The organism is Streptomyces sp. NPDC039480 (genome assembly GCF_055597165.1).
The window spans coordinates 254,755-368,025 of sequence record NZ_JBVITX010000004.1 but is presented as its reverse complement, the minus strand read 5'-3'; the positions used below and the strand labels follow the sequence as shown (position 1 = coordinate 368,025).

Annotated in this window: 97 protein-coding genes (1 of these 97 only partly in view); 43 read left to right on the top strand and 54 right to left on the bottom strand. The window is 71.9% G+C overall.

Going from position 1 to position 113,271, the window contains the following annotated elements:
• From ACZ56E_RS15580 to ACZ56E_RS15570, 3 genes are all read left to right on the top strand, one after another.
• Positions 1-544 carry the 3' portion of an alpha/beta fold hydrolase gene (locus tag ACZ56E_RS15580; RefSeq protein ID WP_471214456.1) on the top strand. It extends 149 nt beyond the left edge of the window, so the window shows 544 of its 693 coding nt (coding positions 150-693); its start codon lies off the left edge, out of view; the stop codon is at positions 542-544.
• A gap of 153 nt (positions 545-697) precedes the next feature.
• Positions 698-1,561, top strand: a complete 864-nt coding sequence (locus ACZ56E_RS15575; RefSeq protein WP_471214451.1) for a polysaccharide deacetylase family protein — start codon at positions 698-700, stop codon at positions 1,559-1,561.
• Between the two features lie 10 nt (positions 1,562-1,571).
• A complete protein-coding gene (locus tag ACZ56E_RS15570) occupies positions 1,572-1,775 on the top strand; it encodes a hypothetical protein (RefSeq protein WP_471214449.1) in 204 nt (67 codons plus the stop codon).
• Positions 1,776-1,799: 24 nt separating this feature from the next.
• Here the strand turns inward: ACZ56E_RS15570 and ACZ56E_RS15565 are convergent, their stop codons facing one another.
• Positions 1,800-2,498 (bottom strand): ABC transporter, encoded by a 699-nt coding sequence (locus ACZ56E_RS15565; protein WP_471214448.1) that lies wholly within the window; start codon positions 2,496-2,498, stop codon positions 1,800-1,802.
• Positions 2,499-2,557: 59 nt separating this feature from the next.
• Positions 2,558-3,451: an ABC transporter ATP-binding protein gene (locus ACZ56E_RS15560; protein ID WP_471214445.1), complete on the bottom strand. Its 894-nt coding sequence runs from the start codon at positions 3,449-3,451 to the stop codon at positions 2,558-2,560.
• Positions 3,452-3,509: 58 nt separating this feature from the next.
• On the opposite strand from ACZ56E_RS15560, the gene ACZ56E_RS15555 reads away from it, so the two are divergent.
• The 7 genes from ACZ56E_RS15555 (at position 3,510) to ACZ56E_RS15525 (ending at position 11,061) form a co-directional block, all read left to right on the top strand.
• Positions 3,510-4,217, top strand: a complete 708-nt coding sequence (locus tag ACZ56E_RS15555; RefSeq protein WP_471214822.1) for a peptidyl-tRNA hydrolase — start codon at positions 3,510-3,512, stop codon at positions 4,215-4,217.
• A 117-nt stretch (positions 4,218-4,334) separates the two neighbouring features.
• On the top strand, positions 4,335-5,102 hold the full coding sequence (locus ACZ56E_RS15550; RefSeq protein WP_471214444.1) for a DUF4142 domain-containing protein: 768 nt from the start codon (positions 4,335-4,337) through the stop codon (positions 5,100-5,102).
• A gap of 81 nt (positions 5,103-5,183) precedes the next feature.
• Positions 5,184-6,500: an MbnB/TglH/ChrH family RiPP precursor modification enzyme gene (locus ACZ56E_RS15545; protein WP_471214442.1), complete on the top strand. Its 1,317-nt coding sequence runs from the start codon at positions 5,184-5,186 to the stop codon at positions 6,498-6,500.
• A gap of 4 nt (positions 6,501-6,504) precedes the next feature.
• A complete protein-coding gene (locus tag ACZ56E_RS15540; protein WP_471214441.1) occupies positions 6,505-7,581 on the top strand; it encodes a TIGR04222 domain-containing membrane protein in 1,077 nt (358 codons plus the stop codon).
• A gap of 142 nt (positions 7,582-7,723) precedes the next feature.
• Positions 7,724-8,479: a DUF4142 domain-containing protein gene (locus ACZ56E_RS15535; RefSeq protein WP_471214439.1), complete on the top strand. Its 756-nt coding sequence runs from the start codon at positions 7,724-7,726 to the stop codon at positions 8,477-8,479.
• A gap of 94 nt (positions 8,480-8,573) precedes the next feature.
• Positions 8,574-9,350, top strand: coding sequence for a TIGR04222 domain-containing membrane protein (locus ACZ56E_RS15530; protein WP_471214437.1), 777 nt, complete (start codon positions 8,574-8,576; stop codon positions 9,348-9,350).
• A gap of 109 nt (positions 9,351-9,459) precedes the next feature.
• Positions 9,460-11,061 carry an alpha/beta hydrolase gene (locus ACZ56E_RS15525; RefSeq protein WP_471214436.1) on the top strand — a complete coding sequence of 534 codons (1,602 nt, stop codon included), beginning with the start codon at positions 9,460-9,462 and terminating at the stop codon, positions 11,059-11,061.
• A gap of 16 nt (positions 11,062-11,077) precedes the next feature.
• On the opposite strand, the gene hemQ is transcribed toward ACZ56E_RS15525, so the two are convergent.
• Both hemQ and hemG read right to left on the bottom strand, forming a co-directional pair.
• The gene (gene hemQ / locus ACZ56E_RS15520; protein WP_471214434.1) at positions 11,078-11,806 is read right to left on the bottom strand and encodes a hydrogen peroxide-dependent heme synthase; all 729 of its coding nucleotides are present in this window, start codon (positions 11,804-11,806) and stop codon (positions 11,078-11,080) included.
• Positions 11,807-11,810: 4 nt separating this feature from the next.
• On the bottom strand, positions 11,811-13,277 hold the full coding sequence (gene hemG / locus ACZ56E_RS15515; RefSeq protein WP_471214432.1) for a protoporphyrinogen oxidase: 1,467 nt from the start codon (positions 13,275-13,277) through the stop codon (positions 11,811-11,813).
• Positions 13,278-13,398: 121 nt separating this feature from the next.
• Here hemG and ACZ56E_RS15510 point away from each other — a divergent pair, with 121 nt between their 5' ends.
• From ACZ56E_RS15510 to ACZ56E_RS15495, 4 genes are all read left to right on the top strand, one after another.
• Positions 13,399-14,394, top strand: a complete 996-nt coding sequence (locus ACZ56E_RS15510; protein ID WP_471214431.1) for a DUF4349 domain-containing protein — start codon at positions 13,399-13,401, stop codon at positions 14,392-14,394.
• A 38-nt stretch (positions 14,395-14,432) separates the two neighbouring features.
• On the top strand, positions 14,433-15,818 hold the full coding sequence (locus ACZ56E_RS15505; protein WP_471214429.1) for an FAD-dependent oxidoreductase: 1,386 nt from the start codon (positions 14,433-14,435) through the stop codon (positions 15,816-15,818).
• A gap of 439 nt (positions 15,819-16,257) precedes the next feature.
• Positions 16,258-17,124, top strand: coding sequence for a hypothetical protein (locus ACZ56E_RS15500; RefSeq protein WP_471214427.1), 867 nt, complete (start codon positions 16,258-16,260; stop codon positions 17,122-17,124).
• A 7-nt stretch (positions 17,125-17,131) separates the two neighbouring features.
• Positions 17,132-18,058, top strand: coding sequence for an NAD-dependent epimerase/dehydratase family protein (locus tag ACZ56E_RS15495; protein ID WP_471214426.1), 927 nt, complete (start codon positions 17,132-17,134; stop codon positions 18,056-18,058).
• A 244-nt stretch (positions 18,059-18,302) separates the two neighbouring features.
• Here the strand turns inward: ACZ56E_RS15495 and hemE are convergent, their stop codons facing one another.
• Complete coding sequence (hemE, locus tag ACZ56E_RS15490) at positions 18,303-19,376, bottom strand: uroporphyrinogen decarboxylase (RefSeq protein ID WP_471214424.1); 1,074 nt, start codon at positions 19,374-19,376, stop codon at positions 18,303-18,305.
• Between the two features lie 85 nt (positions 19,377-19,461).
• Here hemE and ACZ56E_RS15485 point away from each other — a divergent pair, with 85 nt between their 5' ends.
• From ACZ56E_RS15485 to ACZ56E_RS15465, 5 genes are all read left to right on the top strand, one after another.
• Positions 19,462-20,121, top strand: coding sequence for a DUF3000 domain-containing protein (locus ACZ56E_RS15485; protein ID WP_471214423.1), 660 nt, complete (start codon positions 19,462-19,464; stop codon positions 20,119-20,121).
• Positions 20,122-20,451: 330 nt separating this feature from the next.
• On the top strand, positions 20,452-21,114 hold the full coding sequence (locus ACZ56E_RS15480; RefSeq protein ID WP_471214422.1) for a LuxR C-terminal-related transcriptional regulator: 663 nt from the start codon (positions 20,452-20,454) through the stop codon (positions 21,112-21,114).
• A 78-nt stretch (positions 21,115-21,192) separates the two neighbouring features.
• Positions 21,193-22,470 carry an HRDC domain-containing protein gene (locus ACZ56E_RS15475; RefSeq protein WP_471214420.1) on the top strand — a complete coding sequence of 426 codons (1,278 nt, stop codon included), beginning with the start codon at positions 21,193-21,195 and terminating at the stop codon, positions 22,468-22,470.
• A 617-nt stretch (positions 22,471-23,087) separates the two neighbouring features.
• Entirely contained in the window at positions 23,088-24,314 is a 1,227-nt protein-coding gene (locus ACZ56E_RS15470) for a thiolase family protein (protein ID WP_471214419.1), read from the top strand.
• Positions 24,311-26,443, top strand: coding sequence for a 3-hydroxyacyl-CoA dehydrogenase NAD-binding domain-containing protein (locus ACZ56E_RS15465; RefSeq protein WP_471214418.1), 2,133 nt, complete (start codon positions 24,311-24,313; stop codon positions 26,441-26,443). Before ACZ56E_RS15470 ends, ACZ56E_RS15465 begins: the two co-directional genes overlap by 4 nt.
• A 64-nt stretch (positions 26,444-26,507) precedes the next feature.
• Here the strand turns inward: ACZ56E_RS15465 and ACZ56E_RS15460 are convergent, their stop codons facing one another.
• Positions 26,508-27,578, bottom strand: coding sequence for a PLL family lectin (locus ACZ56E_RS15460; protein WP_471214417.1), 1,071 nt, complete (start codon positions 27,576-27,578; stop codon positions 26,508-26,510).
• 67 nt (positions 27,579-27,645) lie between these two features.
• On the opposite strand from ACZ56E_RS15460, the gene ACZ56E_RS15455 reads away from it, so the two are divergent.
• Positions 27,646-28,020: a PIN domain-containing protein gene (locus ACZ56E_RS15455; RefSeq protein WP_471214415.1), complete on the top strand. Its 375-nt coding sequence runs from the start codon at positions 27,646-27,648 to the stop codon at positions 28,018-28,020.
• A gap of 65 nt (positions 28,021-28,085) precedes the next feature.
• On the opposite strand, the gene ACZ56E_RS15450 is transcribed toward ACZ56E_RS15455, so the two are convergent.
• From ACZ56E_RS15450 to ACZ56E_RS15430, 5 genes are all read right to left on the bottom strand, one after another.
• A complete protein-coding gene (locus ACZ56E_RS15450; protein WP_471214414.1) occupies positions 28,086-29,159 on the bottom strand; it encodes a C40 family peptidase in 1,074 nt (357 codons plus the stop codon).
• Positions 29,160-29,174: 15 nt separating this feature from the next.
• Positions 29,175-29,657, bottom strand: a complete 483-nt coding sequence (locus tag ACZ56E_RS15445) for a poly-gamma-glutamate biosynthesis protein PgsC/CapC (protein WP_125515658.1) — start codon at positions 29,655-29,657, stop codon at positions 29,175-29,177.
• On the bottom strand, positions 29,654-31,297 hold the full coding sequence (gene pgsB, locus ACZ56E_RS15440) for a poly-gamma-glutamate synthase PgsB (RefSeq protein WP_471214412.1): 1,644 nt from the start codon (positions 31,295-31,297) through the stop codon (positions 29,654-29,656). Before pgsB ends, ACZ56E_RS15445 begins: the two co-directional genes overlap by 4 nt.
• A 6-nt stretch (positions 31,298-31,303) precedes the next feature.
• The gene (locus ACZ56E_RS15435; protein ID WP_471214820.1) at positions 31,304-33,541 is read right to left on the bottom strand and encodes a cache domain-containing protein; all 2,238 of its coding nucleotides are present in this window, start codon (positions 33,539-33,541) and stop codon (positions 31,304-31,306) included.
• Between the two features lie 215 nt (positions 33,542-33,756).
• Positions 33,757-34,959 carry a CapA family protein gene (locus ACZ56E_RS15430; protein WP_471214411.1) on the bottom strand — a complete coding sequence of 401 codons (1,203 nt, stop codon included), beginning with the start codon at positions 34,957-34,959 and terminating at the stop codon, positions 33,757-33,759.
• A 71-nt stretch (positions 34,960-35,030) separates the two neighbouring features.
• On the opposite strand from ACZ56E_RS15430, the gene ACZ56E_RS15425 reads away from it, so the two are divergent.
• Entirely contained in the window at positions 35,031-35,978 is a 948-nt protein-coding gene (locus tag ACZ56E_RS15425) for a hypothetical protein (protein WP_471214410.1), read from the top strand.
• Here ACZ56E_RS15425 and ACZ56E_RS15420 read toward each other — a convergent pair.
• The 15 genes from ACZ56E_RS15420 to ACZ56E_RS15350 form a co-directional block, all read right to left on the bottom strand.
• Positions 35,975-37,468, bottom strand: coding sequence for an ArnT family glycosyltransferase (locus ACZ56E_RS15420; RefSeq protein WP_471214409.1), 1,494 nt, complete (start codon positions 37,466-37,468; stop codon positions 35,975-35,977). The two genes, ACZ56E_RS15425 and ACZ56E_RS15420, sit on opposite strands and share 4 nt — an antisense overlap.
• A gap of 21 nt (positions 37,469-37,489) precedes the next feature.
• Positions 37,490-39,019, bottom strand: a complete 1,530-nt coding sequence (locus ACZ56E_RS15415; protein WP_468602530.1) for an amino acid permease — start codon at positions 39,017-39,019, stop codon at positions 37,490-37,492.
• A gap of 134 nt (positions 39,020-39,153) precedes the next feature.
• On the bottom strand, positions 39,154-41,082 hold the full coding sequence (dxs, locus tag ACZ56E_RS15410) for a 1-deoxy-D-xylulose-5-phosphate synthase (protein ID WP_468602532.1): 1,929 nt from the start codon (positions 41,080-41,082) through the stop codon (positions 39,154-39,156).
• Positions 41,083-41,208: 126 nt separating this feature from the next.
• Positions 41,209-42,528 carry a sugar ABC transporter permease gene (locus ACZ56E_RS15405; RefSeq protein ID WP_471214408.1) on the bottom strand — a complete coding sequence of 440 codons (1,320 nt, stop codon included), beginning with the start codon at positions 42,526-42,528 and terminating at the stop codon, positions 41,209-41,211.
• Positions 42,525-43,325, bottom strand: coding sequence for an ATP-binding cassette domain-containing protein (locus ACZ56E_RS15400; protein WP_468602536.1), 801 nt, complete (start codon positions 43,323-43,325; stop codon positions 42,525-42,527). The genes ACZ56E_RS15405 and ACZ56E_RS15400 overlap by 4 nt, the downstream gene beginning before the upstream one ends.
• A gap of 195 nt (positions 43,326-43,520) precedes the next feature.
• Positions 43,521-44,621 (bottom strand): substrate-binding domain-containing protein, encoded by a 1,101-nt coding sequence (locus tag ACZ56E_RS15395; protein WP_471214406.1) that lies wholly within the window; start codon positions 44,619-44,621, stop codon positions 43,521-43,523.
• Positions 44,622-44,743: 122 nt separating this feature from the next.
• Positions 44,744-45,943, bottom strand: coding sequence for an ROK family transcriptional regulator (locus tag ACZ56E_RS15390; RefSeq protein ID WP_468602540.1), 1,200 nt, complete (start codon positions 45,941-45,943; stop codon positions 44,744-44,746).
• Between the two features lie 140 nt (positions 45,944-46,083).
• A complete protein-coding gene (locus ACZ56E_RS15385; RefSeq protein WP_471214405.1) occupies positions 46,084-47,061 on the bottom strand; it encodes a DMT family transporter in 978 nt (325 codons plus the stop codon).
• A gap of 87 nt (positions 47,062-47,148) precedes the next feature.
• Entirely contained in the window at positions 47,149-48,021 is an 873-nt protein-coding gene (locus ACZ56E_RS15380; RefSeq protein WP_468602550.1) for a carbohydrate ABC transporter permease, read from the bottom strand.
• Positions 48,021-48,968 (bottom strand): carbohydrate ABC transporter permease, encoded by a 948-nt coding sequence (locus tag ACZ56E_RS15375; RefSeq protein ID WP_471214404.1) that lies wholly within the window; start codon positions 48,966-48,968, stop codon positions 48,021-48,023. The genes ACZ56E_RS15380 and ACZ56E_RS15375 overlap by 1 nt, the downstream gene beginning before the upstream one ends.
• 27 nt (positions 48,969-48,995) lie before the next feature.
• A complete protein-coding gene (locus ACZ56E_RS15370; protein ID WP_471214403.1) occupies positions 48,996-50,258 on the bottom strand; it encodes an extracellular solute-binding protein in 1,263 nt (420 codons plus the stop codon).
• A 150-nt stretch (positions 50,259-50,408) separates the two neighbouring features.
• Positions 50,409-51,302: a carbohydrate ABC transporter permease gene (locus ACZ56E_RS15365; RefSeq protein WP_468602556.1), complete on the bottom strand. Its 894-nt coding sequence runs from the start codon at positions 51,300-51,302 to the stop codon at positions 50,409-50,411.
• Between the two features lie 21 nt (positions 51,303-51,323).
• Positions 51,324-52,271, bottom strand: coding sequence for a carbohydrate ABC transporter permease (locus tag ACZ56E_RS15360; protein WP_471214818.1), 948 nt, complete (start codon positions 52,269-52,271; stop codon positions 51,324-51,326).
• A gap of 116 nt (positions 52,272-52,387) precedes the next feature.
• A complete protein-coding gene (gene ngcE / locus ACZ56E_RS15355) occupies positions 52,388-53,821 on the bottom strand; it encodes an N-acetylglucosamine/diacetylchitobiose ABC transporter substrate-binding protein (protein WP_471214401.1) in 1,434 nt (477 codons plus the stop codon).
• Between the two features lie 346 nt (positions 53,822-54,167).
• Positions 54,168-55,142: an epimerase gene (locus ACZ56E_RS15350; protein ID WP_471214400.1), complete on the bottom strand. Its 975-nt coding sequence runs from the start codon at positions 55,140-55,142 to the stop codon at positions 54,168-54,170.
• Between the two features lie 158 nt (positions 55,143-55,300).
• On the opposite strand from ACZ56E_RS15350, the gene ACZ56E_RS15345 reads away from it, so the two are divergent.
• Positions 55,301-59,200, top strand: a complete 3,900-nt coding sequence (locus ACZ56E_RS15345; RefSeq protein WP_471214399.1) for a GH92 family glycosyl hydrolase — start codon at positions 55,301-55,303, stop codon at positions 59,198-59,200.
• A gap of 88 nt (positions 59,201-59,288) precedes the next feature.
• Here ACZ56E_RS15345 and ACZ56E_RS15340 read toward each other — a convergent pair whose 3' ends face one another.
• The gene (locus ACZ56E_RS15340; protein WP_468602564.1) at positions 59,289-59,873 is read right to left on the bottom strand and encodes a hypothetical protein; all 585 of its coding nucleotides are present in this window, start codon (positions 59,871-59,873) and stop codon (positions 59,289-59,291) included.
• A gap of 168 nt (positions 59,874-60,041) precedes the next feature.
• Here ACZ56E_RS15340 and ACZ56E_RS15335 point away from each other — a divergent pair, with 168 nt between their 5' ends.
• Complete coding sequence (locus tag ACZ56E_RS15335; RefSeq protein WP_471214397.1) at positions 60,042-60,680, top strand: hypothetical protein; 639 nt, start codon at positions 60,042-60,044, stop codon at positions 60,678-60,680.
• A 534-nt stretch (positions 60,681-61,214) separates the two neighbouring features.
• Here ACZ56E_RS15335 and ACZ56E_RS15330 read toward each other — a convergent pair.
• Positions 61,215-61,751 (bottom strand): ATP-binding protein, encoded by a 537-nt coding sequence (locus tag ACZ56E_RS15330; protein WP_471214396.1) that lies wholly within the window; start codon positions 61,749-61,751, stop codon positions 61,215-61,217.
• A gap of 132 nt (positions 61,752-61,883) precedes the next feature.
• On the opposite strand from ACZ56E_RS15330, the gene ACZ56E_RS15325 reads away from it, so the two are divergent.
• The 4 genes from ACZ56E_RS15325 to ACZ56E_RS15310 all read left to right on the top strand — a co-directional run bounded on the left by ACZ56E_RS15325 (position 61,884) and on the right by ACZ56E_RS15310 (position 65,578).
• Positions 61,884-62,669, top strand: coding sequence for a helix-turn-helix domain-containing protein (locus ACZ56E_RS15325; protein ID WP_471214395.1), 786 nt, complete (start codon positions 61,884-61,886; stop codon positions 62,667-62,669).
• Positions 62,666-62,917, top strand: coding sequence for a DUF397 domain-containing protein (locus ACZ56E_RS15320; protein ID WP_471214393.1), 252 nt, complete (start codon positions 62,666-62,668; stop codon positions 62,915-62,917). The genes ACZ56E_RS15325 and ACZ56E_RS15320 overlap by 4 nt, the downstream gene beginning before the upstream one ends.
• 5 nt (positions 62,918-62,922) lie before the next feature.
• Positions 62,923-63,654 (top strand): hypothetical protein, encoded by a 732-nt coding sequence (locus ACZ56E_RS15315; RefSeq protein WP_471214392.1) that lies wholly within the window; start codon positions 62,923-62,925, stop codon positions 63,652-63,654.
• Between the two features lie 208 nt (positions 63,655-63,862).
• Positions 63,863-65,578 (top strand): FAD-binding oxidoreductase, encoded by a 1,716-nt coding sequence (locus tag ACZ56E_RS15310; RefSeq protein WP_471214390.1) that lies wholly within the window; start codon positions 63,863-63,865, stop codon positions 65,576-65,578.
• Between the two features lie 46 nt (positions 65,579-65,624).
• Here the strand turns inward: ACZ56E_RS15310 and ACZ56E_RS15305 are convergent, their stop codons facing one another.
• Both ACZ56E_RS15305 and ACZ56E_RS15300 read right to left on the bottom strand, forming a co-directional pair.
• Positions 65,625-66,788: a S1 family peptidase gene (locus ACZ56E_RS15305; protein WP_471214388.1), complete on the bottom strand. Its 1,164-nt coding sequence runs from the start codon at positions 66,786-66,788 to the stop codon at positions 65,625-65,627.
• 607 nt (positions 66,789-67,395) lie between these two features.
• Positions 67,396-67,827 carry a RipA family octameric membrane protein gene (locus ACZ56E_RS15300; protein ID WP_471214387.1) on the bottom strand — a complete coding sequence of 144 codons (432 nt, stop codon included), beginning with the start codon at positions 67,825-67,827 and terminating at the stop codon, positions 67,396-67,398.
• A gap of 288 nt (positions 67,828-68,115) precedes the next feature.
• Between ACZ56E_RS15300 and ACZ56E_RS15295 the strand changes: the two genes are divergently transcribed.
• Positions 68,116-69,447: an MFS transporter gene (locus ACZ56E_RS15295; RefSeq protein WP_471214385.1), complete on the top strand. Its 1,332-nt coding sequence runs from the start codon at positions 68,116-68,118 to the stop codon at positions 69,445-69,447.
• Positions 69,448-69,526: 79 nt separating this feature from the next.
• On the top strand, positions 69,527-69,919 hold the full coding sequence (locus ACZ56E_RS15290) for a VOC family protein (protein WP_471214384.1): 393 nt from the start codon (positions 69,527-69,529) through the stop codon (positions 69,917-69,919).
• 67 nt (positions 69,920-69,986) lie between these two features.
• Here ACZ56E_RS15290 and acnA read toward each other — a convergent pair whose 3' ends face one another.
• Together acnA and ACZ56E_RS15280 are read right to left on the bottom strand one after the other, a co-directional pair.
• Positions 69,987-72,701 (bottom strand): aconitate hydratase AcnA, encoded by a 2,715-nt coding sequence (acnA, locus tag ACZ56E_RS15285; RefSeq protein ID WP_471214382.1) that lies wholly within the window; start codon positions 72,699-72,701, stop codon positions 69,987-69,989.
• Positions 72,702-72,972: 271 nt separating this feature from the next.
• Positions 72,973-73,854 (bottom strand): LysR family transcriptional regulator, encoded by an 882-nt coding sequence (locus ACZ56E_RS15280; protein ID WP_471214380.1) that lies wholly within the window; start codon positions 73,852-73,854, stop codon positions 72,973-72,975.
• Positions 73,855-73,914: 60 nt separating this feature from the next.
• Here ACZ56E_RS15280 and ACZ56E_RS15275 point away from each other — a divergent pair, with 60 nt between their 5' ends.
• Positions 73,915-74,280, top strand: a complete 366-nt coding sequence (locus ACZ56E_RS15275) for a DoxX family protein (protein WP_471214378.1) — start codon at positions 73,915-73,917, stop codon at positions 74,278-74,280.
• A gap of 87 nt (positions 74,281-74,367) precedes the next feature.
• On the opposite strand, the gene ACZ56E_RS15270 is transcribed toward ACZ56E_RS15275, so the two are convergent.
• Positions 74,368-75,000, bottom strand: a complete 633-nt coding sequence (locus ACZ56E_RS15270) for a CGNR zinc finger domain-containing protein (RefSeq protein ID WP_471214375.1) — start codon at positions 74,998-75,000, stop codon at positions 74,368-74,370.
• Between the two features lie 92 nt (positions 75,001-75,092).
• Here ACZ56E_RS15270 and ACZ56E_RS15265 point away from each other — a divergent pair, with 92 nt between their 5' ends.
• Positions 75,093-75,887: an MBL fold metallo-hydrolase gene (locus ACZ56E_RS15265; RefSeq protein WP_471214372.1), complete on the top strand. Its 795-nt coding sequence runs from the start codon at positions 75,093-75,095 to the stop codon at positions 75,885-75,887.
• Between the two features lie 327 nt (positions 75,888-76,214).
• The gene (locus ACZ56E_RS15260) at positions 76,215-76,358 is read left to right on the top strand and encodes a hypothetical protein (protein WP_471214370.1); all 144 of its coding nucleotides are present in this window, start codon (positions 76,215-76,217) and stop codon (positions 76,356-76,358) included.
• Here the strand turns inward: ACZ56E_RS15260 and ACZ56E_RS15255 are convergent.
• A complete protein-coding gene (locus ACZ56E_RS15255) occupies positions 76,307-76,981 on the bottom strand; it encodes a formylglycine-generating enzyme family protein (RefSeq protein WP_471214369.1) in 675 nt (224 codons plus the stop codon). The two genes, ACZ56E_RS15260 and ACZ56E_RS15255, sit on opposite strands and share 52 nt — an antisense overlap.
• Positions 76,978-77,805 carry a class I SAM-dependent methyltransferase gene (locus tag ACZ56E_RS15250; RefSeq protein WP_471214367.1) on the bottom strand — a complete coding sequence of 276 codons (828 nt, stop codon included), beginning with the start codon at positions 77,803-77,805 and terminating at the stop codon, positions 76,978-76,980. The genes ACZ56E_RS15255 and ACZ56E_RS15250 overlap by 4 nt, the downstream gene beginning before the upstream one ends.
• Positions 77,806-77,851: 46 nt before the next feature.
• Between ACZ56E_RS15250 and ACZ56E_RS15245 the strand changes: the two genes are divergently transcribed.
• The gene (locus tag ACZ56E_RS15245; protein WP_471214366.1) at positions 77,852-78,439 is read left to right on the top strand and encodes a TetR/AcrR family transcriptional regulator; all 588 of its coding nucleotides are present in this window, start codon (positions 77,852-77,854) and stop codon (positions 78,437-78,439) included.
• Positions 78,440-78,489: 50 nt separating this feature from the next.
• Here the strand turns inward: ACZ56E_RS15245 and ACZ56E_RS15240 are convergent, their stop codons facing one another.
• Entirely contained in the window at positions 78,490-79,530 is a 1,041-nt protein-coding gene (locus ACZ56E_RS15240; RefSeq protein WP_471214365.1) for a LacI family DNA-binding transcriptional regulator, read from the bottom strand.
• Positions 79,531-79,640: 110 nt separating this feature from the next.
• Between ACZ56E_RS15240 and ACZ56E_RS15235 the strand changes: the two genes are divergently transcribed.
• Together ACZ56E_RS15235 and ACZ56E_RS15230 are read left to right on the top strand one after the other, a co-directional pair.
• Positions 79,641-81,536 carry an amidohydrolase gene (locus ACZ56E_RS15235; RefSeq protein WP_471214364.1) on the top strand — a complete coding sequence of 632 codons (1,896 nt, stop codon included), beginning with the start codon at positions 79,641-79,643 and terminating at the stop codon, positions 81,534-81,536.
• A gap of 104 nt (positions 81,537-81,640) precedes the next feature.
• Positions 81,641-83,170 (top strand): helix-turn-helix domain-containing protein, encoded by a 1,530-nt coding sequence (locus ACZ56E_RS15230; protein ID WP_468602597.1) that lies wholly within the window; start codon positions 81,641-81,643, stop codon positions 83,168-83,170.
• A gap of 79 nt (positions 83,171-83,249) precedes the next feature.
• On the opposite strand, the gene ACZ56E_RS15225 is transcribed toward ACZ56E_RS15230, so the two are convergent.
• From ACZ56E_RS15225 to ACZ56E_RS15215, 3 genes are all read right to left on the bottom strand, one after another.
• On the bottom strand, positions 83,250-83,996 hold the full coding sequence (locus ACZ56E_RS15225; protein WP_471214362.1) for a hypothetical protein: 747 nt from the start codon (positions 83,994-83,996) through the stop codon (positions 83,250-83,252).
• Positions 83,997-84,175: 179 nt separating this feature from the next.
• Entirely contained in the window at positions 84,176-84,577 is a 402-nt protein-coding gene (locus tag ACZ56E_RS15220) for a RidA family protein (protein WP_471214361.1), read from the bottom strand.
• Positions 84,574-85,851, bottom strand: a complete 1,278-nt coding sequence (locus ACZ56E_RS15215) for an acyl-CoA dehydrogenase family protein (RefSeq protein WP_471214360.1) — start codon at positions 85,849-85,851, stop codon at positions 84,574-84,576. The genes ACZ56E_RS15220 and ACZ56E_RS15215 overlap by 4 nt, the downstream gene beginning before the upstream one ends.
• Before the next feature lie 109 nt (positions 85,852-85,960).
• Between ACZ56E_RS15215 and ACZ56E_RS15210 the strand changes: the two genes are divergently transcribed.
• From ACZ56E_RS15210 to ACZ56E_RS15200, 3 genes are read left to right on the top strand one after another with little or no spacing between them, the layout of a single operon-like run.
• The gene (locus tag ACZ56E_RS15210; RefSeq protein ID WP_471214358.1) at positions 85,961-87,670 is read left to right on the top strand and encodes an AMP-binding protein; all 1,710 of its coding nucleotides are present in this window, start codon (positions 85,961-85,963) and stop codon (positions 87,668-87,670) included.
• Positions 87,671-87,679: 9 nt separating this feature from the next.
• Positions 87,680-88,495 (top strand): PaaX family transcriptional regulator, encoded by an 816-nt coding sequence (locus ACZ56E_RS15205; protein ID WP_471214357.1) that lies wholly within the window; start codon positions 87,680-87,682, stop codon positions 88,493-88,495.
• 45 nt (positions 88,496-88,540) lie between these two features.
• Positions 88,541-89,104: a HutD/Ves family protein gene (locus ACZ56E_RS15200; RefSeq protein ID WP_471214356.1), complete on the top strand. Its 564-nt coding sequence runs from the start codon at positions 88,541-88,543 to the stop codon at positions 89,102-89,104.
• A gap of 9 nt (positions 89,105-89,113) precedes the next feature.
• Here the strand turns inward: ACZ56E_RS15200 and ACZ56E_RS15195 are convergent, their stop codons facing one another.
• The gene (locus tag ACZ56E_RS15195) at positions 89,114-91,399 is read right to left on the bottom strand and encodes a bifunctional salicylyl-CoA 5-hydroxylase/oxidoreductase (protein WP_471214355.1); all 2,286 of its coding nucleotides are present in this window, start codon (positions 91,397-91,399) and stop codon (positions 89,114-89,116) included.
• 2 nt (positions 91,400-91,401) lie between these two features.
• A complete protein-coding gene (locus ACZ56E_RS15190; RefSeq protein WP_398305536.1) occupies positions 91,402-92,229 on the bottom strand; it encodes an enoyl-CoA hydratase family protein in 828 nt (275 codons plus the stop codon).
• A 245-nt stretch (positions 92,230-92,474) separates the two neighbouring features.
• On the opposite strand from ACZ56E_RS15190, the gene ACZ56E_RS15185 reads away from it, so the two are divergent.
• Positions 92,475-92,924 carry an ATP-binding protein gene (locus tag ACZ56E_RS15185; RefSeq protein WP_471214817.1) on the top strand — a complete coding sequence of 150 codons (450 nt, stop codon included), beginning with the start codon at positions 92,475-92,477 and terminating at the stop codon, positions 92,922-92,924.
• On the opposite strand, the gene ACZ56E_RS15180 is transcribed toward ACZ56E_RS15185, so the two are convergent.
• From ACZ56E_RS15180 to ACZ56E_RS15150, 7 genes are all read right to left on the bottom strand, one after another.
• Positions 92,887-94,344: an amino acid permease gene (locus ACZ56E_RS15180; protein ID WP_471214353.1), complete on the bottom strand. Its 1,458-nt coding sequence runs from the start codon at positions 94,342-94,344 to the stop codon at positions 92,887-92,889. The two genes, ACZ56E_RS15185 and ACZ56E_RS15180, sit on opposite strands and share 38 nt — an antisense overlap.
• A 74-nt stretch (positions 94,345-94,418) precedes the next feature.
• Positions 94,419-95,417: an ornithine carbamoyltransferase gene (gene argF, locus ACZ56E_RS15175; protein WP_471214352.1), complete on the bottom strand. Its 999-nt coding sequence runs from the start codon at positions 95,415-95,417 to the stop codon at positions 94,419-94,421.
• 149 nt (positions 95,418-95,566) lie between these two features.
• Positions 95,567-96,799, bottom strand: a complete 1,233-nt coding sequence (locus ACZ56E_RS15170) for an arginine deiminase (protein WP_471214351.1) — start codon at positions 96,797-96,799, stop codon at positions 95,567-95,569.
• A gap of 66 nt (positions 96,800-96,865) precedes the next feature.
• Positions 96,866-99,472, bottom strand: coding sequence for a polynucleotide kinase-phosphatase (locus tag ACZ56E_RS15165; protein WP_471214350.1), 2,607 nt, complete (start codon positions 99,470-99,472; stop codon positions 96,866-96,868).
• Positions 99,469-100,944 (bottom strand): 3' terminal RNA ribose 2'-O-methyltransferase Hen1, encoded by a 1,476-nt coding sequence (locus tag ACZ56E_RS15160; protein WP_471214349.1) that lies wholly within the window; start codon positions 100,942-100,944, stop codon positions 99,469-99,471. The genes ACZ56E_RS15165 and ACZ56E_RS15160 overlap by 4 nt, the downstream gene beginning before the upstream one ends.
• A gap of 55 nt (positions 100,945-100,999) precedes the next feature.
• On the bottom strand, positions 101,000-102,010 hold the full coding sequence (gene ligD, locus ACZ56E_RS15155) for a non-homologous end-joining DNA ligase (protein ID WP_471214348.1): 1,011 nt from the start codon (positions 102,008-102,010) through the stop codon (positions 101,000-101,002).
• A complete protein-coding gene (locus ACZ56E_RS15150; RefSeq protein ID WP_471214346.1) occupies positions 102,007-102,726 on the bottom strand; it encodes a DNA polymerase ligase N-terminal domain-containing protein in 720 nt (239 codons plus the stop codon). Before ACZ56E_RS15150 ends, ligD begins: the two co-directional genes overlap by 4 nt.
• 282 nt (positions 102,727-103,008) lie before the next feature.
• On the opposite strand from ACZ56E_RS15150, the gene ACZ56E_RS15145 reads away from it, so the two are divergent.
• The 3 genes from ACZ56E_RS15145 to ACZ56E_RS15135 all read left to right on the top strand — a co-directional run bounded on the left by ACZ56E_RS15145 (position 103,009) and on the right by ACZ56E_RS15135 (position 106,449).
• Positions 103,009-103,692 carry a response regulator transcription factor gene (locus tag ACZ56E_RS15145; RefSeq protein WP_471214344.1) on the top strand — a complete coding sequence of 228 codons (684 nt, stop codon included), beginning with the start codon at positions 103,009-103,011 and terminating at the stop codon, positions 103,690-103,692.
• 67 nt (positions 103,693-103,759) lie between these two features.
• A complete protein-coding gene (locus tag ACZ56E_RS15140) occupies positions 103,760-104,422 on the top strand; it encodes a Pvc16 family protein (RefSeq protein ID WP_471214343.1) in 663 nt (220 codons plus the stop codon).
• Positions 104,419-106,449, top strand: a complete 2,031-nt coding sequence (locus ACZ56E_RS15135) for an ATP-binding protein (RefSeq protein ID WP_471214341.1) — start codon at positions 104,419-104,421, stop codon at positions 106,447-106,449. Before ACZ56E_RS15140 ends, ACZ56E_RS15135 begins: the two co-directional genes overlap by 4 nt.
• A gap of 7 nt (positions 106,450-106,456) precedes the next feature.
• On the opposite strand, the gene ACZ56E_RS15130 is transcribed toward ACZ56E_RS15135, so the two are convergent.
• Positions 106,457-107,443 (bottom strand): GlxA family transcriptional regulator, encoded by a 987-nt coding sequence (locus tag ACZ56E_RS15130; protein ID WP_471214340.1) that lies wholly within the window; start codon positions 107,441-107,443, stop codon positions 106,457-106,459.
• Positions 107,444-107,529: 86 nt separating this feature from the next.
• Entirely contained in the window at positions 107,530-108,393 is an 864-nt protein-coding gene (locus ACZ56E_RS15125) for a S1 family peptidase (protein WP_471214339.1), read from the bottom strand.
• 141 nt (positions 108,394-108,534) lie between these two features.
• Here ACZ56E_RS15125 and ACZ56E_RS15120 point away from each other — a divergent pair, with 141 nt between their 5' ends.
• Positions 108,535-109,617, top strand: a complete 1,083-nt coding sequence (locus ACZ56E_RS15120) for a GlxA family transcriptional regulator (RefSeq protein ID WP_471214337.1) — start codon at positions 108,535-108,537, stop codon at positions 109,615-109,617.
• A 15-nt stretch (positions 109,618-109,632) separates the two neighbouring features.
• Here ACZ56E_RS15120 and ACZ56E_RS15115 read toward each other — a convergent pair whose 3' ends face one another.
• The 4 genes from ACZ56E_RS15115 to ACZ56E_RS15100 form a co-directional block, all read right to left on the bottom strand.
• Positions 109,633-111,012, bottom strand: a complete 1,380-nt coding sequence (locus tag ACZ56E_RS15115; protein WP_471214336.1) for an RICIN domain-containing protein — start codon at positions 111,010-111,012, stop codon at positions 109,633-109,635.
• Positions 111,013-111,017: 5 nt separating this feature from the next.
• On the bottom strand, positions 111,018-112,646 hold the full coding sequence (locus ACZ56E_RS15110) for a peptidoglycan-binding protein (protein WP_471214335.1): 1,629 nt from the start codon (positions 112,644-112,646) through the stop codon (positions 111,018-111,020).
• 118 nt (positions 112,647-112,764) lie between these two features.
• Positions 112,765-112,947, bottom strand: coding sequence for a hypothetical protein (locus tag ACZ56E_RS15105; protein ID WP_471214333.1), 183 nt, complete (start codon positions 112,945-112,947; stop codon positions 112,765-112,767).
• A 57-nt stretch (positions 112,948-113,004) separates the two neighbouring features.
• Positions 113,005-113,187, bottom strand: coding sequence for a hypothetical protein (locus ACZ56E_RS15100; RefSeq protein ID WP_471214332.1), 183 nt, complete (start codon positions 113,185-113,187; stop codon positions 113,005-113,007).
• Positions 113,188-113,271: the final 84 nt, after the last annotated feature.

The following is a 113,271-nucleotide window of genomic DNA, read 5'->3' as shown; positions in this document are numbered from 1 at the left end:
CGGGGCGAGCGGGCGCGGCGCGTACGGCGCGGAGATCTTCGCGGACGACCTGGTCGACACCCTGCCGGCCGGCGCGGAGCTCGCGCTCGGGCACTCGCTCGGCGGTCTGGCGCTCGCCCTCGCGGCCGAGCGGCTCGCGCCCGCGCGGGCCGTGTACGCCGACCCCGCGTGGGCGCTCGGCGGCGAGGACGCGGTCGACCCCGCGGTGTTCGTGGAGTTCCAGCGGGTCCCGCGCGAGGTCATAGCGAAGTTCAATCCGCGCTGGGAGGCGGTCGACGTGGACATCGAGGCCGCCACCCTCGCCGTGTGGGACCCGGAGACGGCGCTCTCGCTGTCCGGCGCGGGCGCGGTCGACCGCACGCCGACGGCGCCCGTCGTGCCGTCGCTCGTCCAGGTCGCCGACCCCAGCCCCGTCGTCGGGGGGCCGCTCAAGGAGGAGCTGGCGCGGCGCGGCTTCGAGGTGCGGACGGTCCGGGGCGCCGGGCACACCATGCACCGGGACGACTTCGACGCGTTCATGGCGTCGCTGGACGGCTGGATCTAGGGGCGAACACCGGGCGGCCGGATCCAGGGCGGGCGGCGTCGACCGGCTGGCTCAGGGACGGACGGACGCCGGACGGGTGGCGGCGCGGAGCATTCGGCGCACGTCACGCCCGATTAATCCTATTTACCGGCCTTGCTCCCATATCTTCATCGGGTGATCACTCTCGTACGGAGATGCGCCGCGCTCTGCGCCCTCGGCACCCTGACCACCGTCCTCGCCGGGTGCGCCGGCGACACCGTCGCCCCCGGCCGCCCGAGTCCCCCCGCCCGGTCCGCGGCGACCGCCCCGCCCACGCTCGCGCCGGGACCCGCCGGCCTCACCCCCGTGTTCACGAACGGGTCCCGGACGCGCGGCCGCACCGTCGCCCTCACCTTCGACGCCGACATGACCGCGAACCAGGGGCCGCGCGCGAAGGCCGGTGAACGGTTCGACAACCCGGAGCTGGTCGCCACGCTGCGGCGGCTGAAGGTGCCCGCGACGTTCTTCATGACGGGGCGGTGGGCCGAGCAGTACCCGGCCCAGGCCAAGGACATCGGCCGCGACCCCCTCTTCGAGGTCGCCAACCACTCGTACAGCCACCACGCCTTCACCGGGGACTGCTACGGCCTGCCCGCGGTCCCCGCGGCCCGGATGCGCGCCGACATGGAGCGCGCCTTCACCGCCTTCCGTACGGCGGGCGTCGAGCGCCCGGTGCCGTACTTCCGCTTCCCGGGCGGCTGTTACGACCGGCGGGCCCTGAGTGCGCTCGCGCCCGGCGGCGTCACCGCGGTGCAGTGGGACGTGGTCAGCGGCGACGCCTTCGCGACGGACGCCGCAGCGGTGGCCAAGCAGGTGCTCGACGGGGTGCGGCCCGGCTCGGTGGTCGTCATGCACTGCACGCGCAGCGCGGCGCCCGCGACGGAGCGCGCCCTGCGCACGATCGTCCCGGAACTGCGGGAACGCGGATTCCGGTTCGTCCGGGTGTCGGAGCAGATCGGGACGGCGAGGGCGGCGGGGGCGGCAGGGGCGCGGAGCTAGGCTGGTCCGCATGGCGGATGAGGACCACTGCGGCGCGGACGGTGCGGACCGTACGGAGGGCCCGGCTCCGGAGGGCGACGCGGCGCCGGACGAGCCCCGCGCCGAGTGCGTGCTGTGCCGCGAGCCCACCGAGTACCCGGAGTCCCGCAAGGGCATCACGCTCTGCCCGGCGTGCGAGTGGCAGGAGGCGCAACGGTCCGCCTGCTCCGGCTGAGGGGTACGAGAGGGTGCCCCCGGGTCAACCGCGCCGCGAACACAGCGCGCACGCCACCCCCACCGCGCCCGCCGCCACGGCAAGCGCCCCCGCCGTCGCACCCAGCGGCAGCGGTACGGCGCCCTCCCTCGAACCCGTCGTCAGTGCGGTGAGGACCGACTTCGCCGGGGAGCCCGTGGTGACGAGGAGGAGCAGCGCGCCGAGCAGCATCGTGGGGACGGCCCGGCCGGCGGACCGCAGCAGCGGCCGGTTCGCGAGCGCTCCGAGCGCGGTGCCGAGCGACGCGCAGATCAGCATCGCCAGGAGGCCCGCCGCACCCGCGGGGAGCCGTGACACCGGCAGCCGCGCGTCGGTGCTCTCCGCGTCACTGATGGCCGTCACGACGAGTGCCGCCACGCCCCCGAGCGCGGCCGACGCGAGGAACGCGGCGAGCAGCGAGGCGAGGTGGGCCCGCCCCGGCCCGGTGGCCGCGGCGGAGCAAGCGCGGGCCGCGGGCGGCTCGTTGGTCACGCAGATCCGTGCCAGCCAGGCCGCCACGGGCAGCAGGACCCCGGCCGCGTACGCGAGCGAGTCCAGGACGGGCTGCCCGCCCTGCACGCCGACGGCGAGGAACACGGCGTAGAGGATGACGGGCGGCAGCCACCGCTGCGAGCGCACGAGCAGGGCGGTCTGGTAGCGCAGCAGAGCGGGGAGCGGGGACAGCACGGACAGCGCCGATCGCATGGACCGCGGAGACCGCGGAGACCGTGTAGACCGCGTGGATCGCGTGGATCGCGTGGGCATCACAGCTCCTCACCGCCACGCGCCGCCGTCGGGGGCTCCTCGGCCCTCACCGTCACCACGTGCCACGGCGGTCGTGCCGTCAAGAGCTCCCGCAGGACCCGGTCCGAGTGCGGTCCCGGGACCACGAGCCGCGTGATGCCATCGGAGGGCCCGGGGCCCGCCTCCACGACCGCCTCCGCCACGGACACCGGGAGCTCCGCGCCCCGGGGCCCCCGCACCTCGATGAGGACCGTCGGCCCCTGCCACTGCGCCGAAGTCACCTCGGACGTAAGGCGGTTGAGGCCGGAACCGACCACCGCGTACGTCTCGTCAGCCGCCCCCGCGAGCCGGCGCGGATCGTGGTCGACGAAGACCACGGCGCCGCCCGCCGCCGTGCGGTCGGCCACCGCGCGGTCGAGTTCGGCGCGGGCCGGGGCGTCCAGACCGGTCCACGCCTCGTCGAGGACCAGCAGACCGGGCTCGGCCAGCAGCGCCTGCGCCACGGCGACCTTCTGGCTGCTGCCCTTGGACAGCTCCGAAAGCGGCGTACGCGCGTACCCGGCGGCGCCGAAGCGCTCCAGCCACTCCGTCGCGCGCCGCCGCGCCGTGCCGCGCGCGAGGCCGTGGACGCGGCCCATGTGTGTGAGGTAGCCGACCGCGGTGAACGGCAGGGCGGCCGGGAAGCGTTCGGGCACGAACGCCGTGCGCGGCCGCCCGGTCACCCGGCCCTCGGAAGGCGCATCGAGGCCGGCGAGCAGCCTCAACAGGGTTGATTTCCCGGTGCCGTTGGCGCCTTCGATCCGCACCAGGGCCCCGGCCCGTATGCCGAGGTCGACACCGCGCAGCACCCACGCGCCGCGCACGCCGTAGCGGCGGCCCACCCCGTGGAGGCGCACCGCGAGATCCTGTTCCATGCCGGCCATCCTCGCGCACGCTGGCAGACTGGTGTCCGTGACCAGCGACGAGACGACCATGCCGGATGTGCGGGACAGCCCGTTCCGCCACGAGAGCACTTCGCGCGACGAGGCCCCGCAGTACGTGCTGCCCCTCGTCGCCCGCATCGAGCGTGCCGCTCCCCCGGCCCGCACGGACGCCCTGGAGACCGCGGCCCGCGCCGTCCTGGTGATGCTGAGCGACGAGCGGTCCCTCGGCGACGGGGAGTGGGCGCAGGCGATGCGCGACTGGCAGGACGCCCGCATCCGCAAGGTGGTGCGCAGGGCGCGCGGCGGCGAGTGGCGCAAGGCGGAGGCGCTGCCCGGCATCACGGTCACCGGCAAGTCGGCGGAGGTCCGGGTGTTCCCGCCGGTCCCCCTGGACGGCTGGCCCAAGGAGCTGGCGCGCCTCCAGGTGTCGGGCACGGAGCTGGACGACCCGGAGCCCCCGGCAGGCGCCGACCCGACGCACCCGGTCCTGTGGATGAGCCCCGAGGTCGACATGTCGGCGGGCAAGGCGATGGCGCAGGCGGGCCACGGCGCGCAGCTGGCCTGGTGGGAGCTTCCGGCCGAGGAGCGCACGGCCTGGCGCGAGGCGGGCTTCCCGCTCTCCGTCCGCACCCCCGAGGCCGGGCACTGGCGCACCCTGACGACGAGCGGCCTTCCGGTGGTCCGCGACGCGGGCTTCACCGAGATCGCCCCGGGCTCCTGCACGGTGGTGGCCGACCACCCGGCCCTGCGCCGCTGACACCCACGCCGAAGAACGACTCCGTCCCGTCCGACATCTCGCGCGGTTGAACGCCCCGCCCGTATCTTCCGTACTCCCCGGTATCACCGGCGACACGGGAGCACCTCGGGAGGCACCTTGCGGCGCGTCAACGGCACGGCTCTGATCATCGCGGCACTCGTCGCCACACTGGGCGCGATCGCGTTCCCCGTGTGGTCGTACGCCGACCGCTCAAGTACCGGGCCCGCCAATCTTGCCGCCGGGTCCGTGGCGACCCAGTGGGGGCCGCTCTCCGCGGCCGACCGGGATCTGCTCGTGAAGGTGCGGCTCGCCGGGCTGTGGGAGATACCCGCGGGGCAGCAGGCCGTCGAGCGCGCGCCGACCAAGGCGATCAAGGAGGCGGGCGACCACCTCATCGTCGGGCACACCGACCTCGACCAGCGGGCCAGGACCGTCGCCGCGCAGCTCGGCGTGGAGCTGCCCAACCAGCCGACCGAGCAGCAGCAGGGGTGGCTCGAGGAGCTCACCGCGGCGAGCGGTGAGACGTATCAGCGGAAGTTCGCGAACCTGCTGCGCGTCGCGCACGGGAAGGTCTTCAGTGTCGTCGCGCAGGTGCGGGACAGCACCCGCAACTCCCTGATCCGGCAGCTCGCCACGGACGCCAACCAGACCGTCCTGGACCACATCACGATGCTGGAGGCCACCGGGCTCGTCGACTTCGACGGGATCGCGAACGGCGCCGCGTCGACCGCGACCGCCAGTCCCACCGGGCCTCCCCCGCCCTCCGGGGCCGTGCCCCCCGAGCCCGCGCCCGCCGGGCCGAGCGGTGAGGTCTCCACCACGTCCCGCCCCTCGCCCGCGCCGCCCGGCCAGGTCAACACCGATCGGCCGGAACCTCAAATGTAGCTCTGAACGTCTTCACCGAGGGTTCGCCCGCTCCCGGCAGGGTCATGACCTGGGGACGCAGGGGGACGAAGGGGGAGCGACATGGAGCGTGTGGCGGAGCGAAGGCGGCTCGGGACCGGGATCGGCTGGCGGCCCGAGATAGCGGACGCCGTGGAGGCGATGCCCGGCATCGACTGGGTCGAGGCCGTCGCTGAGAACGTCTGCCCGGGGCATCTGCCGGACTCCCTGGTGCGGCTGCGCGAGCGCGGTGTGACCGTCGTGCCGCACGGCATCTCGCTCGGCCTCGGCGGCGCGGACCGCCCCGACGAGGGGCGCCTCGCCGCGCTCGCCGAGCGGGCCGTGGCGCTCGGCTCGCCGCTGGTCACCGAGCACATCGCGTACGTGCGCGCCGGCGGCGCCCTCACCGCCACGCAGCCGCTGGAGGCCGGGCATCTGCTGCCGGTGCCGCGCACCCGCGACGCGCTCGACGTGCTCTGCGAGAACGTCCGCGTCGCGCAGGACGCACTGCCCGTGCCGCTCGCCGTGGAGAACATCGCGGCGCTCGTCGCATGGCCCGGCGAGGAGCTGACGGAGGGCCAGTTCCTGTACGAGCTGGTCGAGCGCACCGGCGTACGGCTCCTCATCGACGTCGCCAACCTCCACACCAACCACGTCAACCGCGGCGAGGACCCGGCCAAGGCCCTCGACGAACTGCCCGTCGAGGCCATCGCGTACGTCCATGTGGCGGGCGGCTTCGAGCGGGACGGCGTCTGGCACGACAGCCATGCCCACCCGGTGCCCGAGCCCGTGCTCGCGATCCTCGCCGACCTCGCGTCCCGCGTCTCCCCGCCCGGCGTTCTCCTGGAGCGGGACGAGAACTTCCCCGAACCGGTCGAGCTGGAAAGGGAGTTGGACGCCATCCGGGCGACCGTGAAGGCGTCCGGCGAGCTGCCCGCCGAGGACCCGGCCGACCGCCGCGCGGTGCCGCCCGCCGCCCCGACCGCCCGGCAGCGCACCGCCGTCGCCCAGGCCGCCCTGCTCTCCGCGCTCGTCGCGGGCACCCCGGCGCCCGAGGGCTTCGACCACGCGCGCCTGAAGGTGCAGAGCCACGCGCTGGCCGCCAAGCGGGCCGACGTCGTCGCGAAGGTCGCGCCGGAACTGCCGGAGATCCTCGGCACGGCGTACCGCGCCGAGTTCCTCGCGTACGCCAGGACCCGCCCCATGACCGGCGGCTACCGGCACGACGCGCTGAACTTCGCCGAGCACCTGCTGCTCGCCGGGCGCCCCGACGGCATGGACGCGGCCGCCCGGCGGCTGCTGAGCGACTGGTGGCTGGAGCGGTCGGGCCCTGCGCCCCGGTCGCGGCGGCCCGCCGCCAGGCTGCTGCACGCCACCCGCCGCGTCCTGCAGAGGCGGTGACGCCATGAACATCATCGCCATGGTGTACACGGTCGTCGTCTCGCTCGCCGCGGCCGAGCTGATCCGGGGCGTGGTGGCGGCCCGCCGCACCAGGTCCCCGCACGCGGCGAGGCAGCCGCTCGACGCCGAGCACGGCGTCTTCGTCCGGGGCACCCTGGAGGCCGCGTTCCTCTCCGGCGGACCCGCCCGCGCCACGGACTCGCTGATCGCGGGCCTGCACGAGGACGGCCGCCTCGTCGTCGCCGCACCCGGCGTCGTCGGCATCAGCCGCCCGGCGGCCAGGAACGCCGGCGAGCAGGCGGTCGTCGACGCCCACACCGCGGCGCCCAGCGGTGCGCTGCACGAGCTGCGGGCGGCGGTGATGCGGAGCGCGCCGGTGCAGGAGACGGGCGAGGCGCTCGCCCGGCGCGGGCTCCTCGTGCGGCCGGGGCGGCAGCAGAAGTGGCGGCGCTGGGCCGGGGCGCAGATCTTCCTGACCTTCTTCGGGTTCATGGTGTGTGCCGTCCTGACCGTGGTGAGGTTCGCGAACAGCTATCTGGAGCCGGGCAGCGCCGACTCGCCGCTCCCCGACATCCTGGCGCTGTTCCCCGCCGCCGCCTTCGGCGTGATCAGCGGCATCGTCTGCCTCTCGGTCACGTCGAAGCAGCTCACCGTCGCGGGGCGGTACGCGCTGCGGGAGTACGTCACCTCGTCGGGCCACCTCACGGGCGCGGCGCACCTGGTGGCGACGCGCGGCCTCGCGGCGGCCCACCCCGATCTGCGCGACCAGCTGATCGCCGCCGCCCGCGTCCGAGCCCCGGCGATGGCTCCCGCCGGCCCGCACCCGACCCCGTACACGAACTCGACCGCGTGGACCGCGGGGAGCGGCACGCCCGTGTGGTGCGGGTCGGGCAGCGGTAGCGGGGGCGGCTTCTGCTGCTCGGGCGGCAGCGGTGGCGGTGGGGGCGGCTCGTCCTGTTCCGGCGGCGGAAGCGGGGGCGGGGGTGGTTCGTCCTGCGGCAGCAGCAGTGGCGGTGGCTCGTCCTGCGGCGGTGGGGGCGGCGGCTCCTCGTGCGGCGGGGGCGGCGGCGGGTCATGTTGAGCGGGCCGCGCCCAGCCGTCCGAGGGCGCACGCCTCGACCGTCGGCTCATGGTCCCGGTACGGCAGGTGACGTACTCCCGGCCGTATCGGACCATGCCCCGCCCGGGGCGCACTAACGTGCGGTGCCGCAACAGGAGGCGCCATGCGATCGCGAACCATCAACGGCACCGGCCTCATCGTGGCGGGCCTCGTCGCGACCCTGGCCGCGCTGATCTTCCCCCTCTGGTCCTACGAGGACCGCTCGGGCACCGCCCTCGACCGGCTCCACGCGGACACCGTGGCCACCGACTTCGGGCCGCTCTCCGCGCTGGACAGGGACTTCATCGCCAAGGTGCGCCTCGCGGGCCTGTGGGAGCTGCCCGCGGGGCAGCAGGCCGAGGAGCGCGGCACCACCGAGGCCGTGCGGACCGCGGGCGAGCACCTCGTCGAGGGCCACACGTTCCTTGACGCGCGCGTACGCGAGGTCGCGACCCGGCTCGGCCTCGAACTGCCCAGCCAGCCGAACCGCCGGCAGCGCGACTGGCTCGCGGAGTTGAGCGGCGCGCGCGGCGAGACGTACGACGAGAAATTCGCTAACGTCCTGCGCCGGGCCCACGGCAAGGTCTTCTCCGTGGTCGCCGAGGTGCGCGCGAACACCCGCAACTCGCTGGCACGCACCCTGGCCGACGACGCGAACACGACCGTCCTCGACCACATCAAGGTCCTTGAGGCCACCGGCCTCGTCGACTTCGACGGCCTCGCCCGGGACGCGGCGACGTCCGGGCCCGCGGGGCCCGTGACCAGATCACCGGCGCCGCCGGGACCCACCGACTCCCCCGGCTCCGCCGAGCCGGTCACCCCGTCGCCCACGTTCCCGCTGCCGCCCGCGGCGTCCCGGCCGAAGCCCCGAGACCGATAGCACCAAACAAACGGAACGTTACCCACCCGTCACCGAGTGTCCACATAGTGAATAGGGCGTAGCGCCATGCGGCGCCTTCGCATAGAAAACCGCCATGTTCTGGGTCCCCCTGCTCCTCCTCGCCTGGGCCGCGGCCGGCCTCTCCTGCGGCCGGCTCTGCCTCGCCGCGACCCGCGCCGCCGAGCAGGAGCGGGCCGTGGCGGGCGGGCACGAACTGACCCTCTACGAGGCGGCGTTCCTGTCCGGCGGTCCCGCGCGCGTCGTCGACGTGACGCTGGTCGCGATGGCCAGGGCGCGGCGGCTGCTGATCGCGCACACGGGCTGGGCGACCGTCGTCGACCCGGTGGGCCGCGACGACATGGAGCGTTCGGTGCTCGGCGCGATCGGTCCCGCGGGGCAGTCGCGGCTGGCTCCGGTGCGCCGGGGCGCGGCCGCCGCCGACCCGGTGCGGGCGCTCGCCGACCGGCTCGTCGCGGCGGGCCTCGCCGTCCCCGACGGCGCCGGTTCGGGGGTCGCGGCCGCGGTGCGCCAGGTGCGGGCCGCGACAGCGGTGGTCCTCGGCCTCGGCACCGTCGCGGTGCTGATGCCGGCGCAGGAGCGGGCGGCCGCCGCCGGGCAGGTGCCGGTCGCGATCTGGTTCGCGCTTCCGCTGCTGCTGTGCACGGCCTGTCTGCTCATCGCCCGCATGGAGATCCACCCGTACACGCGATGGGCGTCCCCCGCGGGCCAGCGGCTGCTCGGCGCGCTGCCGGTGCGCGGCGAGGAGCTCATCGTCGTCGCCGTGCGCGGGGTGCGCGCGGCGGGCGATCCGGGGCTGCGGGCCGCCTTCTCCCAGCGGCCGCAGCGCGGGACGACGCAACGGGGTCATTGAGCCGACACCGGCAGGCCGGTGCTTTACTTCGCCAAATACCAGACGAATCATCACTTTTGTTCGAGCAGCACCCGGAACGCACGGCCGGACAAAAGAGGTAAAGAGCGCGATGAGAGCAGCAGCCGCCCGCTATGGAACCGCTGGATCCCTGGTCCTGACCGCCCTCGTCGCCACCCCCGCGGGCAGCGCGAGCGGCAGCCCGCCCTCCCCCGAGATGTCCGGCACCACCGTCGCGGCGCAGCGCGCCGAGGCCGCCGGAATCCGCTGGGGCGCCTGCGCCAGGGCCGAGGGCCTCCCCCCGTCCGTCCGGTGCGGCACGGTCTCCGTCCCGCTCGACTACGCCCGGCCCGACGGCAAGCAGATCAAGCTGACCGTCAGCCGCGCCAAGGCCACCGGGAAGGCGGCGAAGAAGGCGGTCGGCCGGCAGGGGGCGCTGGTCTACAACCCGGGCGGGCCCGGCGCGTCCGGCACGTACTTCCCACTGGTGGGCGCCCTGCCCGAGTGGAAGCGCATCGCGGCGGCGTACGACCTGGTGGGCTACGCCCCGCGCGGGGTCGGCCGCTCGGCGCCGCTGTCCTGCCAGGACCCGAAGCGGTTCGGCAAGGCGCCCTCGCAGGCGCCGACCCACCCCGACGCCGCGTACAAGCGGGAGCGCGTCGCGCGGGCCAAGGCGTACGCGCGGGGGTGCGCGGAACGCAACCCCGGGCTGCGCCACTACACGTCGCTGAACAACGCGCGCGACCTCGAGGTGCTGCGGGCGGCGCTCGGCGAGCAGAGGCTGACGTTCATGGGCGCCTCGTACGGCACCTACTTCGGTGCCGTCTACGCGACGCTGTTCCCGTCGCACGTGCGCCGCATGGTCTTCGACTCGGCGGTCAACCCCGACCCGACGCAGGTCTGGTACGGCAACAACCTCGAACAGTCGCTGGCGTTCGAGCGGCGGTGGGCCGACTTCCGCACCTGGGTGGCCAAGCACGACAGGACGTACCACCTCGGCAGGACACCCGAAGCCGTCCAGCGCAGCTACGAGAAGGTGGCCGCCGAGCTGGCCCGCGAGCCCGCGGGCGGCAAGGTCGGCCCCGGACAGCTGCAGGGCGCGTTCCTCCAGGCCGGCTACTACGACGACTACTGGCCGATGCGCGCATCGGCGCTCGCCGCGTATCTGAAGGGCGACCCGAAGCCGCTGATCGAGCAGGCCGCCCCCGAACCGAGGGCGGCCGCCGAGAACGAGAACGGCAACGCCGTCTACACCGCCGTCGAGTGCAACGACGCGCCCTGGCCCACCGACTTCGCGACGTGGGACCGCGACAACTCACGGCTCGCGCGCGTGGCGCCCTTCGAGACCTGGGACAACGCCTGGATGAACCTGCCGTGCGCCTACTGGTCCGCGCCGCGGCAGCGGCCCGTCGACGTGCGCACGGCACCGGGCGCGCTGCCCCCGACGCTGATCCTGGCCGCCGAGCGGGACGCGGCGACCCCGTACCAGGGCGCGCTGGAGCTGAACCGCCGGCTCTCCGGCTCGGCCCTGGTGACCGAGGAGAACGCGGGCACCCACGGCATCGCCGGCGGCCCCAACAAGTGCGTCAACGGACACTTCGAGGCGTATCTCCTGGAGGGCAGGCTCCCCGGGCGGCACGCGTCGTGCGCGCCGCACAAGGAGCCCGAGCCGTCGTCCGGACTGCGGTCGGTGGAGCTGCCGCGCGAGCGTTAGAGCCCGATACGGGCTCTCAGGCCAGGCCCGCCACGAGGTCCGCGACGGACTTGCGGCGGCCGGTGAAGAACGGCACCTCTTCGCGGACGTGCATGCGGGCCTCGGAGGCGCGCAGGTGACGCATGAGGTCGACGATGCGGTACAGCTCGTCGGCCTCGAAGGCCAGCAGCCACTCGTAGTCCCCGAGGGAGAACGAGGCGACGGTGTTGGCGCGCACGTCGGGGTAGCCGCGGGCCATCTTGCCGTGGTCGGCGAGCATGCGGCGGCGGTCCTCGTCGGGCAGCAGGTACCAGTCGTAGGAGCGCACGAAGGGGTAGACCGAGACGTAGTTGCGGGGGGTCTCGTCGGCGAGGAACGCCGGGATGTGCGACTTGTTGAACTCGGCGGGGCGGTGCAGCGCCATGTTCGACCAGACCGGCTCCAGGGAGCGGCCCAGCTTGGTGCGGCGGAAGAGGTTGTAGGCCTCCTGCAGCTCGTCCGCGGTCTCGGCGTGCCACCAGATCATGACGTCGGCGTCGGCGCGCAGCCCCGAGACGTCGTAGGTGCCGCGGACGGTGATGTCCTTGGCGGCGAGCTGGTCGAACAGGTCCTGGACCTCTTCGGCGTAGCCCGAGCGGTTCTCGGGGAGCACGTCGCGCAGCTTGAAGACGGACCACAGCGTGTAGCGGATGACCTCGTTGAGGTCCTTCGCCTTCTTGCCGGCGTTCGGGGTCTTGCCGATGACTTCGGCGGGAGCGTCACTCATGCGGCTATTCTCCTCCGCCGCCGTGCAGGCTCTGCACCGGGGCGCGGGTGAGCTCCTCCACACCGGCGAGATCGCCGGCCAGCTGGTCGACGGCGGCGTTGGCGCTCGCGACGCACGCCGGGATGCCCACGCCGTCGTACGCCGCCCCGCAGACGGCGAGGCCCGGCAGCCCGGCGACGTGGGACCGGATGCGGGCCACGCGCGCGTGGTGGCCCACCGGGTACTGCGGGAGGCCGTCGTCCCAGCGGGTGACGCGGGTCGCGACGGGGGTGGCGGTCAGGCCGGTCGCTTCGCGCAGGTCGTGCCGGGACAGCTCGACGAGCTCGGTGTCGTCCCGCTCCAGGATCTCCGTCTCGCCGTACCGTCCGACGGAGGTGCGGAGCACCAGCAGATCGGGGTCCTGCCGGTCGATCCAGCCCCATTTGCGGCTGGCGAAGGTGGACGCCTTGATCGTGTGCCCGTCGACGGGCGGCACGAGGAAACCGCTGCCTTCGGGGAGGTCGGTCTCGCTCCGGCGGTACACGAGGGTCGTGAGGGCCATGGAGGCGTACTCGACGGTGCGCAGCTCGGCGGCGGCCGCGGGCGACTCGGCGTCCAGGAGCTTCGCGGCGGCGGGCGCGGGCAGCGCGAGGACGACGGCGTCGGCTTCGTGGACGCCGCCCTCGGTGACCACGTGCCAGCCGTCGGCCGTCCGCCGCAGCTCCGTGACCGGCGTGTCCGTCAGGATCTCGGCGCCACGCGCGCGTACCGAATCGGCGACGGCGAGCGGCAGCCCGCCGACGCCGCCGTCGATGCCCATGAAGACGGGCCCGGTCTGCGGGCTCCGCGCGGCGGCGCGCTCCTGGATGGCGCGGACGCCCTCGGTGAGGGAGGCGTGCCTGCGGGCAGCCTCGAACAGCTGCGGGACGGCGGAGCGCATAGAGATGCGGTACGCATCCCCGGCGTACACCCCGCCGAGCAGCGGTTCCACGAGGCGGTCGACGACCTCGCGGCCCAGGCGCGCGGCGACGTACTCTCCGACCGCGATGTCGTCGCCGACCTCGGTGGGCGGCAGCTCGCGGTCCTGCCCGATGCGGCGCAGGCCCTCTTCGGAGAGGACGCCCGCCAGTGCGGACGCGTCGCCGGGCACGCCCATGACGTGGCCCTTGGGCATGGGGCGCAGAGCACCCCGGGTCCAGATCGCGGCGGTCGCGGTGGCGGGCGGCTGGAGCCGGTCGGCGAGGCCGACCTCGCGGGCGAGGGCGACGGCCTCGGGGCGGCGGGCGAGCATCGACTCGGCGCCGAGGTCGACGCGGACCCCGGCGATCTCGGCGGCGTGCAGTTTGCCGCCGAGCCGGCCGGACGCCTCCAGGACGGTCACCTGCCTGTCCGGGTCGGTGGTGAGCAGGCGGTGCGCGGCGGCCAGCCCTGCGATACCGCCTCCGATGACGACGGCATGGCCGTTCCCCGCACGTGTGTCCGTTTCGCGCATGCCTCCACTCTCTCAGACGGGCGAGTCCCGACCGTGACCGCATCGGAACCGGTCGGCAACACCGTTCCGCCCCTCTCCCGCGTCGAAGGAGCATCAGGTCACCGTCCCCGGGGGTACGCCGATGCACGCGTCAAGGAACTCCGCTCACCGCTCCGCCCAGGTCCTCGCGGGCCTCCTGCTCGCGATCGCGCTCGCGCTCACCGGGTGCACCTCGGGCAGCGGCGGCGACAGTGACAGCGGTGGCGACGGCAAGGCCGCGGGGATCGCCCCCGAAAGCAACGAGAAGGGCGTCGGCGGCGCGCGGGCCGACCAGTCCGCCGGCACCGACTCCGACTCCGGCTCCGGCTCCGGCGCCCGCGACACCGGCACGCGCAAGCCGCCCAAGCCGGCCGACACCCACGTCATCCGCACCGCGAAGCTCACCGTCCGTGTGAAGGACGTGCCCGGAGCGCTCGACGAGGCCCGGCGGATCGCCGAGGACGCCGGCGGCATGGTGGGCGACGAGAACACCTCCCGCGACGGCGACGGACGCGAACGCTCCCGGATCGTCCTGCGCGTGCCGCAGGACCAGTACGGAGACGTCCTCGCCTCCCTCGAAGGCACCGGCAAGCTCATCGGCAGGGACGCGAAGGCGCGGGACGTCACCGGCGAGGTCGTCGATGTGGAGAGCCGCATCAAGTCGCAGCGCGCGAGCGTGGCACGGGTGCGGGAGCTGATGGACAAGGCCACGAAGCTGAGCGATGTGGTGACCCTGGAAGGGGAGTTGAGCACGCGTCAGTCCGACCTGGAGGCGCTGCTCGCCCAGCAGGCCTCGCTGAAGGACCGTACGAGCATGGCCACGATCACGCTCTCGCTCACCGAGAGCCGCCCGAAGGCCGAAGCCGGTCCCGAGGACGACGACACGTCGCTCGTGGACGCGCTCGCGGGTGGCTGGGACGCGTTCGTGACGGCGCTGCGCTGGGTCGGGATCGTCCTCGCCGCGGTGCTGCCGTTCGCGGCGGTGGCCGCGCTGCTGCTCGCCCTGTGGCTGTGGGTCGTACGCCCGCTGCGCTCCCGCCGCCCGGCCACGGCTCCCGCGGGCCCCGGCGTCCCGGCGCGTGAGGGGGACGACGACTAGAGGGCTTGCGCGAGGCCTGCGCGTCGTAGCGTGTCCGTATGAGCAGCACACGAGAGCGACTTGTGGTCATCGGGGGCGACGCGGCCGGCATGTCGGCGGCGTCGCAGGCGCGCAGGCTCAAGGGCCCCGAGGCGTTGGAGATCGTCGCGTTCGAGCGCGGCCACTTCACGTCGTACTCCGCCTGCGGCATCCCCTACTGGGTGGGCGGCGCCGTCGGGGAGCGGGACGAGCTGATCGCGCGGACGCCCGAGCAGCACCGGGAGCGCGCGATCGATCTGCGGATGCGCACGGAGGTGGTGCGGCTCGACGTCCCTGGCCGCCGTGTCCTGGCCCGCGACCTGGCGGCGGGCGAGGAGTACTGGACGTCGTACGACAAGCTCGTGATCGCCACCGGTGCCCGGCCGGTCCGCCCGCCGCTGCCCGGCATCGACGCCCCCGGCGTGCACGGCGTGCAGACCCTCGACGACGGGCAGGCCCTGCTCGACACGCTGACGCGGACGCCGGGCCGCCGGGCCGTCGTCATCGGCGCGGGCTACATCGGCGTGGAGATGGCCGAGGCACTGGTCGGCCGCGGGTACGAGGTGACGGTCGTCAACCGCGGCAAGGAACCGATGTCGACGCTCGACCCCGACATGGGCCGCCTCGTGCACGACGCGATGACCGGCATGGGCATCCGGATGGTGAACGACGCCGAGGTCACCAAGGTCCTGACGGGCGACGACGGGCGGGTCGCGGCGGTGGCGACGGAGGACGCCGAGTACCCGGCGGACGTGGTGGTGCTCGGTCTCGGCGTACGCCCCGAGACGACGCTCGCCCGCGAGGCCGGGCTGCCGCTGGGTGAGCACGGCGGGCTCCTGACCGACCTGGCGATGCGGGTGCGGGGGTACGAGAACATCTGGGCGGGCGGGGACTGCGTGGAGGTCCTGGACCTGATGTCGGGGCGCGAGCGGCACATCGCGCTCGGCACGCACGCCAACAAGCACGGGCAGGTCATCGGCTCGAACGCGGGCGGTGGCTACGCGACGTTCCCCGGCGTCGTCGGCACGGCCGTCAGCAAGGTCTGCGACCTGGAGATCGCCCGCACCGGGCTGCGCGAGAAGGACGCGCGGGCCGCCGGGTTCCGGTTCGTGACGGTGACCATCGAGTCGACGAGCAGGGCCGGTTACTACCCGGGCGCGGCCCCGATGACGGTGAAGATGCTCGCCGAGCGGCGCACCGGGCGGCTCCTCGGTGTGCAGATCGTGGGCCGGGAGGGCGCGGGCAAGCGGGTCGACGTGGCGGCCGTCGCGCTGACGGCGCAGATGACGGTGGAGCAGATGACGGCGCTCGACCTGGGGTACGCGCCGCCGTTCTCGCCGGTGTGGGATCCGGTCCTGGTCGCGGCGCGCAAGGCGGTGGCGGCGGTGCGGGCGGACCGGAGCTGAGGACTCGCCTGCCGCGCAGGTCAGAACGCGCTTGCTACGAAAGGAGGGAGGTGGCGCGGCGCGCTCGGCATGGCTGATTCAGGAGGTTCGGGCCGTTCGAGATGCGCGCTCCACGGGAGCGCGCCCACGATCACCACGTGTAGCGGGCATCCAACGGCCGCGCAGAGGCCCGCAACCCCCTGAGCGGCACACCTCTCCGAAACGTCCCCTTCCGGAGCGCACCACCCGCCCCACCCCCTCCCTGACGCACCCCTAGTGGAACGCCGTCTCTTTTCCGCCACCTTTCACAGAACCGGCACAGACCCCCCAGGTGGGCCCCACTATGTGACGCGTCAGAGCGGCACGGACACACACGGCGACGTGTGAACCTGCCGTTGGGGGGCGGGCCTTGGGGTGGACACACCCCCGCGGCCCGACCGTGGAGGGGACCACACACCGCATGAACCACACCGCACGAGCGGCGGCTCTCGGCGCCTCACCGGCCGCGGCAGCCGGGGCGCCCCGCGTGGACCTACGCGTCCCGGTGGTGACCGAGGGTGGCCCCGCCACCACCGCGATCACCGCCGAACTGGACGGCCAGGGCACGCCGTACACCACGGTCGACCTGCGCCGCAGCGAGCGCCCGGCGATCGACGAGGCGTTTCTCGCGGACACGGTGAACGGCCGGGCGCGGGCCAGGTTCGTGGACGCGTACACCTACGCACGGCCCGAAGCGGGCCTGCGGGCGCCGAAGTTCAGCGGGCCGCTCGACGGCGTGCGGGCGCAGGTGACCGCGGCGGGCGAGGAAGGCCCGTTCGGCTACCTCGCGGACCAGGTGCCCTTCGAGGACAACGCGCCCGATGTCGGCGAGAGTTACGGCTTCCTCGCCGACCCGGCACCCGGCGCGGACTTCACCAGCCATGTGGACGCGCCGGTCCCCGGCGGCTCCGGGCGCGGCTCGCTCGTCGGCGAGTACCGCCACGACGGCCGGCGCGAACTGGTGGTCACCTTCGTCCACAACGAGCACCAGCAGCAGTTCCGGCTGCTCGCCCGCGGCATCGTCGACCGGCCGGCCCAGGGCGTCCACCTCGGCTCGTCCCGCAACCACTTCGCCGTCCACGTCGACGACGTCTTCGGCGCCGACGACCGCTGGGACAGCGACCTGAACTGCCCGCCGGGCGACGTGGACTGCCCGCCGGACCAGGGCACGCCGGACCCGATCCGGCTGACGGCGGACGACGAGCTCGCCATCGGCCGCCCGGACGACTACGACCGCGCGAACGCGGAGTTCACCACGCACCGCTCGCTGCTCCTCAAGGGAGCGTGACGGGACCGTGCGCATTCTCGTCCTCGGCTCCACCGGATATCTGGGCGGGGCCGTCATGGAGCGGCTGCGCGCACTGCCGGGCGTCCGGCTGCTCCGCGGCGGCCGTGCCCCCGTCGACGACCTCCGCATCGACCTCACCACCATCACCCGAGGCGCGCTCGCCGAACAGCTGACGCGGGCCGCACCCGACGCCGTGGTCAACTGCGCGGGCGCGGTCGGCGGCAGCGCGCTGACCCTCGCCGAGGTCAACGCCCGCGGCCCCGCGGTGCTCTGCGGGGCCCTGTGCGCGGCGGTGCCGACCGCGCGCCTCGTGCACCTCGGCTCGGCGGCCGAGTACGGGCCGACCGGCATCGGCGAGCGGACCCTGGAGGACTCCCCCGCCCGCCCGGTCACGCCGTACGGAGCCACCAAGCTGGCCGGCACGCTCGCCGTCGTCGACTCCGGGCTCGACGCGACCGTGCTGCGGGTCACCAACCCGGTGGGCCCCGGGGCGGCGCCGGCCGGGCTGCCGGGCCGGCTCACCGCCGAGCTGAGCCGGGCGGTCGCCAGGACCCCGCACGGCACGGTGCGGGTCGGCGACCTGTCCGCGCACCGGGACTTCGTCGACACGCGCGATGTGGCGCAGGCCGTGGCGCAGGCGCTGACTCTGCCGGGGCGGCTGCCGCGCCTGCTCAACATCGGCAGCGGCCGGGCGGTTCCGGCGCGCAATGTGGCGCACGGTCTTGTCGTCGAGGCGGGCTTCACCGGACGCGTCGAGGAGTCACTCGGCGCGGTGGGGCGTTCGACGGCGGTGCCCTGGCAGTGCGCCGACATCGGCGCCGCGGAGTGGGAGCTCGGCTGGCGGCCGCGGTTCACCCTGCGGGAATCGCTCGCCGCGCTCTGGACGTCGGACGGCGCCCCACGCCCCGTGCGGGCCGTCGGGGAGCCCCGGTGACCCTGCTGGTGCCGCTCTACGTCCACCCGGCCGTGGACCCCGCGGCCTGGCGGGCGCTCGTGGCGGCCGCGCCCCGGCCTTCACCGACGCCGCGCGGGCGCTGCGCGAGGCGGGGGTGCACTGGGCGGTGCCGGGCGCGGGGCCCAACCCGTGGCTGCTGTCGCCGCTCCCCTGACGCACCGGCGACATCTGCCGCCGCGGAACAGTCCCTGCCCGGGCAGGCAGGGACCGTTTTCGGACTTTCTCAGGCGGCGGTGCGCGTGTGCACGTACTCCACGAGGCGGGTCAGCGCCTCGGGGGCCGTGGTGGGCAGGACGCCGTGGCCGAGGTTGAAGATGTGGCCCTCCAGGTCCTTGGCGGCGGCGAGCACCTCGTCGGTCTTCGCCTCGACGGCCTCGCGGGTGGAGAAGAGGACGGCCGGGTCGAGGTTGCCCTGGATCGCCTTGCCGGGGCCGACGCGGCGCGCGGCCTCGTCCAGCGGCACCCGCCAGTCGGCGCCGACCACATCGGCACCGGCCTCGCCCATGAGCCCCAGCAGCTCGCCCGTGCCGACGCCGAAGTGGATACGGGGCACGCCGTACGAGGCGACCGCGTCGAAGACCTTCGCGGACGCGGGCATCACCGAGCGCCGGTAGTCGGCGGGCGACAGGGCGCCCACCCACGAGTCGAAGAGCTGCACGGCACTGGCGCCCGCCTCGATCTGCACCTTCAGGAAGGCGCTCGTGATCTCCGCGAGCCGGTCGAGGAGGTCCGCCCAGAGCTGCGGGTCGCCGTACATGAGCGCCTTGGTGTGCTCGTGGTTACGGCTCGGGCCGCCCTCCACGAGGTAACTCGCGAGAGTGAAAGGCGCGCCGGCGAAGCCGATGAGCGGCGTCGACCCGAGCTCGGCGGTCAGCATCCCGATCGCCTCGGTGACGTAGTGGACGTCCTCGGGCGTGAGGTCCCGCAGCTGCGCGAGGTCGGCGCGCGAGCGGATGGGGTTCTCGACGACGGGTCCGACGCCCGGCTTGATGTCGAGGTCGACGCCGATCGCCTTGAGCGGGACGACGATGTCGCTGAAGTAGATCGCCGCGTCGACGTTGTGGCGGCGGACCGGCTGCAGCGTGATCTCGGTGACGAGGTCGGGGCGCATGCAGGACTCCAGCATGGCCGTGCCCTCGCGCACCTTGCGGTACTCGGGAAGTGAGCGCCCCGCCTGCCGCATGAACCAGACCGGCGTGTGCGGCACGGCCTCGCGCCTGCACGCCTTCATGAAGGGGGAGTCGTACGTCGCTGCGTTCTGCCGGCCCTCGGGGCGACGGCTGTCATTGGCACTCACGCGGAAAGTCTCGCACGTTGACCGGGGACCCCCTCACGGGTGTCTCTCCCTGCGCGAAGGCGCCGTTCCCCTTAACCTTCCCCGCATGGCTGCGGCTCAGGGACAACGGTCGGACGGCGCTGGCGAGATGGAGAGTTCGGAGGGGAAGGTGGCGGATTCGGCTCCGTTGCCCTTCCGCGCGGCGGTCGACGCGCTGCGGGGGGCACGGCTGCGGCCGGAGATCGAGATCGATCCGACACGTCCGCCGCAGCGGCTCGCGCCGTACGCGTACGCGTTGGAGGCGGCGGTCGTGGACGGCGACGAGGACCTCGCGGACGGACGGCTCGTCCTGCTCCACGATCCGTCCGGGCACGACGCGTGGCAGGGCACCTTCCGGCTCGTCACGCTCGTGCGGGCGGAGCTGGAGCCGGAGATGGCGGCGGATCCGCTGCTGCCCGAGGTGTGCTGGTCGTGGCTGACCGGGGCGCTGCACGCGCGGGGCCTGACCGCGGGCGAGCCGAGCGGCACGGTGACGCGGGCGGCCTCGCACTACTTCGGGGGCCTCGCGGAGCGCCCGCCCGCCTCGCAGATCGAGATCCGGGCCTCGTGGACCCCCCGGGAGGGCTCCGGCGGGGTGCCGGACACGGGGGCACACCTGGCGGCCTGGTGCGATCTGCTCTGCCAGGTCGCGGGGCTGCCGCCGGCCGGACCCGGCGACGGGTCCGTGGTCTCGCTGCCGCAGCGAAGGGGACCGCTCTCCCCCTGACCGGTGAGGCCCTTGACCTGTCAGGGCCGCTGACCGGCCGTGATCCTCTCGTACCGTCGAATATTCACTGAACCGCCGAACACCCATTCCCCCCGTGGCCCCACGCCGCGGGGGTTTGCCTTGCTGGGGTCACCCGGAAGGGGGCGCGTTCGGTTTGATCTTCGGATGATCGAGCGCATGTCCGAATTGCCCGAATTATTGCTCACCAAATCGTGATCATCCCCTAAAGGCGGCAGGGATTGGTGCCGAAGAGGTTTGTGACCTTGAAAGCACGGATTCGTCCCGGCTTCATCCCCGAGCCGGCCCCGTCCCGCCACCCCAGGAGGCCTGGTGTCCGTTCTCCTCGAGCAGCCCGCAAGCCTGGTCGCCTACCGCCCGAACAAGCCGACCGCCATGGTCGTCGTGGCCGACCCCCGCGTCCGTTCCACCGTCACCCGCCACCTCTGGGCGCTCGGTGTACGCGACGTCATCGAAGCCTCGTCCATCGCGGAGGCTCGTCCCCGCATCGGCAACCCCCGGGACATCTGCGTCGCAGACGTCCACCTCCCCGACGGCTCCGGCCTGACGCTCCTCTCCGAAACCCGTGCCGCGGGCTGGCCCAACGGCCTCGCCCTCTCCGCCGCCGACGACATCGGCGCCGTGCGCAACGCCCTCGCGGGCGGCGTCAAGGGCTACGTCGTCACCGGCACCCGTACGAACGTCGGACTCCCCTCCCGTCCCGGCGCCGCCCCCATCGGCTCGGCCGCCGCCCGTATGCACCGCCGCCCTCCGGGCACCCCGAGCCACCCCGGCGGCTACCGCGAGCTGTCGGGCCGTGAGGTCGAGGTGCTGCGCCTGGTCGCGGAGGGCCAGTCCAACAAGGCCATCGGCGTCTCGATGGGCCTGTCCGCCCTGACCGTGAAGAGCCACCTCGCCCGGATCGCCCGCAAGCTCGGCACGGGTGACCGGGCCGGGATGGTGGCGGTCGCCCTGCGCACCGGCATCATCCACTGACTGATTTACACCCCCCGCGCGCCCGTCGACGGAACGTTCCGTCGACGGGCGCTGTCCATACACAGATACCCTTGACAGGTGACCGACGCCCAAGAGACCGCAGCAGACAGCTCACTGCGAACCACCGGAGGCGGCCCTCCGGACGACGACGGCCTCGCACCCGAAGGGCTGCCGATCCCCCTGCTCGAGCCGCGCGACGGCATTCCGCCGGTGATCGAGGACGAGGAATCCCTCGCCGCGACCGTCGCCGCCTTCGCCGCGGGCACCGGGCCCGTCGCCGTCGACGCCGAGCGCGCGTCCGGCTACCGGTACGGCCAGCGGGCCTATCTCGTCCAGCTCCGCCGCGAGGGCGCGGGCACCGCTCTCGTCGACCCCGTCGCCTGCCCCGACCTCTCCGGTCTCGGCGAGGCGCTCGGCGACACCGAGTGGGTCCTGCACGCCGCCACCCAGGACCTGCCGTGCCTGCGGGAAATAGGCATGGTCCCGTCGAGCCTCTTCGACACGGAGCTCGCGGGCCGGCTCGCCGGGTTCCCGCGGGTGGGGCTCGGCGCGATGGTCGAGAGCGTGCTCGGATACGTCCTGGAGAAGGGGCACTCCGCCGTCGACTGGTCGACCCGGCCGCTCCCCGAGCCCTGGCTGCGGTACGCCGCGCTCGATGTGGAGCTCCTCGTCGACCTGCGCGACGCCCTGGAGAAGGAGCTCGACCGGCAGGGCAAGCTGGAGTGGGCCCGCGAGGAGTTCGACGCGATCGCCTCCGCGCCGCCCGCGCCGCCCCGCAAGGACCCCTGGCGCCGCACGTCCGGCATGCACAAGGTGCGGCGGCGTCGTCAGATGGCGGTCGTACGGGAACTGTGGACCGCCCGCGACCGGATCGCGCAGCGGCGTGACGTGTCGCCGGGCAAGGTGCTCAGCGACGGGGCGATCGTCGAGGCGGCGCTCGGCCTGCCGCCGAACGCGCATGCGCTCGCCGCGCTTCCCGGGTTCGGGCACCGCATGGGGCGGCGCCAGCTGGAGCAGTGGCAGGCCGTGGTGGATCGCGCCAAGGCGCTGCCCGACGCGGAGCTGCCGCAGCCCGGGCAGGCGGTGAGCGGGCCGCCGCCGCCGCGGTCCTGGGCGGACCGGGATCCGGCCGCCGCGGCGCGGCTCTCCGCGGCGCGGGCCGCGGTCTCCGCGATCGCCGAGCGGCTCAATATGCCCCAGGAGAACCTGATCACTCCGGACACGGTCCGGCGCGTCTGCTGGGAGCCTCCGGCTCAGGTGACCGAGGACACGGTGGGGGCAGCCCTGGCCGCGTACGGCGCCCGCCCCTGGCAAATCACCCAGGTGACCCCGGCCCTGGTCACAGCCCTGACCTGACCGGGGGGCGGTCCCGTCGACCCCGGTGCACTCCGACTGCAGCTCCCACCCACCCACCCGTGCACCCCGCACCGCCCGGTGACCGCAACGAACGCGGCTTCCGCCGCGATCCCGGTGCGGGTGGGCGGGGTGGGGCGTGCGCCCCGGCCCCCTGCCTGCATCACCCAGGCAAGGCAGACGGGTGACCGGGGCGGACGGGGTTGCCCCTACCCCGCCCCAACGTGCGGGGCGCACGGGTGGGTGGGCGGGAACACTCCGCCGCGCAGCGGCGGGCCTGCTCCTACCGGGGCTCTGCGTGCGGGGTGCCCGGGCGGGCCTGCCCCTACCCCGCTCCTACGTGCGGGGTGCACGGGCGGGCGGGTGGGAACACTCCGCCGCGAAGCGGCGGGCCTGCTCCTACCGCGCCCCTGCGTACGGGGTGAGCGGGTAGGCGGGGCCGCCCCTGCGGGGGCCTGCACGTGTGTGGAGGCCGTCCACGGAGCCCCGTGACCCGGTGTGACGTTCGCCTCCCCGAGGCACCACCGACCAACCCTTGGCCACATAGTTACCGACAAGTAGCATGGCCCCAGGAAGCGCGCCGCAGGCGTGGCGCAACCGCACCCTGGAGGAGAGCCATCGTGCCTCGTACCGTCAGGGACGTCGTCTTCGTGGACGGCGTCCGCACCCCGTTCGGCAAGGCGGGTCCGAAGGGCATCTACCACGAGACCCGTGCCGATGACCTCGTCGTGAAGGCCATCCGGGAGCTGCTGCGCCGCAACCCGGACCTCGACCCCGCCAAGATCGACGAGGTCGCCATCGCGGCGACCACGCAGATCGGCGACCAGGGCCTGACGATCGGCCGCACCGCCGGCATCCTCGCCGGGCTGCCGCAGTCCGTGCCCGGCTACTCCATCGACCGCATGTGCGCCGGCGCGCTCACCGCCGTGACCTCGGTCGCGGGCAGCGTCGCCTTCGGTGCGTACGACATCGCCGTCGCCGGCGGTGTCGAGCACATGGGCCGCCACCCCATGGGCGAGGGCGTCGACCCGAACCCCCGCTTCGTGAGCGAGAAGCTCGTCGACGAGTCCGCCCTGTTCATGGGCATGACCGCCGAGAACCTGCACGACCGGTACCCGAGCATCACCAAACTGCGTGCCGACGAGTACGCGGTGCGTTCGCAGGAGAAGGCCGCCAAGGCCTACGCCGACGGCAAGATCCAGGCCGACCTGGTCCCGATCTCCGTGCGCCGCACCAACGCCGAGGCCGGTGAGACCGGTTGGGGTCTCGCCACCGCCGACGAGCCGATGCGCCCGGGCACCACCCTGGAGAACCTCGCGGGGCTCAAGACGCCGTTCCGTACGCACGGCCGCGTCACCGCGGGCAACGCCGCCGGTCTCAACGACGGCGCCACCGCCTCCCTCATCGCCTCCGAGGAGTTCGCGCGGGAGAACGGCCTGCCGGTCAAGATGCGCCTCGTCTCGTACGCCTTCGCGGGCGTCGAGCCGGAGGTCATGGGCTACGGCCCGATCCCGGCCACGGAGAAGGCCCTCGCCAAGGCGGGCCTCTCCATCTCCGACATGGGTCTCTTCGAGATCAACGAGGCCTTCGCCGTACAGGTGCTCGCCTTCCTGGAGCACTACGGCATCGCGGACGACGACGCCCGCGTCAACCAGTACGGCGGCGCCATCGCGTTCGGCCACCCGCTCGCCTCCTCCGGCGTACGCCTGATGACGCAGCTGGCGCGGCAGTTCGAGGAGCAGCCCGAGGTGCGGTACGGCCTCACGACCATGTGCGTCGGCTTCGGCATGGGCGCCACGGTCATCTGGGAGAACCCGAACCACAAGGACGCCGGAGGCGAGAAGTGAGCACCACCACCGCTGAGCTCCTCAAGGGGGCCGCCGAGCTGTTCGCGGACGAGGTCGTCACGCAGGCGCACGTACGCCACCTCGACCTGCCCCAGGGTGCCGGGCGCTTCGCGCTCATCACGCTGGACAACGGCTTCGACCACACCAAGCCGACCACCTTCGGCCCGCAGTCCCTCGCCAACCTGAACACGGCGATCGACCAGGTCGAGAAGGAGGCCGCCGAGGGCTCCATCGTCGGCGTCGGCATCACCGGCAAGCCGTTCATCTTCGCCGTCGGCGCCGACCTCAAGGGCGTGGAGCTGCTCAAGCGCCACGAGGACGCGCTCGCCATCGGCAAGGGCGGCCACGAGGTCTTCAAGCGCCTCTCCGGCCTCGCCGTGCCGACCTTCGCGTACTACAACGGCGCCGCGATGGGCGGTGGCGTCGAGGTCGGTCTGCACTGCTCCTACCGCACCGTCTCCAAGGCGCTGCCCGCCTTCTCGCTGCCCGAGGTCTTCCTCGGCCTGGTCCCGGGCTGGGGCGGCTGCGCGCTGCTCCCGAACCTGATCGGCGCCGACAAGGCCGTCTCGGTCATCATCGAGAACTCGCTCAACCAGAACCGTCAGCTCAAGGGCAAGCAGGTCTTCGAGCTCGGCATCGCCGACGCGCTCTTCGAGGGCGCGGACTTCCTGGAGCAGTCGCTGATCTGGACGGCCTCCGTCCTGAACGGCTCGGTCGAGGTCGTCCGCCCCGAGATCGACCGCGGCGAGGGCTGGGACGCCGCCGTCGCGCGCGGCCGTGCCATCGCCGACTCCAAGGTGCACGGCGCCGCTCCGGCCGCCTACCGCGCCTTGGAGATCATCGCGGCCGCCAAGGACGGCGACCTGCAGAAGGGCTTCGACGCCGAGGACGTCGCGCTCGCCGACCTCATCATGGGCGGTGAACTGCGTGCGGGCATCTACTCGTTCAACCTCGTGCAGAAGCGCGGCAAGCGGCCCGCCGGCGCGCCCGACAAGAACCTGGCGCGCCCGGTCACCAAGGTCGGCGTCGTCGGCGCCGGTCTGATGGCCTCGCAGCTCGCGCTGCTCTTCCTGCGCCGCCTCGAGGTGCCGGTCGTGCTGACCGACATCGACCAGGAGCGCGTCGACAAGGGCGTCTCGTACGTCAAGGAGGAGATCGACAAGCTCCTCCTCAAGGGCCGCGTCAACCAGGACAAGGCGAACCGCCTGAAGGCGCTCGTCTCCGGTGTCCTGGACAAGGCCGAGGGCTTCGCCGACGCCGACTTCATCATCGAGGCCGTCTTCGAGGAGATCGGCGTCAAGCAGCAGGTGTTCGCCGAGGTCGAGGCCGTCGCCCCGGCGCACGCGATCCTCGCCACCAACACCTCCTCGCTGTCGGTCACCGAGATGGCGTCGAAGCTGAAGCACCCCGAGCGGGTCGTCGGCTTCCACTTCTTCAACCCGGTCGCGATCCTGCCGCTCCTGGAGATCGTGCGCGGCGAGCAGACCGACGACGCGTCGCTGGCCACGGCCTTCGGTGTCGCCAAGAAGCTGAAGAAGACCGCGGTGCTCGTGAAGGACGCCCCGGCGTTCGTCGTGAACCGCATCCTCACCCGCTTCATGGGCGAGATCCAGAACGTCATCGACGAGGGCACCCCGGTCGCCGTCGCCGAGAAGGCCGTCGAGCCGCTCGGTCTGCCGATGTCGCCGCTGGTCCTCCTCGAGCTGGTCGGCCCGGCCATCGGTCTGCACGTCTCCGAGACCCTGAACCGCGCCTTCCCGGAGCGCTTCACCGTCTCGCCGAACCTCGCGGCCGTCGTCAAGGCGGGCAAGCGCGGCTTCTACGTGTACGACTCCGGGAAGCCGGAGCTGGACCCCGAGGTCGCCGCTCTGCTCAAGCAGGGCGACTCCGTCCTGACCGAGGAGCAGGTGCGGGACCGCGTGCTCGACGCGGTGGCGCAGGAGATCGGGCTCATGCTCGACGAGGGCGTCGTCGCCGAGGCGCAGGACATCGACCTCTGCCTGATCACCGGCGCGGGCTGGCCCTTCCACCTGGGCGGCATCACGCCGTACCTGGACCGTGAGGGTGTCAGCGAGCGGGTGAACGGCAAGCGGTTCCTCGCGCAGGGCGTGGCAAGCGTCCCGGCGTAACCTCTCACGCGACAACGAAGGCGGGCCGTACGGGACTTGTCCCGTACGGCCCGCCTTCGTGCGCTCACACGCGGGTCCACGCCGCCAGCGCGAGGCCCGGCTCCGCCTTCTGGCGCGCGAGCCGCAGCGTGCCGTCCAGGCCGATCGCCGCCATGACCACACGGCCCTGCGCGTCGAGCGCCAGCGACGGGGCGCCCAGGCACGGTTCGCCGGTCTCGGCCCACCACAGGCCCGCCCCCTCGTCCTCCGTGGGGAACGCGGCGAGCGCCGGGCGGCCCGTGCTCGTGCGGTGGGCGAGCACCGTGCAGTCGTGGCCGTCTATGGCCGTCCGGAGCGCCGCCGTCGGGCCGGGGCCCGGGGCGCCGCCGAGGGGCAGCGGCGGGCCGCCGCTCGCCGGGCGGTGGGCGAGGACACCGTCGCCGAGCGCTCCGGCCGCGTAGTACGTGAGGCGGTCGGGCGCGGTCTCCAAGGCCGTGCCGGAGCCGGGGGCTGCGACGACCGGCACGTCGTCGGCGCGCTGCGGTTCGCCGCCCCGCTGCTCCTGGGCCCAGCGCAGGGTGGCCTTGCCCGAGGGGGCGAGGACCTCCACGCGGCCCGTCGACGTGGCGACCGCGGCCATGCCGTCCAGGGTGTCGCGGACCTTGAAGTCCTTCCACCCCTCCCACTTGCCGCCCTTGCCCTCGCGGCGCATCCGTACGCTGCCCACCGCGTCCCGCACGAAGACGTGGACGGTGCCCGCGGTGTCCACCGCGGCGGCGGGCGCGCCGAGGTGCGGGGCGCGCTCGACGAGCTTGGTGTGCGGGTTGCCGAGCGAGCGCCAGTCCATGAGCGGCCGGCCCGGCTGGTACTGGATGGAGTGCACGAGGTCGACGACGGCCTTGCCGTCGTCCCCCGGCCGCTCCCGCCGGCCCACGAAGTGCACGTATCCGTCGGTGCCCTGGGCGAGTGTGAGGTAGGTGAGGTCGGGCGCCTCGAAGAAGTCGGGGCCGCTCCACTCCGGTCCGCCGGGCCGCGTCTCCGTCCAGCGCAGGAGGCCTCCCGCGGCGCGGGCGTAGGCGGTGAGGCGGCCGTCGTGACCGCGCAGCAGCCAGCGGGCGGTATCCGGGGCACCGGTGCTGGTGGACCTCGACGGCATGACTCGGCGCCAACCCTTCCACGTTCACGGACGCACAGCGTTTTGCCTATTAGTTTACGTTTGCCGCATGAGAACTCTCGTCGTCGTCGATGCCGCGAACGTCGTCGGATCCGTGCCCGACGGATGGTGGAAGGACCGCCGCGGGGCCGCGGAACGGCTGCGGGACGCGCTCGTCGCGTACGCGGAAGAAGGCGTCGCGGGGCATCCGGGGCCGGTGGAGGTCGTCCTCGTCGTCGAGGGGGCGGCCCGGGGTGTGGAGTCCGTGCCGGGGGTGCGCGTGGAGAGCGCGCCGGGCAGCGGCGACGACCGCATCGTGGAGGTGGCCGCCGCGGCGGCGGGTCGGCCGTGCCTGGTGGTCACGGCCGACCGCGAGCTGCGCCGCAGGGTGAGCGAGGTGGGCGCGGAATGCGCGGGCCCGAGGACGGTGCGGGCCGCCCCGTAAGGGGCGCGGGAAGCTGCGCGACCAGCCCCGTCCGGCCCGCAGGTCACGAACAACCCAGCGAAGCGCTACAGCCGCTTCGCGCTGCGCAGCGTGGAGGCGTAGTAGCCGTTGCCGTCGAGGCGCGACGTGCCGCCCTTGTCGCCGATCGTCGGGCCGTTGACCTCTTCGCGGCTGGAGACGAAGATCTTGTGGCCGTCGGCGTCGTGGCCGAGGAAGATGCCGACGTGGTCCAGGCGCTGCTTGGTGCGGGCATCGAGCTTGAAGAAGACCAGGTCGCCCGGCTGGACGACGTCGATGGACTTGGGGCGGTCGGCCGCGCCGACACCCTTCAGCTCGATGACGTCCGTGCCGGCCTTGCCGCGCGCCATGCCGTTGGCGGTGCGGGGCAGGCCGTCGCCGACGCCGTCGCTGGCCATCAGGGGGTAGCGGGCGCGGTAGCCGAAGACCGTGCGGATGAAGCCGGAGCAGTCCATCGAGCGGGCGCGCGCCTTCTCCGGCTGGAGGGTGGTGCCGTTGCGGAAGGTGTACGGGATGCCGAGGTAGTCGAAGAAGTCGGACTGTTCGAGGCGCAGGTCGTTGCCGGAGCTGCCGTCGGGGTTCAGCGGGCCGAAGTTGGCGTCGCCCGCGTACGCGATGCCCTCGTCGTCCTTCTTGACCGGCGCGCCCTCCACGTACTGGAACGCCATCGCGAAGATGTCGTCCTCCTCGCTGCCGGAGAACTCCTTGTACCAGTCCTTGAACCACTTCTCCTTCTCCGCGCCCTCGCGCCAGGTCTCCGGCATCAGCCGCACCCAGTCATTGGTGACGACGCGCGACTTGGTGTTGGCGGGCTCGGTGAAGGTGCGGCTCGGACCGGTCAGGGTCGCGGTGCGGGCGCCGTCCGTGAAGGTGGCGAGGACCTTGCCGCCGTCGGTGCGCAGGACGGAGCGCTCGGGGTTCTTCAGGCGCTCCCACTTCTGCTTTCCGCCCGACTCCTGGCCGGTGCTGCTGTGCAGCCCCGGGGTGTCGGTGACGGCCTGCACCTTGGGCGCCTTGGCCTCTTCGTCCTTGCGCAGCTCGACGGTCAGGTACGCGCTGCCCGCGAGCAGGGCGAGGACGGTCGCCGCGTGCAGGACGGGGCGCTTCTTCTTGGGCGGCATGAATGGCTCCTGGAATCAGGCGGACGGCATGAAGCCGAGGAGGATCCCGGCGGTGAGGACGACGTAGGCCATGAGCGTCACCGAGCCCGTGGCGAGGAGGGTGGGGCCCTTGGGCTGGCGCACCAGCTGGTAGGCGATCAGGCCCGGCACGATGAATCCGAGGGTCTGGTTCGCGTACATGAGCGGGAACTCGATCGACAGCACGATCATCACGGTCGCCTGCAGCGTCACGCCGAGCAGCACGACCGCGGCGAAGAGGCGCTTGCCGTAGAGGATCACGAACTTCTGCATGAGCAGCGTGCCGGCGTACGTCAGCACGGTCACGCCGACCACCATGGCGGCGCGCTGCAGGTCCTCGACGAGCGTCAGCGCCAGCCAGCCCGGCGTGATCATGCCGCCGGGCGAGAGGTTGGTCGTCAGATAGCAGACCAGCGAGAAGAGCAGCCCGAGTGCGATGCCGACCGCGGCGATCTCGGGGGTGAGGACGGAGGGAATCAACGGTGCTCTCCTGGGCTGTGCCACTGCTGGGTGTCGTCTGCGGCGGGCGGTGCGGGCGGCACCCGCGGCTCGAACAGGCCGCGGGGGGCGGGGGGCTCGTGATGCTGGGGGTGCTGGTTCTGCTGCGGGTGCTGCTGGTGCTGCGGGTGCTGTGAGTACTGCTGGTGGTGCTGCTGCTGGTGCGGCGCGTACTGCTGCTGAGGCGCGTAGCCGTCCTGCGGCGCGTAGGTCTCCTGCGGCGCGTACGTCTCTTGGGGCGCGTACGCCTCGTGGGACACGTACTGCTGCGTCTGGCGCGCCTGGGGCGCGTATGCCTCGTACTGCTGCTGTGCCGGCACGTGGATCGGCTGGGTGTGGACCGGCGCGTACCTGTTCTCGTACGCCTCCGGGTAGTGCTGGTACGGGTCGACGTGCGGCTCGTAGAACGGCGCGGGCTCCTCGGGGGCCTGCTCCTCGCTCTCGTCCGGCGGCAGCTCCGCGAGGTGTTCGAGGAGCAGCTCGCCCTGGCCGTGGATGTTGCCGATCGCGACGAGCGAGGAGTCGGCGCCGAGCTGCCCGAGCATCTCGCGCATGAACTCCTCGGGGTCGCGCCGGTCGCCGCCGAGGTCGACGGCGCGGGAGCGCCACTCGGCGGGGATCGCGTCGATGGCGGACTTCGCGGGGTGGCCGATGACGAAGACCTTGTCCGGCTGGAGGTCCGGGATGATCTCGCCCATCTGGCCGTTGCGCTCGACGCGGTCGGGGCGGCAGTTGATGACGACGTTGAGCGGCCGGTGGATGGCGCCGAGGTCGAGCAGCTGGTTGATGTTCATCAGCGTCGACTCGGGGTCGTTGGCCGCGAAGACGTTGGCGAAGCGGAGCTTCTTGCCGTCCTCGGTGGCGTACCGCTCGACGGAGAGGACTCCGGGGTCCGGCGGCGCGTCGTACATGCCCTGGAGGGCGACCTCGCGGCCGACGCCGAGGAGTTCGGCGACCTTCAGGGCGATCGCCACGTTCTCCTTGAAGGTGAACCAGCTGAAGCCGCGCAGCTCGTCGTCGGTCACCGTCTCCGGGTCGGCGTAGATCAGCTCGCAGTTCCGCGCGTCGGCCTCCTCCTTGAGGATGTCGAAGCGGTCCTTCTCCGCGGTGACGCAGATGCCGCCCTCCGGCATGGAGCGGGAGAGGGAGCGCGCCACGTCGTCGAGGGTGGGGCCCATCTCGGCGAGGTGGTCCTCACGGACGTTGCAGAGCACGCCGATGGTGGAGCGGATCAGCTTGGACTGGTTGATCTCCTGGAGCGCCGGCATGACCGCCATGCACTCGATGACCAGGGCGTCCGGGTCGTACGCGGCGGCGCGCCGCACGATGCCGATCTGCTCGACGACGTTGGCGATGCCGAACTTGCGGTAGACGGGCTCCTCGGTGGCGTCGGGGTGGATGAACCGGGCCGCTGTGCCGGTGGTCTTGGCGACCGTGGTGAGCCCGCCGCCGCGCAGCGCGCCCGCGCACAGCCGGGTGATGGAGGACTTGCCGCGGATGCCGTTGACGAGGACCCGCGAGGGTATGTGCTCCAGGCTGGCGAAGTGCCGCCGCTGTTCGACGACGCCGGCCGCCAGCAGGATGGCACCGCACACCACGAGCACGGTGTAGAGGAAGAGCACGGGGGTTCAGTTCCTTCCGGCGAGGCCGGCCGTGACGCCGTCCCGCTTGCGCTGTGTGCCCGTCGGCAGTTGCTGCCTGATGAGTTCCAGGCTGCGGGTGACGGCGCCGACCTCGTCGTGGTGGCGCGGGTAGAGGACGGTCTTGCGGTCCCCGTCGGCGAGCGCCTCGGCCTGGTCGGCGAGGTGCCGCAGCGGTCGTACGACGACGATGTGCAGCCAGCCGAGGCAGGCGGCGGCCGCCGTGATGCCGAGCATGCCCGCGAGGACCGTGCGGTTCTGGTACGTGTACTCGGGGATGGCGAGGCCCGACGCGGGCTGCCAGCTGAGCACGCTCCAGCCGAGCGATCCGGCGGCGCCGCCGCCGACGAACGGTGCCGCAGCCGCGATCTGGATGTCGTCGCCGTCGCGGTAGAGGACGCCGCTGGGGCGCGGGCTGAGGCCGACCTTCTGTCCGGTGCCCTCGGCGAGCGCGTTGAGGCGGCCGCTGGGCAGCCCTTCGAACTCGCGGTAGCCGGTGTTGGCGCCGATCACCTTGCGCTGGTCGTCGATGACGCGGACCTCGCCGAGGCCGGGGCGCTTGAGCAGCGAGTTGAGGAAGTCGATGCGGAACTCGCCGACCACGGCGGCGCCCGCGCGTCCCTGCACTTCGGCGGTGCCGAGGATGACGGGTTCCTTGCCGCCCTCGTCGAGGACGCGGATGGGCTTGGCGGAGGGTCCCTTGCCGGACGGGCTGCGGGGGTCGTCGCCCGCCCTCGCGAGGATCTTGCCCTTGGCGTCCAGGACGTACAGGGACTGGTAGCGGGTGTGCTGGTTCAGGGTGCTTTCGAGGACCTTGGCCATGTCCGACGCCTCGGTGCGGTCGCCCATGAGGGACGCGACGGAGGTGAGGTCGGCGTGGCCTTCGTTCAGGGCGCGGCGGACCCGGTCGGTGAGGGTGTCGGTGCGCTCGCGCTGGTCGTTGACGATCTGCTGCGGTACGACGACGGTGTCGCCGGCGCGGTTGAGCAGCAGCATGAGCGGCGCGGACCAGGCGAGGAGCAGGACGGCGCAGACCGCGATGAGGGTGCGGCTGCCGAACCTGCGGCGGCGGGCGGGGGCCGCCGCCGGTTCCGCGGGCGCGCCGAGCAGCTGGCGGCGCAGCCGTTCGAGGGCGGCGCCGATGCGGGCGGCCTCGCCGGACTTCGGCACGGACACCGGCCGTTCGAGGTCGCCGCGGCTGAGTCGGCGGCCCTCCAGGAAGAGCCGGATCAGCGGGCGCTGCACGGTCCGCAGGAGCAGGAAGATCGTGACGCCGCCGATGACGAGCAGGGCGGCCGCGGCGAGCAGTCCGAAGGCGGAGCTGCTGGTGGCCGTGGGGTCCTCGGCGACCGGGACCATCGCGACGACGGTCAGGCCGAGCCGGGTGGCGACGGTGGCCTCGCCCGCCTCGGGCCCGGCGAGGCCCGCGTAGCCGGCGACGGCGCGCTCACCGAGGTAGCGCTCGCCGGTGAGGTGGCCGCTGACGCCGAGGAAGCCGCCGGAGCCCGGCTCCTTGGACATGAGCGGATGGGTGCGGGCCTTCTTCGCCGCGGACTCGGCGAACGACTTGAGCTGCTTGTTGGACTGCTTGACCTCGTCGCGCTGCAGGTCGGTGAGGACCTGCTCGGGCTCGGGGATGCCGTCGGTGCTCAGGACGTGCCCGTCCTGGCCGACGACGGCGATGGAGCGGAACTTGCCGAGGCTGATGCCGGGGAAGCGCAGGCTGCTGGAGGCGACCAGGAGCTGCTGCGGCTGGCCCTTCCAGGTGAGCAGGGAGAAGGAGAGCAGCCGGGTCTCGCCGTTCTCCAGGCGCACCATGCGCGGCGCGAGACCGTCCTTGTCCGCGAGCTTGCCGCGGTCGATGGCGGTGAGCGGCAGGTTCTCGCCCCGGGCGGCGAGGAGCTTGCCCGAGGAGATCTCGACGACGGCGGTGCCCATCCACTTCTGGTAGACGCTGCCGATCTTGTCGAGGACGGCGTCGGCGGGCACCGGGTCGCCGGCGCTGAAGAGTTCGGCGGTCCGGTTCAGGTCGGTGACGGACTCGTCGATGGAGGCGCGCAGCGCGATGGCGCCGTCCTCGGCGAAGTGCTGCTGGGACAGTTTGACCGCTTTGGGGACGGCTTCCTGTCCCGCGCGGCCCAAGGTGAGGGCGGTGATGCCCGCGAGGGCGAGGAGCAGGACCGACAGCACGGCGATGGGGGGACGTATGCCACCCAGCAGGGACATGTCGGTCCTTCGGCGGACCTTGTGCCGCCGCTTCGAACGCGAAGCGGCCAAGGGGTGCTCCTCTCGTGGAGTGACGCGGGGATCGGAAACGCACAGTGATGCGTCCCGGAAGGCTTTGACCCGCGATACCCCCGGAGGGATGTACGAAGTAAGCCGAATGTGAGCTAGATCGCGTTGATCGGTGGTTTGACGTCCGTCCGGGCAGACGGAAGGGCTCAGTCCGAGGGCAGTTCCTCCAGCGGTTCGAGGCCGTCCTGGCTCGCGCCCCGGTTGAGGAGCGTGCCCTGGGTGCGCTCGAACGCGAGGCGGTAGCGGGAGCGCTGCTGCTCGCTGAGGTTCTCGCCGTCCCGGAGGGTGGCGGCGATGTCGAGGAGCCGGTGGTCCTTGACCGCGCCCTTGGGCAGGGCGCCGGTCTCGTCCGGGTCCGGCGGGATGTCCACGAAGGTGGGTACGTACTTGGCGTCGACGTCCCACTTCCCGTCGCGCTTGACGAACTCGAACCAGCCGATGACACCCTCCTCGGTCAGTCCGCTGGGCACGTCGTGCCGGGCGATCTGGTTGCCGAGGCCGTACGCGATCCAGGTGCCGTCGACCTTCTCCATCGGCTGGACGACGTGCGCGTGGTGGCCGAGGACGAGGTTGATCCCGGTCTCCCTGGCGATCCTGCGGGCCAGCTTGAGCTGCGAGGCGCTGGCGTTGGGCTGGTTCTCACGGCCCCAGTGGATGCTGAGGATCACGACCTCGGCGCCCGCCGCGCGCGCCTTCTTCTCGGCGGCGGCGATCGCGTCGAAGCGGTTCTGGTTGACGATCCACGGCTTGTCCTTGGGGACCTCGCGGCCGTTGAAGCCGAAGGCGAAGGATATCTGCCCGACCTTGACGCCCTTCACCTCGGTGATGAGCGGTTTGTCCGCCTCTGCCTTGCTTCGCGCCGAACCGGTGTGCCGCAGGCCCGCCTTGTCCAGCGTGTTCAGGGTGCGGGTGACGCCGGCCGGGCCGTGGTCGAGGGTGTGGTTGGACGCGGAGGAACACTGGTCGTAGCCGACGTCCTTGATCGCCGTCGCGATCTGCGGCGGCACGAGGAAGTCGGGGTAGCTCTGGAAGGGCCCCGCGGGCTTGCCGACCACCGGCTCGAAGTGGCAGATGCCCAGGTCGGCCTTGCTGATGACCGGTTTGACCCCGGCCATCATCGGCCGGAAGTCGATGCCCTTCTCGCCCTTGCCCGTGGCCTTGGCGTCCTTGCGGGCCTGGTCGGTGAGCTGGGGGTGGATCAGGATGTCGCCCGCGGCGGCGACGGTGAACGAGGGACCGCCGTCGGCGGCTTTTTCGTCGTCGCCGAAGGGGCCGCAGGCGGCAGTGGCGAGCAGCAGGAGCGCGGAGGCCGCACAGGTCACAAGATGCCTGCGGGAGGGACGTGTCATCACAGGGCTATCTTTATACAACCATGATGAACTCCCGCACTCGGCCGGTAGCAGTCGCAAAGAAGCTCGGGGTGGTCGCCGTCGTGACCGCCTGCGTCCTCAGTCTCGCCCAGTGCGGGTCCGGCTCCTCCGGGGAGGACGACAAGCCCTCGGGAGAGCGCCGGGGCCCCTCCTCCACGGCTCCGGGCGACCGCGTCGGCGACGGCCTGGAGCAGACGGTCATCGACTACACCGCCGCCTTCGGCGAGGACACCGGATACCGCCCGCCGTCCCGCACCGACCGGCGGACGGTCGCCGAAGGCGTCGAGCTGCTCCTGGACGGCCGCCGCAAGGAGGCCGAACACCGCCTGAACGACGTGGACTTCGCGGTCCGCACGGTCACCGACGAGGCCACCGGGCGGCGGTACGCGGAGATCGCCGACCGCTCCGAGGGCGGCGCGGCCCCGCGCGGCTGGGGTCGCGTCTATCTCGACCTCGCCTCCCCCGTCCGCTGGTCGGTCCAGATCCCGCACCCCGTCGCCGACCGGTACACCGAACGGCTCGGCGCGGAGCTCATGACCCGCGCCTCCGGTGGCGTACTCGTCATCGCGGGAGCACATCGCAAAGCCGGGCGCGGTGACGAGGCGGACGTGGCGCACCGCCGGGACACCGTGTTCCACGCCGTCTGCGACGCGTTGGTGCGGCGTGGACTGCCCGGTGTGCAGTTGCACGGCATGGCGGACGACTCGGCTCCGGATCACGACGTGGTCGCCTCCACGGGCAAGGGCAGGGAGGCGCTCACCGAGGGCCGCGACCTCGCCGACGCCCTCCGGGAACGGGGCTACGACGTCTGCCGCGCCTGGACCAGGGACTGCCCCCTCGCGGGCCGCACCAACGTCCAGGGCCGCACCGCCACCGCCCGCGACGTCCCGTTCCTGCACATCGAGTTCGGCCCGAAGATCCGCGAGGACCGCGATCACGCGCGGGAGGCGGTGGGCGCGCTGACGGACCTCACGCGCACCTGGCAGCGACGCTCCTAGGCCCCCACCCTGACGTACACCACCGCACCCCCCACCCGCGTCACCGGCTCGTACCCGTCCGCGAGGAGCCGGCGCAGCGAAGGGACGCGTGCGGGGGCGTACGGCTTGCCGCGGGAGTCGTCGATCACGAGGGCCGGCGGGCGGGTGCGGAGTTCGGCGCGGAAGGTCGGCCAGGCGCCCTCGACCCCGTACTTCTCGCCGACCTGCGGGCCGTTCCTGCCGCCGCTGTAGTTGGTGAGCAGCCCGGCCGTGAGGTAGCGGCTGGCGGGGGCGCGGTCGGCCAGCCAGTACGCCTCCGGGTGTATCCCCCAGAACAGCACCCGGTCGTCCGGGGCGGTGCGTGCCCTGACGGTGTCCGCGAGGCGGGTGGCGTGGGCCAGTTCGGGGCGGGGCGCGAGCAGGCCCCAGGCCAGGAAGACCGCGCACGCGCAGCCGGAGACGGCGACCGCCCGCAAGGTCCGCTCGCGCGGCAGGATCTGCAGTGCCGCCGCGCCCAGCAGGGCGATGGGCGGCATGAGTTGCAGGTAGTAGTGGCCGAAGAAGTGGAAGCCGAGCAGGACGGCGGCGGCCGACGAGGCGAGCCAGAGCCAGAGCTCCGCCGCCCCGGTGCGGGCGATGCGCAGGACGCGTACGACTGGCGGGACGATCCCCGCGCAGGCCGCCGCGAGGACGGTCGCGTTCGCCAGTCCCCGGCCGAGGACGTGGAGTTCGGACCCGGTGAAGGAGGCGTACGCGCCCGACCCCGTCACCGTCCAGAACACGAAGCCCGACGGGTTCGTCAGGAGGGCCGCGGCGAGGACGGGACCGCCGAGCCCGGCCGCGAGGCGCCCCGCGTCCCGCCGGGCCGCCCCGCCCCGGCACACCAGCCAGACGACCGGGAGCAGCACCGCTCCCCCGGTCTGCTTGGCGAGGAACGCGCAGGCCACCGCGGTGCCCGCGGCGCCCCATCTGCGGCGGTCGGCGCACCACATGGCGGCCGCCGTGCACGGCAGCATGAAGACCTCGAAGGCGGCCGCCTGGGTGTCCTCCGGGTGCAGTCCGATGGAGATCAGGAGGTAGAGGACGCCCGCGGTGCGGCCCGCGCCGTCGCCCCAGCGGCGCCGGGCCAGCGAGACCAGGAGGACCGCCGTCAGGAGCTGCGCGGCCACCGCGAGGGCCTTCAGCGGGAGGAGGGTGCCGTCGCCGAAGAGCGCGAAGGACCCGGCGTAGAGCCAGGGGACGAGCGGCGGCTTGCGGTCGACGACGGTCTCGTAGAGCGCGCCGCCGTCCGCCAGCATCCGTGCCTGGACGGCGAGATAGCCCTCGTCGGGGTTCCACAGCGGCCACCGGAAGGACGGTAGCCGGGTCACGCAGGCCAGGGCGGCGAGCAGCGGGAGCAGCCGGACCCAGTAGGAGCCGCGCGCGCCGCCCTCGGGGACATACTCCTTGCGCGGGCCCGGCACCCGGAGGCCGCGTGCGGAGCCCGGTGACGCGGAGGGCGGCGCGAGCATACGGTGCACGGAGAGGGGTGACTACCGTGCGCTGTCGCCGGCGTGCGGGTCACGCGCGTGCAGGCGGCTGTGCGAACGCCCGTACACGAAGTAGATGACGACGCCGAGCACCATCCAGACGCCGAACCGGATCCAGGTCTCCGCCGGCAGGTTCAGCATCAGCCACAGCGACGCGAGCACCGAGAGCACCGGCACGAGCGGCACCAGCGGGGTGCGGAAGGAGCGCGGCAGGTCGGGGCGCTGCCTGCGGAGCAGGATGACGCCGAGGGCGACGACGACGAAGGCGAACAGCGTGCCGATGTTGACCAGTTCGGCGAGCTCGTCGATGGAGGTGAAGCCCGCGACGACCGCGACGACCACACCGAGCAGGATGGTCGAGCGGTACGGCGTGCCGAACTTGGGGTGGACCTTGGAGAACGTCATGGGCAGCAGTCCGTCGCGGCTCATCGCGAAGAACACCCGGGTCTGGCCGAGCAGCAGGATCATGCAGACGGAGGTGAGGCCGACGGCCGCGCCGAAGCTGATCAGGCCCGCCCAGAAGGGGTGCCCGACGGCCTTGAAGGCGTCGGCGAGCGGGGCGTCCGTGGAGAGCTCGCTGTACTTCTGCATGCCGGTGACGACCACCGACACGGCGACGTACAGGATCGTGCAGATGAAGAGCGAGCCGAGGATACCGCGGGGCACGTCGCGCTGCGGGTTGCGGGTCTCCTCCGCGGCGGTCGCGACGATGTCGAAGCCGATGAACGCGAAGAAGACGACGGCCGCCGCGGTGAAGATGCCCATCACGCCGAAATTCGACGGCGTGAACCCGAAGATGAGCTGGACCAGCGGCGCGGCGACGCCCCCTGCGCCATCGGAGTGCTCGCTCGGCGGGACGAACGGGTCGTAGTTGGAGCCGGTGATGAAGAACGCGCCGACGATGATGACCAGCAGCACCACGGTCACCTTGACCGCGACGACGACGCTGGTCACGCGCGACGACAGCTTCATGCCGAGCACCAGGATGCCGGTCAGCGCCAGCACGAGGAGGCAGGCCAGCAGGTCGAAGCCGAAGGTCCCGTCGTGCGTCCCGCTCAGCGCCTGCGGCACATGCAGGCCCGCGGTGTCGAGCAGCGACCGCAGATAGCCGGACCAGCCGACCGCGACCACCGCGCAGCCAAGCGCCAGCTCCAGGATCAGGTCCCAGCCGATGATCCAGGCGGGGAACTCCCCGAGAGAGGCGTACGAGAAGGTGTACGCCGACCCGGCCACCGGCACCGTCGACGCGAACTCGGCGTAACAGAGCGCGGCGAGCCCGCACACGAGTCCGGCGACGACGAAGGCCAGCGCCACCGAGGGCCCCGCCGTCTCCTTGGCGATCTTTCCGGTCAGCACGAAGATGCCGGTGCCGATGATGACGCCGACGCCGAAGACCGTGAGGTCGAGGGCGGACAGCGACTTCTTGAGCGCGTGCTCCGGTTCCTCGGTGTCCTTGATGGACTGCTCGACGCTCTTCGTCCTGAAGAGGGTGCTGCTCACGGGCGTACCTCCCACGCTTGTCGTCCCCGACATGATCGAGAGAGCGAGTACCCCGTACGCCCCGGCGCGGGCCCTTTCACGCGAATGGGCCGGTCCCACCACCCGTACAGGGTGCTGAAACCGGCCCTTCGGCGGCGCGCGTTGACGGCGCGGCCCGGCGTCGGTGCTCAGTCGCGGGCGGGCTCCACGGCGTCCACCTCGGCGTTGCCGCGCTCGAACCGGCCGTCGAGCTTGGCGACCAGGCCGGTGACCTGACGGGCGATGTCCGGGGCGGTCAGGCCGATCTCGGCCATGATCTCCTTGCGGGACGCGTGGTCGAGGAAGCGCGGCGGGATGCCGAAGTCGCGCAGCGGCACGTCGACGCCCGCGTCGCGCAGGGCCTGGGCGATCGCCGAGCCGACGCCGCCCGCGCGCGAGTTGTCCTCGACGGTGACGACGACGCGGTGCTGCTCGGCGAGGGGCGCCATGGCCTCGTCGACCGGCTTGACCCAGCGCGGGTCGACGACGGTCGTGGTGATGCCCTGCTTGTTCAGCAGGTCGGCGATCTCCAGGCACATGGGCGCGAGCGCGCCGACGGAGACGAGCAGCACGTCCGGGCGGTCGGCGCCCGGCTTGCGCAGCACGTCCATGCCGCCGACCGTGCCGACGGCCTTGACCGCGGGGCCCACCGCGCCCTTCGAGTAGCGCACGACGGTCGGCGCGTCGTCGACCTCGACGGCCTCGCGCAGCTGGAGGCGGACCTGGTCGGCGTCGCGCGGCGCGGCGATCCGCACGGTGGGCACGCACTGCAGGATCGACATGTCCCACATGCCGTTGTGCGAGGCGCCGTCCGTGCCGGTGACGCCCGCGCGGTCCAGGACGAAGGTGACGCCGCACTTGTGCAGGGCCACGTCCATCAGGAGCTGGTCGAAGGCGCGGTTGAGGAAGGTCGCGTAGACGGCGAAGACGGGGTGCAGGCCGCCGGTGGCGAGGCCCGCCGCCGAGACCGCCGCGTGCTGCTCGGCGATGCCCACGTCGTAGACCCGGTCGGGGAACGCCTTGGAGAACTTCTCCAGGCCGACCGGCTGGAGCATGGCGGCCGTGATGGCGACGATGTCCTCGCGCTCGTGACCGAGCTTGACCATCTCCTCGCCGAAGACGGACGTCCAGTCCATGCCGCCCGCGGCGATGGGCAGGCCGGTGTCGGGGTGGATCGGGCCGATGCCGTGGAAGTGGTCGGCCTCGTCCTCCTCGGCGGGCTTGTAGCCGCGGCCCTTCTCGGTGAGGCAGTGCACGATGACCGGGCCGCCGAAGCGCTTGGCGCGCTGGAGGGCGGACTCCAGGGCCTCGATGTCGTGGCCGTCGATCGGGCCGACGTACTTCAGGCCGAGGTCCTCGAACATGCCCTGCGGGGCGATGAAGTCCTTCAGGCCCTTCTTGGCGCCGTGCAGGGTCTCGTAGAGCGGCCTGCCCACGACGGGCGTGCGCTCCAGGATGTCCTTCCCACGGGCCAGGAACCGCTCGTAGCCGTCGGTGGTCCGCAGGGTCGCCAGGTGATTGGCGAGGCCGCCGATCGTCGGCGCGTACGACCGTTCGTTGTCGTTGACGACGATGACGAGGGGGCGGTCCTTGGCGGCGGCGATGTTGTTCAGCGCCTCCCAGGCCATACCGCCCGTGAGCGCACCGTCACCGATGACGGCGACGACGTGGTCGTCCTTGCCGCGCACCTCGTTGGCCTTCGCGAGGCCGTCGGCCCAGCCGAGGACCGTGGAGGCGTGACTGTTCTCGATCACGTCGTGGTCGGACTCGGCGCGCGAGGGGTAGCCGGACAGGCCGCCCTTGCTGCGCAGCTTGTCGAAGTCCTGGCGGCCGGTGAGCAGCTTGTGCACATAGCTCTGGTGGCCGGTGTCGAAGAGAACCTTGTCCTTGGGGGACTCGAAGACGCGGTGCAGGGCGATGGTGAGCTCGACCACGCCGAGGTTCGGGCCGAGGTGGCCGCCGGTCTTGGAGACTGCTTCGACGAGGAAGCCGCGGATCTCTCCGGCCAGCTCATTCAGCTCCTCAGGGCTGAGACGGTCCAGATCGCGCGGTCCCGTGATGCGGGTCAGCAGCGGCACCCGTGCCTCCTTGCAGTAGAGCTGAGATGTGCGGTTCTAGCCTTGCCGGGTCTGCCGAGTCTAATGTTCCGCTACTGAACGCACGAACCCCGCGCCCCGATGGGCGCGGGGTTGTGACAGGGAACGCTACGCGCGGCCCGCGGACTTCTGCGTACGCCGCGAGACGGAGTCGATGACCACGGCGGCCAGCAGCACCGCACCGGTGATCATGAACTGGATCTCGCTCGCCATGCCCAGCATGTTCAGACCCTGCTGGATCGACTGGATGACCAGCATGCCGAGCAGCGCGGACCAGACCTTGCCGCGCCCGCCGAACAGGCTCGTGCCGCCGATGACCGCCGCGGCGATCACCATCATCAGGGTGTTGCCGCCGCCGAGGCTCTTCGTGGCGCCGCCGGAGAGGCTGGCGATGAAGAGGCCGCCGAACGCGGCGAGCATGCCGGAGATGGCGAAGACCGTGATCCGGATCCGGTCGACGTTGATGCCGGCCCGCCGCGCCGCCTCCGCGTTGCCGCCGACCGCGAAGACCTGGCGGCCGAAGGTGGTGCGGCGCGCCACGAAGTCCGCGATCACCAGGACGGCGAGGAAGAGCACCAGGGCCAGCGGCAGGCCGCGGGCGCCGGCCGGCTCGTTCAGCTCGTAGGCGGCACCGCCCGCGAGGACGGCGACGACGGCCGAGCGCAGCACGATCTCGCTGACCGGCCGCGACGGGAGCCCGGCGGCCTTGCGGCGCCGGCTGTCGAGGAGCAGGGAGCCCGCGTACGCGATGATCGCGACGCCCGCGAGGCCGTACGCGGCGATCTTCTCCGCGAAGAAGTGCCCGGTCAGGTCCTCGACGACACTGCCCTCGGGCGTGTTGATGCTGCCCTCGCCGCCCATCAGCCAGATCTGCAGACCGCTCCAGCCGAGGAAGCCGGCGAGGGTGACCACGAAGGCGGGCACGCCGATCTTGGCGAAGAAGAAGCCGTGCAGGGCGCCGATGACCAGGCCGGCCAGGATGGCGACGAGCACCGAGAGCCAGTCGTTCAGCTCGTGGGTGACGCTCAGCACGGCCCAGACCGCCGCGCCCATGCCGGCCACCGAGCCGACCGAGAGGTCGATCTCGCCGAGCAGCAGGACGAAGACGATGCCGACGGCCATGATGCCGAGGCCGGAGGTGAAGACCGCGATGTTCGCGAGGCTGCTCGCGTCCAGGAAGTGGTCGTTCTTCAGCTGGAAGATGATCGCGATGATGATCAGGCCGACGACGACGGGCAGCGAGCCGAGCTCACCGCCGCGCATCTTGCGCTTGAACTCGGTCCAGTAGCCGGCCAGGCCCTCCTCGCGGACGAGCAGGCGCGGGTCGACGGCGGCGCCGGGCGCGGCGGAGGCCGGCGCGTCGGTCGCGGTGCCCGAGGGGGCCTCGGAGGTCGTGGAGGTCTTGGGGGTCTTGGCGAGGTCGCTCACTTCGCGTCCTCCTTCGTCGCCGTGGCCGTGCGCGCCCTGCGGCGGGTGACGGCGTTGTCCGTGGCCCCGGTGATGGCGGCGATGATCTCTTCGTTGCTGGTGTCGGCGACGGAGAAGGTGCCGTTGTTGCGGCCGAGCCGCAGCACGGCGACGCGGTCCGCGACCGCCTTCACGTCGGCCATGTTGTGGCTGATGAGGATCACTCCGTGGCCGCGCTCGCGCAGCCGCTCGACGAGGTCGAGGACCTGGGCGGTCTGCTCGACGCCGAGGGCCGCGGTGGGCTCGTCGAGGATGACGATCTTGGGGTCGCCGACGAGTGCGCGGGCGATGGCGACGACCTGGCGCTGGCCGCCGGAGAGCGCCGCGACCGGGATGCGGACGCTGGGGATGCGGATGGAGAGCGTGTCGAGCAGCTCCTTGGCCCGCTTCTCCATCTTGATCTCGTCGAGGACGGAGGCCGTCTTCAGCTCGCTGCCGAGGAACAGGTTGGCGACGACGTCGAGGTTGTCGCAGAGGGCGAGGTCCTGGTAGACGGTGGCGACGCCGAGGTTCTGGGCGTCGTGCGGGCGTCCGATGCGGACCGGCCTGCCCTCCCACTCGATGGTGCCGTCGTCGATCGGGTGGACGCCCGAGATCGTCTTGACGAGCGTGGACTTTCCGGCGCCGTTGTCGCCGACGAGGGCGACCACCTCACCGGTGTGGATTTCGAGGTCTACGTCCGTGAGCGCCTGGACGGCGCCGAACCGCTTGGAGACCCCGCGCAACGCCAGCACGGGCGTAGCGGACACGTGAATCATCTCCTTCGCCGCCTGACCGGCGGGGAATGGTGGTGCAGCAAGGGCAGGTCCGGTGCCCGCCCCCCGTTTGCGGGGCGGTGTGATGGGACGAGCACCGGACCGGTACTGGAATGCCGTGCCGTACAGGGGCCCGGGAGCGCTCTCGCGCGCTCCGCGGGCCGCGTCTCGTACGAACGGATTTACCGCAAGCGGGAGTTACTTGATACCCGCGGCGTCGCACGCCTTCTTGTACTGGGCGGTGCAGATCTCGCTGACCTTGTACACCTTGTCCTTGATGAGCGTGTCCGCGACCTCGTCCTTGGTGATCGCCTGCGCGTCGTACAGCTTCGCCGGGATGCCCTTGAAGTCGCCGCTCAGCGAGTCGACCTTGCGGTCGGTGAGGGTGTCGATGCTCTTGCCCTTGAGCAGGTTCACGGCGATCTCGGCGGTGGTCTCCGCCTCCGGCCGGATCTGCTTGTAGATCGTGTAGTCCTGGTCGCCGCTCAGCAGGCGCTGCACGCCCGCGAGTTCGGCGTCCTGGCCACCGACGGGGACCTTGATGCCGCGCTGCTTGAGGGCGGTGATCACGCCGCCCGCCATGCCGTCGTTGGCGGCGTAGACGCCCTGGATGCCGTCCTTGCCGAGCTTGTCGATCGCGGAGGACATCTTCCGGTTCGCCTCGTCGGGCGACCAGTCCGGGATGTCCTGCTCGTACGCGATCTTCTTGACCTTCTTGTCGAGCACCGAGTGGGCGCCCTTCTTGAAGAAGGGGGCGTTCGGGTCGGTCGGCGAGCCGTTGATCATGACGACGTTGGCGTCCTTGGCCTCGGAGCCGAGCGCCTTGACCATGGCCCCGCCCTGGAGGCGGCCGATCTTCTCGTTGTCGTACGACACGTAGGCGGCGAGGGGGCCCTCGGCGAGGCGGTCGTACGCGACGACCTTGACGCCCTGCTTGTCGGCCTGCTTGACCCACGACTTGGTCGACTTGTAGTCGACCGCGTCCAGGATGATCACCTTGACGCCCTGGGTGACGAGGGCGTCGAACTGCTTCTTCTGGTTCTCGATGTCCTGAGCGGCGTTGTTGTACTTGACCTTGCAGTCCGAGCAGAGTTCCTTGATCTTCGCCTGCATGATGGGGCGGTCGAAGGTCTCGTAGCGCGTGGTCTTGTTCTCGGGGAGCAGCAGGCCGATGGTCTTGCCGTCGCCGCCGCTGCCCTTGTCGTCGTCGCCGTCTCCGGCCTTGCCACAGGCGGTCATGGCGAGTGCCATCGAAACCGCGGCCGTGCCTATGACGACGCGACGCGTCATTGCGTTCATGGTGGGGTGCCTCCCTGACGAGGCCGCGTCGTTGCGGCCGAGGTGGCTCGAAGTCAACTCGGCCGCCACACCAGCGTCAAGGAGTAAATCCTTAACGAGATGACAACGGTGCCATGCGTTATCTAAGTGAAGGCAGGTGCGGTCGCAGGCAGCGTTCCGTCCAAAAGGGTTGAATCCCCCATCTCGCTGAGCGCGAGGGCCAGCGCGCCGAGCACCTCCGCGCGGCCGCCGAGCGCTCCGGGCAGGACCGACAGCTGACGCGCGGCGCTCGGGATCGCGTACCGCCCGACGGACTCCCTGATCGGCCCGAGCACCAGCTCACCGGCCTCGGCGAGGTCGCCGCCGAGCACGACACGGGAGGGGTTGAGGAGGTTGCAGAGGTTCGCGACGCCGCTGCCGATGTGCCGCCCGACATCGGCGATCACGCGCCGGCAGCCGGGGTCGCCGTCGCGTGCGAGGCCGACCACCCGCTCCATGGTCAGGTCGGTGCCATGGCTCGACTGGAGGAGCGGCAGAACATAACGGGCGGCGGTGAAGGTCTCCAGGCAGCCGCGGTTGCCGCAGCGGCAGACCGGGCCCGACTCGTCGAGCGTGATGTGCCCGATCTCGCCGGCGGTGCCGCCGGGGCCGCGGTAGATCCGCCCGCTGATCACGAGCCCGGCGCCGACACCGCTCGCGACCTTGATGTACGCGAGGTCCTTGACCCCGCGGCCGCTCCCCCAGACCAGTTCGCCGAGCGCGCCGAGGTTGGCGTCGTTGTCGACCTGCACCGGCACGCCGAGGCGGCCGGCGAGCTCCTCCGCGGGCTTGGTGCCGGTCCAGCCCGGCAGGATCGACGTGGAGCCGAGGGTCCCGGACTCGACGTCGATGGGTCCGGGCACGCCGAGCCCCACTCCGGCGATCTTCGTACGGTCCACACCGGTGGCCGCGATCAGCCTGCTGACCAGTTGCTCGGCCCGGTCGAAGCCCTGTGCGGCGGACGCGTCCACGTCCAGCGGCTCGGACTCCTCGGCGAGCACCTGGTGGGCGAGGTTGCCGACCGCCACGCGCAGGTGCGTATGGCCGAAGTCGACGCCGATGACGATGCCCGCGTCACCGCTGAGCGAGACGCTGCGGGCCCGCCTGCCGCCGGCCGAGGTGGGCGTGACCTCGACCGTCCCGCCGTCCTTCAGCTCCCGGACGATGTTGGAGACCGTCGCGGCCGACAGGCCCGTCGTCCTCGCGATCTCCGCCTGCGTGAGCGATCCCGCGAGCCGCACCGCGCGCACGACCCGCTCGAGATTGGCCCGGTGCAGAGACGACTGCGACCCCGGAGTCTCCATTGACTCTCACCCTTTGCCCTCATTCGGGCGACCTGTGGTCCCCCGTGACACCGGCCTCTGGAACGGGTACCGGGCCATGTACAAGTTGTGAACTCCAAACTCCGCTGAAGGAGCTGCCGCAGTCAAGTCGTTGAGGGAAATCAGGAGTCGGCGGAGCTCTCCTTGCGCGGCTTGCCCCGCATGCGGGACACCGCGACACCGGACAGACAGAGGAGACCGCCGAGGAGCGCGAGCCAGCCCGGCACCTCACCGAGGAACAGCCACGACATGAGGATGACGAGCACCGGCACCGCGTAGGTCGTCGTGCCCATCTTCCCCGCGGTGCTGTGGGAGATGGCGTAGGCCCATGTACTGAACGCGAGGGCGGTCGGGAAGACGCCCAGATACACCACCTGGAGCGTCGCCGACATCGGGGCCCGGCCCGCCTCCGACACGAACTGCCCGACGAACGGCAGGCACGCCACCGCTCCGACGAGCGCGCCGAACGTCGTCACCTGGAGCGGTGTGGCGTGCTTCAGCGTCGGCTTCTGCAGCACCACGCCCACCGCGTACACCACCGCCGCGACCAGGCACAGCAGCACGCCGAGGAGGGAGGACGACCCGCCGCCGCCGGAGGTGGCGATGCCGACGACCACGGCCCCGGCGAACGAGACCGTCATGCCCGCCATCAGCTTGGGCGGGAAGCCCTCCTTGAGCAGCCAGCCGCCGAGGAGCGCCATCAGGATCGGCCCGACGTTGACGATCATGGAGGCCGTGCCGGCGTCCACCTCGCGCTCGCCCCAGTTCAGCGCGACCATGTACGCGCCGAACCAGAGGGCGCCCGACGCGGCGATGCCGAGCCAGGCCTCGCGGGGCGGGAACCCCTCGCGGCGGACCAGCAGGATGGCGCCGAGCACGAGGGACGCCACCGCGAGCCGGCCGAAGGCGAGGGCGCCGGGTCCGAAGTGTTCGCCGGAGCTGCGGATCGAGATGAACGACGAGGCCCACAGGACCACCGTGACGGAGGCGGCCGCGAGCACGCGACCGCCCACCCCCTTGTCCGCCGGCGCGGGACCACCGCTCGTCACCGGTGCCGCCGCTGGTATCGCTCCTGCTCGTGTTTCCGTCCGCCGGCTCATGATCGCGTCCTCCTGGACATCACAGGGTCTGGGCCAGGACAAGATCATCACGCGCGGACCGCGGGATTCCACCCGATTGCGTGTCGCCTACTTCACCGACCCCGCCGTCAACCCGCTCACCACATGCCTCTCGATGAACGCGAACAGCACGATGACCGGCACGATCGCCACGACGGACGCGGCGAAGAGGTAGTTCCACTGCACCGTGTAGTTGCCGATGAAGTTGTTGATGCCGACTGTCAGCGGCTGCTTGTCCGGTTCGGTGGTCAGGGTGAGGCCCATCACGAACTCGTTCCAGGACGTGATGAAGGTGAAGATCACGGCCGTGACGACGCCCGGCAGGGCGAGTGGCAGCGTCACCCTGATCATGGCGCCGAAGCGGCTGGTGCCGTCCACCATGGCGGCCTCCTCCAGCTCCGGCGGGATCGAGCTGATGTAGGCCGTCAGGATCCACACCGCGAAGGCGAGGTTGAACGCCGCGTTGGTGAGGATCAGCGTCCAGACCGAGTTGAGCATGTCCAGCTGGTGGAACTGGCGGTAGAGGCCGACCAGGAGCGCCGTGGGCTGGAACATCTGGGTGACGAGGACCAGGAGCAGGAAGAGCTTGCGGCCGCGGTAGCGCATGCGTGCCGTGTAGTAGGCGGCGGGGAGGGAGACGAGGAGGACCAGCAGGGTGGCGCCGCCCGCGACGAGCAGCGTCACCTGGAGGTTCTGGCCGAGCTCGGACTCCTTCCACACGTCGATGAAGTTGGCCCACTCCAGGTTCTGGGGCAGGTATGTGCGGTCGCGCAGCTCCTCCTTGGGGCGCAGCGCGGTGACGATCATCTCCAGGTACGGCGCGAGGAAGATCGCGGCGAGCAGCCACGCGCAGGCCGTGATGACCAGGGTGCGGGGCCGGAAGGCGCGCTTGGGTGTGCGGCCCTTCTTCGGCGCGGGGCGGGTCGCCGTCGCGGTGGCCATCAGTCCTCCTCGTTCCACCGGCTGACCTTCAGGAAGATCAGCACGAGCACCACGACCATCAGGAAGTTGACGACCGACATGGCCGCGGACTCGCCGATGTCGGTCTCCTTCAGCTTGTACATGAACACCATCGACGTGGAGGTGTCGTAGCCCGGGCCGCCCTGGGTCATGGCCCAGATGATCGGGAAGGAGTTGAAGACGTTGATGAGGTTGATGACGACGCCGACGAGGAAGGCGGGCCGCAGCATCGGGAGCGTGATGTGGCGGTACGTCTGCCAGGTCCCCGCCCCGTCGATGCGCGACGCCTCGTAGACGTCCTGCGGGATGGTCTGCAGACCCGCCAGGAGCGTGTACGTGGTGAAGGGCAGCGACACGAAGACGGCGACGGCCATCATCCACGGCCAGGCGGTCTCCGGCTTGCCGAGCCAGTCCTTGGAGCTGTCGATGAGGCCGAGGTCGAGCATCAGCGTGTTGAGCACACCCGCGGTCTGGTTGAGCATCCACTTGAAGCCGATGGCGGTCATCAGGACGGAGGCCGCCCAGGGCGCGATGAGTGCCCAGCGGGTGATGCGGCGGCCGGGGAACTTCTGGTTGAACAGCTGGGCGAGGGCGAGCGAGAGCAGCATCGTCGCGGTGACGACGACGAGCGTCCAGATCACGGTCCAGGTGAGGACGGCGCCGAAGTCGCTCTCCTCGAAGAGCTTCTTGAACTTGTCGGTCCCGGCGCTGCCGCGCACCTTGCCGGAGATGGAGATGTTGAGGAACGAGGTGCGGATCAGCTCGACGACGGGCCAGACGACCACGGCGAGGATCAGCAGGATGACGGGCGCTATCCAGGGCAGCGGGCCGAGCCGGGCCAGGCCGCTGCGGCGGCTCACCGGCCTGGGTGCGCGCCCGCCCCGTCCCCGGCCGGACCCGGCCGGGGGCGGAGGGGCCTTCAGCGACACGGAAACTCCTTTGTTCGGCGTCGGCCGCTACTTGGCGTCGGCCGCCGCCGACTCCGCCTTCTTCTGGAGGTCGCCGAGTATCTGCTTCGGGTCGTCGGAGACGGCCTTGCCGCCGGTCTTCTTCATCTCGGCGGAGACGAGGTCCCAGGAGGTGTCGCCCAGCGGGTAGAACTTCGCGTTCGGCAGCACCTCGAAGAACGGCTCCAGGTCCTTGTGCTTGCCGTTGGTCTGCATCTCCTTGAGCGCGTCCTGGGTGACGGGCATCAGGTTGTACATCTCGTCGAACGCCAGCATCTTCTTGGAGTACGTGAAGTCCAGGAACTTCTTGACGCCCTCCTTCTCCGCGCCGCCGTCCTTGAACGCCATCATCCAGTCGGCGACGCCGAGGGTGGACTCCAGCGGGCCCTCCTTGCCGGGGATGGGCGTGACGCCGTAGTCGACCTTGCCCCCCTTGGCCATCTGGATGAGGCTCGGGTGGCCGTTGAGCATGCCGACCTTGCCGGCCGCGAAGTCGGCGAAGGCCGTCTTGCGGTCGGTGGAGGCGGGGTTGGCGTAGGTGAGGCCGGGCTTGACCAGGTTGGTCTTGAGCCACTCGAAGGTCTCGACGTTCTGCGGGCTGTCGATGGTGTACTTGCCGTCCGCGTCGGTGTATCCGCCGCCGTTGCCGAGCTCCCACATCATCGTCTCGCCCTGGGTCTCCTCGGGGCCGAGGGGCAGGGCATAGGGGGTCTCGGCGGCCTTCTTGGCCTTGATCTTCTTCGCGGCGGCGGCGAGTTCGTCCCAGGTCTTCGGCGGAGACTTGATGCCGGCCTTCTTGAAGACGGACTTGTTGTAGAACATGACGCGGCTGGAGGAGACCCACGGGATGCCGTACTGGGTGCCGTCGACCTCGCCGGCCTTGGCGAAGCTGGGGATGAGGTTGTCGCGCGTCTTGGCGGACATCACCTCGTCCGCCTTGTAGAGCAGGTCGTCGGCGACCTTGTCGGCGTAGCCGCCGGTCTGGAGCAGGTCGGGCTCGTTGCCCGCCTGGATCATGTTCTTGACGGACTTGTCGATCTCGTTCCAGTTGATGACCTGGACGTCGACCTTGTAGCCCTTGTTGGCCGCCTCGAATTCCTTCTTGACCTCGGCCCAGTACACCTTCGAGGCGTTGGACGCCTTGTCCCCGTAGTCGGCGGCGACGAGCTTGATCGTCTTGCTGTCGCCGCTGTCGCTGTCGCCGCCGCAGGCGGTAAGTCCCAGCGCCATGGCGAGCGTTGCCGCGCCGGTGGCGACCATTCGGTTCCTCATGCTGTTTTCAACCCTTCGACATCGGTGTCGACTTGAGCGCTTCCAGTCGCCCCCCGCGGCGCCGTGGCGCAGACACTACTCACGGCCCGATTCGCCTCGACAGGCCTAGACCACTTTCGTGGCCAAGCTGAAATCACCTGCCTCACCTGGTCACTTGAGGGCTCCCGCCGTCAGACCGGCCTGTACCTGTCGCTGGAAGACGGCGTAGACGACGAGCACCGGGAGCATGGCGATGGTGAGGCCCGCGAAGAGCGCTCCCCAGTCGCCCCGGTAGCCCTGGGAGACGGCGAGCGAGGCGAGTCCCTGCGGCAGCACGTAGCTCTTCTCGTCCTCGTTGTTGAGCAGCAGCGGGAGCAGGTACTGGTTCCACTGGCCGAGGAAGTTGAAGATGCCGATGCTGACGAGGCCGGGCTTGGCCATGGGCAGCATGATCTGGAAGAAGGTGCGGGTGTGCGAGGCCCCGTCGACCATCGCCGCCTCCTGCACACCGGTCGGCAGCGTGCGGAAGAAGGAGGTCAGGAAGAAGGTGGTGAAGGGCAGTGAGTACGCGATGTACGCGATCATCAGCCCCGGCCGGGTGTCGAGGAGGCCGAAGTTCTCCATCACCGCGAAGAGCGGCACCAGGGCGAGGATGACGGGGAACATCATGCCGCCCGCGAACAGCATGAAGACGACGCGGTTGCCGGGGAAGGTGAAACGGGCGATGACGTAGGCCGCCATCGAGCCGAGCAGCATGGTGCCGGTCAGTGAACCGGCGAGGATGATCAGTGAGTTGAGGGTGTACTGGCCGATGTTGGCCTTGTTCCACGCGTTGGTGAAGTTCTCCCAGTGGAAGGAGGCCGGCCAGCCCATCGGGTCGCTGAGGATCTCGGCCGACGGGCGGAGCGCGGTGAGGGCGACCCAGATCAGGGGCCCGGCGGCGAGGATCACCCACAGGACGAGGAAGGCGTGCGAGAAGACGTTGAGGGTGGTGCCCGTCTCCTTCTCGCGGCGGGGCGCGTCGGTGGTGGCGGGGCGGGGCGCGGTGGTGGTCGTGGTGGTCATGATGCAGTGGCTCCCGCGGTCTCAGTATTCGATCCGGTCGCGGTTCCCGACCCGCATGACGATCAGGGAGAACGCCATGCTCAGGACGAGGAGGACCACGCCGATGGAGGTGGCGTAGCCGTACTGGCCGTCCCGGAACCGTTCGTAGAGGAAGACCGGGGTCACCTTCAGGACGTGCGGCGGCACCATGACCAGGCAGATGGCGAAGGTGTCGAGGGCCTGGATGCCCATGTAGATCCAGCCGGTGCGCACCGTGTCCCAGATCAGCGGGAGCGTGACGTTGAAGAAGGTGCGGGCGCGGCCGGCGCCGTCGAGCAGCGCCGCCTCGTAGATCTCCCTGGGGATCGCGCCCATCGCCGCGGAGAACAGCACGACGTAGAAGCCGACGAAGCTCCAGCTGATCACGGTGAGCAGCGCGACGAGGCCGAGCGTCTGGTCGCCGCCGAGCCAGGCGGGGCCGTCGACACCCACCTTGTCGAGGCCGCCGTTGATCAGGCCGCTGTTGGTGTTGAAGACGCGGCCCCACACCACGGCGATGATGGCGACGGACAGGACCTGCGGGAAGAAGTAGACGACCTTGTAGACCGAGGAGCCCGCGACGCCCGCGATGGCCTGTCCCCTGCGGTGCCGGCCACCCGAGGTGATCATGAAGGCGAAGAACATGCCGAGCACGAGCGTGACGACCGGGGCGATGACCAGGAGCAGGGTGCTGACCTGGAGCGAGTCCCAGAAGCGGTCGTCGTTCCACATCTTCTGGTAGTTGTCGAACCCGACGAAGTTCGCGACGGGGCCGCCGGACCAGTCGGTGAACGAGTAGTAGATCGCCTGGAGGAACGGCGAGATGACGAACAGCGCGTAGAACCCCAGCGGCACGGCCAGGAAGCCGACGATGAAGCGGTACTTGTCGAGCGTGCGGTAGCGCCGGTCGTAGCGGACGCGGCGGGGGGTGAAGCGGGGCGGCAGCAGCATCGCGAGACACAGCAGCGGCCAGTTGGCCGGGCGGGGCGGAGGTGTGGCCTCCGCCCGCTTCTTCGTCGGCTTCGGCGGTGGGGTGCCGGCCACCCGGGTGTCGGTCTTCACGCCGCTCAGGCCTTCTTGACCTTGGTGATGTCGGGGTCCTTGAGGATCCGCTGGGAGGCCTTCTCCATGGTCTCCATGGCCTGCTTGGTGCCGATCTGGCCCTGCATGAACTTGTGGATCATGTTGTTGAAGTCCTCGCGGAACAGTTCGTTGTACCAGTCGTAGAACTTGGGGATCACCACGTTCTCCCCTGCGGCCTTGATCGCCGCCTGCGCGCTCGCCGCGCCCGAGGGAAGCTCGAGGCCGTCGATGGCGCCCTTCACGACCGGCATCGAGCCGATCTCCTTGAAGAGGTTGAGCGCGGCCTCCTTGCTGTACATCATCCGCAGCCACTCCAGGCCGCCCTGCCGGTTCTTGGCCTTGGCGGGGACGATGAAGGGCTCACCGGCCGGGGCGAAGAGGGTGCCGAACGGCATCTTGTCGCCGGAGTCCAGGGAGGGCGTCGCGCCCACCGTCATCCGGAAGTCCTTCGGCGTGGTGTCCTTGGCCTCGTTCTCCACCCAGGAGCCGTTGGGCACGAAGAGGCACTTGCCCTCCTTCGTCCACGCGGTCTGCATCTCGGTGTGCGCCTCGGTGCCGTCGAAGCCGGTCAGCACGTACTTCTTGGCGACCAGTTCCTCCCAGGCCTCGAAGACGTCCTTGACCGCGTCGTGCTTCCAGGCGCCCGGCTCCAGGTAGTCCATGGCGGTGGTGACCTCGCGGCCGCCGCGCTGGGCGAACATCGCGTACATGCTGAAGAACATGTAGCGCGGGTGGCCGCCGGGGTAGCTCCAGCCGTGGATGCCCTTGGCCTTGGCCTTCTTGCAGACGGCGAGCATCTCGTCCCAGGTCTTGGGATACGAGGAGTCGAGCCCGTCCTCCAGGAGCTTCTTGGAGTACCAGTTGCCGTACACCGTCAGCGCGATGTTCAGGCTGTAGCACTCCCGGCCGCCGAAGCGGCCCATCTCCTCGACGATCGGCACCAGGGTCTCGCGCACGGTGACGTCCGGATCGTCCCAGGAGGGGGCGTCAAGGACCTCGCTGAGGTCGGCGACCTGCTTGTTGTGCACCAGCTTGCCGGGGTTCATCTGGTCGGCGCCGCTGTTGTTGACGACGTCCGCCGTGGGCTTGCCCCGGACGATCTTCGGCTGGACCTGGGTGGCGATCTTCTCGGTGGACTTCTGCTCGGCGTCGGACTTCGGGTACTTCTTGGCGTACATGTCCGTGACGAACTGGGCGTACTTGTCGCCGTATCCGCCGTTGAAGATGTAGACCGAGAGGCCCGCGTCCTCCTTGACCCCGAGCGGGTTCTTCTTGGACTTCGTGCCCTTCTCGGCCTTGTTCTCCTCGCCGCCTCCGCTGGCGCAGGAGCTGAGCGCCCCCACGGCCGGCACCGCGAGCAGCCCGGCTGCCGCCGCCCTCTTCATGACATCACGACGGTTGACGCTGGTGGATCCCATGCTCAAGTCCTCGCCTTCTCCAGGACTCAGGCGGTGAACCGGACCCTCCCCGGCACCGCGGTGGTGTGAAGCTGGGGTCGTGCGCCGGGTTCTCCCACCGGCCAGGGCAGTTGACGTCGGACGCGGACAGGTATAGTCCACTCGCGGTCGGGTGGGCAAGATCGAATACGACTTTGCCCGGCAGCCTTGTCCGAGTTGAGACCTGCGACGATCCCCGGTCGAACCTCTCGCACATCACCGTCCGAAAGCGTGGACTTTCGCGCCGGTTTCCATGGACTTTCCCTCGGGTCACCCGAGTGGCCGGGTGCGGGGCGCGGCCGTGCTCGGGGACGTGCCGCGGCCGCGCTCAGGAACGTGCCGCGTTCCGCCGGGAGCGGGACCGCTCACGACGCGCCCGGTCCACGAGGTCGGCTGCCGCCGGCGGCCAGGCACCGTGGTCGAAGCGGAACCCGGCCTCCGTCAGCCGGCCGGGCACCACCCTCCGGCTCTTCAGGAGGAGTTCTGTGTCGGAGCGCAGCGCGAAGGCGCCGAGCCCGGCCATCCAGCGCGTCGCGGGCAGCCCGACCGGCATGCCCCAGGCGCCGCGCAGCACGCGCATCAACTCCCGCTGCGGCAGCGGGCCGGGGGCCGCGAGATTGACCGCACCGGTGATGTCGTCCCGGTCGATCAGGAACTCCACGGCGCGGACGAAGTCACGGTCGTGGATCCAGGACACGTACTGGTTGCCGCCCGCGACCGGTCCGCCGAGGCCGAGCCTGGCCAGCCACAGCAGGTAGTCGAAGACGCCGCCGCGGTCGGGGCTCATCACCATCGCCGACCGCAGGGCCACCTTGCGCGTCCGCGGCGTCGCGGCCCGCTCCTGCTCCCGCTCCCAGTTCCGCGCGATCTCGACGCTGTACGCCCAGTAGCCGGGGACGCCGGGCTCGGCCCCGCCGATCACACCGGTGGCCTCGTCGTTGGGCGCGTCGAAACGGTGGGCGTAGATCGTCGCCGTGCTCATCTGGAGCCAGACCCGGGGCGGCTTCCTGGCAGCGGCGATCGCCTCGCCGACCACGCGTGCAGAGTCCACACGCGAGTCCATCATGGCGCGGAGGTTCTCGTCGGTGTAGCGGCAACTGACGCTGCGGCCCGCGAGGTTGATCACAACATCACTGCCGTCGACCGCCTCCGTCCAGGGGCCGGGCGTCCGGCCGTCCCACCGGACTTCCCCGTCCCGCACCGGACGTCGGGTCAGGACCACGACCTCGTGTCCTGCGGCGGTCAGCGCGCGCCGCAGCACGCCGCCCACCTGGCCGGTCCCTCCCGGCAGCACGATCTTCACTGGCCCTCCCCTGACGCCGATGCCGTACGGCGAGCGTACGACGGGTCCATATCCGCTGCCCCGTCAGCACCCTTGACACCACTTGACACTTGCCGCCCTACTAGACCTTGCGCAGCGATCGTGACAACGTTGTCCAACTCGCAAGGAGGGGCTCGGGGATGCCGTACTCGGCACGCAACACCGCACGCAGATCCCGCTACAGACACCATCGTCCGGCAGTCGTCATCGGCGCGCCGGCGCTCGCGCTCGCGGTCGTCGTGGCCGCTCAGGGCGCCGCCGTCGCCGAGCCCGAGCGGCCGCCCCGTGCGGAGCGGGAGTTCGCCTCGTCCTTCGAGGCGGGCGAGGCCCTGCCGGACTGGCTGAGCACCGTCGAGACGGGTCCCGACGGCAAGAAGAAGGCGTCCGGGGTGAACGGCGAGTTCAGTTCCGGGCTCCCGGGCAGTGTGAACGACCACGTCACCGAGGTCCGGGCGAGCGGCGAGAACACCGGCTCCGGCGAGGTCGCCGCGAACCTCGTCGACGGCGAGGCGACCAGCAAATGGCTGACGTTCGCCAAGGACGGCTGGGTCGAGTTCGAGCTGGACCGCCCCGCCAAGGCCGTGACGTACGCGCTGACCTCCGCCAACGACCACGCGCCGCGCGACCCGAAGGACTGGACCCTCAAGGGTTCGACGGACGGCAAGGAGTGGAAGGTCCTCGACGAGCGCAAGGGCGAGACCTTCGACGGCCGGCACAAGACGAAGAAGTACGACTTTCAGAACGCGACGGCGTACGCGCACTACCGCCTCGACGTCACCGCGAACAACGGCGCCGCGGACGCCCTTCAGCTCGCCGACCTCCAGCTGTCGGTGGGCGGCACGGAGGCCCCCGCGCCCGAGGACATGCTGAGCCTGGTGGACCGCGGGCCCAGCGGCTCCCCCACCGCCAAGTCCCGTGCCGGGTTCACGGGGAAGCAGGCGCTGCGGTACGCGGGCAGCCACAAGGTGGCCGGGCGCGGCTATTCGTACAACAAGGTCTTCGACGTCGACGTCAAGGTGCGCCGGAACACCGAGCTCGGCTACCGCGTCTTCCCCTCGATGGCCGAGGGCGACCTCGACTATCAGGCGACGAACGTCTCCGTGGACCTCGCCTTCACCGACGGCACGTATCTCAGCGACCTGAGCGCCGTCGACCAGCACGGCTTCCCGCTGACCCCGCAGGGCCAGGGCGCGTCCAAGGCGCTCTACGTGAACCAGTGGAACAACGTCGAGGCGCGCATCGGGCGGGTCGCGGGCGGCAAGACGGTCGACCGGATCCTGCTGGCGTACGACGCCCCGAAGGGGCCCGCGAAGTTCCGCGGCTGGCTCGACGACGTGTCGTTGAAGGAGAAGGCCCCGGCGAAGCCGAAGGCGCACCCCTCCGACTACGCCGACACGACGCGCGGCACCAACTCCAGCGGCGGCTTCTCGCGCGGCAACACCTTCCCGGCCACCGCGGTCCCGCACGGCTTCAACTTCTGGACACCGGTGACCAACGCGGGCTCCCTGAGCTGGCTGTACGACTACGCGCGCGGCAACAACGACGACAACCTGCCGACGATCCAGGCGTTCAGCGCGAGCCACGAGCCGAGCCCGTGGATGGGTGACCGGCAGACCTTCCAGCTGATGCCGTCCGTCGACAAGGACACGCCGAGCGCGTCCCGCACCAAGCGGGCGCTGCCCCTCAGGCACGAGAAGGAGACGGCGCGCCCGCACCACTACGGCGTGACGTTCGAGAACGGCCTGAAGGCCGAGATGGCGCCGACCGACCACGCGGCGATGATGCGGTTCACCTATCCCGGTGACGACGCGAGCGTCATCTTCGACAATGTCTCGGAGAAGGGCGGACTCACCCTCGACAAGGAGAAGGGGATCGTCTCCGGCTTCTCCGACGTCAAGTCCGGCCTGTCCACGGGCGCGACGCGGCTCTTCGTGTACGGCGTCTTCGACTCCCCCGTCACCGCGGGCGGCAAGCTGGAGGGCGGCGGTGGCGGCGACGTCACGGGCTATCTGCGCTTCCGGCCCGGCAAGGACCGCACGGTCAACCTGCGGCTCGCGACATCCCTCATCAGCCTGGACCAGGCGAAGGCCAACCTCGCCCAGGAGATCCCGTCCGGCACCTCCTTCGACCGCGTCAAGGACCGGGCCCAGAAGCAGTGGGACGACATCCTCGGCAAGGTGGAGGTCGAGGGCGCGAGCGAGAGCCAGCGCACGAGCCTGTACTCTAGTCTCTACCGCCTGTACCTGTACCCCAACTCCGGCTTCGAGAAGGTGCGGTCGGCGGGCGGCAAGACCACGTACAAGTACGCCTCCCCGTTCTCGCCGCAGACCGGGCCCGACACCCCGACCCACACGGGCGCGAAGATCGTCGAGGGCAAGCCGTACGTCAACAACGGGTTCTGGGACACGTACCGCACGACGTGGCCCGCCTACTCCCTGCTCACTCCGAAGAAGGCGGGTGAGCTGGTCGACGGCTTCGTGCAGCAGTACAAGGACGGCGGCTGGACCTCGCGCTGGTCCTCGCCCGGTTACGCGGACCTGATGACGGGCACGTCGTCGGACGTGGCGTTCGCCGACGCGTACGTGAAGGGCGTGAAGTTCGACGCGAAGGCCGCGTACGAGGCCGCGCTGAAGAACGCGACGGTCGTCCCGCCGAGTGCGGGCGTCGGCCGCAAGGGCATGAAGACGTCGCCGTTCCTCGGCTATACGCCGAGCGAAACCCACGAGGGCCTGTCGTGGGCGCTGGAGGGCTACCTCAACGACTACGGCATCTCCCGCATGGGCGCCGCCCTTTACAAGAAGACGGGTGAGAAGCGCTACAAGGACGAGTCGGAGTACTTCCTCAACCGCGCCCGCGACTACGTGCACCTCTTCGACGACAAGGCGGCCGGGGCGGGCACGCCGCCCGGCTTCTTCCAGGGCAAGGACGCGAAGGGCGTCTGGCGGGTGCCTTCGGAGAAGTTCGACCCGCGCGTGTGGGGCCACGACTACACCGAGACCAACGCCTGGGGGTACGCCTTCACCGCCCCGCAGGACTCGCGCGGCCTGGCGAACCTGTACGGCGGCCGCAAGGAACTCGGCACCAAGCTCGACACGTACTTCGCCACTCCGGAGACCGGCTCCGCCGAGTTCGCGGGGTCCTACGGAGGCGTCATCCATGAGATGACCGAGGCACGTGACGTACGCATGGGCATGTACGGCCACTCCAACCAGGTCGCCCACCACGCCGCGTACATGTACGACGCGGCCGGGCAGCCGTGGAAGACGCAGGAGAAGGTCCGCGAGGTCCTCCGCCGCCTCTACACCGGCAGCGAGATAGGGCAGGGCTACCACGGCGACGAGGACAACGGCGAGCAGTCGGCCTGGTACCTCTTCTCGTCGCTCGGCTTCTATCCGCTGGTCATGGGCAGCGGCGAATACGCCATCGGCTCGCCGCAGTTCACGAAGATGACCGTGCACCTGGACAACGGCCGCGACCTCGTCGTCAAGGCGCCGAAGAACAGCGCGGAGAACGTGTACGTGCAGGGGCTCAAGGTCAACGGCAAGGCGTGGAAGTCGACGGCGCTCCCCCACGAGATCGTCGCGCGCGGCGGGGTCCTGGAGTTCGACATGGGCCCGAAGCCGTCGGCGTGGGGCAGCGGCAAGAACGCCCAGCCCGTGTCGATCACGCAGGACGACAAGGTGCCGTCACCGCGGAAGGATGCCCTCAAGGGTGAGGGCGCGCTCTTCGACGACACGTCGGCCACGGACGCCACGTCGGCCGCGGGCTCGGCGATAGACCTGCCGGCGGCCAAGGGGACGAAGGCGGTCCAGTACACCCTGACGTCGTCCGCCGACCGGGCGAAGGCGCCGCGCGGCTGGGTGCTCCAGGGCTCGAAGGACGGCGAGACCTGGAAGCGGCTGGACAAGCGGTCCGGTGAGTCCTTCGCCTGGGACCGGCAGACCCGGGTCTTCACGGTCGCCAGGCCGGGCACGTACGACCACTACCGGCTGGTGCCGGACGGCTCCGCGACGCTGGCGGAGGTGGAACTGCTCCGCTGATCCGACGGAAGGTCGTCGGCGCGGGGAGGGGCATGGCGCGGGGACGGGTGTGGCGCGGTCGCGTTCACCCCGTCCCCGCGCTTCCGTTCTACGACGACGGGGACTTCGTGGCGGAGGTCACCTGGCAGGAGTAGACGAGCCGGTCGTTGGTGCTGTGCGAGGCGTGCACCGTGACGGAGCGGTCGCCGCCCGAGGTGACCGTCACCGTCTCGAACCGGGAGCCGATGCTCCGGCTCGCGACGGCGGAGTTGGCGGACTCGCCGACCTTGAACTCCACCGTGAAGTTGTACCGGTAGGCGAAGTCGGACGACGCGTTCTGGATGTCGACGTCGTAGCTGATCCGCCCGGCGGAGCGCTCGTACCGGCAGTTTTCGCCGATCACCTCGCTGAGCGCGTCCGCGTTGTACGAGGGCTGCGCGGTGGGAGTGGAGGTGCTGCCGCCGTAGCCGCCGCCGTAGCTGCCTCCGGAGGAGGTGCCGGGGTCGCTGGGCAGCCCGCTCGGCGGGCTCAGCGTGAGCGACGGACTCGGCATGCTCGGCATGGAGGGCGCCGAGGGCATGTCGCCGCCGAGGCCGCCGAAGGCCTTGTCGTTCGGATTGTCGGTGCAGCCGGTGAGCACGGCTATGGCGGCGAGAGCGAGAGTGGCGGCGCCGACGGCGCGACGGACACGCATGTGATGATCCCCCGAAAACAGAATGCGCAGATTGTCTGACAATGCGAACGGTTGCTTGAAGGGCGAAGAGCCCGGGGCAGGCTACCGGATCGCGCCATGTTGGTACTTTGGGCGCCGCCCGCGCACACCTGCGCGGGGATCGCATTCACCATCGGGGGAAACGGCAACATGAACCAGCCCTGGCAGCCACAGCAGCCACAGCCGCCGCAGCACAACCCGTACGGGCAGCAGCCCGGGCAGCCGCAGCCGGGGTACGGCTATCCGGCCGCCCCGTACCAGCAGCAGCCGATGCAGCCCATGCAGCCGATGCAGCCCGGCCACCCCTACCCCTTCGCCCCCGGTTTCCCGCCGCCCGGCGGCGGCGCGAAGCCCGGCAAGGCGTTCTTCCTCGGCCTGCTCGTCGCGGGAGGCCTCGGGCTCGTCTACGCGGGCATCCTGCTCGCCTCCAACGAAGATCTGTCACAGGGCGGCCTCCAGGCCAGCTATCTGGCCGTCGCCGCCGTGCTCGCGGTGACCGTCGGAGCCGTCGTGGGCCGCACCGGCGGCCGTGACGCCGGACCGCACATCTGGGCCGCGATCCTCGCCGCGCTGGGCGCGTACTTCGGCGTCGCCAACGGCTATGTGTTCACCATCCTCGACGCCGGCGGCACCGACCTGCTCGAAGCGGTGCTGGAACACGAGCCCATGGCCCCGCACAAGTTCTGGTGGGAGCGCCTGGAGAACGGTGTCGCCCTCGCGGGCCTCGCCGTGGCCGCGGGGGGCGCCTTCGGCGTGGCCCACATGGTCAGCAAGAAGCAGCCGCACTAGACGAAATGAGTCCTGCGTCTTCAGGGGGCGAGGACATGTCGGAGAGCGTTCTGGGCCGTGCCGTCTTCGGACCACTTGGTGGGATCATCGAGATCGGCGCGGTCGCCGCGACCGGGACCTGGTCGCTCGCGGACGTCTCCGTGGGCGAGTTCGTGTCGGAGCGTCGGGACGACGTGACGCGTCTCCTGGAGACGATCCGGGACGTCGGTGACTTCACGGAGCCGGTCATGGCGATCTTCGATGAACTGGGTTACGCGAGGGATCACGCCGTGGCGGCGCCGTCCCTGCTGCTGTGGTCCTCCGGCTACGAAGAGGTGTCGTCCCGGCTCGAAGATCCCGTCGCGGTGCGGCGGATGAGCCGCCTGGGTGCTGATCTGCAGCTGACCCGGCTTCTCCAGGCGCTGGTCGACGCAGCGATCGCGCGCGGCCCCGAGGTCGCGCGGGGCGCGGAATTGATCGCCGAGGCGTTGCGGATCGCGACCGGGCTGGTCGTGGGGGCGTCGGACAGCGACGCGGCCGCCCGGCGGGAGGTGTTCAGGATGTGGCGGGTCGCTTTCCTGGCTGATCTCCTGCTGCCCGATTCACCTGCTCGCCCGGAGGCGCGAACGCGCTACCGCGAGTACGGGCACGCGCTGGAGGGCATGCTCGGGAACTGACGCCGGTATTGATCTCGAACCAGACGATCTTGCCCGGGTCGCGCTCCGTCACGCCCCACTTGTCCGTGAGCGCGGCGACCAGCAGCAGGCCTCGCCCCGACTCGTCGTCGGCGTCGTCGTCCTCGATGCCGCCGCATCGGGGCCAGCCGCCGCCGCTGTCGTGCACCTCGACGCGGAGTACGCCGTCGGCGTGCTTCAGGTGCAGCCGGAATCCCCGCCCCGGCGGGACGCCGTGCAGCAGGGCGTTGGTCGCCAGCTCGCTGACGCAGAGCGTCACATCGTCCGCGCGCTCGCCGTCGATCCCCCAGTCGACGAGGGCGGCGGCGGCGAACGCGCGGGCCGCCGGGATGGACTGGCGTTCGCGCCGGTAGAAACTTTCTCGGTTCACGCGACGAGTGTCACCCTCCGTGGCCATGATGGAGCACTGCGTGAACCCGTACAGCTGGTATGTACGGGTTCACTGTGTGAAGGCACGGCTTCTGTTGGGGAGTTGAACCGTATGAGCAGCCCAAAGCGACGGTCACGGTCACGCAGGAACGCGTCGGCGATGAAGATGGTGGGCGCGCTGCTCGCCGTCCACCGGGAGGCGGCCGGCTACACACAGCGGGCGCTGGCCAAGCAGTTGCTCATCAGCGAGGAGCTGATCGCCTCCATCGAGCAGGGGCGGCGTCCCCTGAAGATGGACCTGGCGGTCCAGCTGGACGATTTCCTCGGCACGAACCGGACGTTGCAGACGGCGGTCGAGCACATGCCGGAGGTGGACCTGGTCCCGAGGTGGGCGGAGGAGTACCTGGATTGCGAGCGCGAGGCGATCGCCATCTCCGTGTACGAGAGCCTGCTCGTGCCTGGGCAATTGCAGACTGAGGGGTACGCACGGGCGGTGTTCAGCAGTCGGGTCCCCGTGTACGACGAGGACGAGATCGAACAGCACGTGACAACCCGGATCGAGCGCCAGGCAATTCTGCATCGGAAGGTTCCGCCGACAACGAGTTTCGTGATCTGGGAAGCGGCACTGCGAGATCGCCTCGGCGGTCAGGAGGTGTACTACGAGCAGCTCCGCCACCTGCGCGAGTACGCCGAACTCCCTGGCCTCGCCCTGCAGATCCTGCCTCTCGGACGCACTACTCACGCCGGGCTCAACGGCCCCTTCGTCCTACTGGAGACACCTGACCACCAGAGGCTGGCGTACACCGAAACCCAACGTGGCAGCCGCCTCATCGCTGATCCAGACGAGGTAGCGATCCTGGCGCAGAAATATGCGATGCTGCGGACACAGGCCCGGAACTCCGAGGACACCAGGGACCTGTTGGACCGACTGCTAGGAGAGCAATGAGCGGCAGCACCGCGCTTGAGTGGTTCAAGTCCAGCTACAGCGGCGATGAAGGCGGCCAGTGCCTGGAGATCGCGTACGCTTGGCGCAAGTCCAGCTACAGCGGCAGCGACGGCGGCGAGTGCCTCGAAATCGCCGCCCACCCCACCGCCGTACACGTCCGTGACTCCAAGAATCCGGACGGCCCGCACTTCACGGTGGCCCCGGACGCCTGGACCTCCTTCCTGACCCTCTCCCAAGATCGCACCTGAACTTGATGCCAAGAACGACCACAGCTGTCGCGGCCGCGACGGCCGCCCTCATCGCACTCACCGGGTGCGGCTCCGACAAGGCGAAGACGGCGGGCGGCGGCGGAGACGCCGAGGTCGTCGGCAAGGCCATCCGGACGACCCTCGCCCAGGACTACCTCAGCTCGACCCGCCGGATGAAGACGGAGGGGACGACGGTGCTGCGCACGGCGGTGGGCGGCGACAAGGCGGTGTGCGAGGCGCATGCCCGAAAGGGCCGCGCCTCGCTCGACTTCGTCGTCACCTCGTCCGCGTTCTACTCGCGAGGCAGCAAGGAAGCGCTTGAGCTGTCGCCCGAAGCCGCCGAGGAACCGGGGCAGGTGGAGGTGATGGCCGACCGCTGGGTGCAGCGCGGCACGGACGCCACCTCGGCCATGCGCACCATGTGCGAGGTGAAGACACGGCGGGCGTGGCTGGAGGAACGTATGCCCTCCCTGGACGAACTCGCCGAGCTCACCCCGACGCGACGGTCGGAGACCCTTCAGGGGCGGCCCGCCACCAAGATCTCGTACAAGGTGGACGAAGGGCTCCTGGAGTTCCACATCGCCGCCAAGGGCACACCCTTCCTCCTGCGGGTCACGCATCCGGCCAAGGACCTCGACGAGACGTACAGCGACTTCGGGAAGCCCTTCCGCGTGGCCGCACCGTCGGGCGCCGTCACGGAAGACGCGATGGCGGAAGAGGTCCTCGCGGCCCAGTGACCCGCGCCGGGGCTCAGGCCCGGGTCTGTGCGGCCGGTTCCTCGACCGGACCTGGTGGCCGGAAAGCGCTCCGTCTGCGGGCCCACCCCTAAGGGGTCCGTCTGCACCCTGCGGAGCACGTGCCGCTTGGCCGCACGGTGGATGTGCGGGGTCACACGCGTCGTGAGGGTGGTGGGTCAACCACACCTCACCGTTCGGGGGACGACCCATGACAGAGCCAGGCACCGAAGAGGGAACGAGAACGGCACCCGGCCCGAGCCGCAGGCGCGTGCTCGCGGCCACAGCGGCGGGCGGCGCGGCGGCGCTGGCGGCGCCGGTCCTCGCGCCCGCCGGCACCGCGGCCGCCGCAGTCGGCGCGACGGGAGCACCGGCCACGGCAGGCGGCGCGCCTGGAGCGTCGGCCGCCGCAGTCGGCGTGACCGGCGCCCCCACCGACCCCATCCGTCCCGACGACCCCCGCTACCTCTCCCTCACCCAGCGCGGCTGCAACGGGCGGTTCATCGGCAAGCCCGACTACTACCGCGTGGTGCACTCCACCGCCGAGGTCGTCGATGCTGTCCAGCGTGCCGTGCGCGAGGGCAGGCGCATCGCCGTGCGCAGCGGCGGCCACTGCTTCGAGGACTTCGTCGACCACCCGGACATCAAGGCCGTCATCGACATGTCGCCGATGCGCGAGATCTCGTACGACGCGAAGCAGCGGGCCTTCTGCGTACAGCCGGGCGCACAACTGGCCGAGGTGTACCGGGAGTTGTTCCTGGGGTGGGGGGTGACCATTCCGGCGGGTGCGACCGCCGAGGTCGGCATCGGCGGACATGTGGTCGGCGGCGGGTACGGCGTGATGTCGCGGCGCGACGGCCTGTCCGTGGACCATCTGCACGCCGTCGAGGTCGTCGTCGTGGACGAGGACGGCACCGCCCGCGCCGTCGTCGCGCGGCGCGACCCCGACGACCCGCACCACGACCTGTGGTGGGCCCACACCGGCGGTGGCGGCGGCAACTTCGGCATCGTGACGCGCTACTGGTTCCGCACGCCCGGCGCCCGGGGCGACGACCCGACGAAGCTGCTGCCCAAGGCCCCCGGCTCCTTCCTCGCCTTCCGGGCGGGCTGGACCTGGAAGGACCTCGACGCGCGGGGCTTCAAGGCCCTGATGCGCAACCACGGTGAGTGGCACGAGCGCAACAGCGACCCCGGCTCGCCGTACGCGAGCCTGTTCAGCGTGCTGATGGTCAACACCACCCAGGCGGCGGGCTCCGGCGCCGTCCTCGCCGGGGTGATCGACACGGCCGTGCCCGGCGCGGAACGGCTCGTGGACGACTACATCGCCGCCGTCGGCCGGGGCGTGGGCGCGGCGCCCGCGATCCGCAAGCCGCCGCTGTCGTGGCTGAACGCCCTCTCCTCCATCACGGACACCGCCTCCACGCCGTTCAAGGTGAAGAGCGCGTACCTGCGGAAGACCTTCACGGACCGGCAGCTCGACGTCCTGCACGAGCACCTCAGGCCGGACGACGACCCGGCCGAGCGCATGAGCGGCACCCTGTGGCTCGTCGCGTACGGCGGCGCCGCCCGCGACGTCGCGCCCGACGCGACCGCCGTCGCCCAGCGCGACTCGATCCTCAAGGCCGTCTACATGGCCGGGTGGGACGCGGCGACGCGCGACGGGAGCCGCGAGATCGCCTGGGTCCGCTCGCTCTACAGCGGCGTGTACGCCGACAGCGGCGGCGTCCCGGTGCCGGGTGACGTCAGCGACGGCGCGTTCATCAACTACCCGGACGCGGACCTCGCCGACCCTGAGTACAACACCTCGGGCGTGCCCTGGTACACGCTGTACTACAAGGCCAACTACCCGCGTCTGCAACGGGTGAAGGCGAAGTACGACCCGCGCGACGAGTTCCGGCACCGGCTGGCGATCCGCCCCGCACGATGACGAGCGGGGTGCGCCCGGCGGTTGCACGCGCCGGGCGCACCTCGGGTCACGCGGTGTGGAGCCGCAACCCGTAGCGCTGGAGAATCTCGTTCACCGGCTGATACCACGTCTCGCCGCCGCTGCTGCAGTTGCCCCAGCCGCCGGACGTCACGCCCTGGGCCTGGTCGCCGCTGATGAACGAGCCGCCCGAGTCGCCGCCCTCGGCGCACACGCTGGTCTTGGTCAGCTGCCGGACGACGGCGCCGCCCGAGTAGTTGACCGTCTCGTTCTTGGCGAGAAGCGTGCCGCAGTGCCACTTCGTGGTGGAGCCGGAGCGGCAGATCGACGACCCGACGGCCGCCTCCGCCGAGCCGCGCACGAGCCGGTCCGGGATGGCGCCCCAGCCGAGCACGACCGGCACTGTCCACCAACCGTTGCCGACCGACACCCACGCGTAGTCGTTGTCGGGGAACGAGGAGCCCTGGAACGAGCCGATGGCGGACCCGTCCCAGCCGCGCACACTCGCGCCCACGCCGCCGCAGTGTCCGGCCGTGACGAAGCCGCCGTGCACGGAGAAGCCGATGGAGCAGCGGACGTTCCCGGTGTAGTACGGGTCGCCGCCCACGGTTCCGGCGGCGAAGGTGCTCGGCGCCTCGGGGACGGTGTCCACGCGGACGGGGGCGGTGGCGCGGGCGCGCCGGAGGAAGGTGCTGACATCGTTGTCGGCACGGTGTCCTTCGACGACGTCGACGACGACGCGGTTGGCCCGCGGATCGACCCGCCAACTGGCCACATTCTTAGGTGCCTTGAGCTGGTCGACGCGCTTCTTCGCCGCGTCGAGGCGCGCGGCGCTGTGCGCGACGAACCGGACGTCGGCGCCGGCCTCGCGCACGTCGGCGGCGACCTCCCGCTCGGTCAGGGCGACGGTGAGCCGCCCGCTCCCGGCGTCGAACCACGCCCCGCCGTACGCCGCACCGGCCGCCTTCCGCGCCGCACGCTCGGTCTTGACGGCCCGCCGCTCATCGGCGAGCCGCTCCCGCGCGGCGGCGGGCGACAGCCCGAGGTCACGCTCCATGGCCCGGAGAAGACCGTCGGAGGCGGGCGCCTTGGACACCGGTGCGGCGGCGGGGCCGGAGTCGGCGGCGGCGGTGGGGGCGAGGCCGGTGGCGGCACAGGTGGCGGTCAGGAGGAAGGCGGACAGGCCGAGGCGTGTGCTGGTCTTGCGTCTCACAGGGGAACCTCTCGTCGTGCCAACGGGCGGGCGATGGGAAGCCGAACTTCTGAGAGCGCTCTCGTACCTGCTTCAGAGTGCGGGACATCGTAAAGAGCCGGTGAGACCAAGTCCGGACTATCGCCGACACATCTCGGCCGTTCGCCGGGCAGCGCTTCGACTCCGGGCAACTCGGCTCATGCGAGCCGGTGTTGTGGTGCACTGTCACTGTCCGGAGAACATCCGCCTGTCAGGAGACGGGTCGCGAGGCGAACTGGCCGAGGCGTTCCGCCTGCTCCCGCCCCAGCGGCTGCTTCTCGTCATCCCGGCTCTCCGACGGGCCGAGTACGAGGACATCCGCGGGGAGCTCGACACGGCCGTCCCCCTGCCCGGCGCGTCCGGGACGTCCGCCTCACGCTTGCCGGACTGCCCCGCATGGCTGGGCGACCGACCCGACTCGCGGGAACCGGTACACGGCCTGATCCACTTCGCCGCGGACTGGTCCCCCACGGTCTCCCTCGTCGTCGGGAGCGGGGCACCAGGACCCACTGCGTCTGACGCCCCGGAACGACCACGGTGAAACCGATACGCACTGCCTCTCCCTTCGTCTCCCTTCGTTTCCCTTCGTTCAGGCGAAGGCCAAGGCACTGCCGCCCAGAGCGTAGGCAGCCGCGAAGATTCCGGGTACCCACTGCTCGATGTGGGTCAGGGGCATGTACAGGCGCCAGTCCCTCCCCTCCCCCAGAGCCGTGTCCCACTCCCCGCGCGAGTACGCGTAGGCGGGAAGACGCTCCTCCAATGCCCCGATGACCGCGAATTTCGCTGCGTTCAACTGCCGGTAGGAGCGTATGAGGGCGAGCCACGCGCCGCACTGCGTCAGCAGAATGACCAGCGCCGCAAGGACCAGCCACCCTTCGACCCGGCCCGCCCGCGTGCCGAGGGACCCCACCATCCCCGCGGCGACCAGACTGTTCAGCGACAGGAAGAACGTGTTCGTCAGATGGCGCCGGGCGCTGACCCGGTCCGCCATCTCCACGCACAGCTTGTACTGCTCCAGCACGCTGGTGCGGTAGAGCGACGCCTCTTCCGGTGAGCACCCTCGCCCGGGCGAGGGAACGGCGTTGTTCCACACGGCAGTTGAGAGATTCACAGGTCGGCCATACCCATATCCCGGTGGTGGGAAAAGCGCGTGCGTCCTGCCGACCCCGTCCGTTATCTTCCTCGATGTGTCCGTGACCGAGTAACTCCAGGTGCCCCACCCGCCCCGCGCGGGTCCGTGGCACGGAAGCGTCCGTCTTCCTCAGCTCCCGCCGCACACCGGCCGGGGCCGACCTGGAGTGCCCACTTCATGAACACCCGCACCCACTCCCGCACCCTCAGCCTCGCGCTGCTCTCCCTCCTCCAGTTCCTCATCGCCATCGACGTGACCGTCGTCAACGTCGCGCTGCCCGCCATCGGCGACCGTTTCGGCGCGGGCCCGGCGGCCCTGTCCTGGGTCGTCACCGGCTACACCCTCGTCGGCGGCGGGCTGCTGCTGCTCGGCGGGCGGCTCACCGATCTGCTCGGCAGGCGGCGGATGTTCCTGCTCGGCGCCGCGCTCTTCGCCCTGGCGTCACTGGCCGCCGGGCTCGCGCCGAACCTGGAGACGCTGGTCGCCGCCCGCTTCGCGCAGGGCGCGGGCGAAGCACTCGCCTCGCCCGCCGCGATGTCGCTGATCGCGCTCCTCTACCCGGGCCCGGAGGAGCGCGCCAAAGCACTCGGCATCTGGGGTGCGATCTCCGCGAGCGGCCTCGTCGTCGGCGTCCTGCTGTCCGGCGCGATCGTCCAACTCCTCGGCTGGCGCTGGATCTTCGGCATCAACGTGCCGGTCGTCGCGGCCGTGCTCCTGGCCGCCCCCGCCCTCGTACGCCCCGACGGACCGCGTCGCGGCCCGCACGGGCTCGACCTGCCCGGAGCCGCGCTCCTCACGGCGGGCCCGCTGCTCCTCGTGTTCGGCGTGCTGCGCCGCTCCGGGCCCGCGGTGGCCGCCGGATGCGTGCTCCTCGGCGCCTTCGTGCTCGTCGAGCGGCGCACGAAGAGCCCGCTCGTCCCGCTGTCGTTCTTCACGCACCGGACCCGGGCACTCGCGAACGCGGCGACGGTCCCGCTCAGCGCCGGCCTCTCCACCACCTTCTTCCTCGCGACCCTGTACCTCCAGAACATCCTCGAACTCAGCCCCGTGCAGGCGGGATTGGCCTACCTGCCGTTCTGTGCCGCGCTCCTGGGCGCGGTCGCCGTGGTGGGCCGGATCGTCCGGGCGCTCGGCACGGCGTACGCGTCCGTGGCCGGCCTGCTCCTGACCGCCGCGGGCCTCGGCTGGCTCGCCCGGCTGCCCGACCGGGGCAGCCTGTGGGTGGACGTCCTGCCCGGCATGGTCGCCGTCGCCGCCGGTATGGGCATCGGCCTGATCGCCCTGCAGCACGCGGCCCTGTCCGACGTGACCGAGGCCGACGCGGGCACCGCATCCGGCGTGCAGCGCTCCGTCGACCAGCTCGGCGGCTCCCTCGGGCTCGCGGTGCTGGTGGGCGGGGCGTTCGGAGGCACGGCCCAAGAAGCCGATTTCCGGGCGGCGTTCGCGTGGGCGGCGCTCGGGGTGCTGGTCGCGGCGGTGGCTGTGGCGCTCGCGGGGCGACGGACGTAAGATCCACGGCGGCATCGCGTGTCGGTCACCGGCCGGGTGAGGCATGGAGGTGCCAGGACATGCCTGTTGGAGGCATTCCTTGTCGGTACAGCTGAATCACACGATCGTCCACGCCCGGGACAACCGGGAGTCCGCCGAGTTCTTCGCGGACCTGCTGGGCCTTGAGATCGCCGCGGAGTGGGGCCCGTTCATCGCGGTGAACCTGAGCAACGAAGTCACGCTGGACTTCGCCACGATTCCCGCCGAGCACATCACCCCGCAGCACTACGCCTTCCTCGTGTCGGAGGCGGAGTTCGACGCGGCGTACGACAAGATCCGCACGCGCGGCATCCCGCACTGGGCCGACCCGCACCAGAAGCAGCCGGACGAGATCAACCGCAACGACGGCGGCAAGGGCGTCTACTTCCTGGACCCGTCCTCCCACGCGATGGAACTGATCACGGTCCCGTACGGCGGCCGGCCCGAGAAGTAGCCGGACGCGGCGAGGGCCGCACCCCCGAGCCAGGGGGTGCGGCCCTCAACTACTGCGTGCCGTAAGCCTACTTGCGGATCAGGCTGCGCAGCACGTACTGCATGATGCCGCCGTTGCGGTAGTAGTCCGCCTCGCCGGGCGTGTCGATGCGGACGACCGCGTCGAACTCGACACCGGTGTCGGTGGTGACCTTCACCGTGCGCGGCGTGGAGCCGTTGTTCAGCTCCTCGACGCCGACGAAGGAGAAGGTCTCCTCACCGGTCAGGCCGAGGGACGAGGCGGTCTGGCCCTCCGGGTACTGGAGCGGCAGGACGCCCATGCCGATGAGGTTCGAGCGGTGGATGCGCTCGTACGACTCGGCGATGACGGCCTTGACGCCGAGGAGCGCGGTGCCCTTGGCGGCCCAGTCGCGGGACGAGCCGGAGCCGTACTCCTTGCCCGCGAGGACGACCAGCGGGATGCCCTGCTCGATGTAGTTGCGCGAGGCGTCGTAGATGAACGAGACCGGCGCGTCCTCCTGCGTGAAGTCACGCGTGAAGCCGCCCTCGGTGCCCGGCGCGATCTGGTTGCGCAGGCGGATGTTCGCGAACGTGCCGCGAATCATGACCTCGTGGTTGCCGCGGCGCGAGCCGTACGAGTTGAAGTCGCGGCGCTGCACGCCGTGCTCCGTCAGGTACTTGCCGGCCGGGGTGTCGGCCTTGATCGCACCGGCCGGGGAGATGTGGTCGGTGGTGACCGAGTCGCCCAGCTTGGCGAGGACGCGGGCGCCCGTGATGTCGGAGACCGGGGTGGTCTCCATCGTCATGCCCTCGAAGTACGGGGGCTTGCGGACGTACGTCGACTCGGTGTCCCACTCGAAGGTGTTGCCGGTCGGGATGGAGAGGGCCTGCCACTGGGCGTCGCCCGCGAAGACGTCCTGGTAGGACTTGTTGAACATGTCCTCGCCGATGGAGTTGGCGACGACGTCGTTGACCTCGGCCTCGGAGGGCCAGACGTCCTTGAGGTAGACCGGGTTGCCGTCCTGGTCGACACCGAGCGCCTCGGTCGTGATGTCGATCTTCATCGAGCCGGCGAGGGCGTAGGCGACGACGAGCGGCGGGGACGCCAGGTAGTTCATCTTGACGTCGGGGTTGATGCGGCCCTCGAAGTTCCGGTTGCCGGAGAGGACGGACGTCACGGCCAGGTCGTGCTCGTTGACGGCCTTCGAGACCTCGTCGGGCAGCGGGCCCGAGTTGCCGATGCAGGTGGTGCAGCCGTAGCCGACGAGGTTGAAGCCGACCTTGTCGAGGTACGGGGTGAGGCCGGCCTTGTCGAAGTAGTCGGTGACGACCTTCGAGCCGGGCGCGAGGGTGGTCTTGACCCAGGGCTTGCGGGTCAGACCCTTCTCGACGGCCTTCTTCGCGACGAGCGCGGCGGCGACCATCACGTACGGGTTCGAGGTGTTGGTGCAGGAGGTGATCGCGGCGACGGTGACGGCGCCGTGGTCCAGCTCGTACGTCGAGCCGTCGGGGGCGGTCACGAGGACCGGGTTCGACGGGACGCCGTTCGTGGTGGCCGGGGCGTCGGAGGCCGGGAAGGACTCCTTGCCGGCCTCGTCCACGCTGTCCACGTAGTTGCGGACGTCGGTCTTGAACTGCTCGGCGGCGTTGGCGAGGACGATGCGGTCCTGCGGACGCTTCGGACCGGCGATGGAGGGGACGACCGTCGAGAGGTCGAGCTCCAGCTTCTCCGAGAAGTCGGGCTCGGCGGCCGGGTCCAGCCAGAGGCCCTGCTCCTTGGCGTACGCCTCGACGAGCGCGACCTGCTGCTCGTCACGGCCGGTCAGGCGCAGGTACTTCAGCGTCTCGTCGTCGATCGGGAAGATCGCGGCGGTGGAGCCGAACTCGGGCGACATGTTGCCGATGGTGGCGCGGTTCGCGAGGGAGGTGGCGGCGACGCCCTCACCGTAGAACTCGACGAACTTGCCGACGACACCGTGCTTGCGCAGCATCTCGGTGATGGTCAGCACCAGGTCGGTGGCGGTGGTGCCGGCGGGCAGCTCACCGGTCAGCTTGAAGCCGACGACGCGCGGGATGAGCATGGAGACCGGCTGGCCCAGCATCGCGGCCTCGGCCTCGATGCCGCCGACGCCCCAGCCCAGCACACCGAGGCCGTTGACCATGGTGGTGTGCGAGTCGGTGCCGACGAGGGTGTCGGGGTACGCCTGGCCGTTACGGACCATGACGGTCCGGGCCAGCTTCTCGATGTTGACCTGGTGGACGATGCCGGTGCCCGGGGGGACGACCTTGAACTCGTCGAAGGCGGTCTGGCCCCAGCGCAGGAACTGGTAGCGCTCCTTGTTGCGGCCGTACTCCAGCTCGACGTTCTGGCCGAACGCGTCGGCGGTGCCGAACTTGTCGGCGATGACGGAGTGGTCGATGACCAGCTCGGCCGGGGCCAGCGGGTTGATCTTCGCCGGGTCGCCGCCGAGCTCCTTCACGGCCTCACGCATGGTCGCCAGGTCCACGACGCACGGGACGCCGGTGAAGTCCTGCATGATCACGCGGGCCGGGGTGAACTGGATCTCCTGCGACGGCTGAGCCTGGGAGTCCCAGTCGCCGAGCGCGCGGATGTGGTCGGCGGTGATGTTCGCGCCGTCCTCGGTACGGAGCAGGTTCTCCAGAAGCACCTTCAGGCTGTAGGGAAGGCGTGCGGAGCCCTCGACCTTGTCCAGCTTGAAGATCTCGTACGACTCGTCGCCCACGCGCAGCGTGCTGCGGGCGTCGAAGCTGTTCGCCGACACGACAGTCTCCTTCATTTTTGTGCGCGTTCCGTCACATCCTGCCGCCACGACTCCTCGTCGATCCGCTAAGGTAAGGCTTAGTTAGGTAACCCTTACCGAGTGGCGGCTTCTGGTGCGCCTCGGCAGATATCTCGATGTCGAGATAACTCTAGTACATCACCCCTGTGTACGACGAGGCACGGCAGCCTGACCTGTCGCAGCGAAGGCGGCTGCCGACGGGAGTGGCGCCGGTCCGGCCGGGCGGCGTACCGGCGGTCTTTCGGCCCCGTCGTCAGCTCCGGCTCAACCGCCGCACGATGGCCTCCAGCAGCTCGTCCAACGCCACCTTGCGCGTCCGGCCCGGTGGTCGGGCCAGCCCTACCCGGCTCGGTGGGACCCCGCGGACCGGACGGAACACCACGTCCGGATGGGAATGGAAACGGGCCGCCGACGCCGGGGCCAGCGCCACGCAGCCGGCAGCCACCGCTGCGAGCCACTCGTCGGGCCGACTGGTGACGGCGCCGACCCGGACCGGGTGCCCTTCCCGCTCCTCCGTCGCCAGCCAGTGCTCCCTCCAGGCTCCGGTCTCGGCTCCGGCCGCGACGAAGGGCTCGTCCCACAGCTCCCGGAACTCCACCGCCCCGCTGTTCGCCAGCGGATGTCGAGCCGGCAGCAGCACCCCACGCTCCTCGACGAACAACTCCCGTACGTCCAGCCGCTCCTGCCCCGGAAACGGCAAACGCACCACTGCCGCATCCACTTCGCCCCGGGCCAGGCCGGCACTCGGGTCGGACCAGTCGAACTGGCGCAGGCTCACCCGCCACGCCGGTTGCGCCTGGCGGAACTCGGCGATGACCTCGTGGACGGCGCCCACGGCGCCCGCGTCCAGGAAGCCCAGGCGCAGCGTCCGCGCCGCCCGGCCGGTTGCCTCCACCGTCTCGTCCCAGCCGTCCAGCAGTGCGGGCACCCGAGCGGCGAGCTCTCGACCGGCCTCGGTCAGCGCCATCCCGGACCGCGAACGAGCAAAGAGCGGTACCCCGAGATCGTCCTCCAAACGCCGGATCTGCTTGGTCAGCGCGGGCTGCGAGACGAACAGCTTGTGCGCCGCCCCGGTCAGGCTGCCCTCCTCCGCCACTGCGGCGAAGTACCGAAGCAGGCGCGTGTCCACGTCCATGCCACCAGGTTATAGAAGCAGGTATTGGACGGCGCCGAAGTGCCTGCGGACCCTGAAGGCATGACCGGTACCCAGCTCGCATTCCTCGTCGTCACCTTGCTCACCGCCGCTGTCAACGCCGGTATCGCCGCAGCCGACCTCGCCGGGGCGCGCTTCGTGCTGGCCAACTCGGCGGAGGTGGGTGTCCCCCGGTCCTGGCTGCCCCGGCTGGCCACCCTCAAGCTGGCTGGCGCGGCGGGCCTCCTCCTCGGCCTCGTCGACGCCGCACTGCGCCCCCTCGCCGCGGCTGCGGCCGGCGGTCTCGCCCTGCTCTACCTGGGCGCGCTCGCCTTCCATCTGCGCGCTCGCGTGCTCTACAACCTCGCGTTTCCCGGTTTCTACTTCGCCACCGCCGTCGCCTCGCTGACCTTGGCCGTGTCCTCCTGATGGCGGCACCGCTCAACGTTCGATGAGAACACTCAACCTTCGCTGCGACAGGTCACAACCTGCCCGCATTCCGTCGACGCGCCCACTTCACTCCCCCGCGGCGCGGCGGGCGTAGGCGCGGGCGGCGCGTACGCGGTCGCCGCAGCGGGTGGAGCACCACTGGCGGCGCCCGTGCCTGACCAGGAAGCGGTTGCAGGGCGGGGACGCGCAGGCGGCCAGGCGGGCGGCGTCGGGAGACGTGAGCAGGTCGGCGGCGTCGGCCGCGATGACCGCGAGGGCGTGCTCGACGATCGCGGTGGTCGGGTGGGGCGCGGCGCGGTAGGGCCCGGCCTTCTCGTCCCACACGAGCAGGGACGCGGTCGGTACGCGGGTCATCGCGTCGTTGACCGCCGCGACGGCGGCGGGGAGCGCCGGCTGCCCGGCGACGCGCGAGGCCAGCAGCGACCTGACCTGTTCGCGCAACGAGCGCAGCTGCGTCGCACACACCTCCGCCAAGCCCGTGCCGACGGGGGCGAGATCGCGCCGCACCAGCCACTGCTCGGCCCGTGCCGGGGTCCCCAGAAGGTCGGACGTGTGGCCGCCGGGCAGCGCGACGGCGCTGTTGGCCAGGGCCAGGGCGGGGTGCGCCGCCTCGCCCGGCGCTGACGGGAGGGCGACCCCATCCGCGGCCTCTTCTGCTGCAGCTTCTCCTGCGGCTTCTTCCGTCACGAACTCGTCCATGCCCCTCATGGTACGGGTTGCTTTCATCCGTGAGGCATGCGTACTGTCGACTCACGGTTAACAAGCAACCTATCCGTGAGGGATTTTCTTACATGTCTTCGCCGACCCCGCAGCCCGCCCCGTTCCCCGTCCGTGTCTTCGGCGGCCCGACCGCCCTTTTCGACTACGCCGGCCTGCGCTTTCTCACCGACCCGACCTTCGACGGCCCCGGCGACCACCCGGCGCCGGCTGTCGTCCTGACCAAGACCGCTGCGGCCGACGGCAGCCCCGCCGATCTCGGCCGTGTCGACGTGGTCCTGCTCTCGCACGACGAGCACGCCGACAACCTCGACACCTCCGGCCGGGCCCTCCTCGCCGACGTCCCGCTGACGCTCACCACCCCCGGCGGCGGGGAGCGCCTCGGGGAGACCGCCACCGGCCTCGCCGACTGGCAGTCGGTCGAGCTGGCGCGCCGGGACGGCGGGCCCGGCACGGTCACCGTGACCGGCGTTCCCGCCATCCACGGCCCCGGCCCGCGCGAGGAGGTCGAGCCGATCTGCGGCGAGGTCGTCGGGTTCGTCCTGACCGGCGAGGGCCTGCCCACCGTCTACGTCAGCGGCGACAACGCCTCGCTCGACGCGGTCAAGGACATCGCCGAGCGCTTCGCCCCGGTGGACACGGCCCTCCTCTTCGCCGGAGCGCCCCGCTTCCCCGATGTCTTCGACGGTGGGCTGATCGTCCTGGACAGCGCCCAGGCCGCGGAGGCCGCGACGATCCTCGACGCCGGTCGCGTGGTCCCCGTCCACTACGACAGCTGGGCCCACTTCACCGAGGGCCGCGACGAGCTGGTCGCCGCCTTCGCCGCCGCCGGCCTCACCGACCGCGTCGACTTCGGCGTCCGCGGCTGATCCCACGTACGTCGGGCGCGTGTGCCGGAACGGACACGGTTGGGCGCCGGCCGACACGGACCTGCCGCGACTGTCGGCCGGCGCCCCCCTCGGACGAGGGAGCGGCCGCGGACTCCCCCGCCCGGTCGGGGCCCGGCCTGGCCGTCGGCCTCGTGGTCATCGCCCTGCACACGGGTTCCATGCATCTGCCGTCGCCGCTGGCCGGCCGCCTCGTCGAGCGATTCGGCGCCGCCGCGACAAGCGTGGTGACGGCCGGCACGCTGCTCGCCGTGGGAGTGACCGCCGCCCTCGCGCCCGGCCGCTCCATCACCCTGATCAAGCACGCCTGTGGCCACCCGCGCCAAGGTCCAGGGGCTGGTCGACGTCGTCGTCCTGTACGGCGCCCTCGCCTTCGCGGCCGCGCCCGCCGCCCTCGCGGCTCAGCAGGCCGCCGACCGCGCCACCCGGAAGCCCACGTCGTCCACCCGGTAGGTCGGGTGGCTGCGGCGGCGGGCCGAGGAGCGGCAGCTCCAGGGTTCGTCGAACCAGCCGCCGCCGCGCAGGACGCGGTACGAGCCGTAGACCTCGGCGTCGTAGACGTCCCAGCACCAGTCCCAGACGTTGCCGAGCATGTCGTGCAGGCCCCACGCGTTGGGGCGCTTGCCGCCGACCTCGTGGAGGCGCTCGCCCGAGTTGCCGCGGTACCAGGCGATCTCGTCGAGCGGGGCGTAGTGCGGTCCCGTGGTGCCCGCGCGGCAGGCGTGCTCCCACTCTGCCTCGGTCGGCAGCCGGTAGCCGTCGGCGGTCGAGTCCCACTCGACGGTCTCGTCCGGGCCCAGGCGGTAGGCGGGCGTGTGGCCGTCTCGGAGCGACAGCGCGTTGCAGAAGCGGACCGCGTCCCACCAGGAGACTCCCTCGACCGGCAACCGATCCCCGCGGCCAGCACCCGGCCACTCCCCGGTGACCGCCCCGTACAGCTCCTGCGTGACAGGGAACGCCCCCAGCAGGCAGGGCACGACCTCGACCTGCCAGCTGCGCCGCGTCCGGCGGTCCGACAGCGTGACCCGGCCCGGCGGGACCGCGATCATCTCCGGCCGTGGGTTGTCAGTGGTCATCGGCCGACGGTCCCGGCCAGGCGCTCCGCCGTCAGCGCCACCGTCGCGTACGGCATGGGGAAGCTGCCGCCCATCGCGTCGATGGCCGCGCCGACCGCGTCGAGGACCCGGGACACATCGTCCGGCGGAAGCCGGGTGAGGGCGCCCTGTGTCGGCAGCTGGTCCAGCCAGGCGTCCTTCGTGTACGTCGCCTCCCAGTCGAAGCGCCACTCCTCGGGCTCGCCGAACGCGCCCGTCTCGCGGATGCCGTCGGCGGCCTTGGTGAGCAGCGACCAGTAGCCGTCCCCTGCCTGCTTCGGTGTCGCGCGGACGTCGATGGGCGAGTCGGGGGCCACCCTCTCGTAGGCGTCGGCGAACGCCTCCGCGACGGCGCGCGGCGGCTCCGGCACGTTCCAGAACGCCACGAGTCGGCCCCCGGGCCGCAGCACCCGCGCGGCCTTCACCGCTCCCGCGACAGGGTCCACCCAGTGCCAGGACTGGCCGGCGGCCACCACGTCGAACTCCCGGCCCGCCGGGTCCCAGGCCTCGAACGTCGCCACCTCGGCCGGTACGCCGAACCGCCGCGCGAGGTCCGCCATCCGCTCGTCGGGCTCCACGCCGAGCACGGTGCAGCCCACCGCGCGGAACTGCCGGGCGGCGATGCCGGTGCCGCAGCCGACGTCCAGGACAGCGGGCGGGCGGCCGGTGGACGTACGGGACACCACGCGGTCCACCAGAGCGTCCGGGTAGCGGGGGCGCGTCCGGTCGTAGCGCTCGGCGTCCGCGCCGAAGGATTCCGCCGTCCGACGGTGTCGGTGGGGCTCGTCACCTGGGATAGTGGGCATGTGCCCACTCTGGTGGGCGCGTGCCCACTCGTCAAGGGAGGTCCGGGTGCCGACAGGAGTGGCCATCCGCGATGTGCGCGAGCAGCTGTTCGCCGCCGCCGAGCGCGTCCTGCTCCGGGCCGGGCCGAACGCGCTGACCAGCCGCGCGGTCACCACGGAGGCGGGGTGCGCCAAGGGTGTCCTGCACCGGCACTTCGCCGACTTCGACGCGTTCCTCGCCGAGCTGGTGCTCGACCGCGTCCGCGGGGTCGAGGACCGGGGCGCGGCGCTGCGGGCCGCCGCGGGGACGGGCACCGTCGTCGACAACGTCACGGATGCGCTGACGGACCTCTTCGGGCCCCTCGCCCTGGGCGTCCTCGGTCTGATCACCGCACGGGACGCGCTCCGCGCCCGGCTGCGGCGGACCACGCCGACGGGTGTCCCTCTCCTCACGGAGGCCGGGGTCGCCCTCGCCGGTTACCTCGCGGCGGAGCGCGCACGCGGCCGGCTCGCCCCTGACGCCGACACCGACACGCTCGCGTTCACGCTCGTCGGCAGCGGGCACCTGCTCTTCGCGGGCCGCGAGGACGCCTCGCGGGACGCCGTCCGGAAGGTGGTCCGCTCGGTGGTCGCCGGCGTCGTACGGGAGTCGTGATGGTCGTACGGGAGTTGTGATTTCGGGGCGGGGCGGGGCGGGCCCCGGGGTCACGTAGGTCGTTGCGTCTGCGGGTGAGAGCTTGGCGTGCCGCCCGACGACGCGCGGGGCAGCAGTCGCGCGGGGACGACCACCGGCCCCGGGTCCGTCGTGTCGCCGTCCTCGATCAGGTTCACGAGGAGGGCGACGGCGGCGTGCGCGGTTCGTTCCGGGTCGAGGGTCACCGTGGTGACGGGCGGTTCGGTCGTCGCGTAGGCGGGGTCCTCGCTCGCGCACACCACGCGCAGGTCGTCGGGGACGCGCAGCCCGTGCCGGGCCGCGGCGGCGAGCAGCTGGTGGCCGCCCGGGTCGTACGCGGCGTAGACGGCGTCGGGGCGGTCACGGGCGCCGGTGTCGCGGGCCCCCAACAGCGCGTCGAACGCGTGCCCGTGGGCGTCGGCCGCGTCGAAGGGCACGACCAGCGGGGCCGCGCCGCGCTCGCCGCACCACCGCTCGTACGCCGCCGTCACCGCGCGGGCGTAGTGCTCGTCGCCGTTGCCGGACTGGAGGGCGATCCGGCGGGCGCCGGAGGCGGCGAGGTGGTCGAGGACCGTGCGGGTGGTCGCGTCGTGGTCGTTGTCGACCCAGTGGTCGCCCGGGCGCGGGTCGCCGGGCACGCCGTCGAAGACCAGCGGGATGCCGCGGGCGCGCAGCGCGCGGACCATCGGGTCGCCGCGCGGACTGTCCATGATCAGCATGCCGTCGACGGCGAGACCGTGCCAGGAGTCGTCGGCGGCGCGGTCGGCGGGGAGCGTGGTGAGGGCGTAGCCGCGCGTGTGGGCGGCCGAGGTGGCGGCCGTGACGGCACGTGAGAAGTAGGCGATCTCCGTGTAGTTCCACGCGGTGGCGAACGTGGTGACGGCGATGCCCAGCGTGCGGCAGCGCGGCGGGCCCGGGGCGCCGTAGCCGAGCCGCGCCGCGGTCTCGCGGACGCGGCGGCGGGTGGCGTCGCCGACCCTGCCGGTGCCGTTGAGCGCGTGCGAGACCGTCGCCGTCGAGACCTCCGCGGCGCGGGCTATGTCGGCGAGAGTCGGCCCTGGCACGCGGCACATCGTACGGAATCCGTCGTCGGCGGCGGGTTCTGGTTAACGGATTACTCGTCGAGGGTTCCCTCCAGTTCTCTCCAGCCCTACCCGCCACCGCTACCCGTTGGAGTGTGGTCGTGTCCCCGTCGTACGCGTCTTCGTCCTCTGCCCTTCCCCGGCGCGGCCTCCTGGCCGCCGCAGGGGCCGCCGGTGCCGCCGTCGCCGTCGGCGCGCCCGGCGCCGGCGCCTCGTCCCGGCGCCGGTCGGCCGCCCTCGTCGTGCACAACGCCCGTGTGTTCACCGGCACTTCGAGCCGCGCCCGGCACGATGCGGTGGCCGTCGGGCGGGACGGGCGGATCCTCGCCGTCGGCACGGACGCCGCCGTCAAGCGCTTCGTGGGCCGTGACACCGACGTCGTGGACGCGCGGGGCGGCACCGTCATGAGCGGCGTCCACGACGGGCACGCCCACCCGATGGACGCCGCGAGCCGTTCGCTGCGCCCTTCGCTGGCCGGCGCCGAGCAGACCGTCGAGGAGCTGCGGAAGACGCTGACCGGGTTCCTCCAGGACTCGGCGGAACAGGAGCCGGACGGGTGGCTGGTCGTGGAGGACTGGAACCCGGTCGGGCTCCTGCCGCACGGCACCGCCCCGCACCACACCATGCTCGACGCCCTGCCGACGCGGCGCCCTATAGCGCTGCGCGGCGGCGACGGACACAACCTGTGGGCCAATCGGCGCGCCCTGGACATCGCGAAGATCACCGCGTCCACCCCGGACCCGGTCGGCGGCAAGATCGTGAAGGGCGCGGACGGGAAGCCGACCGGGGTGCTCAAGGACGACGCGCAGCCACTCGTCTCCCGGCACATCCCCGAGCCCGACGAGACACAGTTGGCGCAAGCAGCGGCGAAAACTCTCGCCGAGGCCGCCGCGTCCGGGATCACCACCTTCATGGAAGCCGTGGTGGGGCGGGCCGAGCTGAAGCTCTATCAGCGGCTCGCCGAGTCGGGGCAGCTGCTCCAGCGCATCGTGCCCGCCCTGCGCGTCGAGACCGATCTGACGACGGATCCGGCCGCCGCGGTGGCGTACGCGAAGGAACTGCGCGCGGAGTTCGAGGACGTACGCGGACTGCGCTTCGGCACGGTCAAGGTCTTCCTCGACGGCGTCATCGAGCACCCGGCGCAGACCGCGGCCCTCCTGAAGCCCTACCTCGACAAGGACGGCAGGCCGACCGGCCACCGCGGCGACCTGTACGTCTCGGCCGCCGACTACGGACGGCTGAGCGCCGCCTTCAACGCCGAGGGCTGGCAGATGCACGCCCACGCCATCGGCGACCGCGCCGTGCGCACCTCCCTCGACGGATACGCGTACGCCCTTCGGAAGACGGGCCGCCGGGATCTCCGCAACACCACGGCGCACCTCCAACTGGTCGACCCCGCCGACCTCCCCCGCTTCGCCGCGCTCGGCGTCGTCGCCTGTCTGCAGCTCCAGTGGGCCGCCCGCAATACCTGGACCATGGACGCCCTGCTGCCCTACATCGGCGCGGAGCGGCACCGGTGGCAGTACCCGGCACGCAGCCTCGAAAAGCGGCGCGCGGCGCTCGCGGGTGGCTCGGACTGGCCGGTCGACCCTCTGCAGGTCTGGAACCAGATACGCACCGCGATCGACCGTACGGGCATGGAGGGCGAGGGCGACCTCTACCGCGCGCAGGAAGGCATCAGTCGTACGTCTTCCCTGCTCATGCACACCTCGGGCACCGCGCGTCAACTCCGTATGGAGCATGTCACCGGGACCGTCGAGCGGGGGAAGGCGGCCGATCTCGTGGTGCTCGACCGCGATGTGACGCGGTGTCCGGTGGCCGATATCGGCTCTGTCGACGTGCGCCTCACGCTCGTCGGGGGCACAGTGGTGCACGACGCCGAGTCGTCGGCAGGACGCGCGGCCGCCGCCCGAGCGACGCGGGCGGCGGCGGGGCCCCGGCCCACGGCGTTCACTTCGGTGCACGGCGGGCGGCACGCCTCGTGCGGCTGCGGCTGAACTGCCGCGCGGCGAAAGGGGCCGAAAAGCCCCCCGGACGGCGGCTCCTCGAATGGCCTACCCCAGCGCACACTTCATCTCATATCTGAGATAGCCTGCGACTCATGGCAGACGACTACCTCGTACGCATCGGCAAGCTCATCCGTGACGCCCGGCAGCACCGTGGCTGGACACAGACGCAGCTCGCCGAGGCGCTCAGCACCAGCCAGAGCGCCGTGAACCGCATCGAGCGGGGCAACCAGAACATCAGCCTTGAGATGATCGCCCGAATCGGCGAGGCCCTCGACAGTGAAATCGTCTCGCTCGGGTACGCGGGCCCCATGCATCTGCGAGTCGTCGGCGGCCGCCGGCTCTCCGGCTCCATCGACGTCAAGACGAGCAAGAACGCGTGCGTGGCGCTGCTCTGCGCGTCCCTCCTCAACAAGGGCCGCACGGTGCTGCGCCGCGTCGCCCGCATCGAGGAGGTGTACCGCCTCCTGGAGGTGCTCAACTCCATCGGCGTACGCACCCGTTGGATCAACGACGGCGTCGACCTGGAGATCGTGCCGCCCGCCAAGCTGGAGATGGACGCGATCGACGCGGAGGCCGCGCGCCGCACCCGCTCGATCATCATGTTCCTCGGCCCGCTGCTGCACCGCATGGACCACTTCAAGCTGCCCTACGCGGGCGGCTGCGACCTCGGCACGCGCACGATCGAGCCACACATGATCGCGCTGCGCCGGTTCGGCCTGGACATCGCGGCGACCGAGGGGCTGTACCACGCCGAGGTGGCGCGCGACGTCTCCCCCGACCGCCCCATCGTCCTCACCGAGCGCGGGGACACCGTCACCGAGAACGCCCTGCTCGCCGCCGCGCGCAGCGCCGGCACCACGGTGATCCGCAACGCCTCGTCGAACTACATGGTCCAGGACCTCTGCTTCTTCCTGGAGGCGCTGGGCGTCGAGGTCGAGGGCATCGGCACGACCACGCTGACCGTGCACGGCGTGCCCACCATCGACGTCGACGTCGACTACTGCCCCTCCGAGGACCCGGTCGAGGCGATGAGCCTCCTCGCGGCCGCCGTCGTCACGGAGTCCGAGCTGACGGTGCGCCGGGTGCCGATCGAGTTCCTGGAGATCGAGCTCGCGGTCCTGGAGGAGATGGGCCTCGACCACGACCGCTCGGCGGAGTACGCGGCGGACAACGGCCGCACCCGCCTCATCGACCTCACCGTGCGCCCCTCCAAGCTGGAGGCGCCCATCGACAAGATCCACCCGATGCCGTTCCCCGGCCTGAACATCGACAACGTCCCCTTCTTCGCGGCCATCGCGGCGGCGGCGCAGGGCAAGACGCTGATCCACGACTGGGTCTACGACAACCGGGCGATCTACCTCACGGACCTCAACCGCCTCGGCGGCCGCCTCCAACTCCTCGACCCGCACCGGGTCCTGGTAGAGGGCCCCACCCGCTGGCGCGCCGCCGAGATGATGTGCCCGCCCGCACTGCGCCCCGCCGTGGTCGTCCTGCTCGCCATGATGGCGGCGGAGGGCACGTCCGTGCTGCGCAACGTGTACGTGATCAACCGCGGTTACGAGGACCTGGCGGAGCGGCTGAACTCGGTGGGGGCACAGATCGAGACGTTCCGGGACATCTGAGCCCCGAGATGTCGTGCGCGGGCATGGGCGTGGCGTCGGACGCCACGCCCATGCCGGTGTTCCGGTACCGCCCCGCCGACTACTGCCCGGAAGCCGCGAGTTCCTTGAGGTCGACCGTCTCGCCCTTGTCCGGGGCCTTCGGGCTCACCGGCTTGTCGTAGTCGCCGAACGTCGCGTCATTGGGGGTGTCGCCCCCCTTGGTGGTGACGCGGAGGATGTACGGCTTGCCCTCCGTGGCGACGTACATCGTGTTCGTCTCGCCGCCGGAGCCCTTCTTCGTCAGGGCGATCGCGTCCTTGCCGTCGACGGACGTCGTGTCGCCCTTCTTCATGCCCTTGCGCTCGGACTTGTTCTCGTCCATCGACGCGACCAGGCCCTGCTTGTCGCACAGGCCCGAGGTGGAGGCGTCGTCGGCGGGCATCTTGACCCACTTGTCGACGACCTTCGACAGCACCTTGTCGGAGCCCGACTGGCCCTTCAGGGCGGTCTTCCAGTACTCCTCGTTGCCGCGCATGTACAAGGTGGCGTTCGTGTGCCGCACCTCGGCCTTCGAACCGCCGGTGCCGATCGTCCCCTCGCAGTTCTTCTCCTGGTCGACCGCGATGTCCAGGCTCACCGGCTTGCCGTTCTGCCGCATGTCGCCCTTGATGCGCATGGAGTCGGCGCCCTTGGTGGCCTTCACCGCCTTGGCGGCGATCTGGTCGGCGCTGTCCCCGGCGAACGGCTTGTCGGAGCCGCCTCCGTCGTCGCTGTCGCCGCAGCTCGACAGCAGCGCCGCCGCGAGCACCGTAACTCCGATGACACCCGAAACCCTTCGCGTACGCACGTGGTGACCCCTCCTGCGGAACTCTCGGACGTTCCGTGTCCCACGACCCCGGTGGCCGCGGTCGCCGTCGGGTACCCCACGCTTGACCCATTGCACCCGGTAGCAGGCATTCCGCCTTTCGGGAGCGTTTCGGGAGCCTTGCGGAAGCCTTTCAGGAGGATGACCGGAAGAGTCCGGGGTCAGTCGAGCACGGCCGTTCCGTCGAGCTCCACCAAGGCCTCCTCGTCCCACAGCCTGACGACGCCCACCACCGCCATCGCCGGGTAGTCGCGGCCCGCCAACCGGTGCCAGATCCGGCCCAGTTCGGGCGCGTGCGCGCGGTAGTCCGCGACATCCGTGGCGTAGACGGTGACGCGGGCGAGGTCGGCCGGAGTGCCGCCCGCGTGGCGCAGGGCGGTGAGGAGGTTGGTCAGCGCCCGCTCGAACTGCTCGGGCAGGGTGGCGCCGGTGACCTTGCCCTCGCTGTCCAGCGCGGTCTGCCCGGCGAGGAAGATCAGCCGGGAGCCGGTGGCGGTGACGGCGTGCGAGAAGCCCTTGGGCGGGGAGAGTTCGGCGGGGTTGACGCGGTCCAGGCTGCTCATGCGGGCGGCTCCTCCGGGTGGGTGTGCGGCTGCGCGTCGGGTCGGGCGTACAGCTCCTTGGCGATGATCGTGCGCTGGACCTCGCTCGCCCCCTCATAGATGCGGGGCGCCCGCACCTCGCGGTAGAGGTGTTCGAGGAGGTGCCCGCGGCGCAGGGCGCGGGCCCCGTGCAGCTGGACGGCCGCGTCGACCACGTACTGGGCGGTCTCCGTGGCGATGAGTTTCGCCATCGCGGCGCGCCGGGCGATGCCGGGGCCCTGGGGCCCTTCCCTGTCGTACGCCGCCGCTGCCGCGTACACCATCAGGCGGGCCGCCTCCGTGCGCGTGGCCATCTCGGCGACCTGGTGGGCGACGGCCTGGAGGTCCTTCAACGGGCCGCCGAACGCGGTCCGTTCGGCGGTGTGGGCCAGTGTGGCGTCGAGCGCGGCCTGCGCCATGCCGACCGCGAACGCGCCGACGCTCGGCCGGAACCGGTTGAGCGTGGTCATCGCGACCCGGAAGCCGCGGTCCACCTCGCCGAGCACGTCGGCCTCGGTGACCCGCACGCCGTCGAAGGCGAGGGCGCCGATCGGGTGCGGGGAGAGCATGTCGAGGGGGGTGCCGGTGAGGCCCGCGCGGTCGGCGGGGACCAGGAACGCGGTGACGCCGCGGGCTCCCGCGCCGGGCGACGTACGGGCGAAGACGGTGTAGAAGTCGGCCTCGGGGGCGTTCGAGATCCAGCACTTCTCGCCGGTGAGGCGCCAGCCGCCGGAGCCGTCGGCCGCCGCGGCGAGGTGCAGGGCCGCCGCGTCCGAGCCGGCGTCCGGCTCGGAGAGCGCGAAGGCGGCGACGGCGTGGCCGCGGCGGACCTGGGGCAGCCACTGTTCCCGCTGGGTGGGGGTGCCGTAGGTGTGGACGGGGTGGGCGCCAAGACCTTGCAGGGCGAAGGCCGTCTCCGCCTCCGTGCAGGCGTAGGCGAGGGACTCGCGGGTCAGGCAGAGGTCGAGAGTGCCGGACGCTCCGCTGTGGGGGCCGGTTCCAATCCGCGGGCCGGTGGGGGCTGGTCGCGCCCCTGCGGCGGAGCCGCTCATGTCACCGCCCCGCGCCCCTGGGGGGCCTTCGTCCCCCTCGAACAGGGAATGCAGCAGGCCGAGTTCGCCCAGCGCCGCCACCAGCGGGCGGTTCACCTGGCCCGGCTCGCCCTTCTCCGCCAGGGGGCGCAACCGCTCGGCGGCGAGGGTGCGCAGCTCCGCGCAGCGGGCGGTTTGTTCAGGATTGAGCGAGAATGCCGTCATCCCGGTCCCCTCCTTTATCGCGCACCGTTGACTGTCGTCACCATCACGATACGCTCATGGAGCGAGCCCACCACAGCGCCCGTCCGGCAGGCAAGGGGGCAGAGCCGCCATGGAACCCACCGGCAATCCGGCCGAACCGGGGCTGACACCGTCCGGTCACGTCGACACCTTCGCCCGGGACCATCTGCCGCCGCGCGAGCGGTGGCCCGCACTGGTCCACGACCGCCCCGAGCTGCACTACCCCGACCGCCTCAATTGCGGCGCCGAGCTCCTGGACCGGAGCATCGAGCGGTTCGGCGCCGAGCGCCCCGCCTTCCACACCGCGCCCGTCCACACCGCGCCCGTCCACACCGCGTCCGTCCCCGCCCCGTCCGTCCCCGCCGCGTCCGGCGAGACATGGACGTACGGCCTGCTGAGGCAGCACGTCGACCGGATCGCGCACGTGCTGACCGACGAGCTCGGCGTACGGCCCGGTGAGCGCGTCCTGTTGCGCGGGCCCACCACACCGTGGCTCGCGGCCTGCTGGCTCGCCGTGATGAAGGCGGGCGCGGTCGCCGTGACCGTCCTCGCCCAGCAGCGCTCGCAGGAGCTCGCCACCATGTGCGGGATCGCCGAGGTACGGCACGCGCTCTGCGACGTCCGGTCGGTCGACGACCTGATCAAGGCGGGTGTGCCGGGGCTGAGCGTCACCACGTACGGCGGGGAGGGTCCCGACGATCTGCTCGTGCGTGCCGCCCGGCAACCGGCGGTCTACGAGGCGGTGGCCACGGCGGCCGACGACGTCGCGCTCATCGCGTTCACCTCCGGCACGACGGGCCGGCCCAAGGGGTGCATGCACTTCCACCGCGACGTGCTCGCCATCGCCGACACCTTCGCGCGGCACGTCCTCAAGCCGGTGCCCGACGACGTCTTCGCGGGCAGCCCGCCGCTCGGCTTCACCTTCGGACTCGGCGGTCTCGTCGTCTTCCCGCTGCGCTTCGGCGCGTCGTCGGTCCTGCTCGAACAGGCCGGGCCCAAGCAGCTGTTGTCCGCCATCGGACGGCACGGGATCTCCGTGCTCTTCACCGCGCCGACCGCGTACCGCACGATGCTCGACCAGCTGGACGGGCACGACATCTCCTCGCTGCGCCGCTGCGTCTCGGCCGGTGAGAACCTGCCCGCGGCCACCTGGCAGGCCTGGCACCGGCGCACCGGCCACCGGATCATCAACGGCATCGGCGCGACGGAGCTGCTGCACATCTTCATCTCCGCCGCCGACGACGACATCAGGCCCGGCACGACGGGCCGCCCCGTGCCCGGGTGGCACGCGCGCGTGGTCGACGACTCCGGCGCCCCGGTGCCGGACGGCGAGCCCGGACTGCTCGCCGTGCGCGGCCCGGTGGGCTGCCGCTACCTCGCCGACGACCGCCAGCTCCAGTACGTACGGCACGGCTGGAACATCACCGGCGACACCTACGTCCGCGACGCCGACGGCTACTTCCGCTATGTCGCCCGCGCCGACGACATGATCATCTCGGCCGGTTACAACGTCGCGGGCCCCGAGGTCGAGGAGGCCCTGCTCCGCCACCCCGACGTCGCCGAGACCGCGGTCGTGGGGCGCCCCGACGAGCTGCGCGGTCAGGTGGTCGTGGCCCATGTGGTCCTGCGCGAGGGGGCGACGCCCGACGCCGACCGGCTGCGCGAGTTCGTCAAGGGAGAGCTGGTGCCGTACAAGTGCCCGCGCGAGATCGTCTTCCTGGACGCCCTGCCGAGGACGGCGACGGGGAAGCTGCAGCGGTTCAGGCTGCGCGCCGCGTCCCCGGCGGAACCGGGCCCGTAGAGTGATCACGTGTCCGAGCAGCACACCCCACGGTCCCTGATCGTCACCTTCTACGGCGCCTACGGCCGGGCCGCACCCGGCCCCGTCCCGGTGGCCGAGCTGGTGCGCCTCCTCGCGCCGGTCGGCGTGGACGCGCCGTCGGTGCGGTCGTCGGTGTCCCGGCTCAAGCGGCGCGGCCTGCTCGTGCCCGCGCGCACGGCGGCGGGCGCCGCGGGATACGCGCTCTCGCCCGACGCGCGCCAGCTCCTGGATGACGGCGACCGCCGCATCTACGGCACCGAGGTCGCGCGGCGGGGCGGCGGCTGGGTCCTCGCCGTCTTCTCCGTGCCCGAGGCCGAGCGCCAGAAGCGGCACGTGCTGCGCTCCCGCCTCGCGGGCCTCGGCTTCGGCACGGCGGCGCCGGGTGTCTGGATCGCCCCCGCGCACCTCTACGAGGAGACCAGGCACACCCTGGAGCGGCTCCACCTCGCGCCGTACGTCGACCTGTTCCGCGGCGAGCATTTGGGCTTCGCACCGACGGCGGAGGCGGTCGCGCGCTGGTGGGACCTCGCGTCCCTGGCCAAGCAGCACGAGGCGTTCCTGGACCGCCACGAGCCGGTGCTGCGCTCCTGGGAGGCCCGCGAGGGCGCTCCCCCGCCGCCCGATGAGGCGTACCGCGACTACCTCCTCGCCCTCGACTCCTGGCGCCAACTCCCCTACGCCGACCCGGGCCTGCCCGCCGACCTGCTGCCCGCGGACTGGCCCGGGGACCGCTCCGCCGCGGTGTTCGCCGCGCTGGACGGCCGGCTGCGGGAGGCCGGGGCGCTGTTCGCACGCCCCGCATAGGCTGGCCCCCGATTCGGTGATCATGTGTCGGTCGGGAGGCGGCGGATGGGCGAGGACGTGCTGCGCTGGAGCGGGTACCGCGTCGTGCCGTGGAAGAACGGTGGCGGTACGACCAGGGAGGTCGCGGACGGCACCGGCTGGCGGGTGAGCGTCGCGGACGTGGCCGGGGACGGCCCCTTCTCGGTGTTCCCCGGGACCGACCGCGTGATCACCGCGGTCGAGGGCGACGGCATGCTGCTGACCGTGGCCGGGGCCGCACCGCGGACGGTCGAGCCGCTGCGCCCCTTCGCCTTTCCCGGTGACGCGGCGACGGACTGCCGGCTGGTGAGCGGCGCGGTGCGCAATCTGAACGTGATGACCCGCAGGGGCCGCGCGACGGCCCGCGTGCGGATCGTCACCGTCACCGCCGGACGAGACACGGAGACGGCGGGCGAGGCGGGCGAGACCCTGCTCGTCATGGCTGTCACGGAGGGGATCGCTGTCGGTGGACAGGACGGGCCGGGGACTCCGCTCGGCCGCCTCGACTGCGTGCGCCAAGACGGCCCGGGCACGCTGACGCTGCGCGGTGCCGGCACGGTGGCCGAGGTCAGGATCACCGCGCCGCGCTGATCCGGGCCCTCAGCCGCCCAGGGTCAGTCTCGGCTTGGGGGCGTCCGTGCGCCCCGTCTGGGGCCGCCGGCTCCCCGCGCGGTACTGCACGGGCCAGCTGACGCCCGGCCCCGCGTAGCCCTGTTCGGCGGCGGCGTGCAGGGTCCAGTGCGGGTCGTAGAGGTGCGGGCGGGCGAGGGCGCAGAGGTCCGTGCGGCCCGCGAGGAGCAGGGAGTTGACGTCGTCCCAGGAGGAGACGGCGCCGACCGTGATCACGGGTATGCCGGTGCGGTTGCGGATGCGGTCGGCGTACGGCGTCTGGTAGGAGCGGCCGAAATCGGGCCGTTCGTCGGAGACCACCTGGCCCGTCGACACATCGATCGCGTCGGCCCCGTGCGCCGCGAACGCGCGGGCGATCTCGACGGCGTCGGCCGCCGTGGTGCCGCCGTCGGCCCAGTCGGTGGCGGAGATGCGGACCGTCATGGGCCTGCCGTCCGGCCACACCTCCCGTACGGCGTCGAAGACTTCGAGGGGGAAGCGGAGGCGGGCCTGGAGTGAGCCGCCGTACGCGTCCGTTCGGTGGTTCGTGAGCGGGGAGAGGAAGCCGGAGAGCAGATAGCCGTGCGCGCAGTGCAGTTCGAGGAGGTCGAAGCCGGCGAGGTCGGCGCGGCGGGCCGCCGCGACGAACTGTTCGCGGACCGCGGTCAGTCCGGCGCGGGAGAGTGCGCGGGGGGTCTGGCTGCCCGGCTTGTACGGGAGCGGTGAGGCGGCGTCGAGCGGCCAGTTGCCGTCGGGCAGCGGTTCGTCGATGCCCTCCCACATCAGCCGTGTGGAGCCCTTGCGGCCCGAGTGGCCGAGCTGGACGCCGATCGCCGTGCCGGGCGCCTGCGCGTGGACGAAGTCGGTGACGCGCCGCCAGGCGTCTGCCTGTTCGGCGGTGTAGAGCCCGGCGCAGCCCGGTGTGATGCGGCCGCGCTCGCTGACGCACACCATCTCGGTCATGACCAGGCCCGCGCCGCCGAGTGCCCGCGCGCCCAGGTGCACCAGGTGGAAGTCGCCGGGGACGCCGTCCACGGCGGAGTACATGTCCATCGGGGAGACGACGACGCGGTTGCGGAGGGTCAGGTCGCGCAGCCGGAAGGGCGTGAACATCGGCGGGGTGCCTTCGGGGCAGCCGAAGTCGCGCTCGACGGCGCGGGTGAACTCCGCGTCGCGCAGCCGGAGGTTGTCGTGGGTGACGCGGCGGCTGCGGGTGAGGAGGTTGAACGCGAACTGGCGGGGCGGCTGGTCCAGGTGGTCCGGCAGCCGCTCGAACCACTCCAGGCTGGCGCGGGCCGCGCGCTGGGTGGAGGCGACGACGGGGCGGCGCTCCGTCTCGTACGCCGTGAGGGCGCTCGGGACGTCGGGCTGTTCCTGGAGGCAGGCGGCGAGCGCGAGGGCGTCCTCGACGGCGAGCTTGGTGCCGGAGCCGATGGAGAAGTGCGCGGTGTGGGCGGCGTCGCCGATCAGCACCGTGTTGCCGTGGGACCAGCGGTCGTTGACGACCGTGCGGAAGTTGATCCAGGCGGACTTGTTGCCGCGCAGCGGGCGGCCGCCGAGCGCGTCGGCGAAGATCTTGGCGCAGCGTTCGGTGGACTCGCGCTCGTCGAGCTCCGCGAAGCCCGCGGCCTGCCAGACCTCTTCGCGCATCTCGACGATGACGGTGGAGGCGTCGGGGTCGCGGGAGTACGGATAGCCGTGCAGCTGCATGACGCCGTGCTCGGTCTCGGCGATCTCGAACCGGAACGCGTCGAAGGCGAAGTCCGCGGCCAGCCAGATGTAGCGGCAGCGGTGCGTCGTGAGGCTCGGCCGGAAGACGTCGGCGTGCGCCTCGCGGGTGAGGCTGTGCACGCCGTCCGCGGCGACGACCAGGTCGTACGCCGTGGACAGCTCGGCGGCGGGCGGTGCCTCGGTGCGGAAGCGGAGCTCGACGCCCAGGCCGCGGCAGCGCTCGTGCAGGATCTCCAGGAGCCTGCGGCGGCCGAGCGCCGCGAAGCCGTGGCCGCCGGAGGTGTGCCGCAGGTCGCGGTGGACGATGTCGATGTCGTCCCAGCGCACGAACTCGGCCTGGAGGGCGGCGTATACGGCGGGGTCGGCGTGCTCGATGCCGCCGAGGGTCTCGTCGGAGAGGACGACGCCGAAGCCGAAGGTGTCGTCGGGTGCGTTGCGCTCCCAGACGGTCACCTCGCGGTCGGGGTCGAGGCGCTTGAGCAGCGCGGCGGCGTAGAGCCCGCCGGGACCGCCGCCGACGACGGCGATCCGGTGGGGGGCGGCCATGGTCATCGCCCCTGCCACTTCGGCGGGCGCTTCTCCGTGAAGGCCGCGTGGAACTCGGCGTAGTCCTCGCCGTTCATGAGGAGGGCCTGGGTGGCCGCGTCCAGTTCGACGGAGGCGGCGAGCGGCATGTCGAGCTCGGCGGTGAGCAGCGCCTTCGTCTGTGCGTACGCGAGGGCGGGGCCGTCGGCGAGGCGGCGGGCCAGGGTCTGCGCGGCCTCGGCGGCCCTGCCCTCCTCCGTCAGCTCGCTGATGAGGCCGATCCGTTCGGCCTCGGGGGCGCGCACCGGTTCGCCCAGCATGAGGAGCCGGGTGGCGTGGCCGAGGCCGACGACGCGGGGCAGCAGATAGGCGGCGCCCATGTCGCCGCCGGAGAGGCCGACCCGGGTGAAGAGGAAGGAGAAGCGGGCCGAGGGGTCCGCGACGCGGAAGTCCGCGGCGAGGGCGAGGACCGCGCCGGCGCCCGCAGCCACCCCGTGCACGGCGGCGACCACGGGGAAGGGGCACTCGCGGATCGCCCGGACGACCTGGCCGGTCATGCGGTTGAAGTCGAGGAGCTGGGCGGTGTCCATGGCGAGTGTGGCCCCGATGATCTCGTCGACGTCGCCGCCCGAGCAGAAGCCGCGGCCCTCCCCGCCGAGCACGAGCGCGCGCACGGACCGGTCGCGGGAGAGCTCGGCGAGCAGGTCGCGCAGGTCGGCGTAGGCGCCGAAGGTGAGGGCGTTGAGCTTGTCGGGGCGGGCGAGGGTGACCGTGGCGACCCCTTCGTCGACGGCGAGTCGCAGGTGCCGCCAGTCGGGGGTGCGGGTCGCGGAGCCGGTGAAGGGACTCATCAGGGTGCGGCCTCCTCGGCCTGGGGGGCTGGAGTGCGCGGGCGTGGCGCGGAAGCGGGGCGGGTGTCAGGGGGCGCCACTTCGAAGTTATCACCCTTCTGTGACTGTCGTCAGGAGTGCGCGATACAACGGCCGTGCGAGGGTGTCACCGTGCAGGGTCGTACGTCCCGGGGACGCCCGACCGTCGGCCCTGCCGCCACAGCGCTTAGGATTCGTACGGTTGAAAGCAGGACCGCTTGCCTGCCCTGAACGGACCCGCCTTGCACGAGCCCCCCTTCCCCGCCTCCTGGCGCATCGCGCTGCCGCACACCGCGGCGGCGGTGCCGGTCGCGCGCGCCCTGGTCCGTACGGCGCTCAACGACATCGAGATGTCCGCCGACACCGACACCGCCGAGCTCCTCACCGCCGAGCTGGTCGCGAACGCCGTCGAGCACACCGCGGGGCACGACCCCATAGAGCTGGTGATCGAGCTCCTGCCGACCGGCTGCCAGGTCGAGGTGCACGACTCCAACCCGCTGCCGCCCGGCGACCTCACCGCCCCGGAGCCGCCCGAGGAGCCGGACCCCTGGCAGGAGCACGGGCGGGGCCTGCTCCTGATCCGCACCCTCAGCTCGTCCTGCGGCCACCGCCCCACCGCGTCCGGCAAGGCGGTCTGGTTCACCCTTCCCGCGGCTCCCCCGCGGCCCCGCCACTGACCGGGACCTCGCCCCGGCCGAGCCTGGAGTGGCCGCGGCCGTAGAGCGCGTAGACCACGGCGCCCACCGCGAGGAACACGGCGAACTGCAGCCATGTCGTCCAGCCCGTGCCCCAGATCAGATAGAGGCAGAAGCCCACGCCGAGGACCGGGCTGACGGGGTACAGCGGCACCCGGAAGGTGCGGCGCAGGTCCGGGGCCGAGCGGCGCAGCGCGAGCACCGCGATGTTCACCACGGCCATGATCGCCAGGGTGCCGATGGTGGTCAGGCTGACGACGACGTCGAGCGACGAGAAGGCGGCGGGCACGGCGACGACCGCCGCGACGATCCAGGTGTTGGCGACGGGTGTCGCGGTCCTCGGCGAGACGCGTTCGAAGACGCGCGGCATCAGGCCGTCGCGGGACATCGACATCAGGATGCGGGTCTGGCCGTACATGACGGCGAGCACCACGGAGGCGATGGCGACGACCGCGCCGAAGGCGATGATGCCGCCGCCGACGGTCGAGTCGGTGACCTGGTTGACGACGAGCGAGAGGGCGGCGGGCTTGTCCGCGACGGCGTCGGAACCGAGCGCGCCGATGGCCGCGAGCGCCACGGCGACGTAGAGCAGCGTGACGACGCCGATGCAGATCATGATGGCGAGGGGGATGTTGCGCCGCGGGTTCTTGACCTCCTCGCCTGCCGTGGTGACCGCGTCGAAGCCGATGAAGGAGAAGAAGGCGAGCGAGGCGCCCGCGGTGATGCCGGAGACGCCCGCGCCCGCGAAGGGCGTGAGGTTCCCGTCCTCGAACGCGGTGAACGCGACGGCCAGGAAGAGCAGCAGGATGCCGATCTTCAGCACCGCCATGGCCGCCGTGGCGCCGGCGCTCTCGCGGATGCCGCGCACCAGGAGGAGGGCGGCGAGCAGGATGACGACGACGGCGGGCAGGTTCAGGACGCCGCCCTCGCCGGGCCCCGCGGAGAGCGCGGCGGGCAGTTCCCAGCCGGTGAGGCTGTGCAGCAGCTCGTTCAGGTACTGGCTCCAGCCGACCGCGACCGCGGAGACCGAGACGCCGTACTCCAGGAGCAGGCACCAGCCGACGAGGAACGCGGTCCGCTCGCCCAGTGAGGCGTACGCGAACGAGTACGAGCTGCCGGAGACCGGGATCGCCCCACCCAACTCCGCGAACGAGAACGCGGTGAAGATGCAGGTCACGGCGGCGAGGACATAGGAGACCGCGACGGCGGGGCCGGCCTCGGCGACCGAGTCGGAGAGGCCGACGAAGATGCCGGTGCCGACGATGGCGCCGACACCGAAGCACACGAGCTGGAAGAGCCCCATGGTGCGCCTGAGGCCGTGGCCCTCGAGGTCCGCCCCCGATTCCGCGACGAGCTGGTCGGGGGACTTGATGCGAAGCCCATTGGTGCGTGTGGGGCTCATGGGGTGGTTCTCGTTTCCGGTGGTGCTGGGGTGGTGCTGGTGCTGCGAAGGTGGTGGCCGTCGGGGGTGTGCCGTCAGGTCAGGGTCGCGACCAGGACCGCCTTGATCGTGTGCATACGGTTCTCAGCCTCGTCGAAGACGACGGAGTGTGCCGACTCGAAGACCTCGTCGGTGACCTCCAGGGCCTCCAGGCCGTACGTCTCGTGGACCTCGCGTCCGACCTGGGTGCCCAGGTCGTGGAAGGCGGGGAGGCAGTGCAGGAACTTCACGTCGGCGTTGCCGGTGGCGCGCAGGACGTCCATCGTCACCGTGTAGGGCGCGAGGGCGGCTATGCGCTCGGCCCACACCTCCTTGGGCTCCCCCATCGACACCCATACGTCGGTGCCGACGAAGTCCGCGCCCCGGACGCCCTCCTCGACGTCCTCGGTGAGCGTGAGGCGGGCGCCGCTGGCTGCGGCGAGCTCGTGGGCGCGCGCGACGATGTCCTCGGCGGGCCAGTAGGCGCGGGGCGCGACTATACGGATGTCCATGCCGAGCAGGGCGCCGGTGATCAGGTACGAGTTGCCCATGTTGAAGCGGGCGTCGCCGAGGTAGGCGAAGGCGGTGCCGGTGAGGGGCTTGGTGCCGTGCTCGGTCATGGTGAGCATGTCGGCGAGCATCTGGGTGGGGTGCCAGGAGTCGGTCAGGCCGTTGTAGACGGGCACGCCCGCGTGGGCGGCGAGCGTCTCGACCGTGTCCTGCGCGTCCCCGCGGAACTCGATGGCATCGAACATCCGGCCGAGCACCCGGGCGGTGTCCTTCGCCGACTCCTTCTTGCCGATGTGCGAGCCGGACGGGTCGATGTACGTCGTCGATGCGCCCTGGTCGGCGGCGGCCACCTCGAAGGCGCAGCGGGTCCTCGTCGAGCTCTTCTCGAAGATCAGCGCGATGTTCTTGCCCCGCAGCCGCCGCGTCTCGGTCCCGGCCTTCTTGGCCGCCTTCAGCTCGGCGGCCAGGTCGATCAGGCCGCGGAACTCGTCGGCGGTGAAGTCCAGCTCCTTGAGGAAGTGGCGGCCGGTGAGGTCTGTGGCCATGAGGCGCTCCAGAGTGCGGGATAAGGGTGACGGAACACGTTGACATTGAAACTATATACGACGCTCCACATTTATATACAGGCGCCCTGCGCCCGCCGTACCGGGCCCTGTGCTCCCCGTACCGGGCCCTGCGCCCCCGTGCCGGCTCGCTACAGCCCCGGCACGGCATCCCGCTGCACCGGGCAGCTCATGCACCGCGGGCCGCCCCGGCCGCGCCCCAGCTCGCTCCCCAGGATCTCGATCACCTCGATGCCCTGCTTGCGCAGGTGCGTGTTGGTCGTCGAGTTCCGTTCGTACGCGACGACGACACCCGGCTCCACCGCGAGGACGTTGCAGCCGTCGTCCCACTGCTCGCGCTCGGCCGCGTGGACGTCCTGGGTGGCGGTGAGCACCCGGATGGCGTCGAGGCCGAGCGCCGCGGCGATGGCCCGGTGCATGTGCTCGGGCGGATGGTCGGTGACCTTCAACTCCCGCTCCCCGACGCCTGGTTCGATGGTGTACGAGCGGAGCATGCCGAGACCCGCGTACTGCGTGAAGGTGTCGCCGTCGACCATCGTCATGACCGTGTCGAGGTGCATGAAGGCGCGCCGCTTCGGCATGTCGAGGGCCACGATCGTCTGCGCGGAGCCCGCCGCGAACAGCTTGTGCGCGAGCATCTCGACGGCCTGCGGGGTGGTGCGCTCGCTCATGCCGATGAGCACCGCGCCCTTGCCGATCACCAGGACGTCGCCGCCCTCGATGGTCGAGGGGTAGTCCGCCTGGCCCTGTGACCAGATGTTGAAGTTCTCGCTCCGGAACAGCGGGTGGTGCTGGTAGATCGCCTCGAAGTGCACGGTCTCGCGCTGCCGGGCGGGCCAGCGCATCGCGTTGATGGAGACGCCGTCGTAGATCCAGGCGGAGGTGTCGCGGGTGAAGAGGTGGTTGGGCAGCGGGCCGAGCAGGAAGTCGTCCAGGTCCATGCAGTGGAAGCGGACGGACGTCGGCTCGGCGTGCCGCTCCAGGAACTCCCGCTTCGTCATCCCGCCGACCAGCGCCTCGGCGAGCTCCGCCGACGGCATCGTCGCGAACACGGCCCGCAGGTGGTCGGTGGCCAGCGGGCCGTACTCCTTCTCGTCGAAGACGCGGTCCAGGACCAGACGGCGGGCCGCGGGCACGTCCAGGGTCTCGGTCAGCAGGTCGCCGAAGAGGTGGACGGCCACGCCCCGGTCGCGCAGCACGTCCGCGAAGCCGTCGTGCTCCTGGCGGGCCCTGCGCACCCACAGGACGTCGTCGAAGAGGAGGGTGTCCTTGTTGCTCGGAGTCAGCCGCTTGAGCTCCAGATCGGGGCGGTGCAGTATGACGCGGCGCAGCCGCCCGGCCTCGGAGTCGACGTGGAATCCCATGGGGTCCATCTTTCCCCGGCCGGACGGCCGACGCTCATCGTTGCCCAAAGCCGCGGTCGGCCGGCCCTAGAGCCGCGGGTCCACCGGTTCGGACTCCAGGGCGAGGACGGCGAACACCGCCTCGTGCACGCGCCACAGCGGTTCGCCGGCCGCGAGGCGGTCCAGGGCCTCAAGGCCGAGCGCGTACTCCCGGACGGCGAGGGAGCGCTTGTGGCCGAGGGAGCGCTCGCGCAGCTTCGCCAGGTTCTCCGGGCGCGTGTACTCCGGGCCGTAGACGATGCGCAGGTACTCGCGGCCGCGGCACTTGACGCCGGGCTGGACGAGCCGGCCCCGGTCGTCCCTGACCAGCGCCTCCACCGGCTTGACGACCATGCCCTCGCCGCCGCGGCTGGTCATCTCCAGCCACCAGTCGACGCCCGAACGGACCGACTCGGGGTCGCCCGTGTCGACGTAGAGGCGGCGGGTGGTCTGCAGCAGGTCGGAGCCCCGGCCGCTGTTGTCGTGCTCCACCATGCGGTCGATCAGGGCCAGCTGCTCGTCGTGCGGGAGCCCGGCGAGGCTGCGGCCCTGGACCGCCAGGATCTGGAACGGCGCGAGCCGCACGCCTTCCAGGCCCTCGGTCGGCCAGCAGTAGCGGCGGTAGGCGTCGGTGAACGCGGCGGCGTCCGCGGCGCGCTCCCGCTGGCGGGCGAGGAGCCCGCCCGTGTCGACGCCGCGCGCCGTCGACGCTTCCAGCGCGGCGAGCGCGCCGGGGAAGACGGCACCGGAGGCGGCGCCCACGGCGGCGTACTGGGTGCGGAGCAGGCCGGACGCCTTCAGCGACCACGGCATCAGCTCCGCGTCGAGCAGCAGCCAGTCCGTCCGCAGCTCCTCCCACAGACCCGCCTCGGTGACGGCGTCGCGGACCCGGCCGAGCACCTCCTCGGTGACGGCCGCGTCGGCGAAGAAGGGGCGTCCTGTGCGGGTGCAGAGCGATCCGGTGGGACCCTCGACCCCGAAGCGCTCGCGGGCCACGTCCGCGTCGCGGCAGACCAGGACCACCGCACGCGAGCCCATGTGCTTCTCCTCGCACACGACGCGGGCGACGCCGTCCTGCGCGTACGACGCGAAGGCCTCGGCCGGGTGCTCCAGATAGCCCTCGCGCCGCGATGTCGCGGTCGGCGCCATCGTCGGCGGCAGGTACGGCAGCAGACGCGGGTCGACGGCGAAGCGGCTCATGACCTCGAGGGCCGCCGCCGCGTTCTCCTCGCGCACGGCGACGCGGCCGGCGTGCCTGGTCTCCACCGCGCGGCGGCCGTGCACGTCGTTCAGGTCGAGGGGCCGCCCGTCGTGGCCGCCCGGCGCCTCGGTACGCAGCGGCTTGGCCGGCTCGTACCAGACGCGTTCCGCCGGTACGTCGACGAGCTCGCGCTCCGGCCAGCGCAGCGCGGTCAGCCTGCCGCCGAAGACGGCGCCGGTGTCCAGGCAGATGGTGTTGTTGAGCCAGGTGGCGGTGGGCACGGGGGTGTGGCCGTAGACGACGGCGGCCCTGCCCCGGTAGTCCTCCGCCCACGGGTAGCGCACCGGCAGGCCGAACTCGTCGGTCTCGCCGGTCGTGTCGCCGTACAGGGCGTGCGAGCGCACCCGGCCGGACGTGCGGCCGTGGTACTTCTCGGGCAGGCCTGCGTGGCAGACGACGAGCCGACCCCCGTCGAGGACGTAGTGGGAGACGAGCCCGTCGACGAACTCCCGCACCTGGGTACGGAATTCCTCGCTCTCGCGCTCCAGCTGCTCGATGGTCTCGGCCAGCCCGTGGGTGGGCCGGACGCCACGGCCCTTCAGGTGGCGGCCGAGCTTGTTCTCGTGGTTGCCGGGGACGCAGAGCGCGGTGCCGCCCGCGACCATGCCCATCACGCGGCGCAGCACGCCCGGGGTGTCCGGGCCGCGGTCGACGAGGTCGCCGACGAAGACGGCGGTGCGGCCCTCGGGGTGGACGCCGTCGGCATAGCCGAGCTTGCCGAGCAGGGTCTCCAGTTCGGCGGCGCAGCCGTGGATGTCGCCGATGATGTCGAAGGGGCCCGTGAGGTGGGAGAGGTCGTTGTAGCGCTTCTCGGTGACGACGGTGGCGCTCTCGATCTCGGCCACGCCGCGCAGGACGTGGACCTTCCTGAAGCCCTCGCGCTCCAGGTGCTTCAGTGAGCGGCGCAGTTCGCGCTGGTGGCGCTGGATGACGCGGCGCGGCAGGCCCGCGCGGTCCTCGCGCGTGGCGTTGCGTGCGGCGCACACGTCTTCGGGCACGTCGAGCACGATGGCGATGGGCAGGACGTCGTACTCCCTGGCCAGCTCGATCAGCTGCTTGCGGCTGTCGCTCTGCACGCTGGTCGCGTCGACGACGGTGCGGCGGCCCGCGGCGAGGCGCTTGCCCGCGATGTAGCCCAGCACGTCGAAGGCGTCGCGGCTGGCGCTCTGGTCGTTCTCGTCGTCGGCGACGAGCCCTCGGCAGAAGTCGCTGGAGATGACCTCGGTGGCCTTGAAGTGGCGGTGCGCGAAGGTCGACTTGCCGGAGCCGGTGGCGCCGATCAGGACGACGAGGGACAGGTCGGTGACGGGCAGCACGCGGCGCGGGCCCCGGGCTTCCGTGCCGGTACTGCTGTCGCCGCTGTTGTTACCGCTGCTGTCGGTGTCGTTCCTCATGCGGCCCGCACCTCCTCTCTGTCGGTCTGTGTGAACACGGCCATCTGGGTGGGCGGTCCCACCTCGGGGTCGTCGTCGCCCACGGGTACGAACTCGACGGCATACGCGTGCCGTTCGGCCACCGTGCGGGCCCAGGCGCGGAACTCCTCCCGCGTCCACTCGAAGCGGTGGTCGCCGTGGCGCACGTGCCCGGCCGGGAGGGTCTCCCACCGGACGTTGTACTCGACGTTCGGCGTCGTGACGAGGACGGTACGGGGGCGTGCGGAGCCGAACACCGCGTACTCCAGGGCGGGCAGGCGCGCCACGTCGACGTGCTCGATGACCTCGCTGAGCACCGCCGCGTCGTACCCCTTCAGCCGCTTGTCGGTGTACGCGAGCGAGCCCTGGAGGAGCTTGACGCGCTCCGCCCGGCGCTCGCCCATGCTGTCGAGCCGCAGCCGCCGCGCGGCGACGGTCAGCGCGCGCACGGACACGTCGAGCCCGACGACCTCGGTGAACCGCGCGTCGTCGAGCAGCGCCTGCACCAACTGGCCCTGCCCGCAGCCCAGATCGAGGACACGGGCCGCACCGGCCGCGGTGAGCGCGGCGAGGATCGCCTCGCGGCGGCGCAGGGCGAGCGGCACGGGCCTTTCCTCGGTGTCGGACTCCTCGTCCACGGCGTTGTCCAGCTCGTCGACGTCCACGCCGTCGGCGTCGGCGAGCCGCACCAGCTCCAGACGCTCCCTCGCCTCACGGGTCAGGGACCGGCGCCGCGCGAGGTAGCGGCTGGTGATGACCTCACGCTCCGGGTGGTCGGCGAGCCAGCCCTCGCCGGCCCGCAGCAGCTTGTCGACCTCGTCCGGCGAGACCCAGTAGTGCTTGGCGTCGTCGAGGACGGGCAGCAGCACGTACAGGTGGCGGAGCGCCTCGCCCAGGGTCAGCTTTCCGTCGGGCACTTCGAGGACCAGCCCCACGTACCGCGAGTCTCCCCAGGCGGGGAACCGCACGTCCAGCGGGACGGGCGTCGCCGTCACCGTCCAGCCGAGCGGCTCGAACAGCGCCCGCACGAGGGCGGCGCCGCCGCTCGCGGGCAGGGCGGGCACCTCGACGCGCAGCGGCAGCGGCCGCGCGGCCCGCTCGGGGCGGGCGGCGCACACGCCGCGCAGCGCGCTGGAGAACACCGCGCTCAGCGCGACGGCGAGCAGCGAGGAGGCCGCGTACGGCCGGTCGTTCACATACTGCGCGAGCGCCGCGTCGGGCGCGCCGCCGCGCCCCTTGCCCTTCCCCTTGCCGCGCCGCACGAGCGCGACGGGGTCGACCTCGAGGAGCAGCGCGGCGGTGCAGCGCTCGGCGGCCGCCTCGGGGTAGAAGACGTGGGCGGTGCCGTGGGAAGTGGCGAACGCCTGCGTCCTGTCAGGGTGCTTGTGCAGCAGGAAGCCCAGGTCGGTCGCCGGGTTCCGCGCGTCGCCGTAGGTCGAGATCGTCAGGAACACATGGTCGAGTATCGTCGCGCCGGGTGGCGAAGGCCACGGGATTTGCACTCGCCGGTCAGGACGCGAGGTGCTCGCGGACGATCAGCTTCGGGTCCTTGTCGTCCCGCAGGCCCTGGTAGCGGGGGTGGCGCAGCATGCCGTCGCGGGTCCACTCCGTGAAGGCGATCTGGGCGACGAGCTCCGGCTCGACCCAGTGGGCGGCGCGCTCCGCGACCCGGCTCGCGAACGGGGCCTGGGATGTACGCAGCCCGTCGAGCCGCTCGCGGAGGGCGAGGAGGGTGCGCCGGTCGAAGCCGGTGCCGACCTTGCCCGCGTAGCGCAGCCGCCCGTCGTCGTAGTAGCCGATGAGCAGCGCGCCGATGCCGACCCGGCTGCCCGCGGGCTCGGTGAAGCCGCCCACGACGAACTCCTGGCCCTGGGAGCACTTCAGCTTGAGCCAGTCGTCGGAGCGGCGCGTGCGGTACGCGCTGTCGGCGCGTTTGGCGATGAGCCCCTCCCAGCCGCGTCGGCACGCGTCGGCGAGGAGTTCGGGGCCGCCCTCGTTGCGATGGGCGCAGAAGCGCAGCGGGGCCGTGAAGGTGATCGCGCGCCGCAGCAGGGACTTGCGGGTGCGCAGCGGCAGCCGTCGCACGTCCACGCCGTCCAGGCGCAGGAGGTCGAAGGCGTAGTACGTGACGGCGACGCCGCTCGCCTCGACGTCGGCCCGCCGGGTGAGTCCCATGCGCTGCTGGAGGCGCGCGAAGTCGGTCCGGCCGTGGGAGTACGCGACGATCTCGCCGTCGACGGTGAAGTCGGCGCAGTCCTGCGCGGTGAGGGCGTCGACGATCTCCGGGTACGTGGCGTCGAGCCGCCGTCCGCTGCGGGAGCGGAGCGTGACCTCGCCGTTCTCGCGGACGGCGAGGACCCGGATGCCGTCCAGCTTCCGCTCGAAGATCCAGCCCTGCGGGAAGTCACGCCGGTCACTGAGGGTCGCCAGCATCGGGGAGGCCGCGAGTTCGACGCCGGGGGCGGCCTCGCGGGTGCGGGCGTGCAGGTCGGGCGGCAGTGTGTCGAGGAGGCCGGTCACCCCTTCCCACCGCCGTCCGGGTCCCATCTGGGCGCGTCCGGCGCCTCGGCGACCTGGCGCAGGGTGCGGCCGCTGAGCGTGGAGCGGGCGCGCCGCGGGTCGGGGGTGCCGCCGTTCCTGCCCGCCTCCGCGCCCCCCGCACCCTCGCTCTTGCGCACGAGCAGCCAGGTCGGCTTGGCGGACCCGCCGCTCCGCTCCTCGCGGCCGTGGAACCGGGTGAGCGCGTACTGGCCGCGCAGCTTCTCACCGTGCAGCTCGAACGTGGCGTGGCCGTTCTCCAGGGACTCGCCGAACGGCACGGGGCGCTTCTTCTTGTCGTGGCTCATCGGCCGGTAGGTGCCCCGGTCCCAGACGATGACGGTCCCGCCGCCGTACTCGCCCTCGGGGATCACGCCCTCGAAGTCGCGGTACGCCATGGGGTGGTCCTCGGTGGGGAGCGCGAGCCGCTTGTCGTGCGGGTCGGTGGAGGGCCCCTTGGGGACCGACCAGGACTTGAGCACGCCGTCGACCTCCAGGCGGAAGTCGAAGTGCATGGTGCTCGCGTCGTGGATCTGCACGACGAACGCAGGCTCGTCGCCGTCCCGGCCGGGCCCGGCCCGCCCGGCCTGAGAGGCCTGCCCGGCCCGCCCGGCCGTCGTATGCTCGCCGCTCGGCTCGCGCGTCCTGTCGAAGTGCCGCTTCCCGCGATAGGTCCGCAGCTTGTCCTCCTCGCTCACGGAGGCCCCTTTCCGTCGGGTCGCTGATCCGTCCGGGCCGCCGGGTACCCCGTGATCGCCACCGGCACGCGCGGTCCGGCGGCGGGGCACTCGCCCTGTTTGTGACGGTACGGGAGACCGGGGCGGTCGGCATCGCGCCGTAGGGCCGGCCCCGGGCTCCCCCGGCCGACGAGGGGCCCTGTAGCCGATAAACGGCCGCGTTGATCCGGCGGCAATCAGATGTTGATCGGTTCTGGTCACCCTGTGCCCGTCGCTATTCGGGGGAAGACAGGAAAACGTCAGTTGTCGGATACACGTATATCGGTGGCCGTGCACGCCACCGACCCCCTCAGCCGTGCCGGAGTCATCAGCCATCTCCGGCACCAGCCCAGCGTCGAACTGGTGGACCGGGCCGCGGACGGCTCGCAGACACCCCCGCCCGGCCCTGCGGCCGCGCCCGCCCAGGAACGCGTCGCCGTCATGCTCGTCGACCGGCTCGACGACCCGGCGGGCAGCGAACTGCGCCGTCTGACCAGGTCCGCCGAGCAGCGCGTCGTCCTGATCGCGAGCGAGCTGCGCGAGCCGGAGCTGCTGGCCGTCGTCGAGTACGGCGTACGGGCCATCCTGTGGCGGCACCAGGCGACCCCGCAGAAGCTGCTGCGGGCCGTGCACAGCGCGGCGCGCGGCGAGGGCGAGCTGCCGCCCGACCTGATCAACCGGCTCATGACGCAGCTGGGCAGGCTCCGGCTCTCGGGGCTCGACGGGGCGCCGTCCACCGCCACCCTCGTACCGACGCTGGGCATGGCGCCCCGCGAGGTGGACGTGGTGCGGCTGATCGCGGAGGGCCTGGACACCAAGCAGATCTCTGAAAAGCTTGCCTACTCCGAACGCACCGTCAAGAACGTCCTGCACGCGCTCATGACGCGCCTGCAACTGCAGAACCGCGCGCATGCCGTCGCGTACGCGCTGCGGGAGGGATACATCTAATGCGGCACCCGAACCACCTCCCCGTTCCTGTCCGGGGAGCCCGGCTTTTCGGTCGGGGAGTCCGACTGTGATCCATGAAGTCGACGAGGCGCTGCGTGCGCTGCTGCGCGGCGCGCTGCCCGAGGGGACCGGCGAGGTCGTCTTCGAGGCGCCGACCCGCGACTGGGCCGCGCGGCGCAACGCCCCCACCCTCAACTCGTACCTGTACGACATTCGCGAGGACGTCGCCCGGCGCGAGCGCGGCGCGTACGCCGAGCGCGGGCCGGACGGCGCGGTGCTGCGCAGGCGGCAGCCGCCGCGCTGGTTCCGGCTCTCCTACCTGCTCACCGCCTGGACCAACCGGCCGGAGGACGAGCACCGGCTGCTCTCCGCGGCCCTCGGCACCCTGCTCGGGCACGAGCTGCTGCCGCCCGACGCCCTGCCCGACGCGCTCGCCGCGCTGCGGGCCCCGCTGCCGCTGACCGTCGCGGTGCCGCCGGCCGAGTCCCGGTCCCTCGCGGACGTGTGGTCGGCGCTCGGCGGTGAGCTCAAGCCGTCCCTGGACGTCGTGATCACCGTGCCGTTCCCGGTGTCGCCGACGTACCCCGTGGCGCCGCCGGTCACCGAGGGCGCGGTCGTGGGCGTCCGCGGCATCGACGGCGAGCCCGGCGACTCGCGGCCCCGGATGCTCCGCAAACAGCGGGACGCGGCGGACAGCGACACGTCGGACAACGGGACCGGTGCGCGGTGAGCTCCCGAGGCGCGGTGAACGGCGCACCGCACGACGCGATACCGGCGCGGCTGGAGTCGCTCCGCGGCCGCGTGGCCGAGCTCGTCGCGCGGCGCGGCGCGGACGACCCGACGGCGGCCGATCCGCTGCGCGGGCTGTACGTGACGCCGGAGACCGCGCACCGGCTGGCCACGGCGCCCCCGCCGGAGCCCGCCCCCGCACCGGACGACGAGGGCCCCGAACCCGGCGGCACGCTGGGCGAGTTGGCCCGCGCCTTCGGGCTGAGCGCACTCGACCGGCACATCCTGCTCGCCGCCCTGGCCCCCGACGTGGACCGCCGCTTCGAGCCGCTGTACGGCTACCTCAACGACGACGTCGGGCGCCGCAGGGCCACGGTCGCGCTCGCCCTCGACCTCGCGGGCACCGGACCGCACGACCCGCTCGCCCGCGCCCGCTTCCACCCGCTGGCGCCGCTGCGCGCCGGCGGCCTGATCGCCGTGGAGGACGAGGAGCGGCCGCTGCCGGGGCGGGCCCTGCGCGTACCGGAGCGCGTGGTGTCGCACCTGCTGGGCGACGACGCGCTGGACCCCGAACTCGCTGGGCGCGACGTCGAGTTGCTCGCGCCGGGCGCCGAGGGACCCGCGCACCCGCTCGCCACCCGTATCGCCGCCCTCGCCGCCGAGCGGCCGCTCTCCGTCCATCTGCGTGAGCGCAGGGAGGGCACCGCCGCAGGGCCGGTGACCGACGCACTGCGGGCAGCGGGCCTGCCCGTGCTGCTGCACAGGCCCCCGCACCGGACGGGTGACGACACGGCCGCGGTGGCCGTCGCGCTCGTCCGCGAGGCACGGCTGCGGCAGGCCGCACTGGTCGTGGGCCCCCTGCCGCCCGAACCCGGCGCTCTCGTACGGACGTTGGCGACCGGCGACGTACCGGTGGTGTTCTTCGGAAGCGAGCCGTACGACCCCGGCTGGGCGCCGGACGCCGGGCTGCTCGCGCTGGACGCGCCGTACGACGGCGTCGACACCGCCCGCGCCTGGCACACCGAACTGGCCCAGCACACGCCCGCGTACGAACCGGACTTCGACCTCGGCGAGGCCGTCGCGCCGTACCGTCTCAGCGAGCCGCAGATCCGCCGCGCGGCACGGGACGCCACCGGCCTCGCCGCCTTCGACGGGACCGCGCCGACCGCCGCGCATCTCCAGCACAGCGCCCGGCTCCAGTCCGCGCCGCTGCTCGACAAGCACGCCCGGCGGATCAGGCCCGAGGTCGGCTTCGACGACCTCGTCCTGCCGGACGAGCCCCTCGCCATGCTGCGGGAGCTCACGATGCGCGCCCGGCACCGCGACAAGGTGCTCGGCGAGTGGCGGCTGCGCACCGGCGGCGGGCGCGGGCGCGGCGTCGTCGCGCTGTTCGCCGGGGACTCCGGCACCGGCAAGACGCTGTCGGCCGAGGTGGTGGCCGGTGAACTCGGCCTCGACCTGTATGTGGTGGACCTGTCGGCGGTCGTCGACAAGTACATCGGCGAGACGGAGAAGAACCTGGAGCGCATCTTCGCCGAGGCGGACCGCACGGACGCGGTGCTGCTCTTCGACGAGGCCGACGCCGTCTTCGGCAAGCGCTCGGAGGTCAAGAGCTCGCACGACAGGTACGCGAACCTGGAGAGCGCGTATCTGCTCCAGCGCCTCGAGGCGTTCGACGGGATCGCCGTGCTGACGACGAACCTGCGGGCCAACATCGACGACGCGTTCACCCGCCGCCTCGACCTGGTGGTGGACTTCCCGTTCCCGGACGCCGAACTGCGCCTCACGCTGTGGCGCGGCTGTCTGGCCGGCACACCCTGCTCTCCTGACCTCGATGCCGAACTCGGCGTCTGCGCCAAGGAGTTCGAGCTGGCGGGCGGCGGCATCCGGGCGGCCGCGGTGACGGCCGCCTATCTGGCGGCGGGGCACGGCGGCCCGGTGACGGGCGAGGACGTCCGGGCGGGAGCACGGCGCGAATACCGCAAGATGGGCCGCCTTGAGCCGGGGACGACGCTGCCCTGGCAGTAGTGCGCGGTCATCTGTGGGGCTCGCCGCCAGGGTGCTGAGGGGTGGCAGGGGCGTGGGCGCGGCGGTAGTCGCGGGGCGTGGTGCCGGTGAGGGCACGGAAGTGGTGGCGCAGGGCGGCGGGTGAGGTGAAGCCGGTCGCGCCCGCGATGCCCTCGACGGGTGTGTCGGTCTCCCGCAGGAGCCGCATCGCCTCGTGCAGGCGCGCACGCAGCACGTACTGGAGCGGGCTGAGCCCGGTGCGGTCACGGAAGCGGCGCGTCACGCTGCTGGTGGAGGTGCGTGCGTGGGCGGCGATCTCGGGGAGCGTGAGCGGGAGATGGAGGTGCGTGTCGATCCACCGCAGGGTGGGGTCGAGTCCCGTGCTCCCTGCGACCTCCCGGTCGATGGTCTCCTGGACGCTGTCCGCGTCCACGTGCAGCGGCGTGATCAGTTCCCGTGACGTCCGGCCCGCGACCTCCCTGCCGTGGTCGCGGGCCAGCAGCCGCAGACAGACGTCCAGACCCCCGAAGACTCCGGCCGCCGTGCAGTAGGGCCCGTCCTCGACGACCGTGCCGACCGGGTCGACGTCGATCCGGGGGTGCAGCGCGGCCAGTTCCGCCACGTGCCGCCAGCCGGTCGTGGCCCGCCGCCCGTCGAGCAGCCCGGTCGCCGCGAGCGTGAACGTGCCGGTGCTGACGGCGGCGACGCGGCTGCCCCTGCCCGCAGCGGCGCGCAGGGCGGCGGCGACGCCCTCGGGGGGCCGTCCGGCACGGGGGCCGGCGTGCCCGGGGAGCAGTACGACGTCGGCGTCCGCCAGGCCTTCGAGGCCGTGCGGCGGGCGGACGGCGAGCGCGGGCCCCGGGCCGCCGGTCGCCCGGAAGCCGGGGGCCGCGCAGAGCCTGACCTCGTAGGACACGCCGGGGTGCGCGCGGCAGGCGGTGCCGAAGACGAGGCCGGGCGTGGTGAGGTGATGGCCCGGGGCTCCGTCGAGGGCCAGGACGGCGATCACAGACATGTCGGGAATCCAACCATCCGCACGGCACGGCCGGTGCCGACCGGCCGCGCGGCCCGCGGCTCACGGCTCGGCCGTGCGGGTCCGGATCAGCCGCTCTTGTGGATCGTCTTGTGGATCCAGTGCTTGAAGGCGGGCACGTTGGAGTAGAGGCCGGGTCCCGTCCCGCAGCCCTCACGGAGGCTGCCGGGTCCGGACGTGGCGCCGATCAGCTCCCAGCGGCCGTTCTTCGCGCGCTGCAGCTGCGGGCCGCCGGAGTCGCCGTTGCACGCCATGGCCTGCGGCTTCGTGCTGACCGTGCACAGCCGCGTCCGGTCCGCCCAGCCGGGCGCGCACTCGCTCGCCGCGCCCCTGCGCGTGTCCAACTGCTGGAGGCGGTCGGGGAACTTCGCGTCCTCCAGCGTCGGCGCCTCGACGACCGTGCCGTAGCCGAGGATGCGGGTGGGCGTGCCGGCCGGTCCCGCCTTGTCGGCGATGCGGACGGGCCGCTGGGAGACGGGGCGGTCCAGGCGTATCAGCGCGAGGTCGTTCTTGTTGTACGTCGTGCCGGTCATGTCCTGCACGTAGCCGGGGGCGGTGACGATCTTGTCGATGTTCCGGACGGAACCGCCGGTCGTCCGGTGGTCGCTCCCGACGCGGATCTTGCCGGTCAGGGTGGCCAGCTCGGGGTTGACGCAGTGCGCGGCCGTGAGGACCCACCGGGAGTCGACCAGTGTCGCCCCGCACTGGGCGCCGTACTCCTCGACCGGCACCGTCGCCATGAACGGGTAGTGCTGCGTGGCGTCCTCGCCGTTGACGACGGCGCTCGCGCTGCCGGTCAGCACCGTGGCGCCGAGGAGCGCGGTCGCGCCGAGGGCCGCGGCGCCCCGGGCGAGCAGCCGGCGCGGGGAACGGCCGGAGTGGTCCGAGTGCGCGGCGGAGGGCGTCGCGGGGGCGGGGGTGGTGTGGTGCATGAACGGGCCTTTCGCGGAGAGTGCAGGTGCGGTGCGCGGACGAGACGTCTGTCCGCCTTCGTCCCACCGCGCTGCGATCATCCTTCGGGGGCGGCCCCCGCAAACAGCGGCCGTGATGTCACCCTCGGCTAAATTCTGGACATGTCATTGATCGCCGTCCTGGCCCTCGACGGGGTGCCTGGGCACCAGCTCACGGCCCCCGGGCTGACCTTCGCCACGGCGGCCAGGCATCACCACCCGGTGGGGTACGAGGTGCGGATCTGCGCGGGGCCGGGGTTCCGGGGCACGGGTGGGCCCGCACCCTTCGGCATCGACACGCCCTGGGGCCTGGAGGGTCTCGACGACGCCGACACGGTGCTGCTGCCGGGGCACGAGGGCTTCCGTGCGGCGCCGCCGCCCGGCGTCGCGCACGCGCTGCGGGGCGTGGTGGCGCGCGGGGGCCGGGTCGGCGCCGTCGGGACCGGCACGTTCACCCTGGCGGCGACCGGGCTGCTGGACGGGCGCCGGGCGGCCACCGGTCGGCGGTACACGCGGGAACTGGCGCGGTCGTACCCTCGTATCGACGTGGATCCCGAGGGGTCCGCGGTGGCCGACGGGCCGTTCCACAGCGCGGCCGGGGTGCTCGGGGGTGTCGATCTGTGTCTGCACCTGATCACGCTGGATCACGGGGAGACCGTGGCCATCGAGACGGAACGACAGCTCTTCCTGCAGTTGCACGCGGAGGTGGAGGCGGAGGACTCCGGAGGGGCGGCTTCCGGCACCGGCCCGACCTCCGGCGCCGACCCGACCTCCGGCGCCGGCCGGGAAGTGGCGCACGGCGCTCTCGCGGAGGCCGCCTACAACGCCGTCACCCCGCCCGGCAGCAGCCTCGAACCGGTGACACGGTGGATGGAGGCCAACCTGCACCGCCCGCTGACCCTCGACGACATCGCGGGCCGGGCGGGGCTCGGCGTCCGCAGCCTGACCCGCCGCTTCCGCGCCGAGACGGGGCTCACCCCGCTCCAGTACCTGCTCCGTACACGGCTCCAGAGCGCCCAGCGGCTCCTCGAACGCACCGACGACCCGGTGGAGCGCATCGCGGCCCGCACCGGCCTCGGCACCCCTGCCAACCTGCGCCACCACTTCCAGCGCTCCACCGGCACCAGCCCCACCACCTATCGCACGGCGTTCCGCGCGGTGGTCTCGGGCATGACCTGGCCGGATCGCCCCGACGACCAGCCGTAACAGCGTCGGCCGCGACTACTCCGGCCAGTCGGAGATCGTCCAGCCCATGCTCTTGCGGTCGTCGCACTTCCACGTGACCGCGCTCGTGTCGTTCTGCATGTCGACGAGGCACTCGCCGGAGCCGACCGCGACGATCCGGGTCAGTCCGTCGCCGCGCCTCTCCAGCTTCCACTTCTGGTTGTCCGGCAGCCGGCCGGTCTTGATGTTCTCCGGCGGCGCGTGGAAGATCTGCGCGATGTTGGTGTTCACCTTCTGGTCAAGGACCGTGCCGGGGGCGCTGGCGGGCTCCAGGGCGTAGGTGTCGGACTCCGGGTAGTGGTGCAGGATCCAGTTCTGGTTGTCGCCGAACTCGTCCGTGAGGGAGGGGTTCTGGCCGACATAGGTGCCGTCGGCCTGCTCCCCCTTCTTGACCTCCAGGTACCAGCCGCTGCCCTCGCTGCTGCGGATGGTGTGCGTCTTGGGGCCCTTGGGCTTGTCGTCCTTCTTCTCGCCGCCGCCCGGCTCCGGCTTCGGAGCGTCGCCCTTGTCCTCCGGCGGAGGCGCGGGCTCCTTCTTCTCCTTCTTCTCGGTGTCGCTCGGCTTCGGGCTCGGCGCCTGCTTCATGCCGTCGGTCTGCGGCAGCTCCTGCTGCTTGCCCGGCTTCTCCCTGGCCTGGGTGGCCATGCTCGGCTTGTGCTGGAACCAGAGCACGGCGAACGCGAGGCCCAGCGCGAACAGCACCGAGAACACCGCCATCGCCCAGCGCGGGATCACCGACGGCTGTACGTACGTGCCGTGCAGCTCCACGGGCTCGGGCACCCCGGCCCGCAGCACGGAGACGGTGAACGGATGCTTGGTGGTGCCGCCCACCCAGCTCACCGCGCCGGGCTTGAGCCGCAGTTCCGCGAAGCCGGCGCGGCCGGGGGCGACCTGCACGGAGCCCGGCTCGGCCTCGACCTCCAGCGCGTCGCCGTTCTCACGGCCGGAGAAGGAGGCCGTCAGCTGCTGGTTGCCGAGGTTGTCGACGGCCACCGACGCCTTGGCGCTCAGTCGGCCGCTCACCACCAACGGCAGGAGTTCCGTGCGCAGTTCGGCGAAGGGGGTGATGGTCACCTGGCCCTCGGCCACGTCCGCCGCGTGCGCGGCCTCGCGGGGCTGCACCCGGACGCCGAACGGCGTCGGTCCTGCCTGCGCGTCCGGGGTCCTGGGCGGCGCGAGCTCCACCTGCGCGGTGCCCTCCGCCCCCGGGTACAGGCGCAGTACGTCGGGCTGTACGCGGGCCCAGCCGGCGGCGGCGCCGACCACCTGGAGGCGGTACTCCTCGACGGTGTCGCCGGTGTTGCGCACGCGCAGCCGTACGCTCGTGGCGGAGCCGGGTTCCACGGTGGTCGCGGAGGGTTCGAGTGCGGTCCACATGTGGCTCAACGACCCTTCACGCCGGGGTTCTTGACGCTGCCGCCGACCATGGCCTGCAGGGTCCTGCTGTCGGCGACGCCGGTCGCCGGGAGGCCGACGGACGCCTGGTACTCCTTGATGTGGGCGGCCGTGCTGCTGTTGTACCTGGCCGTGACGGGCGCGCGGCGGCCATGCTTGAAGTAGGCCACGCCGTGCTCGGCGTAGGCCCGGTCGCGGTCCAGGTCACCGTCGCTGATGCCGGCCTGCGAGGCCCACCAGAACGCCGCCTGCACCTGCATGACCTCCCAGTTGTCCGCTCCAGAGCGGACGTGGTCGGGGCGGACGCCCTGCGCCCACAGCGAGGTGAGGGTGGCCCGGCCGAGCTCACCCAGGTCGTCCGTCTCGAAGATCTGCGCGGTGTTCTTGCCGGAGGTCTGGCCGGAGCGGACCACCGCTTGCTGGTAACAGATCAACTTGTCCTCGGTCTTGGCGTCGATGACGCCGGGGGTGTAGGAGCCGGTCAGTGTGCACGGGTTCTTCGAGCCGAGGGCCGCGAGGCGGCGCTGGGCGTACTCGACGACGACATCGGACTTGTAGCCGCGCTGCCACGGCGGGCCGCTGCGGGCGGCGGTCCGGCGGTCCGCCACCCGCTTCTCGCCACCTCCGCCGTCCTCGCCGCCGCCTTCGCCGCTGGCGCTGCCTCCGCCGGACGAGCCGCCGCCACCGGAGCCGCCCCCGGAACCGGAGCCGCCTCCTCCGCCGGAGCCGTCGCCCGCGCCGCCACCACCCGGGCCGCCGCCCTTCGCCTTCTCCTTCGGAGGCGGCGGGGCGTCCGCGAGCTTGTCCTTCTCACCGCCCTGCGGGGCCGCGTCGGGGGCGGCTGCGGCCGCCTGGTTCTCGCGCGCCGATCCGTTGAACTTCGGGGCGTAGGAGAACCAGACCACCATGAAGGCGATGCCGAGCGCCGCGACGACGCTGCCGAGGGCGAGCAGCCAGCGGGGCAGGACCGGGCGCTGGTCGAAGCTGCCGGGCAGCTCGTGGGCCTGCTCGTCGCCGGACCGGCGCACGGCCACGGTGAGCGGGTGCGGCTGCGCGGACCCCGTCCACAGCACCTGCTGCGGACGTACGGTGAAGCGCGCGAACGCGGCGCGGCCCGGGGCCGCCTGGATCGCCGTGGGAGTGATGTCGAAGGCCAGCCGGCCCGCGTCGTCGCGCACGGTGAGCGACGCGGTCAGCGGGGTGTTGCCGAGGTTGTCCACGGCGACCGAGGCCCGGCCGCGGAAGCGTCCCACGATGGTGGGCGGCAGCAGCTCGGCCCGGATCTCCGAGAAGGGCGTGACAGTGACCTGGCCCTCGACGACGTCGCGTGCCTCGGGGTGCTCCCGGGGCTCGACGCGGATGCCGAAGGGCGTGGGCCCGGCCTTCGTGTCGGACGAGCGGGGCGGCGCGAAGGACACCTCGGCCGTGCCCTCGCTGCCCGGGTAGAGCCGCAGCACATCGGGTTCGACGCGGGCCCAGCCGGCGGGCGCGCCGACGATCCCCAGGCGGAACTCCTCGACCGTGTCTCCCGTATTGCGTACGCGAAGCCGTACGGTCGCTCGGCCACCGGGGTCCACGGTCACCGCGGCCGGGTCAAGGGAGTTCCACCACGTCATACGGGCACGGTAGAGGGCACCCCGCCCGGTCTCCTTGTACGAAAGGGCGACGCCAAGGGCAGTGCCTCCTGCCCGAGCGATCCCGCCGTATACACGTCGGCCGGGGGCCGACGGCACGTCAGCAGAGTGCTGTCAGCACGGAATTCGGGGCGGCGGAACGCCGCCAGTCGGCCAGCAGGGCGGCTATCTCCTTGGCCTCCGCCGCGCCCCGGCGCTCCATGAAACGGTGGGCGATGCGCAGGGCGGCTCTGGCGCGGTCGAGGTCGCCGAGGGCGAGGAGGGCCCGACCGCGCGCGGCCATCGCGAGGGACCCGAGCGATCCCGCGGGACACACAGCGGCCCGCGGGACAAGAACACATCAGCACAGGGCCGTCAGCACGGAACTCGGGGGCACCGAACGCCGCCAGTCGGCCAGCAGGGCGGCTATCTCCGTGGCCTCCGCCGCGCCCCGGCGCTCCATGAAACGGTGGGCGATCCGGAGCGCGGCCCTGGCCCGGTCGAGGTCACCGAGGGCCAGGAGGGGCCGACCACGCGCGGCCATCGCGAGGGACCCGAGCGATCCCGCGGGACACACAGCGGCCCGCGGGACAAGAACACATCAGCACAGGGCCGTCAGCACGGAACT

What these genes read in the sequence shown, in the direction of transcription:
- ACZ56E_RS15525 (WP_471214436.1), top strand. Translation starts at nt 9,460, where the DNA reads ATGAGAGCAGCAGCCGCCCGCTATGGAACCGCTGGATCCCTGGTCCTG.
- ACZ56E_RS15125 (WP_471214339.1), bottom strand. Translation starts at nt 108,393, where the DNA reads ATGCACCACACCACCCCCGCCCCCGCGACGCCCTCCGCCGCGCACTCG.
- ACZ56E_RS15380 (WP_468602550.1), bottom strand. Translation starts at nt 48,021, where the DNA reads ATGGCCACCGCGACGGCGACCCGCCCCGCGCCGAAGAAGGGCCGCACA.
- ACZ56E_RS15535 (WP_471214439.1), top strand. Translation starts at nt 7,724, where the DNA reads ATGCGATCGCGAACCATCAACGGCACCGGCCTCATCGTGGCGGGCCTC.
- ACZ56E_RS15280 (WP_471214380.1), bottom strand. Translation starts at nt 73,854, where the DNA reads ATGGACGTGGACACGCGCCTGCTTCGGTACTTCGCCGCAGTGGCGGAG.
- ACZ56E_RS15565 (WP_471214448.1), bottom strand. Translation starts at nt 2,498, where the DNA reads ATGCGATCGGCGCTGTCCGTGCTGTCCCCGCTCCCCGCTCTGCTGCGC.
- ACZ56E_RS15230 (WP_468602597.1), top strand. Translation starts at nt 81,641, where the DNA reads ATGGCAGACGACTACCTCGTACGCATCGGCAAGCTCATCCGTGACGCC.
- ACZ56E_RS15115 (WP_471214336.1), bottom strand. Translation starts at nt 111,012, where the DNA reads ATGTGGACCGCACTCGAACCCTCCGCGACCACCGTGGAACCCGGCTCC.
- ACZ56E_RS15430 (WP_471214411.1), bottom strand. Translation starts at nt 34,959, where the DNA reads ATGACACGTCCCTCCCGCAGGCATCTTGTGACCTGTGCGGCCTCCGCG.
- ACZ56E_RS15335 (WP_471214397.1), top strand. Translation starts at nt 60,042, where the DNA reads ATGAACCAGCCCTGGCAGCCACAGCAGCCACAGCCGCCGCAGCACAAC.
- ACZ56E_RS15110 (WP_471214335.1), bottom strand. Translation starts at nt 112,646, where the DNA reads ATGACGTGGTGGAACTCCCTTGACCCGGCCGCGGTGACCGTGGACCCC.
- ACZ56E_RS15165 (WP_471214350.1), bottom strand. Translation starts at nt 99,472, where the DNA reads ATGAGGAACGACACCGACAGCAGCGGTAACAACAGCGGCGACAGCAGT.
- ACZ56E_RS15105 (WP_471214333.1), bottom strand. Translation starts at nt 112,947, where the DNA reads ATGGCCGCGCGCGGTCGGGCCCTCCTCGCCCTCGGCGACCTCGACCGC.
- ACZ56E_RS15540 (WP_471214441.1), top strand. Translation starts at nt 6,505, where the DNA reads ATGAACATCATCGCCATGGTGTACACGGTCGTCGTCTCGCTCGCCGCG.
- ACZ56E_RS15210 (WP_471214358.1), top strand. Translation starts at nt 85,961, where the DNA reads ATGGAACCCACCGGCAATCCGGCCGAACCGGGGCTGACACCGTCCGGT.
- ACZ56E_RS15450 (WP_471214414.1), bottom strand. Translation starts at nt 29,159, where the DNA reads ATGCCGCCCAAGAAGAAGCGCCCCGTCCTGCACGCGGCGACCGTCCTC.
- ACZ56E_RS15420 (WP_471214409.1), bottom strand. Translation starts at nt 37,468, where the DNA reads ATGCTCGCGCCGCCCTCCGCGTCACCGGGCTCCGCACGCGGCCTCCGG.
- ACZ56E_RS15560 (WP_471214445.1), bottom strand. Translation starts at nt 3,451, where the DNA reads ATGGAACAGGATCTCGCGGTGCGCCTCCACGGGGTGGGCCGCCGCTAC.
- ACZ56E_RS15315 (WP_471214392.1), top strand. Translation starts at nt 62,923, where the DNA reads ATGCCAAGAACGACCACAGCTGTCGCGGCCGCGACGGCCGCCCTCATC.
- ACZ56E_RS15360 (WP_471214818.1), bottom strand. Translation starts at nt 52,271, where the DNA reads ATGCTGCTGCCGCCCCGCTTCACCCCCCGCCGCGTCCGCTACGACCGG.
- ACZ56E_RS15255 (WP_471214369.1), bottom strand. Translation starts at nt 76,981, where the DNA reads ATGACCACTGACAACCCACGGCCGGAGATGATCGCGGTCCCGCCGGGC.
- ACZ56E_RS15250 (WP_471214367.1), bottom strand. Translation starts at nt 77,805, where the DNA reads ATGCCCACTATCCCAGGTGACGAGCCCCACCGACACCGTCGGACGGCG.
- ACZ56E_RS15455 (WP_471214415.1), top strand. Translation starts at nt 27,646, where the DNA reads ATGAGAACTCTCGTCGTCGTCGATGCCGCGAACGTCGTCGGATCCGTG.
- ACZ56E_RS15530 (WP_471214437.1), top strand. Translation starts at nt 8,574, where the DNA reads ATGTTCTGGGTCCCCCTGCTCCTCCTCGCCTGGGCCGCGGCCGGCCTC.
- ACZ56E_RS15190 (WP_398305536.1), bottom strand. Translation starts at nt 92,229, where the DNA reads ATGAGTCCCTTCACCGGCTCCGCGACCCGCACCCCCGACTGGCGGCAC.
- ACZ56E_RS15265 (WP_471214372.1), top strand. Translation starts at nt 75,093, where the DNA reads ATGTCTTCGCCGACCCCGCAGCCCGCCCCGTTCCCCGTCCGTGTCTTC.
- ACZ56E_RS15200 (WP_471214356.1), top strand. Translation starts at nt 88,541, where the DNA reads ATGGGCGAGGACGTGCTGCGCTGGAGCGGGTACCGCGTCGTGCCGTGG.
- ACZ56E_RS15275 (WP_471214378.1), top strand. Translation starts at nt 73,915, where the DNA reads ATGACCGGTACCCAGCTCGCATTCCTCGTCGTCACCTTGCTCACCGCC.
- hemG (WP_471214432.1), bottom strand. Translation starts at nt 13,277, where the DNA reads ATGCGCGAAACGGACACACGTGCGGGGAACGGCCATGCCGTCGTCATC.
- ACZ56E_RS15340 (WP_468602564.1), bottom strand. Translation starts at nt 59,873, where the DNA reads ATGCGTGTCCGTCGCGCCGTCGGCGCCGCCACTCTCGCTCTCGCCGCC.
- ACZ56E_RS15395 (WP_471214406.1), bottom strand. Translation starts at nt 44,621, where the DNA reads ATGAACGCAATGACGCGTCGCGTCGTCATAGGCACGGCCGCGGTTTCG.
- ngcE (WP_471214401.1), bottom strand. Translation starts at nt 53,821, where the DNA reads ATGGGATCCACCAGCGTCAACCGTCGTGATGTCATGAAGAGGGCGGCG.
- ACZ56E_RS15500 (WP_471214427.1), top strand. Translation starts at nt 16,258, where the DNA reads ATGAACCACACCGCACGAGCGGCGGCTCTCGGCGCCTCACCGGCCGCG.
- ACZ56E_RS15545 (WP_471214442.1), top strand. Translation starts at nt 5,184, where the DNA reads ATGGAGCGTGTGGCGGAGCGAAGGCGGCTCGGGACCGGGATCGGCTGG.
- ACZ56E_RS15330 (WP_471214396.1), bottom strand. Translation starts at nt 61,751, where the DNA reads ATGGCCACGGAGGGTGACACTCGTCGCGTGAACCGAGAAAGTTTCTAC.
- argF (WP_471214352.1), bottom strand. Translation starts at nt 95,417, where the DNA reads ATGGCCACAGACCTCACCGGCCGCCACTTCCTCAAGGAGCTGGACTTC.
- ACZ56E_RS15220 (WP_471214361.1), bottom strand. Translation starts at nt 84,577, where the DNA reads ATGAGCAGCCTGGACCGCGTCAACCCCGCCGAACTCTCCCCGCCCAAG.
- ACZ56E_RS15130 (WP_471214340.1), bottom strand. Translation starts at nt 107,443, where the DNA reads ATGTCTGTGATCGCCGTCCTGGCCCTCGACGGAGCCCCGGGCCATCAC.
- ACZ56E_RS15370 (WP_471214403.1), bottom strand. Translation starts at nt 50,258, where the DNA reads ATGAGGAACCGAATGGTCGCCACCGGCGCGGCAACGCTCGCCATGGCG.
- ACZ56E_RS15385 (WP_471214405.1), bottom strand. Translation starts at nt 47,061, where the DNA reads ATGAGCCGGCGGACGGAAACACGAGCAGGAGCGATACCAGCGGCGGCA.
- ACZ56E_RS15485 (WP_471214423.1), top strand. Translation starts at nt 19,462, where the DNA reads ATGGCTGCGGCTCAGGGACAACGGTCGGACGGCGCTGGCGAGATGGAG.
- ACZ56E_RS15295 (WP_471214385.1), top strand. Translation starts at nt 68,116, where the DNA reads ATGAACACCCGCACCCACTCCCGCACCCTCAGCCTCGCGCTGCTCTCC.
- ACZ56E_RS15390 (WP_468602540.1), bottom strand. Translation starts at nt 45,943, where the DNA reads ATGGAGACTCCGGGGTCGCAGTCGTCTCTGCACCGGGCCAATCTCGAG.
- ACZ56E_RS15510 (WP_471214431.1), top strand. Translation starts at nt 13,399, where the DNA reads ATGCACGCGTCAAGGAACTCCGCTCACCGCTCCGCCCAGGTCCTCGCG.
- ACZ56E_RS15325 (WP_471214395.1), top strand. Translation starts at nt 61,884, where the DNA reads ATGAAGATGGTGGGCGCGCTGCTCGCCGTCCACCGGGAGGCGGCCGGC.
- ACZ56E_RS15505 (WP_471214429.1), top strand. Translation starts at nt 14,433, where the DNA reads ATGAGCAGCACACGAGAGCGACTTGTGGTCATCGGGGGCGACGCGGCC.
- ACZ56E_RS15460 (WP_471214417.1), bottom strand. Translation starts at nt 27,578, where the DNA reads ATGCCGTCGAGGTCCACCAGCACCGGTGCCCCGGATACCGCCCGCTGG.
- ACZ56E_RS15270 (WP_471214375.1), bottom strand. Translation starts at nt 75,000, where the DNA reads ATGGACGAGTTCGTGACGGAAGAAGCCGCAGGAGAAGCTGCAGCAGAA.
- ACZ56E_RS15120 (WP_471214337.1), top strand. Translation starts at nt 108,535, where the DNA reads ATGTCATTGATCGCCGTCCTGGCCCTCGACGGGGTGCCTGGGCACCAG.
- ACZ56E_RS15170 (WP_471214351.1), bottom strand. Translation starts at nt 96,799, where the DNA reads ATGGGATTCCACGTCGACTCCGAGGCCGGGCGGCTGCGCCGCGTCATA.
- ACZ56E_RS15100 (WP_471214332.1), bottom strand. Translation starts at nt 113,187, where the DNA reads ATGGCCGCGCGTGGTCGGCCCCTCCTGGCCCTCGGTGACCTCGACCGG.
- ACZ56E_RS15415 (WP_468602530.1), bottom strand. Translation starts at nt 39,019, where the DNA reads ATGTCGGGGACGACAAGCGTGGGAGGTACGCCCGTGAGCAGCACCCTC.
- ACZ56E_RS15215 (WP_471214360.1), bottom strand. Translation starts at nt 85,851, where the DNA reads ATGACGGCATTCTCGCTCAATCCTGAACAAACCGCCCGCTGCGCGGAG.
- ACZ56E_RS15345 (WP_471214399.1), top strand. Translation starts at nt 55,301, where the DNA reads ATGCCGTACTCGGCACGCAACACCGCACGCAGATCCCGCTACAGACAC.
- ACZ56E_RS15310 (WP_471214390.1), top strand. Translation starts at nt 63,863, where the DNA reads ATGACAGAGCCAGGCACCGAAGAGGGAACGAGAACGGCACCCGGCCCG.
- ACZ56E_RS15320 (WP_471214393.1), top strand. Translation starts at nt 62,666, where the DNA reads ATGAGCGGCAGCACCGCGCTTGAGTGGTTCAAGTCCAGCTACAGCGGC.
- ACZ56E_RS15195 (WP_471214355.1), bottom strand. Translation starts at nt 91,399, where the DNA reads ATGGCCGCCCCCCACCGGATCGCCGTCGTCGGCGGCGGTCCCGGCGGG.
- ACZ56E_RS15570 (WP_471214449.1), top strand. Translation starts at nt 1,572, where the DNA reads ATGGCGGATGAGGACCACTGCGGCGCGGACGGTGCGGACCGTACGGAG.
- ACZ56E_RS15180 (WP_471214353.1), bottom strand. Translation starts at nt 94,344, where the DNA reads ATGAGCCCCACACGCACCAATGGGCTTCGCATCAAGTCCCCCGACCAG.
- ACZ56E_RS15400 (WP_468602536.1), bottom strand. Translation starts at nt 43,325, where the DNA reads ATGATTCACGTGTCCGCTACGCCCGTGCTGGCGTTGCGCGGGGTCTCC.
- ACZ56E_RS15240 (WP_471214365.1), bottom strand. Translation starts at nt 79,530, where the DNA reads ATGTGCCGCGTGCCAGGGCCGACTCTCGCCGACATAGCCCGCGCCGCG.
- hemQ (WP_471214434.1), bottom strand. Translation starts at nt 11,806, where the DNA reads ATGAGTGACGCTCCCGCCGAAGTCATCGGCAAGACCCCGAACGCCGGC.
- ACZ56E_RS15555 (WP_471214822.1), top strand. Translation starts at nt 3,510, where the DNA reads ATGCCGGATGTGCGGGACAGCCCGTTCCGCCACGAGAGCACTTCGCGC.
- ACZ56E_RS15435 (WP_471214820.1), bottom strand. Translation starts at nt 33,541, where the DNA reads ATGTCCCTGCTGGGTGGCATACGTCCCCCCATCGCCGTGCTGTCGGTC.
- ACZ56E_RS15365 (WP_468602556.1), bottom strand. Translation starts at nt 51,302, where the DNA reads ATGACCACCACGACCACCACCGCGCCCCGCCCCGCCACCACCGACGCG.